This window comes from Streptomyces sp. NPDC002867 (assembly GCF_053591895.1).
Window position 1 is genome coordinate 57,672 of sequence record NZ_JBSFUR010000005.1, and the last position, 114,300, is coordinate 171,971.

The 114,300-nt window shown below is 71.6% G+C and carries 95 protein-coding genes, 6 pseudogenes and 1 riboswitch (1 of these 102 cut by a window edge); of the genes and pseudogenes, 64 read left to right on the forward strand and 37 right to left on the reverse strand.

The genetic code is table 11. The annotated features are described in order from the left end of the window. Positions 1-335 precede the first annotated feature (335 nt). The 3 genes from ACWD0A_RS06385 (at position 336) to ACWD0A_RS06395 (ending at position 4,054) form a co-directional block, all read left to right on the forward strand. Positions 336-1,517 (forward strand): lytic transglycosylase domain-containing protein, encoded by a 1,182-nt coding sequence (locus ACWD0A_RS06385; protein WP_451295537.1) that lies wholly within the window; start codon positions 336-338, stop codon positions 1,515-1,517. Positions 1,518-1,678: 161 nt separating this feature from the next. Continuing rightward, positions 1,679-2,233: a hypothetical protein gene (locus ACWD0A_RS06390; RefSeq protein ID WP_451295149.1), complete on the forward strand. Its 555-nt coding sequence runs from the start codon at positions 1,679-1,681 to the stop codon at positions 2,231-2,233. A gap of 312 nt (positions 2,234-2,545) precedes the next feature. Beyond that, a complete protein-coding gene (locus ACWD0A_RS06395) occupies positions 2,546-4,054 on the forward strand; it encodes an alkaline phosphatase D family protein (protein WP_451295539.1) in 1,509 nt (502 codons plus the stop codon). A 172-nt stretch (positions 4,055-4,226) separates the two neighbouring features. Here ACWD0A_RS06395 and ACWD0A_RS06400 read toward each other — a convergent pair whose 3' ends face one another. Together ACWD0A_RS06400 and pgm are read right to left on the reverse strand one after the other, a co-directional pair. Further along, positions 4,227-4,715 carry a hypothetical protein gene (locus ACWD0A_RS06400; RefSeq protein ID WP_451295151.1) on the reverse strand — a complete coding sequence of 163 codons (489 nt, stop codon included), beginning with the start codon at positions 4,713-4,715 and terminating at the stop codon, positions 4,227-4,229. Between the two features lie 310 nt (positions 4,716-5,025). Further along, positions 5,026-6,666 carry a phosphoglucomutase (alpha-D-glucose-1,6-bisphosphate-dependent) gene (gene pgm, locus ACWD0A_RS06405; RefSeq protein WP_451295153.1) on the reverse strand — a complete coding sequence of 547 codons (1,641 nt, stop codon included), beginning with the start codon at positions 6,664-6,666 and terminating at the stop codon, positions 5,026-5,028. A 191-nt stretch (positions 6,667-6,857) separates the two neighbouring features. Here pgm and ACWD0A_RS06410 point away from each other — a divergent pair, with 191 nt between their 5' ends. Beyond that, complete coding sequence (locus ACWD0A_RS06410) at positions 6,858-7,409, forward strand: tellurite resistance TerB family protein (protein WP_451295155.1); 552 nt, start codon at positions 6,858-6,860, stop codon at positions 7,407-7,409. A 50-nt stretch (positions 7,410-7,459) separates the two neighbouring features. Here the strand turns inward: ACWD0A_RS06410 and ACWD0A_RS06415 are convergent, their stop codons facing one another. Continuing rightward, positions 7,460-7,651, reverse strand: a complete 192-nt coding sequence (locus ACWD0A_RS06415; RefSeq protein ID WP_451295157.1) for a CsbD family protein — start codon at positions 7,649-7,651, stop codon at positions 7,460-7,462. A gap of 183 nt (positions 7,652-7,834) precedes the next feature. Here ACWD0A_RS06415 and ACWD0A_RS06420 point away from each other — a divergent pair, with 183 nt between their 5' ends. After that, positions 7,835-8,131 (forward strand): DUF6296 family protein, encoded by a 297-nt coding sequence (locus ACWD0A_RS06420; protein ID WP_451295159.1) that lies wholly within the window; start codon positions 7,835-7,837, stop codon positions 8,129-8,131. A gap of 142 nt (positions 8,132-8,273) precedes the next feature. On the opposite strand, the gene ACWD0A_RS06425 is transcribed toward ACWD0A_RS06420, so the two are convergent. Next, on the reverse strand, positions 8,274-9,065 hold the full coding sequence (locus tag ACWD0A_RS06425) for a transglutaminase domain-containing protein (protein ID WP_451295161.1): 792 nt from the start codon (positions 9,063-9,065) through the stop codon (positions 8,274-8,276). A 107-nt stretch (positions 9,066-9,172) separates the two neighbouring features. Between ACWD0A_RS06425 and ACWD0A_RS06430 the strand changes: the two genes are divergently transcribed. Beyond that, entirely contained in the window at positions 9,173-9,469 is a 297-nt protein-coding gene (locus ACWD0A_RS06430; RefSeq protein WP_451295163.1) for a DUF1876 domain-containing protein, read from the forward strand. A gap of 30 nt (positions 9,470-9,499) precedes the next feature. Here the strand turns inward: ACWD0A_RS06430 and ACWD0A_RS06435 are convergent, their stop codons facing one another. Further along, on the reverse strand, positions 9,500-10,354 hold the full coding sequence (locus tag ACWD0A_RS06435) for a universal stress protein (protein ID WP_451295165.1): 855 nt from the start codon (positions 10,352-10,354) through the stop codon (positions 9,500-9,502). A 262-nt stretch (positions 10,355-10,616) separates the two neighbouring features. On the opposite strand from ACWD0A_RS06435, the gene ACWD0A_RS06440 reads away from it, so the two are divergent. Both ACWD0A_RS06440 and ACWD0A_RS06445 read left to right on the forward strand, forming a co-directional pair. Further along, positions 10,617-11,459 carry an HAD family hydrolase gene (locus tag ACWD0A_RS06440; protein ID WP_451295167.1) on the forward strand — a complete coding sequence of 281 codons (843 nt, stop codon included), beginning with the start codon at positions 10,617-10,619 and terminating at the stop codon, positions 11,457-11,459. A gap of 2 nt (positions 11,460-11,461) precedes the next feature. After that, entirely contained in the window at positions 11,462-13,876 is a 2,415-nt protein-coding gene (locus ACWD0A_RS06445) for a glycoside hydrolase family 65 protein (RefSeq protein WP_451295169.1), read from the forward strand. Positions 13,877-14,043: 167 nt separating this feature from the next. On the opposite strand, the gene ACWD0A_RS06450 is transcribed toward ACWD0A_RS06445, so the two are convergent. Further along, positions 14,044-14,649, reverse strand: a complete 606-nt coding sequence (locus ACWD0A_RS06450) for a CBS domain-containing protein (protein ID WP_451295171.1) — start codon at positions 14,647-14,649, stop codon at positions 14,044-14,046. A gap of 197 nt (positions 14,650-14,846) precedes the next feature. On the opposite strand from ACWD0A_RS06450, the gene ACWD0A_RS06455 reads away from it, so the two are divergent. Continuing rightward, positions 14,847-15,551 carry a helix-turn-helix domain-containing protein gene (locus ACWD0A_RS06455; RefSeq protein ID WP_451295173.1) on the forward strand — a complete coding sequence of 235 codons (705 nt, stop codon included), beginning with the start codon at positions 14,847-14,849 and terminating at the stop codon, positions 15,549-15,551. A gap of 479 nt (positions 15,552-16,030) precedes the next feature. Continuing rightward, positions 16,031-16,810 carry an Fpg/Nei family DNA glycosylase gene (locus ACWD0A_RS06460; protein ID WP_451295175.1) on the forward strand — a complete coding sequence of 260 codons (780 nt, stop codon included), beginning with the start codon at positions 16,031-16,033 and terminating at the stop codon, positions 16,808-16,810. A 57-nt stretch (positions 16,811-16,867) separates the two neighbouring features. Here the strand turns inward: ACWD0A_RS06460 and ACWD0A_RS06465 are convergent, their stop codons facing one another. Then, complete coding sequence (locus ACWD0A_RS06465; protein WP_451295177.1) at positions 16,868-18,049, reverse strand: zinc-dependent alcohol dehydrogenase; 1,182 nt, start codon at positions 18,047-18,049, stop codon at positions 16,868-16,870. A gap of 461 nt (positions 18,050-18,510) precedes the next feature. Next, positions 18,511-18,667, forward strand: a riboswitch (cyclic di-AMP (ydaO/yuaA leader). Between the two features lie 4 nt (positions 18,668-18,671). Here ACWD0A_RS06465 and ACWD0A_RS06470 point away from each other — a divergent pair. The 3 genes from ACWD0A_RS06470 to ACWD0A_RS06480 all read left to right on the forward strand — a co-directional run bounded on the left by ACWD0A_RS06470 (position 18,672) and on the right by ACWD0A_RS06480 (position 20,967). Next, positions 18,672-19,457 (forward strand): transglycosylase SLT domain-containing protein, encoded by a 786-nt coding sequence (locus tag ACWD0A_RS06470; RefSeq protein ID WP_451295179.1) that lies wholly within the window; start codon positions 18,672-18,674, stop codon positions 19,455-19,457. A gap of 128 nt (positions 19,458-19,585) precedes the next feature. Beyond that, positions 19,586-20,077 carry a metallophosphoesterase family protein gene (locus ACWD0A_RS06475; protein WP_451295181.1) on the forward strand — a complete coding sequence of 164 codons (492 nt, stop codon included), beginning with the start codon at positions 19,586-19,588 and terminating at the stop codon, positions 20,075-20,077. A gap of 47 nt (positions 20,078-20,124) precedes the next feature. Beyond that, complete coding sequence (locus ACWD0A_RS06480) at positions 20,125-20,967, forward strand: hypothetical protein (RefSeq protein ID WP_451295183.1); 843 nt, start codon at positions 20,125-20,127, stop codon at positions 20,965-20,967. Positions 20,968-21,004: 37 nt separating this feature from the next. On the opposite strand, the gene ACWD0A_RS06485 is transcribed toward ACWD0A_RS06480, so the two are convergent. Together ACWD0A_RS06485 and ACWD0A_RS06490 are read right to left on the reverse strand one after the other, a co-directional pair. Then, positions 21,005-21,772: a cupin domain-containing protein gene (locus ACWD0A_RS06485; RefSeq protein WP_451295185.1), complete on the reverse strand. Its 768-nt coding sequence runs from the start codon at positions 21,770-21,772 to the stop codon at positions 21,005-21,007. Positions 21,773-21,891: 119 nt separating this feature from the next. Then, entirely contained in the window at positions 21,892-22,863 is a 972-nt protein-coding gene (locus ACWD0A_RS06490; RefSeq protein WP_451295187.1) for an acetylxylan esterase, read from the reverse strand. A gap of 239 nt (positions 22,864-23,102) precedes the next feature. Here ACWD0A_RS06490 and ACWD0A_RS06495 point away from each other — a divergent pair, with 239 nt between their 5' ends. The 15 genes and pseudogenes from ACWD0A_RS06495 to ACWD0A_RS06565 all read left to right on the forward strand — a co-directional run bounded on the left by ACWD0A_RS06495 (position 23,103) and on the right by ACWD0A_RS06565 (position 40,597). After that, complete coding sequence (locus tag ACWD0A_RS06495; RefSeq protein ID WP_451295189.1) at positions 23,103-24,572, forward strand: cellulase family glycosylhydrolase; 1,470 nt, start codon at positions 23,103-23,105, stop codon at positions 24,570-24,572. Positions 24,573-24,661: 89 nt separating this feature from the next. Next, positions 24,662-25,959, forward strand: a pseudogene (locus ACWD0A_RS06500) (alpha/beta fold hydrolase). 45 nt (positions 25,960-26,004) lie between these two features. Then, positions 26,005-26,751: a PIG-L deacetylase family protein gene (locus ACWD0A_RS06505; RefSeq protein ID WP_451295191.1), complete on the forward strand. Its 747-nt coding sequence runs from the start codon at positions 26,005-26,007 to the stop codon at positions 26,749-26,751. A gap of 225 nt (positions 26,752-26,976) precedes the next feature. Continuing rightward, on the forward strand, positions 26,977-29,613 hold the full coding sequence (locus tag ACWD0A_RS06510; protein ID WP_451295193.1) for a beta-N-acetylglucosaminidase domain-containing protein: 2,637 nt from the start codon (positions 26,977-26,979) through the stop codon (positions 29,611-29,613). A gap of 56 nt (positions 29,614-29,669) precedes the next feature. Continuing rightward, a complete protein-coding gene (locus tag ACWD0A_RS06515; RefSeq protein ID WP_451295195.1) occupies positions 29,670-30,254 on the forward strand; it encodes a helix-turn-helix domain-containing protein in 585 nt (194 codons plus the stop codon). A 99-nt stretch (positions 30,255-30,353) separates the two neighbouring features. Next, on the forward strand, positions 30,354-31,322 hold the full coding sequence (locus tag ACWD0A_RS06520) for an NADPH:quinone oxidoreductase family protein (protein WP_451295197.1): 969 nt from the start codon (positions 30,354-30,356) through the stop codon (positions 31,320-31,322). Next, a complete protein-coding gene (locus tag ACWD0A_RS06525) occupies positions 31,319-32,509 on the forward strand; it encodes an acyl-CoA dehydrogenase family protein (protein WP_451295199.1) in 1,191 nt (396 codons plus the stop codon). The genes ACWD0A_RS06520 and ACWD0A_RS06525 overlap by 4 nt, the downstream gene beginning before the upstream one ends. Further along, a complete protein-coding gene (locus ACWD0A_RS06530) occupies positions 32,506-33,582 on the forward strand; it encodes an acyl-CoA dehydrogenase family protein (RefSeq protein WP_451295201.1) in 1,077 nt (358 codons plus the stop codon). Before ACWD0A_RS06525 ends, ACWD0A_RS06530 begins: the two co-directional genes overlap by 4 nt. Before the next feature lie 87 nt (positions 33,583-33,669). Then, positions 33,670-35,268, forward strand: a complete 1,599-nt coding sequence (locus ACWD0A_RS06535; protein ID WP_451295203.1) for an ABC transporter substrate-binding protein — start codon at positions 33,670-33,672, stop codon at positions 35,266-35,268. Next, positions 35,265-36,257, forward strand: a complete 993-nt coding sequence (locus tag ACWD0A_RS06540) for an ABC transporter permease (protein ID WP_451295205.1) — start codon at positions 35,265-35,267, stop codon at positions 36,255-36,257. Before ACWD0A_RS06535 ends, ACWD0A_RS06540 begins: the two co-directional genes overlap by 4 nt. Beyond that, positions 36,250-37,116: an ABC transporter permease gene (locus tag ACWD0A_RS06545; RefSeq protein ID WP_451295207.1), complete on the forward strand. Its 867-nt coding sequence runs from the start codon at positions 36,250-36,252 to the stop codon at positions 37,114-37,116. The genes ACWD0A_RS06540 and ACWD0A_RS06545 overlap by 8 nt, the downstream gene beginning before the upstream one ends. A 614-nt stretch (positions 37,117-37,730) precedes the next feature. Next, positions 37,731-38,630 (forward strand): ABC transporter ATP-binding protein, encoded by a 900-nt coding sequence (locus ACWD0A_RS06550; RefSeq protein ID WP_451295541.1) that lies wholly within the window; start codon positions 37,731-37,733, stop codon positions 38,628-38,630. Then, positions 38,623-39,279, forward strand: a complete 657-nt coding sequence (locus ACWD0A_RS06555; RefSeq protein WP_451295209.1) for an ABC transporter ATP-binding protein — start codon at positions 38,623-38,625, stop codon at positions 39,277-39,279. The genes ACWD0A_RS06550 and ACWD0A_RS06555 overlap by 8 nt, the downstream gene beginning before the upstream one ends. A 147-nt stretch (positions 39,280-39,426) precedes the next feature. Beyond that, positions 39,427-40,296, forward strand: a complete 870-nt coding sequence (locus ACWD0A_RS06560; RefSeq protein WP_451295211.1) for a phosphatidylinositol-specific phospholipase C/glycerophosphodiester phosphodiesterase family protein — start codon at positions 39,427-39,429, stop codon at positions 40,294-40,296. A gap of 106 nt (positions 40,297-40,402) precedes the next feature. Further along, entirely contained in the window at positions 40,403-40,597 is a 195-nt protein-coding gene (locus tag ACWD0A_RS06565; protein WP_177151218.1) for a hypothetical protein, read from the forward strand. Here ACWD0A_RS06565 and ACWD0A_RS06570 read toward each other — a convergent pair. Both ACWD0A_RS06570 and ACWD0A_RS06575 read right to left on the reverse strand, forming a co-directional pair. After that, positions 40,587-40,943 (reverse strand): DUF779 domain-containing protein, encoded by a 357-nt coding sequence (locus ACWD0A_RS06570; RefSeq protein ID WP_307711962.1) that lies wholly within the window; start codon positions 40,941-40,943, stop codon positions 40,587-40,589. The two genes, ACWD0A_RS06565 and ACWD0A_RS06570, sit on opposite strands and share 11 nt — an antisense overlap. Positions 40,944-41,141: 198 nt before the next feature. Beyond that, a complete protein-coding gene (locus ACWD0A_RS06575; RefSeq protein WP_307711961.1) occupies positions 41,142-41,537 on the reverse strand; it encodes a DUF5997 family protein in 396 nt (131 codons plus the stop codon). 57 nt (positions 41,538-41,594) lie between these two features. On the opposite strand from ACWD0A_RS06575, the gene ACWD0A_RS06580 reads away from it, so the two are divergent. From ACWD0A_RS06580 to ACWD0A_RS06605, 6 genes are all read left to right on the forward strand, one after another. Continuing rightward, positions 41,595-42,398: a LysR family substrate-binding domain-containing protein gene (locus ACWD0A_RS06580; protein ID WP_451295214.1), complete on the forward strand. Its 804-nt coding sequence runs from the start codon at positions 41,595-41,597 to the stop codon at positions 42,396-42,398. A gap of 131 nt (positions 42,399-42,529) precedes the next feature. Then, positions 42,530-42,901: a hypothetical protein gene (locus tag ACWD0A_RS06585; RefSeq protein WP_451295216.1), complete on the forward strand. Its 372-nt coding sequence runs from the start codon at positions 42,530-42,532 to the stop codon at positions 42,899-42,901. A 29-nt stretch (positions 42,902-42,930) separates the two neighbouring features. Continuing rightward, positions 42,931-43,275: a DUF6233 domain-containing protein gene (locus ACWD0A_RS06590; protein WP_451295218.1), complete on the forward strand. Its 345-nt coding sequence runs from the start codon at positions 42,931-42,933 to the stop codon at positions 43,273-43,275. Between the two features lie 109 nt (positions 43,276-43,384). Continuing rightward, entirely contained in the window at positions 43,385-43,963 is a 579-nt protein-coding gene (locus ACWD0A_RS06595) for a Type-2Aa cytolytic delta-endotoxin (protein ID WP_451295220.1), read from the forward strand. Positions 43,964-44,271: 308 nt separating this feature from the next. Then, the gene (locus tag ACWD0A_RS06600; protein WP_451295222.1) at positions 44,272-44,871 is read left to right on the forward strand and encodes a YdeI/OmpD-associated family protein; all 600 of its coding nucleotides are present in this window, start codon (positions 44,272-44,274) and stop codon (positions 44,869-44,871) included. A 131-nt stretch (positions 44,872-45,002) separates the two neighbouring features. Then, a complete protein-coding gene (locus tag ACWD0A_RS06605; RefSeq protein ID WP_451295224.1) occupies positions 45,003-46,448 on the forward strand; it encodes a glyceraldehyde-3-phosphate dehydrogenase in 1,446 nt (481 codons plus the stop codon). A gap of 49 nt (positions 46,449-46,497) precedes the next feature. Here the strand turns inward: ACWD0A_RS06605 and ACWD0A_RS06610 are convergent, their stop codons facing one another. The 7 genes from ACWD0A_RS06610 to ACWD0A_RS06640 form a co-directional block, all read right to left on the reverse strand. Then, positions 46,498-46,956: an RrF2 family transcriptional regulator gene (locus tag ACWD0A_RS06610; protein ID WP_451295226.1), complete on the reverse strand. Its 459-nt coding sequence runs from the start codon at positions 46,954-46,956 to the stop codon at positions 46,498-46,500. A gap of 90 nt (positions 46,957-47,046) precedes the next feature. Then, positions 47,047-47,955 (reverse strand): TauD/TfdA dioxygenase family protein, encoded by a 909-nt coding sequence (locus ACWD0A_RS06615; RefSeq protein WP_451295228.1) that lies wholly within the window; start codon positions 47,953-47,955, stop codon positions 47,047-47,049. A gap of 416 nt (positions 47,956-48,371) precedes the next feature. After that, positions 48,372-49,727: an LLM class flavin-dependent oxidoreductase gene (locus tag ACWD0A_RS06620; RefSeq protein ID WP_451295230.1), complete on the reverse strand. Its 1,356-nt coding sequence runs from the start codon at positions 49,725-49,727 to the stop codon at positions 48,372-48,374. A 45-nt stretch (positions 49,728-49,772) separates the two neighbouring features. Continuing rightward, the gene (locus ACWD0A_RS06625) at positions 49,773-50,708 is read right to left on the reverse strand and encodes an ABC transporter permease (protein ID WP_451295232.1); all 936 of its coding nucleotides are present in this window, start codon (positions 50,706-50,708) and stop codon (positions 49,773-49,775) included. Beyond that, on the reverse strand, positions 50,705-51,556 hold the full coding sequence (locus ACWD0A_RS06630) for an ABC transporter ATP-binding protein (RefSeq protein ID WP_451295234.1): 852 nt from the start codon (positions 51,554-51,556) through the stop codon (positions 50,705-50,707). Before ACWD0A_RS06630 ends, ACWD0A_RS06625 begins: the two co-directional genes overlap by 4 nt. 5 nt (positions 51,557-51,561) lie before the next feature. Next, a complete protein-coding gene (locus tag ACWD0A_RS06635; RefSeq protein ID WP_451295236.1) occupies positions 51,562-52,629 on the reverse strand; it encodes an ABC transporter substrate-binding protein in 1,068 nt (355 codons plus the stop codon). Between the two features lie 533 nt (positions 52,630-53,162). Then, the gene (locus ACWD0A_RS06640; RefSeq protein WP_451295238.1) at positions 53,163-54,368 is read right to left on the reverse strand and encodes an acyl-CoA dehydrogenase family protein; all 1,206 of its coding nucleotides are present in this window, start codon (positions 54,366-54,368) and stop codon (positions 53,163-53,165) included. Between the two features lie 594 nt (positions 54,369-54,962). On the opposite strand from ACWD0A_RS06640, the pseudogene ACWD0A_RS06645 reads away from it, so the two are divergent. The 8 genes and pseudogenes from ACWD0A_RS06645 to ACWD0A_RS06680 all read left to right on the forward strand — a co-directional run. Continuing rightward, positions 54,963-55,142 (forward strand): annotated as a pseudogene (locus tag ACWD0A_RS06645) (LLM class flavin-dependent oxidoreductase); the annotation flags it as partial. 12 nt (positions 55,143-55,154) lie between these two features. Continuing rightward, positions 55,155-55,382 (forward strand): annotated as a pseudogene (locus tag ACWD0A_RS06650) (GNAT family N-acetyltransferase); the annotation flags it as partial. Between the two features lie 29 nt (positions 55,383-55,411). Then, entirely contained in the window at positions 55,412-55,804 is a 393-nt protein-coding gene (locus ACWD0A_RS06655; protein ID WP_451295240.1) for a hypothetical protein, read from the forward strand. A gap of 304 nt (positions 55,805-56,108) precedes the next feature. Further along, complete coding sequence (locus ACWD0A_RS06660; RefSeq protein WP_451295543.1) at positions 56,109-57,572, forward strand: xanthine dehydrogenase small subunit; 1,464 nt, start codon at positions 56,109-56,111, stop codon at positions 57,570-57,572. Then, entirely contained in the window at positions 57,569-59,980 is a 2,412-nt protein-coding gene (gene xdhB / locus ACWD0A_RS06665; protein ID WP_451295242.1) for a xanthine dehydrogenase molybdopterin binding subunit, read from the forward strand. Before ACWD0A_RS06660 ends, xdhB begins: the two co-directional genes overlap by 4 nt. A 1-nt stretch (position 59,981) precedes the next feature. Beyond that, the gene (gene xdhC / locus ACWD0A_RS06670) at positions 59,982-60,791 is read left to right on the forward strand and encodes a xanthine dehydrogenase accessory protein XdhC (protein ID WP_451295545.1); all 810 of its coding nucleotides are present in this window, start codon (positions 59,982-59,984) and stop codon (positions 60,789-60,791) included. A 390-nt stretch (positions 60,792-61,181) separates the two neighbouring features. Continuing rightward, positions 61,182-61,751 (forward strand): adenylate kinase, encoded by a 570-nt coding sequence (locus ACWD0A_RS06675; protein WP_451295244.1) that lies wholly within the window; start codon positions 61,182-61,184, stop codon positions 61,749-61,751. A 326-nt stretch (positions 61,752-62,077) separates the two neighbouring features. Next, positions 62,078-62,404 carry an FGGY-family carbohydrate kinase gene (locus ACWD0A_RS06680; protein WP_451295246.1) on the forward strand — a complete coding sequence of 109 codons (327 nt, stop codon included), beginning with the start codon at positions 62,078-62,080 and terminating at the stop codon, positions 62,402-62,404. 211 nt (positions 62,405-62,615) lie between these two features. Here the strand turns inward: ACWD0A_RS06680 and ACWD0A_RS06685 are convergent, their stop codons facing one another. Continuing rightward, positions 62,616-64,061 carry an NCS2 family permease gene (locus ACWD0A_RS06685; protein WP_451295248.1) on the reverse strand — a complete coding sequence of 482 codons (1,446 nt, stop codon included), beginning with the start codon at positions 64,059-64,061 and terminating at the stop codon, positions 62,616-62,618. A 275-nt stretch (positions 64,062-64,336) separates the two neighbouring features. Here ACWD0A_RS06685 and ACWD0A_RS06690 point away from each other — a divergent pair, with 275 nt between their 5' ends. The 7 genes and pseudogenes from ACWD0A_RS06690 to ACWD0A_RS06720 form a co-directional block, all read left to right on the forward strand. Next, a complete protein-coding gene (locus tag ACWD0A_RS06690; protein ID WP_451295250.1) occupies positions 64,337-65,014 on the forward strand; it encodes a helix-turn-helix domain-containing protein in 678 nt (225 codons plus the stop codon). An 83-nt stretch (positions 65,015-65,097) separates the two neighbouring features. Further along, positions 65,098-65,391, forward strand: coding sequence for an ArsR/SmtB family transcription factor (locus ACWD0A_RS06695; RefSeq protein WP_451295252.1), 294 nt, complete (start codon positions 65,098-65,100; stop codon positions 65,389-65,391). Continuing rightward, positions 65,388-65,774: a VOC family protein gene (locus ACWD0A_RS06700; protein ID WP_451295254.1), complete on the forward strand. Its 387-nt coding sequence runs from the start codon at positions 65,388-65,390 to the stop codon at positions 65,772-65,774. The genes ACWD0A_RS06695 and ACWD0A_RS06700 overlap by 4 nt, the downstream gene beginning before the upstream one ends. A gap of 46 nt (positions 65,775-65,820) precedes the next feature. Continuing rightward, positions 65,821-67,554 carry a SpoIIE family protein phosphatase gene (locus tag ACWD0A_RS06705; protein ID WP_451295256.1) on the forward strand — a complete coding sequence of 578 codons (1,734 nt, stop codon included), beginning with the start codon at positions 65,821-65,823 and terminating at the stop codon, positions 67,552-67,554. A gap of 89 nt (positions 67,555-67,643) precedes the next feature. Next, the gene (locus ACWD0A_RS06710; RefSeq protein WP_451295258.1) at positions 67,644-68,210 is read left to right on the forward strand and encodes a PadR family transcriptional regulator; all 567 of its coding nucleotides are present in this window, start codon (positions 67,644-67,646) and stop codon (positions 68,208-68,210) included. A 63-nt stretch (positions 68,211-68,273) separates the two neighbouring features. Next, positions 68,274-69,995 (forward strand): acyl-CoA dehydrogenase family protein, encoded by a 1,722-nt coding sequence (locus ACWD0A_RS06715; protein ID WP_451295260.1) that lies wholly within the window; start codon positions 68,274-68,276, stop codon positions 69,993-69,995. A gap of 511 nt (positions 69,996-70,506) precedes the next feature. After that, positions 70,507-70,659 (forward strand): annotated as a pseudogene (locus ACWD0A_RS06720) (ATP-binding protein); the annotation flags it as partial. Between the two features lie 96 nt (positions 70,660-70,755). Here the strand turns inward: ACWD0A_RS06720 and ACWD0A_RS06725 are convergent. The 4 genes and pseudogenes from ACWD0A_RS06725 to ACWD0A_RS06740 form a co-directional block, all read right to left on the reverse strand. Next, the gene (locus ACWD0A_RS06725) at positions 70,756-70,887 is read right to left on the reverse strand and encodes a hypothetical protein (protein WP_451295262.1); all 132 of its coding nucleotides are present in this window, start codon (positions 70,885-70,887) and stop codon (positions 70,756-70,758) included. Between the two features lie 191 nt (positions 70,888-71,078). Continuing rightward, positions 71,079-72,122, reverse strand: coding sequence for a phosphotransferase family protein (locus tag ACWD0A_RS06730; protein ID WP_451295264.1), 1,044 nt, complete (start codon positions 72,120-72,122; stop codon positions 71,079-71,081). After that, positions 72,122-72,274, reverse strand: a pseudogene (locus tag ACWD0A_RS06735) (SDR family oxidoreductase); the annotation flags it as partial. The pseudogene ACWD0A_RS06735 and the gene ACWD0A_RS06730, both read right to left, overlap by 1 nt. 88 nt (positions 72,275-72,362) lie before the next feature. Continuing rightward, a complete protein-coding gene (locus ACWD0A_RS06740) occupies positions 72,363-73,664 on the reverse strand; it encodes a flavin monoamine oxidase family protein (RefSeq protein WP_451295266.1) in 1,302 nt (433 codons plus the stop codon). Positions 73,665-73,902: 238 nt separating this feature from the next. Here ACWD0A_RS06740 and ACWD0A_RS06745 point away from each other — a divergent pair, with 238 nt between their 5' ends. Continuing rightward, a complete protein-coding gene (locus ACWD0A_RS06745; protein ID WP_451295268.1) occupies positions 73,903-74,484 on the forward strand; it encodes a TetR/AcrR family transcriptional regulator in 582 nt (193 codons plus the stop codon). Between the two features lie 533 nt (positions 74,485-75,017). Here ACWD0A_RS06745 and ACWD0A_RS06750 read toward each other — a convergent pair. The 5 genes from ACWD0A_RS06750 to ACWD0A_RS06770 are packed head-to-tail and all read right to left on the reverse strand — an operon-like array spanning position 75,018 to position 80,670. Next, complete coding sequence (locus tag ACWD0A_RS06750) at positions 75,018-76,004, reverse strand: ABC transporter ATP-binding protein (RefSeq protein ID WP_451295270.1); 987 nt, start codon at positions 76,002-76,004, stop codon at positions 75,018-75,020. Continuing rightward, positions 76,001-77,005, reverse strand: a complete 1,005-nt coding sequence (locus ACWD0A_RS06755; protein WP_451295272.1) for an ABC transporter ATP-binding protein — start codon at positions 77,003-77,005, stop codon at positions 76,001-76,003. Before ACWD0A_RS06755 ends, ACWD0A_RS06750 begins: the two co-directional genes overlap by 4 nt. Further along, the gene (locus ACWD0A_RS06760) at positions 77,005-77,991 is read right to left on the reverse strand and encodes an ABC transporter permease (protein ID WP_451295274.1); all 987 of its coding nucleotides are present in this window, start codon (positions 77,989-77,991) and stop codon (positions 77,005-77,007) included. The genes ACWD0A_RS06755 and ACWD0A_RS06760 overlap by 1 nt, the downstream gene beginning before the upstream one ends. Next, entirely contained in the window at positions 77,988-78,914 is a 927-nt protein-coding gene (locus ACWD0A_RS06765; protein WP_451295276.1) for an ABC transporter permease, read from the reverse strand. The genes ACWD0A_RS06760 and ACWD0A_RS06765 overlap by 4 nt, the downstream gene beginning before the upstream one ends. A gap of 10 nt (positions 78,915-78,924) precedes the next feature. Beyond that, positions 78,925-80,670 (reverse strand): ABC transporter substrate-binding protein, encoded by a 1,746-nt coding sequence (locus tag ACWD0A_RS06770; protein WP_451295278.1) that lies wholly within the window; start codon positions 80,668-80,670, stop codon positions 78,925-78,927. A 195-nt stretch (positions 80,671-80,865) separates the two neighbouring features. Here ACWD0A_RS06770 and ACWD0A_RS06775 point away from each other — a divergent pair, with 195 nt between their 5' ends. The 9 genes from ACWD0A_RS06775 (at position 80,866) to ACWD0A_RS06815 (ending at position 90,656) form a co-directional block, all read left to right on the forward strand. Then, positions 80,866-82,041 (forward strand): NAD(P)/FAD-dependent oxidoreductase, encoded by a 1,176-nt coding sequence (locus tag ACWD0A_RS06775; protein WP_451295280.1) that lies wholly within the window; start codon positions 80,866-80,868, stop codon positions 82,039-82,041. Between the two features lie 33 nt (positions 82,042-82,074). Next, positions 82,075-82,389, forward strand: a complete 315-nt coding sequence (locus ACWD0A_RS06780) for a (2Fe-2S)-binding protein (RefSeq protein WP_451295282.1) — start codon at positions 82,075-82,077, stop codon at positions 82,387-82,389. Then, the gene (locus tag ACWD0A_RS06785; protein WP_451295284.1) at positions 82,370-83,839 is read left to right on the forward strand and encodes an FAD/NAD(P)-dependent oxidoreductase; all 1,470 of its coding nucleotides are present in this window, start codon (positions 82,370-82,372) and stop codon (positions 83,837-83,839) included. Before ACWD0A_RS06780 ends, ACWD0A_RS06785 begins: the two co-directional genes overlap by 20 nt. Before the next feature lie 68 nt (positions 83,840-83,907). Beyond that, the gene (locus ACWD0A_RS06790; protein ID WP_451295286.1) at positions 83,908-84,816 is read left to right on the forward strand and encodes a dihydrodipicolinate synthase family protein; all 909 of its coding nucleotides are present in this window, start codon (positions 83,908-83,910) and stop codon (positions 84,814-84,816) included. Positions 84,817-84,847: 31 nt separating this feature from the next. Beyond that, positions 84,848-85,852 (forward strand): proline racemase family protein, encoded by a 1,005-nt coding sequence (locus ACWD0A_RS06795; RefSeq protein ID WP_451295288.1) that lies wholly within the window; start codon positions 84,848-84,850, stop codon positions 85,850-85,852. A 65-nt stretch (positions 85,853-85,917) separates the two neighbouring features. Further along, positions 85,918-87,225, forward strand: a complete 1,308-nt coding sequence (locus tag ACWD0A_RS06800; protein WP_451295547.1) for an aldehyde dehydrogenase family protein — start codon at positions 85,918-85,920, stop codon at positions 87,223-87,225. A gap of 54 nt (positions 87,226-87,279) precedes the next feature. Continuing rightward, positions 87,280-87,996, forward strand: coding sequence for a GntR family transcriptional regulator (locus tag ACWD0A_RS06805; protein WP_307711918.1), 717 nt, complete (start codon positions 87,280-87,282; stop codon positions 87,994-87,996). Positions 87,997-88,132: 136 nt separating this feature from the next. Then, positions 88,133-89,398 (forward strand): alpha/beta fold hydrolase, encoded by a 1,266-nt coding sequence (locus ACWD0A_RS06810; protein ID WP_451295549.1) that lies wholly within the window; start codon positions 88,133-88,135, stop codon positions 89,396-89,398. A gap of 61 nt (positions 89,399-89,459) precedes the next feature. Continuing rightward, positions 89,460-90,656, forward strand: coding sequence for a M6 family metalloprotease domain-containing protein (locus tag ACWD0A_RS06815; protein WP_451295291.1), 1,197 nt, complete (start codon positions 89,460-89,462; stop codon positions 90,654-90,656). A 264-nt stretch (positions 90,657-90,920) separates the two neighbouring features. On the opposite strand, the gene ACWD0A_RS06820 is transcribed toward ACWD0A_RS06815, so the two are convergent. The 4 genes from ACWD0A_RS06820 to ACWD0A_RS06835 all read right to left on the reverse strand — a co-directional run bounded on the left by ACWD0A_RS06820 (position 90,921) and on the right by ACWD0A_RS06835 (position 94,534). After that, a complete protein-coding gene (locus tag ACWD0A_RS06820) occupies positions 90,921-91,424 on the reverse strand; it encodes a nucleoside deaminase (RefSeq protein ID WP_451295293.1) in 504 nt (167 codons plus the stop codon). Between the two features lie 166 nt (positions 91,425-91,590). Beyond that, entirely contained in the window at positions 91,591-91,803 is a 213-nt protein-coding gene (locus ACWD0A_RS06825; protein WP_451295295.1) for a hypothetical protein, read from the reverse strand. A gap of 470 nt (positions 91,804-92,273) precedes the next feature. Then, entirely contained in the window at positions 92,274-93,911 is a 1,638-nt protein-coding gene (locus tag ACWD0A_RS06830) for an AMP-binding protein (protein WP_451295297.1), read from the reverse strand. Further along, positions 93,881-94,534 carry a TetR/AcrR family transcriptional regulator gene (locus tag ACWD0A_RS06835; RefSeq protein ID WP_451295299.1) on the reverse strand — a complete coding sequence of 218 codons (654 nt, stop codon included), beginning with the start codon at positions 94,532-94,534 and terminating at the stop codon, positions 93,881-93,883. Before ACWD0A_RS06835 ends, ACWD0A_RS06830 begins: the two co-directional genes overlap by 31 nt. A 78-nt stretch (positions 94,535-94,612) precedes the next feature. On the opposite strand from ACWD0A_RS06835, the gene ACWD0A_RS06840 reads away from it, so the two are divergent. The 4 genes from ACWD0A_RS06840 (at position 94,613) to ACWD0A_RS06855 (ending at position 105,236) form a co-directional block, all read left to right on the forward strand. Continuing rightward, the gene (locus ACWD0A_RS06840) at positions 94,613-97,816 is read left to right on the forward strand and encodes a carboxyl transferase domain-containing protein (protein WP_451295301.1); all 3,204 of its coding nucleotides are present in this window, start codon (positions 94,613-94,615) and stop codon (positions 97,814-97,816) included. Positions 97,817-98,206: 390 nt separating this feature from the next. Next, entirely contained in the window at positions 98,207-100,621 is a 2,415-nt protein-coding gene (locus ACWD0A_RS06845; protein ID WP_451295303.1) for a SpoIIE family protein phosphatase, read from the forward strand. Between the two features lie 387 nt (positions 100,622-101,008). Continuing rightward, positions 101,009-103,744, forward strand: coding sequence for a SpoIIE family protein phosphatase (locus tag ACWD0A_RS06850; protein WP_451295305.1), 2,736 nt, complete (start codon positions 101,009-101,011; stop codon positions 103,742-103,744). 358 nt (positions 103,745-104,102) lie between these two features. Further along, positions 104,103-105,236, forward strand: coding sequence for an ABC transporter substrate-binding protein (locus ACWD0A_RS06855; RefSeq protein ID WP_451295307.1), 1,134 nt, complete (start codon positions 104,103-104,105; stop codon positions 105,234-105,236). A 134-nt stretch (positions 105,237-105,370) separates the two neighbouring features. Here the strand turns inward: ACWD0A_RS06855 and adh are convergent, their stop codons facing one another. The 5 genes and pseudogenes from adh to ACWD0A_RS06880 all read right to left on the reverse strand — a co-directional run bounded on the left by adh (position 105,371) and on the right by ACWD0A_RS06880 (position 113,343). Next, complete coding sequence (adh, locus tag ACWD0A_RS06860; protein WP_451295309.1) at positions 105,371-106,894, reverse strand: aldehyde dehydrogenase; 1,524 nt, start codon at positions 106,892-106,894, stop codon at positions 105,371-105,373. 123 nt (positions 106,895-107,017) lie between these two features. After that, positions 107,018-108,271, reverse strand: a complete 1,254-nt coding sequence (locus ACWD0A_RS06865; RefSeq protein ID WP_451295311.1) for a GAF domain-containing protein — start codon at positions 108,269-108,271, stop codon at positions 107,018-107,020. An 89-nt stretch (positions 108,272-108,360) separates the two neighbouring features. Then, positions 108,361-108,965: pseudogene (locus ACWD0A_RS06870) on the reverse strand (N-acetylmuramoyl-L-alanine amidase). A gap of 164 nt (positions 108,966-109,129) precedes the next feature. Further along, positions 109,130-110,434: an SWIM zinc finger family protein gene (locus ACWD0A_RS06875; protein ID WP_451295313.1), complete on the reverse strand. Its 1,305-nt coding sequence runs from the start codon at positions 110,432-110,434 to the stop codon at positions 109,130-109,132. Continuing rightward, on the reverse strand, positions 110,431-113,343 hold the full coding sequence (locus ACWD0A_RS06880; RefSeq protein ID WP_451295315.1) for a DEAD/DEAH box helicase: 2,913 nt from the start codon (positions 113,341-113,343) through the stop codon (positions 110,431-110,433). Before ACWD0A_RS06880 ends, ACWD0A_RS06875 begins: the two co-directional genes overlap by 4 nt. Before the next feature lie 375 nt (positions 113,344-113,718). On the opposite strand from ACWD0A_RS06880, the gene ACWD0A_RS06885 reads away from it, so the two are divergent. Next, on the forward strand, positions 113,719-114,300 hold the 5' portion of the coding sequence (locus ACWD0A_RS06885) for an acyl-CoA desaturase (RefSeq protein ID WP_451295317.1). Its footprint extends 531 nt past the window's final position; the window shows 582 of its 1,113 coding nt (coding positions 1-582); its start codon is at positions 113,719-113,721; the stop codon falls past the right edge of the window.

Sequence of the window (114,300 nt, forward strand, 5' to 3'; positions counted from 1 at the left end):
GCACACCAGCCTGCTCCTCGCCAAGGAGTACGCACTCACCGGCGCCCGCATCCCGGCCGAGCGCGCCGTCGCGATGGGGCTCGCCCAACCATGTGGTGGCCGATCTGTTGGCCGACGCATGGCATGCGCGAAGAAACGATCGCGCGGCTGCTGCGGCAGGCGGCCTAAAGCACCAAACGACTCTGCGGCCGCAGGCCGTTGACGACAGGTCATGCCGACGACGCCGGTGCTGGTTCGTGAGGAGAACGAACAAGGGAAAGTGGTTTGCCCCGCAGGGCCGACCGCCTGATGTGCCGATAGCCGACCGAGTGCCTTGAGACATTGTGAGGTTGACCATGCAGGAAGCAGGAAAGCAGCAATCCGTTCATGACGACCGCCTCGGACGCCCGGTGATGTCGCTGTCCGATCTCCACGCGACACGGCCGGAGCGCCATGTCCGCATGATGCGTTGGAAGAAGTTGGCCGGAGCGCTGTCGACGATGCTGGTGGTGCAGCATCTCGTACCTTCCTCGGCAGCTGTCGCTACGGCCGCTGCTGAGAGGAGGGTCGTCACGGGCCCGGGTGCCGGCGGCGGAAGCACCCCTCTCTATCCCGCTTACCCCGATCTCCCGTCACTGTCGGATCTGCCGGGTGTGACCGACAGCCCTGCCGTGCGGAACGGGGGAGGCCGGGGGCAGGAGCGGCCTGTTGTCCAGGGGATTCCGGCGACGGTGCTGCAGGCCTATCAGCGGGCGGTGGACAACACCAGGGCATCGGAGCCGGGTTGCCACCTGCAACTGCCGTTGCTGGCGGCGATCGGGAAGGTGGAGTCCGGGCATGCGCGGGGCGGTGATGTCGACGCCCAGGGCACCACGCGGACGCCGATTCTGGGACCGCGGTTGGACGGCAGTCCCGGTGTGGCGGCGATCGCCGACACGGATCACGGGGTCTACGACGACGACACCGTCTGGGACCGCGCTGTGGGATCCATGCAGTTCATCCCGTCCACCTGGCGCAGCTGGGCCGCCGACGGCAATGCCGACAGGAGGGCCGATCCGAACAACGTCTTCGACGCTTCGCTGGCCGCAGGCCGGTACCTGTGCGCGGCCGGCGATGATGTGGCCACACCCGAGGGGCTGCGGCGGGCCGTGCTCGCGTACAACCACTCAGAGTCCTATCTCCACCTGGTACTGGCCTGGATGCGCGTATATTCCGGCGGCCCCGTCGCGGTGCCCGACACACCGGGCTCGGATTCTGACACCGCACCGGATGCGCCTCGCCACCACGCACGGCAACCGGAACACACACCGCCGCCACGCAGGGCGGACAACACTCCGGAACCGGGGCGACCCGCTGGCAACCAGCCCGCTCCGGTGCCATCCCCGGGCACGAGTACGCCGGGTGGTGAGGGGGGCGGCGCCCCCGGTGGTGCCCTGCCTTCGTCGCCCAACGCACCCACCCCGCCCCCGGCTCCCGTCCCGACCTCGCCGGCACCTCCGTCGACTGTGCCAACCATCCATACCGGCACCACCGGTTGAGTCGTTGGGAAGTTGATGAGAAGCCACCTGACGACCGCTTCCCGTTACGCCTCGTGCTCCGCCTGGGCCCCACTACGTCGGCATCTTCGACGCCTTCGGTGCAGACGCGGCGCACCGCGCGCCCGCCGAGCGCAGCCGATTCACCCACACTGACTCCGGCCGTGTCGGCGGTACGGATCAGTGGGGCTGTCACCGATGACGACGTCGTCGGAGTACCCGCGTGGGAGGCTCGGCTGCTGGTGTCCACCGCGCTGAATGTCGCCGACTGGGATTCGGCAAGGCCGGAGCGGCAGACGGCGCCGGTCGTGGTGACCTGGTCGGCGAGGCGCTACCTCGAACACTGGGCGTCATGGGACGCGGGCGACCGCGTCGGCGTCCTGCGGGACCTGCGCCCGTACACGGTGTCGATAGCAGAGGCGCCCGCCACGATCCGCGGCGGCGCCGTCGAGGACGGCTTCGTCACCGATGCCGCGCCCTGGCTGGACGCCACCGAGCTCTGGGGCCGTGCCACCGTCACCATGCTGGACGCGCTCGACGCCTGGCGCGCAGGCCGACAGGGAAAGGGCGGCCCAACTGCTCACCGCATCGCGGAACCTGCAGGAGCAGGCTCGCGCGGCGTCGATCCGCCCCGCAACACGCGGGGCAAGGCGCAGGTGAAGGTGGGCGACGGCGTGCTCGACACCTTCCTCGTCCAGGCCGAGGGCCGTATGGCCTGACCTGTCCGCCGCGCGGAGGCCGCACGGGTGGACCACCCCGGCCGGTCCACACACACCGCGGCCGCCTGAACGACGGCCCGAGCACGGGCGAACACCAGGGCAACGAAACGGAGGCGGCGCGCTGCCCGCCCCAACCGGCTGCTGTGTTCACGTATTTCTCGGGAACCGGTCACATCAGGGGCGGCCGTGGGACATCAACCCGCACGAGGGTTCTGGCGGTTCACACCGAACAGCCAAGGAGGACTCGTGGGCGTACGTCCCCTATCCCGGCGGAAGTTGCTCGGCCTCGGCGGCGCAGGGGCTGCGGCGCTGATGCTGGGCACCGGTGAGTGGAGCTCGGGCGCCGCGTTCGCCGCCCCCGCCCTGACCGGCAACCCCTTCACACTCGGCGTCGCTTCCGGCGACCCGCGGTCCGACGGCGTCGTGCTGTGGACCCGGCTGGCGCCCGACCCGTTCGCCCAGGACGGCATGGGCGGCATGCCCGACGCACCCGTCCGCGTCCACTACGAGGTCGCCGAGGACGAGCGGTTCCGCCGCGTCGTGCGCAGCGGCAGCGTCGTCGCCACGCCCGAGCTCGCCCACTCCGTACACCCCGAGATCGAGGGCCTGCGGCCCGACAGGGTCTACTACTACCGCTTCCGCGCGGGCTCCGAGATCTCACCGGTCGGCCGCACCCGGACCACCCCGTTGCCGTGGGCGAACCCCGCCGATCTGAAGTTCGCGTTCGCCTCCTGCCAGGCCTGGCAGGACGGGTACTTCACCGCCTACCGGCACATGGCCGAAGAGGACCTCGACCTGGTGGTCCACCTCGGCGACTACCTCTACGAGTACGGCGTCAAGACGAACAGGCGCGGCGTCACCACCGACCCGAAGTTCCACACCGAGACGGTCGACCTCGCCCGCTACCGGCTCCAGTACGGCCTCTACAAGTCCGAGGCCCCGCTGCAGCAGGCCCACGCCCGCTTCCCGTGGATCATGACGTTCGACGACCACGAGGTGGAGAACAACTGGGCCGACGGCATCCCGGAGAAGGACCAGGACCCCGCGGCCTTCATGCTGCGCAGGGCCGCCGCCTTCCAGGCCCTGTACGAGCACGCGCCGCTGCGCCGCCCCCAGCTCCCCGAGGGCCCGGACGTGCAGATGTACCGCAGGCTCTCCTACGGGCGCCTCGCCGACTTCACCATGCTCGACACCCGGCAGTACCGCGACGACCAGCCGTGCGGCGACGGCATCTCGGCGGACTGCGCCGACCGGTTCGCCCCCGACCGGACCCTGCTCGGCGCACCGCAGCGCGACTGGGTCCTCAGGGGCTTCAGCCGCTCCCGGGCCCGCTGGCAGGTCCTCGGCAACCAGGCCCCCATGGGCCAGACCGACCATGACCCGGGTCCCGGCACCAAGGTGTGGATGGACCCCTGGGACGGCTACGCCGCCGAGCGCAACCGGCTGCTCGCCGAGGCGGACTCCCGCGGGGTGCGCAACCTCGTCGTCATCACCGGCGACCGGCACCAGAACTACGCCTGGGACCTCAAGCGGGACTACGCGGACCCGGAATCGGCCACGGTCGGAGCTGAGTTCGTCGGCACGTCCGTCACCAGCGGCGGCGACGGCGCCGACATGACGGCCGAGGGCCAGACGTTCCTCGCAGCCAACCCGCACATGAAGTTCTTCAACGGCCAGCGCGGTTACGTGCGCGTCCGCGTCGACCGCCGGCGCTGGACGAGCGACTTCCGAGTCCTGCCGTACGTCACCAGGCCCGGAGCTCCGATCAGCACGCGCGCGAGCGTCGTGGTCGAGGACGGCGTGCCCGGCGTCCAGGTCTGAACCGGGCAGCACCTCACGCGAGGACCGCACCGGCGGACGCCGGTGCGGTCCTCGCCGTGCCCGGCTCACCTCCGTGACACAGGCCGCCGCCCACCCCGCCGCGAACGGAACGCAATCCGGCTGTGCGGGCCGGGCAGCGGTCGGACCTGTCCTGGGCGGGTCGTTGCCCGGGTCAGATCCGGCCGCGGCTGCGGCGACGCAGAAGGACGGCTCCAGCGGCCGCGGCCATGCCCGTCAGGGCGGCGCCCGCGGCGACCTCACTGGTGCCGGGTGTGTAAGAGCCACCGAGGCCGCCTTGCGCCGCCGTGCCGGCGAGGACGGTGAAGGTGGCATGGGCGGTGCGGCCGCCGCAGTGCACGCTCAGGGTGGCCCTGCCCGGGGTGGCGGTGTTGTCCACCCGCGCAGTGGCCGTCGACGTCGCGCCCCGGGGCAGCGTGACGGTGGGAAAGACGGCCGAGGTGACAGTCCCGCCGCCGGTACAGCCCGAGGCGGTGACCGTCAGCGTCGCGCCCTGATGCACCTGCCCCGGGCTCACCCGCACATTCGACGGCCCCGCTCCCGCCCCGGGAGCGCCGCTCGCCCACGCCACCGTCGGCGAGAGCGTCAGCACCCCGACGACAGCGGCTTCGGCCAGCCCGATACATCTCCGTGAAACACGCATGACACTCCTCAACGGAAGGCAGCCCTGGAGGCGGAAGGCGTGGCCGCAGCGCCCCCCGAGGGGGTGTCGTTGGCCGCCTCCCGTACACACTGTGCGCACGATCACCGGCAGCGGCACGCCCACATCACCCCTGCCGTCTCCCGAAGAAGCGCGAAAGCCCAGGTGACAGGCGGTACCGACAACGTGGGCCGGGCGGTGGCGCGTTGGTGCAATCGGCCTATCGACGGCCTCCGCGGTGCGGACCTGTTCCGCCTGGCCCGGCCGACGGGAGGCCCGCACCCCGTCGGCCCAGGACAACAGGTCGGCTCGGTCAGGCGCTCAGCGCCGCCGAGACGACCGCGCGGGCCTCCTCCTGGACGCGGGCCAGGTGGTCGGGGCCGAGGAAGGACTCCGCGTACACCTTGTACACGTCCTCCGTGCCGGAAGGGCGCGCCGCGAACCAGGCACTGGCCGTGGTCACCTTGATGCCGCCGATCGCCGCCCCGTTGCCCGGCGCCTCGGTGAGCACGCCGGTGACGGGCTCCCCGGCGAGCGTGCCGGCCGTCACCTGGCCCGGGGACAGACGGCTCAGCACCGCCTTCTCCTCCCGCGTGGCCGGCGCGTCGACCCGGGCGTAGGCCGGCTCGCCGAACCGGGCGGTGAGCTCCCCGTACTGCTCGCTCGGCGTCCGGCCCGTCACCGCCAGCATCTCGGAGGCGAGCAGGGCCATGATGATGCCGTCCTTGTCGGTGGTCCACACCGATCCGTCGCGACGCAGGAACGAGGCGCCGGCCGACTCCTCACCGCCGAAGCCGAGCGTGCCGTCCGCCAGCCCGTCCACGAACCACTTGAAGCCGACGGGCACTTCCACCAGCTCGCGGCCGAGGTCGGCGGCCACCCGGTCGATCATCCCGGACGACACGAGCGTCTTGCCGACAGCAGCGCGGGCGGGCCACCGCTCGCGATGGCGGTAGAGATAGCCGATCGCGACCGCCAAGTAGTGGTTGGGGTTCATCAGCCCGCCGTCCGGCGTGACGATGCCGTGCCGGTCGGCGTCCGCGTCGTTGCCGGTGGCGACGGCGTAGCGGTCGCGGGCCTCGATCAGCGAGGCCATCGCGTACGGCGACGAGCAGTCCATCCGGATCCTGCCGTCCCAGTCGAGCGTCATGAACCGCCACGTGGGATCGGTGTGCGGGTTCACCACCGTCAGGTCGAGCCGGTGCTCCTCCGCGATACGGCCCCAGTACGCCACCGAGGCGCCGCCGAGCGGGTCCGCGCCGATCCGCACCCCCGCGGCGCGCACCGCGTCCAGGTCGAGTACCGCGGGCAGGTCCCGCACGTACGAGCCGAGGAAGTCGTACCGGCCCGTCGTCTCCGCGGCCAGGGCCCGCGTGTACGGGATCCGCCGTACGTCCTTCAGCCCGCCGCCGATGATCTCGTTCGCCCGCTCCTGGATCCAGCCGGTGGCCTCCGACCCGGCCGGTCCGCCGTTCGGCGGGTTGTACTTGAAACCGCCGTCCGACGGCGGATTGTGCGACGGCGTGACCACCACCCCGTCCGCCCGCCCCGCGGGACGCGAGCGGTTGTGGGCGAGGACGGCGTGCGACACCGCCGGCGTGGGCGTGTAGCCGTCGGCGGAGTCGACCAGCACGGTCACCCCGTTGGCCGCGAAGACCTCGACGGCGGTCACCCGCGCGGGCTCGGACAGCGCATGGGTGTCCGCGCCCAGGAACAGCGGCCCGTCGACGCCCTGCCGCGCCCGGTACTCGCAGATCGCCTGGCTCGTGGCGGCGATGTGGTCCTCGTTGAAGGACGTCGCGAGGGAGGAACCGCGGTGCCCCGACGTGCCGAACGCGACACGCTGCGCCGGGTCCGCCGGATCGGGGTGCAGGGCGTAGTACGCGGTCACCAGCCGCGCCACGTCGATGAGGTCCTCGGGCCGCGCCTGCTGTCCCGCGCGCTCGTTCGGCATCCGTCCACTCCTCCACGTCGGTCGGGTGCGTTCAGTGTGGCGTCCCCCGGCCCTGCGGCGCGAGGCGGCCCCGCCGGCACGGCCGCGCACCCGGCCAGGAACCTCACGGCGCCCCACGGCGTTGCCATGGTGACGCGCGGGTACGCGCCGAGTACGGACCGGAACGACACAGCAGAAGCCGAGGTGCACCAGTGGCGATGTGGGATCGGATCAAGGACCAGGCCAAGGGCCTGCAGCAGCAGTCCCAGGGCGTGCGGGGCGCAGGCGGACACGGCAGGCCGGGACCGGGCTCCTCGGGCGGCTCCCGGGCCCAGCTGGTGAGCACGCTGAAATCGCAGCTCACCTCGTTGAAGACGGAGTTGAAGAGCGGCGCCTACCGGGACGCGAGCATGGCCATGTGCGCCCTCGTCGCCGCCGCCGACGGCCACGTCGACCCGGCCGAGAGGCAGCACGTCGAATCGCTGATCCTGAGCAACGACGTCCTGCAGAACTTCCCGCCGGAGCAGCTGCGCCAGCGGTTCAACAAGCACGTCGATCAGCTGGCCTTCAACTTCCCGCAGGGGAAGGGAGAGGCCCTGCAGGAGGTCGCCAAGGCGGCGAAGAAGCCGGCGGAGGCCCGCGCCGTCGTCCAGACCGGTTTCGTCGTGGCCGGCGCGGACGGATACGTGGCACCCGCCGAGGAGCAGATGCTGCGCGAGGCGTGCTCCGTCCTCGGCCTGTCACCCACCGAGTTCGGTCTGTGAGCGAGGCTCCGCCGCCGTCCCGGAGCAGGGACGGCGGCGGAGCCGCTGGGTCAGGATTCGTCCCGCAGGGACTCGCCTACGCCGCGTGCCCTGTCCTTGGTGTCGCCGACGGCCTTCTTGGCGTGGCCCTTCGCCTGGTCGGTGCGGCCCTCGGCCTCCATCCGCTCGTTGCCGGTGGCCTTGCCCACCGTTTCCTTGGCCTTGCCCTTCAGCCGGTCGCCCCTGCCCTTGTTCTTCGCCATGATGTGCTCCCGTGTGCAGGCGGCCGCAGGTCCGCGGCCGAGTGAAATCACACCTTGCGGGTACCCCGATTCTGAACGACATGCATGCGCAGCGGCAGGTCATCGCAGTGGCCGCGCCGGTACGCCGTCCCGGGAGGCGCCGGCCGAGCGCGCGGGCCACGATGGAAGAAGGCGGTGGCATTCATGAACAACAGTCCTGAAACCTATGAGCTCGTGTTCCAGGCGCCCGCCGTGGAGGACGACGTCGTCGTGGTGCGTCGTACCGAGCGGACGGGCGCGGGCGGCTACCCCGTCTACGAGGACGACACCGGCATCGTGCGCGCGGAGATCAGCGACCGGGGCGAGGTGCGGATGCTGGCCAGCGGCGGACACCAGACGTACCACTTCCCGGTGGCGGCCCGCGTCCCGTCCCCGGAACGGGCGGGTCCCCCACCGGAGGCTCCGGACGGCGGCCGGAGGGGTCAGCCGGCGGCGGCCTGAATTTGTTCGCACTACGGCGGGCCGGGCTGGTCCCGGCCCGCCGCAGTGCGCCCGGAGAGGGGACGGCGGCCTGCGGGGAGCACCCGCCGTGCCCCGGGGCCTCGCCCGGACTGCGGCCGGCTCGGAGCACGCCCGGCCTTGATCAGCCGGCCGACGCCCCCGCCGAGCGGCGGCCCATCACCGGCTCGGCCACCAGGCGTGCCGTGCGGCACAGCGTCTGGCCATGGACGTCGAAGAGGTCGTCGCGCGAGTCGAAACGGCCCAGGTCCGCGACGACATGCCCGGACAAGTCGCAGGCCGCTGCGTCCGCCGGGCAGACCGTGTGCCCGTCCCAGTCGATCGCCGTACGGGACAGTGCCTCGAACAGGGTCTCCGGGCCCGCGTTGGTGAATCCGCCGCCGGGGTGACCGCTCAACTCGTCGAGCCCGCCGAAGAGTTCGGAGACGGCAAGCCACCCGCCGTCCGCATCCTCGGCCGGCCCGATGCGGAATTCGGGCCACGCCAGCAGCACCTGGTCCGGGACGAACCGGCGCATCCGGGGAAAGCGCGGGTACCACAGCGCCCCGTCCACGACCAGGCCGCGGACGCGGGTGGCGACACCACCGGCCCGCGCGACCGACTCGAGGACCGCGAGCCGCTGGCTGCACGACCCGCGGCCGCGCCGCAGCACCTCCGACACGGGGCGTTCGTCCTGCACGGAGTAGACCGGCCGGACGGTCGCGGCGATTCTGCGGTGTGCACGGCGCAGGGCCGCCAGCCGATCGCCGGCGGACAGGTCGCGGCCCGCAGCGGAGCCGAGGCTGCCGAGCAGCTCGCCGACCCGCGGATGGCGCCAGTCCAGGATCCGCGTCGGCTCGGTGCTCCCGTCCGCGGCCCTCCCGTCGGGCGTGGCAGTACGGACCCGCTTCCGCGGCCGCAGTATCGCACTCGTCATGGTGGCCATTGTGCCCCCGCCGGTTCCGGGCCCCGCAGCCGGTCGCCGAAGAGCGGGCCGGGACGGATGCTGGAAGCAGGACCTCCGACAGGGCGGGAGAGTGCGCCATGGCAAGGACGCTGGAGTGGAAGGTCGCGATCGTCCTCGTCGAGGAGGACGGCACGACCAGGGCCCAAGCGGTGCTGGACACCGGCACCGCCACGATCACCGGTCACGGCACGGCCCACCGCAACCCGCAGGACGTGGACGTACCCGAGATCGGCGACGAGCTGGCGGCCGCCCGCGCGATGCACAGCCTCACACGGCAGCTGATGAAGGCCGCCGACCGGGACCTCGAAGCGGTCGGAGCCGGGGACGGCAGCCCGCCGGGGGCCGGATACGGCTGGCCCTACACGACTCCGTGAGCCCCTCGCGCTCACCAGGCGACGCCGGGATCATTCGTGGGCGACGACGGCCACCGGCGCCGTGCAGTGGTGCATCGCGGCGTGCGCGACATGACCGATGTGCGGCGCCAGGGGAGCGTGGCGGACATGGCGCCCGACGACCACCAGCCCCGCGTCGGCGGCCTCGTCCACCAGCACCTCGGCGGCGGAGCCCATCACGGACCGCTCCACCACCTCCACCGAGGAATGCTCCCGGCGCCACGGCAGCAGCGCGGCGCCCAGCGCCGCGGCCGCCTCGCGCGCGCCCTCGGCCCGGGCGTCGGCCGAGTGCCCGACCACGAGCGGCAGCTTCCAGCCGTGAACGGCCCGCAGCGCGCACCCGCGCCGCGCCGCCTCGCCGAAGGCGAAGGAGAGCACCGGATCGGCCGGCCGGTGGAGATCCACTCCGACCACGACGTCCTTGTCCCGGTCGTGCCCGCCGACGTTGCCCTCGGCCCGCACGACGACCACCGGCGTCCGCGTGGCCCCGATGGTCGCCAGACCGACGGAGCCCATCAGGGCCCCCATCACCGTGCCCAGTCCCCGCGAGCCGAGCACCAGCAGCTCGGCGTCGGCGGCCTCGAGGGCGAGTGCGGCGGGAGGCCGCCCCGACACCCGGCGCGTGGAGATCCGGAGCTCGGCGTGGGTGCGCCGCAGTTCCCCGGCGGCGCTCTCCAGCAGCCTGTCCGCCCAGCTGCGGTGGTCGTCGTGGGTGATCGTGGGCATGGCCACGGCCACCGGCAGCGGCCACTCCTCCACATGCACCAGGAGCAGGTCCGCGCCGCGCAGCCGCGCGTCCCGGGCCGCCCAGTGGGCCGCCGCGAGACTCTCGGGCGAGTTGTCCAGGCCGACGGTCACATGCGTCATGGTCCGTTCCTCCTTCGGATCGCTCCTGCGGCCACTTTCCAGCGTCCCGCTCGACGGCGCCCGGCGGCCTGCGCCCGCGCGCGTACGCCCGGGCCCGCTGCCGGGACGCGCGGCCGGCCGCGGGAACGCCGTTCCGCGGGCGCAGGACGGGGTACCCGCCCGCCCCGAACACATGGCTCCGTCCCCCCTTCGCCGCCCGGCGGCGGAGGACGGGGCCGCCGCACGCAGCGGTGCCGCAGGGGGAACGACAGGGAGGGACGCCATGACCGTCGACAAGGGCGCCGGGCGGCCGGACCGCGTCCAGGGCCCGGCCGGGCGGGGCGCCGCGTGGACGGCCCCCGGCACCCGTCGGTTCTGGCGCGACGCCGCGGCCGTCGTCCTCGACACCGACGGCGTCATCACCGATTCCGCACGTCTCCACGCGGCCGCCTGGAAGACCGCCTTCGACGCCTGCCTGAAGGAGCATCCGCCGGACGTCCCCCAGGACCGCCGCCCCTTCGACGTCCACGACGACTATCTGCGCCACGTGGACGGCAGGTCCCGGCTGGACGGGGCCGCCGCGTTCCTCGGCTCCCGCGGCATGCGCCTGCCGCCGGGCAGGCCCGACGACCCGCCGGGCACCGGCACCGTGGGCGCAGTCGCCGCGTACAAGGAACGGCTGTTCACCGAACGGCTGCGGCAGCAGGGCGTCGACGCCTTTCCGGGGACCGTACGGCTCCTGACCGAGCTGCGCTCCCGGGCCGTGCCGCTCGCCGCCGTGTCCGCGTCCCGCCACGCCCGCGAACTGCTCACCCGCGCCGGCGTCCTGCCCTGCTTCGACGTCCTCGTGGACGGGCAGGAGGCCGCCCGGCTGCGGCTGCCCGGCAAACCCGACCCCGCTCTCTTCCTGGAGGCGGCTCGCAGGCTCGGCGTGCCGCCCGGCCGGTGCGCGGTCGTCGAGGACGCGCTCGCCGGTGTGGAGGCGGGCCGGCGCGGCGGCTTCGCCCTGGTCGTCGGTGTCGACCGCACCGCCGGCCCCGGAACGGGGGCCGCGCTGCTGGAACACGGCGCCGATCTCGTCGTCCGTGACCTCGCCGACCTGCTCCCCGCCACCCCCGAGGACTGACCATGCCCGAGTGGATCTGGACGTACGAGGGCTACGCCCCCGGCCGAGAGCGCCTGCGGGAGGCCCTGTGCACGCTCGGCAACGGCTACTTCGCCACCCGCGGCGCCGCCCCCGAATGCGTCGCCGACGTCGTGCACTACCCCGGCACCTACGCGGCGGGCTGCTACAACCGGCTGACCTCCACCGTCGCCGGGCGCCAGGTCGTCAACGAGGACATGGTCAACCTGCCCAACTGGCTGCCGCTGCGCTTCCGCATGCACACCTCGAGCGGCGACGCACCCTGGTTCCACCCCGACAGCCCTGCCCTGCGCGAACACCGCCAGAGACTCGACCTGTACTCCGGGACGCTCGAACGCAGCCTGCGGTACGCGGCGGACGACGGACGCGTACTGGCGGTGCGCCAGCTGCGGTTCGTCCACATGGGCGACCCGCATCTGGCCGTGCTGCGCACCCAGTTCACCGCCGAGGGCTGGTCCGGGGACATCGAGGTCGAGGCCGCGCTCGACGGCTCCGTGACCAACAGCGGCGTCGCCCGCTACCGCGAGCTCAACGGCAGCCACCTCGTCCACGTCAACGCGGGGGACGGCGACCGGGAGGCGGTGTGGCTGCGCTGCCGCACCACCACCTCCGACATCCGCATCGGCATGGCGGCCCGCACCACCGCCGACGAGCCCGGGGACCCGCTGCGAGCGGACGCCGAGCGGCTGCGCACGGCCCACGAACCGCTGCGTGCCGTACAGCTGCTGCGGCTGTCCCTCGAAGACGGCCGCACCCGGACCGTCGACAAGACCGTCGCCCTGCACACCTCCCGGGACGCGGCGATCAGCGACCCCCTGCACGCCGCAGTCGACCGCGTCGACCGCGCCTCCGGATTCGACGCCCTTCTGGAGTCCCACCGCACGGCCTGGCGGCAGTTGTGGGGCAGGGGCGAACTGGACGTGCCGGGGGAGGCCGGGCGCATCCTGCGCCTGCACCTCTTCCACGTCCTGCAGACCCTCTCGCCGCACACCGCCGACCTCGACGTCGGCGTACCGGCCCGCGGGCTGCACGGCGAGGCGTACCGCGGGCACATCTTCTGGGACGAGCTGTTCGTCCTGCCCTATCTGAACCTGCACTTCCCCGAGGTGTCCCGGGCGCTGCTCATGTACCGCCACCGCCGCCTGGAGGCGGCACTGCGGCTGGCCCGCGACATCGGGCACATCGGGGCCATGTACCCGTGGCAGAGCGGGAGCGACGGCCGCGAGGAGACGCAGGAGCTGCATCTCAACCCGCGCTCGGGGCGCTGGCTGCCCGACCACTCCCGGCTCCAGCACCACGTGGGGTCGGCCATCGCGTACAACGTCTGGCAGTACTGCGAGGCGAGCGGAGACGCGGAGTTCCTGCACACCAAGGGCGCGGAGATGCTGACGCAGATCGCCCGCTTCTGGGCCCACTGCGCCACGTACGACGAGGACAGGGAGCGCTACCGCATCCGCGGGGTCGTCGGACCCGACGAGTACCACGACGGGTACCCGGGATCGAAGCTGCCGGGCCTCGACGACAACGCGTACACCAACGTCACCGCCGCCTGGGTGCTCGCCCGCGCACTCGACGTCATCCGGGAACTGCCCGCGCCCCGCCGCCGCGAACTGAGCGAGCGCACCCTGCTCGACGAGTCGGAGCTGGAGCACTGGGACGAAGTCTCGCGGCGGCTTTACGTGCCCTTCCACGACGGTGTCATCAGCCAGTTCCACGGCTACGGCGACCTCACGGAACTCGACTGGGCCGCACTGCGCGCACGCCACGGGGACATACGCCGTCTCGACCGCGTCCTGGAGGCCGAGGGCGACACCGTGAACCGCTACAAGGCGTCCAAGCAGGCCGACGTCCTCATGCTCGGCTATCTGTTCTCGCCCGCCGAACTGCGCGGTCTCTTCCGGCGCCTGGACTACGACCTCGACGCCGACACCTGGCACCGGACCGTGGACTACTACCTGGAGCGCACCAGCCACGGCTCGACGCTGAGCGGCCTGGTCCACGGCTGGGTCCTCGCCCGGGTGCGCCGGCAGGACGCATGGGAGTACTGCCGCGAGGCGCTGGAGGGCGACATCGCCGATCTGCACGGCGGCACCACCGAGGAGGGCGTGCACCTGGGCGCCATGGCCGGCACGCTCGACCTCGTGCAGCGCGGCCTGACCGGGATGGAGACCCGCAGCGGGGCGCTCTGGTTCGACCCCGTCCACTCGCCCGAACTCCCCGACTACGGCTTCTCCATCCGCTACCACGGGCACTGGGGCGTGCGCGTGCGCATGCGGCCGGGGGAACTGGAGATCGGCGTACCGGACTCGGACGAGTCCCCGATCGACGTACGCCTCACCGACCGCACGGTGTCGGTGGAGCCGGGCACGTCCTGCGTGCTGCCGTTCCCGGTCGACTAGATCCTCTCTTGTGGATCAGGCCGGTCTTTGGATCAGGCCGGTCTTGGATCAGGCCGGTCTTTGGATCAGGCCGGTCTTGGATCAGGCCGGTCTTGGATCAGGCCGGTCTTTGGATCAGGCCGGTCTTGGATCAGGCAGGTCAGGCAGGTTTTTTGGATCAGGCCGGCTCACGTCGCGCGTGTGTCGTCGTCCACGAAGGAGAGGCGGTCCACCACGTCCACGACGCCGTCGACGCTCTGGCACAGGCGAACGACCACGCGCACCAGGCTCTTGCGGTCCAGCGTCCCGCTGAGCGTCACCCGGCCCTCGTCGACCTGGACGGTGACGGCCGCCGGGGACACGCCCAGCGTGCCGCCGAGGACGTCCTCCACGATCTCCTCCTGGATGGCCCGGTCCCGCCGCAGGAACAGCTGGAGGAGGTCGCTGCGGCTCACCACCCCGATCAGCCGCCCCGAGCCGTCCACCACCGGCAGCCGCTTGATGTGCCGGTCCTCCATCACCCGGGCCGCCTCCACCGCGCTCCACTCCGGCCGCGCGACCACGGCGGGGCTCGTCATCAGCCCCTCGGCCGTGTCGGAGCCCGTACCGCTGGTGTGCCGGCGCAGCAGATCCGCCTCGGACACGACACCGACGGGCCGGCCGTCGTCGTCGATCACGGGCACGGCGGTGATGCCGAACTCGTCGAGCAGCCGGGCGATCTCCTTGAAGACGGTGCCGCGCTGGACGCTCACCGCCTCGGGTGTCATCAGGTCGGCGACGCAGCGGTGTCTCATCCCGCACCGGTCCTCGGCGTCATGGCTCCACCTCCACCTGCGTACAGCTCCTCGACCCCAGTATTTCCGAGCCGCCCCGGCCGGTCGCGGCGGGGCGGCGCGCCGGGCATCGTCGCCGTGCGGCCCGCCGGGCGCCTGACTACCGTGGGCGCGAGGCGCGAGCCGCACCGGGAACGCCGACCTGGGAAGGTGCCACCATGCCCGAGAAACCGCAGACGGGAGGCCGGGCCGCGGGGCCGTCGAAGGGCGACATCGGCCGCCGGGTGGCCGCCCGCCGGCAGCAGCTCGGGCTGTCCCGCGAGGACGTCGCGCTGCGGGCCGGATCCGCGCCCGGGTACATCGAGTACCTGGAGGAGCAGACCGCGACCCCGGGCATGGGTTTCCTGCTGCGGCTGGCCGACGCCCTGGAGACCACCGTCACCGCCCTGACCGGAGGCGGCGCGGACACGCCGCCCGGCTCGGGGCGCGCCGCGCGCCGGCCCGAACTGGTGGAGCTGGCCGAGGACGAGTGCTGGGCGCTGCTCGGTACGCACGGAGTGGGGCGCATCGCCGTCGCGGGCCGGGACGGGCCCGCCATCCTCCCGGTCAACTACCTGGTCACCGAAGGGGAGGTGGCCTTCCGGACCTCCCGGGAGGCACGGCCCGGTCAGGTGGCGGGCGAGGAGATCGCCTTCGAGGTGGACCACATCGACGAGGCGTTCAGCCGTGGCTGGAGTGTCCTGATCGTCGGCGCGGCACGGTCGGTCACGGACCAGGACGCCGTACAAGAGCTGGAGCGGCAGGCGTACAGCGCGCCGTGGGCGGGCGGCGAGCGGGATCTGTGGATCGTCCTCGCCCCCGACCGGGTCACCGGCCGCCGCATCCTCGTGCGCGATGCGCCGGCGCCGTGGGACTTCCGCTGACGCCGGCCGCGTGCAGTCGGCCACCTCCCGCACGGCACGGGAGGCCGCGCCGCCGGGCCGCCCGCGACGTCCTCGCGGCGGGCGCCGACACGCCCGCCGCCGGGGCGGCGAGGACGGTGGCGTGCCAGGTCCGGAAGTCCTTGCTGGTGAGGGTCGGCCCGCGAGCCGGCGCAGATGCCGGTTGACCTCGTCGCCGCTCTCGTGTGCCGGGCGCGGCCCCCCCCAGTAGGCCGACAGCCTGTCGCCCCCGCCGCCCCGCCTCAGCAGCACCCGGCCGCGCCCGAGGCCGTCCGTGCGCAGGTCCCGGAGACCCGTTTGCGGACACGGGGGAGCGTGGGCGGCGGCCGCTTCACCCCGGATGCGCCCCGGCCGGCGGGCCCTCCGCTGGGATGCCGGCCATGCGGCGGGTACCCGGCAGGGGTCGCGCGGCATGCCGCGGGGCGCGTCGTACAGGCGGGCGGCCGATGAGGGAGAAGGACATGCCCGAGCTGCCGGATGTCGAAGGGTTCCGCGAGGTGCTGCGCTCCTGCGGCACGGGCCGGCGGATCAGGAGGGTCGACGTGCGCGACCCGGGCGTGCTGCGCGGGGTGACCGTGCGGCGGCTGCGGAAGGAACTGGAGGGGCGGCGTCTGGGGGAGCCCTGGAGGCACGGCAAATGGCTCGTCGCACCCACCGACGGACCCCGGGTCGTCTGGCACTTCGGGATGACGGGTCTGCTGCTGGCCGCATCGCCCGACGACCCCGTGGCGGACCACGACCGGATCGTGCTCACGCTCGACGACGACCGCAGGCTGCACTACCGCGACCAGCGCAAGCTCCAGGGCGTCCACCTCGCCGGCAGCGACGAGGCCGTGGGACACGTCCTCGGCGACCTGGGGCCCGACGCTCTCGGCCTGCCCCGGGACACGTTCCTCGAGCGCGTCGCCGGGCGGCGGGGCGCCGTCAAGAACGTGCTGATGGACCAGTCGGTGCTCGCCGGACTCGGCAACCTCCTCAGCGACGAGATCCTCTGGCGCGCCGGGGTGGCGCCCGGCCGCCCCGCGCGTGATCTGGACGAGGACGAACTGCGCCGGATCCACGCCGCGATGGGCCGGGTCCTGCGGTCCGCGGTCCCGGCCGCGCGCGTGCCGCCCCGGCGGACCTGGCTCACCGGACGACGGGACGACCGCGACCCGGTGTGCCCGCGCTGCCGGGGGCCCCTGAGCTCCGGCCGCACCGGAGGCCGCCGCTCCGTGTGGTGCCCCGCCTGCCAGAGCTGAGCCGCCCGGAGCGGGCCGGCCGCACACGGAGCCCGCGTCACCAGGGCTTCGGCGTCGCTAGGGCTTCAGCAGGGCCTTGACCATGCCGTCGGCCTTGGCCTGGAACGTCGCGTACGCCTCGGGGCCCTTCTCCAGCGGCAACGTGTGCGTGGCGAAGCCCTCGACGCCGAGCGGATCGGCGTCCGTCAGCAGCGGAAGGATGTCGTCCATCCAGCGCCGGACATTGGCCTGCCCCATACGGAGCTGGATCTGCTTGTCGAACAGGGTGAGCATCGGCACGGGATCCGCCATGCCGCCGTAGACCCCGACCAGGGAGATCGTGCCACCGCGCCGTACCGCGTCGATGGCCGTGTAGAACGCCTCCAGCCGGTCCACGCCGACATGCTCCATGACGCGCCGGGCCACGCGTCCGGGCAGCAGACCTGTCGCCCACTGCCCCGCCTTGGCGACCGGTGCGCCGTGGGCCTCCATCCCCACGGCGTCGATGACCGCGTCCGAGCCGCGGCCGTCCGTCAGGTCGCGGACCGCGTCGGCGACCTCGTCGTGCTCGCGCAGGTCGAGGACCGTCACCCCGCGCGCCTCGGCCCGGTCGAGACGCTCGGGGACGAGGTCGATGCCGATGACGAGTCCGGCGCCCCGGTGCAGGGCCACGCGGCAGGCCATGTCGCCGATCGGTCCGAGGCCGAGCACGGTCAGCGACCCGCCGGGCGGTACGTCCGCGTACTCCACGGCCTGCCACGCCGTCGGCAGTACGTCCGAGAGGTAGACGAAACGCTCGTCCGGTGGCCCCTCGGGCACCTTGACCGGCAGTGTGTCGCCGAAGGGCACCCGCAGGTACTCGGCCTGCCCGCCGGGCACCTGCCCGTACAGCTTCGTGTAGCCGAACAGCGACGCGCCCATGCCGCGGTCCCGCACCTGGGTCGTCTCGCACTGCGAGTGGAGGCCCTGGGCGCACATGAAGCACTCACCGCACGAGACGTTGAACGGCACGACGACGCGGTCGCCGGCCGAGAGGGCCGTCACCTCGGGACCGGTCTCCTCCACGACGCCCATGGGCTCGTGGCCGAGGATGTCGCCGGGATCGAGGTACGGGCCCAGGACCTCGTAGAGGTGAAGATCCGAACCGCAGATGCCGGTGGACGTCACCCGGACGATCACATCCTTCGGCTCGGTGATGCGGGGATCGGGGACGGTCTCGATCCGGACGTCCCGCCTGCCCTGCCATGTCAGTGCGCGCATCGTTTCCTCCCGCGTTGCTCTCCGGTGGGCGGCCTGCGGCCGTCGTACGGGCGGCGCCGCGCACCCGGCCACCACGGCCGAGTACCCGAAGCGGGCGATGCCATTGCATACAGAAGAAAACGGACTATTGGTACTCAATGGAGCGTCGGACTTTCCGGTATGAGGCGTTTCTCTTTCATTGCCCGTATGTCCGTTTATGTATGAAGTGTGCGGCTGGGTTTCCTTGTTGCCGGTTTCGTGACGTCGGTCACGTGACGGAATGCCCTGGATGGCGGGCAGGCGTCGCAGCCGCCTTGCGTGGAGGGAAAGTTGAGTTCCCGACAGGAAATGAGGAAGGTCATTTCCGTCTCTTTTCTCCGGTCTTGCATTGCGGTTGTGAATTCAGGGCTTGTTCCGTCGGGCCGCTCTCGCTTACGGTCACCGCAATCCGGATGGACCGCCGAATCCTGCCGCCGTCCGGGAATCCGACCACGCACTCACGTTCGGCAGGAGCGGGGGACCCAGGTAAGCCGCCGATCCGGAAACCGGAACGGCTCGGGGTGAAGTCGCACCGACCATGCGACCGGGCATCTCCAGCCCGAACCCGACAGCTCACCTCGCAGGCGACGGAGAGGAATGCGTCATGCCTGCAAAGGGTAAGCACCGCCGTCCCAAGTCCGGCCGACTCGTCCGCGGCTTCGTCGCCGCGGGCACGGGCGGCGCCGCGCTCGCCCTGCCGTTGTTCGGCGCGACCACCGCCGGTGCCGCGCAGCCGGCCCAGGCCGCGACCGCGAAGACCGCCGTCACGGCGCCCGCCGCGGCGAAGAAGGCCCCCGTGACGTACACCGTCGTCGCGGGCGACTCCCTGTCGAAGATCGCCGAGGAGCACTCCGTCAGCGGCGGCTGGAAGAAGCTCTACAACGACAACCGCCGGAACATCGGCGCCGACCCGGCGCTGATCCGCCCCGGCCTGAAGCTGACCATCGGCGCCAAGGCCAAGCCCGCGGACCGCGCCGCCGACGCCGCCCGCGCCGACCGCTCCGAGGCCCGCACCGCCCTGGTGGCGAAGAAGGCCCCGGCCGCGAAGCCCGCCAAGGCCAAGACGTATTCCAACGATCTCGACGGCTGGATCAAGGAATCGCTCGACATCATGGCCAAGCACGGAATTCCCGGCACCTACGAGGGAATCCACCGGAACATCATGCGCGAGTCCTCCGGAAATCCGCTGGCGATCAACAACTGGGACATCAACGCGGTGAACGGAACGCCCTCCAAGGGCCTTCTCCAGGTGATCGACCCCACGTTCCGGGCCTACCACGTTCCCGGCACGCCGTTCGACAGCTACGACCCGGTCGCGAACATCACCGCCGCGTGCAACTACGCCGCCGCCAGGTACGGCTCCATCGACAACGTGAACGGTCCGTACTGACCGTAGCCCCGCAATTCGCGGCTTCGATTGCAGACGGAATCGCGCCGGGCGCCTGTTCTGACATCACGTCAGTGCGGCGCCCGGCGCGGCCATGTGCTCACCCGCGCCGACGGCGGGAAGGTTGGAGGATGCGACTGCTGCTGATCTCCGACACCCATGTGCCCCGGCGCGCCCGCCGCCTGCCCGACGAGGTGATGGCCCGTGTCGAGGAGGCCGACGTGGTGATCCACGCCGGCGACTGGGTCGACACCGCGACCCTCGACCTCCTTGAGGACCGCTCCGCCCGCCTCCTCGCGGTGTACGGCAACAACGACGGCGACGCGTTGCGCGCCCGGCTCCCGGAGGTGGCCCGCGCGGAGCTCGGTGGTCTCCGGTTCGGCGTCGTCCACGAGACGGGCCCCGCCGCCGGACGCGAGCGGCGCTGCGCCGAGAGGTTCCCGGACCTCGACGTCCTGGTCTTCGGCCACAGCCACATCCCGTGGGACACCACGGCCCCCGGCGGCCTGCGGCTCCTCAACCCCGGCTCCCCGACCGACCGCAGGCGACAGCCCCACCACACGTACATGACCGCGCGGGCGGCGGACGGCGCGCTGACCGAGGTCCTGCTGCACCGCCTGTGACCGGACCCCGGGTAGTTTTGCGGTCAACCGATCTCAGGAGCCGCCCCGTGTCCGCCAGGCCCCGCCTGCTGTACGTCACCGACCTCGCCTACCCGGCCAAGGGGCGGCGGTACTGCGACGAGGACATCCACTTGTCCTCACGGCTGCGCGAGGACTTCGACCTCGCCCTCGCCCACCCGGCGGACGCGGCCGGGCTGATGGACGGCTTCGACGGTGTCGTGGTGCGCAACAGCGGGCCCGTCCTGCACTACCAGGACGCGTACGACGCCTTCCGCGAGAAGGCCATAAGGACCGGCGCCCGGGTCTACAACCCGCTGACCGCACGCGGCGACATGGCGGGCAAGCAGTACCTGCTGGACCTCACCAGGGCCGGGTACCCGGTCATCCCCACGGTGGACCGGCTCGACGACCTCGGCCTGTTGCCCGCCTCCGACGTGTACGCGGTCAAGCCCAGGGCCGGCGCCGACTCCATCGGCCTCCACTTCGCGGACGCCGAGCAGCTCCCCGGCCTCATACGCGGCGACGTGCTGATACAGCCGCGCGTCGACTTCGTCTACGAGGTCTCCTTCTACTTCGTCGACGACACCTTCCAGTACGCCCTGCACGCCCCCGACCCCGCCCGCCGCTGGGACCTGGAGCCGTACGAACCCACCGCGGCCGACCTCGACTTCGCCCGGCGCCTCATCGCCTGGAACACCGTCGACCACGGCATCCAGCGCGTCGACGCCTGCCGCACCCGCGACGTCGGACTGCTGCTCGTCGAGCTCGAGGACCTCAATCCGTACCTGTCCCTGGACCTTGTCGACGAGGCGACCCGTGAGGCGTTCGTCGCCGCGCTGAAGACCTCACTGCACCGCTTCCTCGCCGCACCGGCGGCTCCGGCCGCGTAGCGGGCGGCCCGGGGCCGGGCGCGACCGCCGGTGTGCCTCAGGCGGGCCGCGTGTCGGGTACGTCCGCGGCCCCTGCGTCGTACACGTCGAGGCGGCCGCACATGCCGAACCGACCGCGTGCCGCGGGCCGTTCCGCCCGTACGACGGCGTCCGCGAGGTAGCGGGCGTCGCCCCGTTCCAGGCGCGCCAACTGGGTGCCGGTGGCGGCCGATGCGGCCGCGGCGCCCGTCAGCCACCGCTCGCGCCAGCGGTCCGCGAGCGGGCGCACCAGGGCGGCCGCCGCCCGGTGGAACGCGGCCAGCGGCTCCGCATCCCCGGCCGCAGCCGCCGCGCGCAGCGCGGTGAAGCCCTCGATCGCCAGGTCGCGGCGGCGCCGGGCGGCCGTGGCGAGCTCCTCCTCGGAGGCGGTCGCCGGCAGGGCGACGGTCGCCCGGTAGCGGGCCGCGTCGGCCAGGTACGGAGGCGGCAGGGTGAGCACCGCGTCACCGGCCTCCGGCAGACCGCAGTTCTGCATCAGGACGACGATCGTCAGATCGCCCTCGTTGACCAGCCGGTGGATCGTGCCGGGCGTGAACCAGACCAGGGCGCCGGGAGAGAGCGGCGTCTCCTCGAACCCGGAGGCGGTCAGCGTCTGCACCGCGCCGCGCCCTCCGGTCACGGCGTACCCCTCCGAACAGGTCAGGTGTAGGTGGGGCGTTCCGCCGGGAAGCCCGTCCGCCGCCGGCCAGTCGTACACGCGCAGGCGGGACACGCCGATCCCGCCGGGCAGGCCGTCGTACACGGCGGCTGCACCGGGAGGGTTCATCTCGGGCCTCCTCGGGGGAGTACGGGCACGCGGGCGGCATTGGAGCAAGCGCTTTCTGCGGCACGTTAGGGAGGTTGTCCGGTCCGGTCAAGACGGCCACCACCTGCGCCCCTGTCCCGTCATCGCCCCAACATGCCGGGCAACCAGGCGAGTTGGGCGGCCTCCTGGTGCGGACCGCCGCCCTCGTGGTCGTTGAAGTCGTAGACCTCGATCCGCTTCTCCTCGTGGGCATAGGCGTTGAAGGCGGCGAACACCGTCGACGGCGGGCACGTCTGGTCCTCCAGCGCCGCCGAGAAGAGCGCCGGAGCACGCCCTCGCGCCGCGAAGTGGACCCCGTCGAAGTACGCGAGGGTGCGCGCCGCCTGCTCGCTTCGGCCGCGATGGGTCCGCAGGTAGTTGCCGACCTCCCGGTAGGGGTCGCGGTCGGTGAGCGTCGTTGCGCGCGGGAAGTCGCACAGGAACGGCACGTCCGGGGCGACGGCCGCGAGGTCCGGCATCAGGCCGCCCACCGCGAGCGCGATGCCGCCGCCCTGGCTCACGCCGACGGCCGCCGTCCTGGAGGCGTCCGTCAGCGGATGCGAGCGCGCCGCCTCGACCGCGCGTACGGCGTCGGTGAACACCCGCCGGTAGTAGAACTCGTGCGGGTCCTCGATGCCCTTTGTGAGGTAGCCGGGGAAGGCGGGCCCGCTGCCCACCGGGTCCGGTGTGCTGCCGTTCGTCCAGCCGCTGCCCTGTCCGCGGGTGTCCATGACGAAGTGCGCGAGACCTGCCGACGCCCACAGCAGATGGGTGTGCGGCAGTCCGCGTCCGCCGCCGTAGCCGAGGAACTCCACGACCAGCGGCACCGGTTCGGCGGTCCCGGCGGGCAGCACCAGCCAGCCCTTCACCGGGTGGCCCCCGAATCCGGCGAAGGTCACGTCGTGGACCTCCACCGACGTCAGACCGGTCGCGACGGGCTCGAAGCGCGCGTTGAGGGCGTGGGCGCGGGCCTCCTCCAGCGTCTTCGTCCAGAACGCGTCGAAGTCCGCCGGTTCGGCGGAGGCGCTGCGGTACCTGCGCAGCTGGTCGAGCGGGAGATCGAACAGGGCCATGGGGACCACCTTCGCTACGGGAGCAGGGAGCAGATCAACATGCCCTGCCACCGCCTGGCAAGGGCATGGCTCACGAGCGGCGCGCCGCTCCCATGGTGGACGGGCTCCTGCCGTCAGGGCCCTTGCCGACCGGCGGCCACCCCTGCTATCTCTCTCGGTTAGGAAAGTTTCCTTCCAATCGGCATGCATGACGCACCGGTTCTGTCCCGGCCCTTCCGCCCAGCCAACGGAGACCCCCCATGAGACCGGCACGGCTCTGGAAACACCCGCTCACCGCCCTCGGCGTGATCGGCACCGCACTGACGCTCGCCCTGACCGCCGCGCCCACGGCGCCCGCAGCCCCCGTCCCCGAGCCCCTCGCCGCCGCGGCGGCCGTCACCCACGAGGCCGAGAACGCGACCGTCTCGCGCGGGCTCGTGGAGTCCGACCACACCGGCTACACCGGCACCGGCTTCGTCAACTACGACAATGTCAGCGGCAGTTACGTCCAGTGGACGGTCAACGCCGCACAGGCCGGCCGAGCGACGCTGACCCTGCGCTACGCCAACGGCACCACCGCGAACCGGCCGATGGACATCTCCGTCAACGGCACCCTCGCCGCCGACGAGCGCGCCTTCAACGGGACCGGCTCGTGGACCTCCTGGTCGACGGTCACCCTCGCGGCCGACCTCAGGGCCGGCGCCAACACCATCAGGGCGACCGCCACCACCGCCAACGGCGGACCCAACGTCGACCACCTCGCCGTCGACACCGCACCCGCCTCCGCCGGCACACCCGTCGCCGTCAACGGACAGCTGAAGGTGTGCGGCACCAAGCTGTGCAACCAGTACGGAAAGCCCGTCCAGCTGCGCGGCATGAGCACCCACGGCCTGCAGTGGTACAGCCAGTGCGTCACCACCGGATCCCTGGGCGCCCTGGCCACCGACTGGAACGCCGACGTCCTGCGCATCTCCCTGTACATCCAGGAAGGCGGCTACGAGACCGACCCCCGCGGCTTCACCGACAAGGTCCACTCGATCATCGAGCAGGCCACCGCACGCGGCATGTACGCGATCGTCGACTGGCACATGCTCAGCCCGGGCGACCCGAACCACAACCTCGCCCGCGCCAAGACGTTCTTCACCGAGATCGCCCAGCGCCACCGCAGCAAGAACAACCTGCTGTTCGAAATCGCCAACGAGCCCAGCGGCGTGAGCTGGTCCACGATCAAGAACTACGCCGAGCAGCTCGTCCCCGTCATCCGGCAGAACGACCCGGACACACCGATCCTCGTCGGCACCCGCGCCTGGTCCTCGCTCGGCGTCTCGGAGGGCTCGAACGAGAGCGAGGTCGTGAACAACCCGGTCGACGCGGCCAACATCATGTACACGTTCCACTTCTACGCGGCCTCGCACCGGGACGAGTACCTGAACACCCTGTCCCGCGCGGCCGACAAACTGCCCGTGTTCGTCACCGAGTTCGGCACCCAGGACTACGCGGGCGAAGGGGCGAACGACTTCGCCATGTCCCAGCGCTACCTCGATCTGATGGCGAGCAAGAAGATCAGCTGGGTGAACTGGAACTACTCGGACGACCACCGCTCCGGAGCCGTGTTCAAGACCGGGACCTGCGCCGACAACGGTCCCTGGACCGGCACCACGTCGCTGAAGCCCGCCGGAGTCTGGGTCCGCGACCGCATCAGGACACCAGACGACTTCCCCACCGGCTGACCGGCCCGTCGCGCGTCCCCGCCCGCCCCTGTGATCCACTGGGCGGGCGGGGGCGCACAGCGAACACAGGTCACACATCAGGAGCAGCATTGGCCAGCTACCGGCAGCCGGGAGTCGTCCTCACCGACCACCGCTTCACGTCCCGCTCGACCACGGCGAGCCCGACGGCGAGCGGATCGAGCTCTACGGCCGCGAGGTCACCGGCGCCGGCCGCACGGGCGACGACCTGCCCTGGCTGCTGTACCTGGAGGGTGGTCCCGGCAACGCCGCCCGCCGCTTCACCGGGGCGCAGGCCTGGCTCGCCCGCGCCGTGGAGGAGTACCGCGTACTCCTCCTCGACCAGCGCGGCACCGGCCGCTCCACGCCCCTGAACCGCCAGACGCTCCCGCTGCGCGGCGGACCTCGGCAACAGGCCGCGCACCTCGCCCACTTCCGCGCCGACTCCATCGTCCGCGACTGCGAGACCATCCGGCGGCGGCTCACCGGCGGGGCGCCCTGGACCGTGCTCGGCCAGAGCTTCGGCGGCTTCTGCACCACCCACTACCTGTCCACGGCCCCCGAAGGGCTCCACACCGCTCTGATCACCGGCGGTCTGCCCGCCCTGGACGCGCACGCCGACGACGTCTACCGCGCCGCCTATCCGCGCATCCGCCGCAAGGTGGAGGCCCATTACGCCCGTTACCCGCAGGACGTCGAGCGCGCCCGCCGCATCGCCGCCCACCTCGCGGACCGTCCCGCCGTGCTGCCCGGCGGTTACACCCTCACGCCCGAAGCCTTCCAGTCGCTCGGCATCCTCCTCGGCGGCCAGGACGGCAGCCACCAGCTGCACTACCTGCTCGAGAACGGCTTCGTGCGCACGGCGTCGGGCCAGGAACTCTCCGACGCCTTCCAGGAAGCCGTCCGCCCCGTCCTGTCGTTCGCCGCCAACCCCCTGTACGCCGTGCTGCACGAGGCGATCTACGCCCAGGGCGGCCGGCCCACCGGCTGGTCCGCCGAGCGCGTACGCGCCGAGTTCCCGGAGTTCGACGCGCCGACGACGCTCGCCGGCGAGAGTCCGCTGATGTTCACCGGGGAGAGCATCCACCCCTGGCACTTCGAGGCGGACCCCGCGCTGCGCCCGCTGCGCGAGGCCGCCGAACTGCTCGCCGCCCGCGCCGACTGGCCCGCGCTCTACGACCCGGCACGCCTCGCCGTCAACGAGGTGCCGGTCGCCGCGGCCGTCTACCACGACGACATGTACGTCGACACCGCCGACTCCCTGCGCACGGCCCGCGCCGTCCGCGGTCTGCGCACCTGGGTCACCGACGAGTACGAGCACGACGGCGTGCGGGCGAGTGGCACCAGCGTCCTCGACCGCCTGCTCGCCCTCGCCCGTGACGAGGTCTGACGAACGATCCGTTCCGTCGGGGAGGCGGGGCCGTATCCTGCGGCCATGACGGATCAAGTGACCGAACAGCTCCAGGAGATGCCCGGCGACTGGCAGCGCGCCCTGGCCGTCGTCGCCCACCCCGACGACCTCGAATACGGCTGCGCCGCCGCCGTCGCCGGGTGGACCGACGGGGGACGCGAGGTCGTCTACGTCCTCGCCACCCGTGGCGAGGCGGGCATCGACTCCATCGCCCCGGCCGAGTGCGCACCGCTGCGCGAGCAGGAGCAGCGCGCCAGCGCCGCGGTCGTGGGCGTCCCCACCGTGGAGTTCCTCGACCACAAGGACGGCGTCATCGAGTACGGGACGGGGCTGCGGCGCGACATCGCGGCCGCCATCCGCCGCCACCGCCCCGAGCTGGTCATCACGCTCAACCACCGTGACACCTGGGGCGGCACGGTCTGGAACACCCCCGACCACCGCGCCGTGGGACGGGCGACCCTGGACGCCGCCGGCGACGCGGGCAACCGCTGGATCTTCCCCGAGCTCATCTCCGAGCAGGGGCTCGAACCCTGGGACGGCGTGCGGTGGGTGGCCGTGGCGGGCTCGAACAAGCCGAGCCACGCGGTCGACGCGGGGCCCGGTCTGGAGCGGTCCGTGCGCTCGCTTCTGGAGCACCGCATGTACATCGAGGGCCTGACGGACAAGGACCCGGAGGAGTACTGCCGCACCTTCCTCACCGGTATGGCCGAGGCGGCGGCGCCGCGCTTCGGGGGCCGGCCCGCCGTCACGTTCGAGGTGTTCCCGCGCTGACGCGCCGGCACCCCGGCCCCGGACCGCGTCGCGGTCCGGGGCTTCATTTTCTCGTCCCGAGGCGCTGCCCGCACGGCGGCCGCGTCCCTGTACACGCTGTGAACGAGCCTTACGGACACGGGACAGCGCGGGCTGCGGATTGACACGGCTTGCGGCCGGGCACATCACTGGCAGTGATGTGATGCGCGACTTCCTTGTGCGACCCGAGCGGCCCATGGAGGAAATGTGACGCTTCGCCTGCGAATAGCCGCCCTGGTCGCGGCACTCACGCTCGCATGTACCCCCGCCGTCGGCGAGGCCGCCGACGGGCACGGGCCGGACGGCAGGTCCCCGGCCGTCACCCCCACCCCACGCGAGGTCCAGTCCTTGGACGACCGGGTCACCATCACCTCGACCGTCACTCTGGTCGCCGACGAGGACGCCGACCCGCAGGCGCTCGACGTCACCGAGAAGGCGCTGCGCGAGGCGGGCGCCGACCGGGTCGTGCGCGGGGAGCGTGCCGTCGACGACCTGCTGACCGTCCACGTCGGCTCCGCCGGGGCCCTGGACGCCCTGGCCGCGCTCGAGGCCGAAGGCCCGGAGCGACTGCCCGCCGACGGCTACGTCCTCGGTATCGGCGGGGACCGGATCGTCCTCGCCGGCAAGGACGCCACGGGCACCTACTACGCCGCCCAGACCCTGCGCCAGGTCCTGCCGCACCGCGACCGCCCCGGCGCCCAGGTGCCCGGCCTGATCGTCCGCGACTGGCCCGCCACCCCCCTGCGCGGCGTCATCGAGGGCTTCTACGGCACCCCGTGGTCGCACGAGGCCCGGCTGGACCAGCTCGACTTCTACGGCGAGCACAAGATGAACATCTACGTGTACTCGCCCAAGGACGACCCCTATCTGCGCGACAAGTGGCGCGAGCCCTACCCCGCTTCGGCGCTGGCGCGCATCGAGGAGCTGGTCGACCGGGCCGAGCAGCGGCACGTGGACTTCACCTACGCTCTGTCCCCGGGCCTGTCCGTCTGCTACAGCTCCGAGGCCGACACCCGCGCCCTCATCGACAAGTTCCGGACGATCTGGGACATCGGCGTGCGCACCTTCGCCGTCCCGCTGGACGACATCAGCTACACGAAGTGGAACTGCCCCGGGGACCAGGCCAGATGGGGCACCGGCGGCGGTGCGGCGGGTGCGGCGCAGGCCCACCTGCTCAACCGGGTGAACCGCGAGTTCATCGCCGCCCACCCCGGTGCCGAGCCCCTGCAGATGGTGCCGACCGAGTACTACAACGTGACGGCGACCGCCTACAAGAAGGCGCTGGCCGAGCAGCTCGACGCCGACGTCGTCGTCGAGTGGACCGGCATCGGTGTCATCGCGCCGACCATGACGGTCGCCCAGGCGCGCGCCGCCCGCTCGGTCTTCGCCCACCCGATCCTGACCTGGGACAACTACCCCGTCAACGACTACGTCACCAACCGCCTGCTGCTCGGCCCCTTCAGCGGCCGGGAGAAGGGCCTGCCCGCCGAACTGGCCGGCATCACCGCGAATCCGATGATCCAGCCGTACGCGTCGAAGATCGCGCTGTTCACGGTCGCCGACTACACCTGGAACGACAGCGCCTACGACCCGCGCACCTCATGGCTGGCCGCGCTGCGGTGGTACGCGGGCGGCGACGGCCGCACCGAACGGGCCCTGCGGGCCTTCGCGGACGTCAACTACAGCTCGCGGCTCAACGTACAGCAGGCACCCGAACTGGCAGCCGCCTTCGAGGGGTTCTGGCGGGACGGCGACGCGGACCGGCTCCACGCGACCCTGGGCGGGCTGCGTACGGCGCCGTCGGTGCTGCGCGACCGCCTTCCCGAGCCGGGCTTCGTCGACGACGCCGGCCCCTGGCTGGACGCGACGGAGGCGTGGGCGGTGGCGGCAGGCACCGCGCTGCGGCTCGTGGAAGCCGCCCGCGACGGCGACGCCGCCGAGGCGTGGGAGCTGCGCGGGCGCCTTCCCGGACTGCTCGCCACCGCCAGGTCGTTCGTCTACACGGGACTCGGCGGCACGAAGGTGCCCGTCGTCGTCGGCGAAGGCGTGCTGGACAGGTTCGTCGAGGACGCTCGGGCCGAGCACGACCGCATCCTCGGTGTGCCCGGCGGCATCAGGGCCACCAGCAGCATCGGCACCTACCGCGACAACGTGACCGCGCGGATGATCGACGAGGACGACACCACGTTCTACTGGAGCAGCAGGGCGCCCGCTGCGGGCGACCACGTCGGCGTCGACCTGCGCCGGGAGCGGCCGATCGGCACCGTCACGCTGGCCATGGGCAAGCCGACCAGCCCGAACGACTACCTGCGCCGGGGCGTGCTGGAGTATTCGTCCGACGGCACGAACTGGCAGCAGCTGACGGCCTTCTCCGGAACGCCCGACGTCACGGCCACCGCCCCCGAGGGCGCCACCGCCCGCTACGTACGGGCCAGGGCGACGGCGGGCCAGACGAACTGGCTCGTCGTCAGGGAGTTCTCGGTCGCCACGGACAGCGCCTCCGTGAGCGGAGGCCCGCCCCCGGCGGCCGGCTCCGCACTGCGCGCCGCGGCCGACGGAGATCCGGACACCGCCTACCGTGCCGGACGAGCCCCCGAGCCGGACGAGGCGCTGACCGTGGACCTCGGCGTCGCGCGGGCCGTGCGGACGGTGAAGGTGCTCCAGCCCGGCGACACCGTGGCGCGCGCACTCGTCGAGCTGCGGGCACCGGACGGAACGTGGCGGCGGGTCGGCGAGATCCGGCGGCCGTACTCGCAGCTGAACACGGGCAACCGCACGGCCGACGCGGTTCGCCTGGTGTGGCAGAGCGGTACGCCGCAGATCGCCGAGGTCATCGTCCGCTAGGACCCTGGGGCCGCGCGAGATTGACAAATGGCCTTGCTGTTTCTGCAATGGAACGCATGGACGACGACCCACGGCTGGACGCCGTACTGAACGAGGTGGGGCCGAGGCTCCGCAGGATCCGGCGCGAGCGAGGAGCCACGCTCGGAGCCCTGTCGGAGGCGACCGGCATCTCAGTGAGCACCCTGTCCCGGCTGGAGTCGGGCGGACGCAGGCCCAGCCTGGAGCTGCTGCTGCCCATCGCCCGTGCCCACCAGGTGCCGCTCGACGAACTGGTCGGGGCCCCGCCCGTCGGTGACCCGCGGGTGCGGTCGAAGCCGATCGTGCGCGGCCACCGGACGATGTATCCGCTCACCAACCGGCCCGGCGGGCTCCAGGCGTACAAGGTGGTGCACAGGCCGGCCGAGGAGCCCCCCGAGCAGCGCACACACGAGGGGTACGAGTGGCTGTACGTGCTCGCCGGCCGCCTCCGGCTGCTGCTCGGCGACCACGACGTGGTGCTGGGTCCGGGGGAGGCGGCCGAGTTCGACACCCGGGTGCCGCACTGGTTCGGCGCGGCCGACGGTCAGCCGGTGGAGTTCCTGAGCCTCTTCGGCCCGCAGGGGGAGCGGATGCACGTCCGGGCGAGGCCGAAGCGCGGATGAGAATCCGGCGGGCGGCCGGGAAGGGGCTTCCACGACGGGCAAGCGACCGCTTAGTATGCAGCCCATACAGTAGCCCTACGGCTTGTGGGAGGCCCTGACATGCAGGCATGGCAAGTGCACCGGAGCGGCGAGCCGAGCGAGGTGATGCAGCTCGAGGAGGTGGACCGGCCCACGCCCGGCGAAGGGCAGGTCCTCCTCCGGGTCCGTGCCGCGAACATCAACTTCCCCGACGCGCTGCTGTGCCGGGGCCTGTACCAGATCAAGCCGCCGCTGCCCTTCACCCCGGGCGTGGAGATCTGTGGGGAGACCGAGGACGGCCGCCGGGTGATCGCCAACCCGGCCCTGCCGCACGGTGGTCTCGCCGAGTACGTGGTCGCGGACGAGGCCGCTCTGCTGCCCGCGCCCGACGCCCTGGACGACGCCGAGGCCGCGGCCCTGCACATCGGTTACCAGACCGGCTGGTTCGGACTCCACCGCAGGGCCGGCCTCAAGGAGGGCGAGACGCTGCTCGTCCATGCCGCGGCCGGAGGCGTCGGCAGCGCCGCCGTCCAGCTCGGCAAGGCGGCCGGAGCGAAGGTCATCGGTGTCGTCGGCGGTCCGCAGAAGGCTGCCGTCGCACGCGAACTGGGCTGCGACGTGGTCGTCGACCGCCGCACCGAGGACATCGTCGCCGCCGTCAAGGAGGCCACCGGAGGCCGCGGCGCCGACGTGATCTACGACCCCGTCGGCGGCGACGCCTACGCCAAGTCCGCCAAGTGCGTGGCCTTCGAGGGCCGCATCGTGATCGTCGGCTTCGCCAGTGGCGACATCCCGGCGCCCGCGCTCAACCACGCCCTGGTCAAGAACTACTCGATCATGGGCCTGCACTGGGGCCTCTACGCACGCAAGGACCCCGCGTCCATCGCTCACTGCCACCGGACGCTGACCGAGTACGCCGCCGAGGGCCTGATCAAGCCCCTGGTCAGTGAGCGGGTCCCCTTCAAGGGCGCCGCCGACGCCGTCCAGCGCGTCGCCGACGGCACGACCACCGGCCGCCTCGTCGTCGTGCCGGAAGGAGCCAACCGATGAAGAAGGCACCGGACGCAGCCGAACTGCGGGCGCTCACACAGGAGTTGCTCGCCGCACACCCTCCGGCCACCACCGCGCGAGGTGACTTCCTCCGGGCCCGATTCGCGGCCGGCCTGGCCTGGGTGCACTACCCCGAGGGCCTCGGCGGCCTCGGCGCGCCGCGCTCCCTGCAGGCCGTCGTCGACGCCGAGCTCGCCGCTGCCGGCGCGCCCGACAACGACCCGCGCCGCATCGGCATCGGCCTCGGCATGGCCGCGCCGACGATCCTCGCCTACGGCTCCGAGGAGGTGAAGCAGCGCTTCCTCGAGCCCCTGTGGACCGGCGAGGAGGTGTGGTGCCAGCTGTTCAGCGAACCGGGCGCGGGCTCCGACCTCGCTGCGCTCGGCACCCGCGCGGTCCGCGACGGCGACGACTGGGTGGTGACCGGGCAGAAGGTGTGGACGTCCAGCGCCCACGTCGCCCGCTGGGCCATCCTCATCGCCCGCACCGACCCCGACGTGCCCAAGCACCGGGGCATCACCTACTTCGTCTGCGACATGACCGACCCCGGCGTCGAGGTCCGCCCGCTGCGGCAGATCACCGGCGAGGCGGAGTTCAACGAGGTCTTCCTCACCGAGGTGCGCATCCCCGACGCGCACCGGCTCGGCGAGGTCGGCGACGGCTGGAGGGTCGCCCAGACCACGCTGATGAACGAGCGGGTCTCCATCGGAGGCATGCGGCTGCCCCGCGAGGGCGGGATGATCGGCACCGTCGCCCGCACCTGGCGCGAACGCCCGGACCTGCGCACCCACGACCTGCACCAGCGGCTGCTGACGCTGTGGGTCGAGGCCGAGGTCGCCCGGCTCACCGGCGAACGGCTGCGCCAGCAACTCGTCGCGGGCCAGCCCGGCCCGGAGGGCAGCGGCACGAAGCTCGCCTTCGCCCGGCTCAACCAGGAGATCAGCGGCCTGGAGGTCGAACTCCTCGGCGAGGAGGGGCTGTTGTACGAGGACTGGACCATGAGCCGCCCCGAGCTCGTCGACTTCACCGGGCGTGACGCCGGCTACCGCTACCTGCGCTCCAAGGGCAACTCCATCGAGGGCGGCACCAGCGAGGTGCTGCTGAACATCGTCGCCGAACGTGTCCTCGGCCTGCCCGCCGAACCGCGCAGCGACAAGGACATCGCCTGGAAGGACCTCGCGCGATGACGGACCTGCTGTACTCCGAGACCGAGACCGATCTGCGGGCAGCCGTCCGCTCGCTGCTCTCCGACCACGCCGACCCCGCCGCGCTCGTCGCCGGCGCCGCCGAGAGCGGGAGCCCCTACGACGCCGGTCTGTGGAAGGCCCTGGCGTCCGACGTCGGCGCCGCCGGGCTGCTCGTGCCCGAGAAGCTGGGCGGCCAGGGTGCGAGCCACCGCGAGGCGGCGGTCGTCCTGGAGGAGCTCGGCCGCAGCGTCGCCCCGGCGCCGTACCTCACCAGTTCCGTCATCGCGACGGAGGTGCTGCTCGCACTCGGTGACGCCTCCGGGGACGTGACCGCGCTGCTCGGCGACCTCACGGCGGGCCGCCGCACCGCCGTGGCCGCACTGCCGCTGTCGGCCGCCGCCGACGGACCGATGGCGGGCGACGCGGGACGCGTCACCGGCGTCGCGGACGCCGTCCGCGCCGACGTGTTCCTCGTGCTCCGGGCCGACGGCCTGTACCTGCTGGAGCGTTCCGAGGTCTCGGTGGAGCCGCAGACCGCGCTCGACCTGACCCGTCCGCTCGCCGCCGTCACCCCCAGCCCGGCCGGCACCCGCGTCGCGGACCGCGACGCGGGGGAGGCGGCCGTGCGGCGAGGGCTGCTCGCGGGGGCGGGCCTGCTCGCCTCCGAGCAACTGGGCGTCGCGGAATGGTGTCTGGAGGAGACGGTCCGGCACACGCGGGAGCGGCACCAGTTCAACCGGCCCATCGGCTCGTTCCAGGCGCTCAAGCACCGCATGGCCCAGCTGTGGCTGGAGGTCGTCTCGGCCCGGGCCGCCGCGCGCGCCGCGGCCGACGCCCTGGCCACCGGCGGCCCCGACGCGGCGGTGGCGGTGGCCGTCGCCCAGGCGTACTGCTCCCGGGTCGCCGTGCACGCGGCCGAGGAGTGCGTGCAGCTGCACGGCGGGATCGGCATGACCTGGGAACACCCCGCGCATCTCTACCTGAAGCGGGCCAAGGCCGACGAGATCGCGCTCGGCACTCCGGGCCGGCACAAGGAGGAGCTGGCCGCGCTCGTCGATCTCCAGGCCCCGTAACACCCCCTGTTCCGTCACGCCCTTTACATGCTGTTTAGTTGCGAGCACTTTGCAATAACGGCTGATCTTCAATAGAGGTGTGCGAGCATGACGGGCCGATCGATACGGGCTGCGGCCGCCACGGCGCTCGCCGCCGCGCTGACCTTCGGCGCGGCGGCCTGCTCCGAGCCGGGCGCCGACGGCGGGAGGGGCGCGCGGGCCACGGACTCGGCGGTCGTCGGCATCGCCTACGAACCCGAGACCCTCAGCCCGCTCCTCGGCTACGGCAAGGACGGCAACTCCAAGATCTTCGACGGACTGCTCGCCTTCGACGCGGACATGAGGCTCCGCCCGGCGCTCGCCGCCGCCCTGCCCGAGGTGAGCGACGACGGGCTCACGTACACCTACCGGCTCCGCAAGGGCGTCGAGTTCAGCGACGGCGAGCCGTTCGGCGCCGAGGACGTCGTCTTCACCTACCGGACCATCCTCGACAGGAGGACCAACAACCCGTCCAGGACGGAACTGGACGCCGTCGAGGACGTGAAGGCCGTCGGCGACGACACCGTCGTCTTCACGCTCAAGTACCCCTACACGCCGTTCGCCCAGCGCACTGTCCTGCCCATCGCCCCCGAGCACATCGCGGGCAGGCAGGACGTCAACACCGGCGAGTTCACCACGAAGCCCGTCGGCACCGGCCCCTACGTCCTCACCGGCTGGTCCAAGGGCGAGAAGATCAGCTTCAAGGCCAACCCCCGCTACTGGGGCGGCGCGCCCGCGGTGAAGAGGTTCACCATGGCGATCATCAAGGACGACGACGTCCGCGCCACGCGGCTGCGCGCGGGCGACCTCGACGGCGCCGTCCTGCCGCCCGACCTCGCCAAGGGCTTCCGGAACGAACCGGGCCGCAAGACGTACGAGGCCACCACCTACGACTACCGCACCGTCACGCTGCCCACCGGCAACAGGGTCGCGGGCGACACCGCCGTCCGCCGCGCCCTCGACGTCGCCGTCGACCGCGAGGCCATGGTCGACGCCATCCTCGGCGGCGCCGGCAAGCCCGCCTACGGGCCCGTGCCCACCGGCAGCGAGTGGTTCACCCGGGGCACCGAGCGCACGCACGACCTCGACGCCGCCAGGAAGATCCTCGACGACGCCGGCTGGAAGCCCGGCAAGGACGGCATCCGCGTCAAGGACGGCGTCCGGGCCGCCTTCCCGCTCTGGTACCTCACCGGCGACAAGCTGCGCCAGGACCACGCCCTCGCCTACGCCTCCGACGCCAAGAAGGCCGGCATCGACATCACCACCAAGGCCGGCACCTGGGAGGTCATCGAGCCCCGCATGGCGCACGACGCCGTCCTCGCCGGCGGCGGCGCACCCGGCGATCCCGACTTCGACCAGTACGTCCTGCTCCACTCCGCGCTCGCCGGCGACGGCTTCAACAACATGGCCCACTACGACAACCCGGCCGTGGACGAGGCTCTCGAAGCCGGCCGCCGCAGCGGCGACAAGGCCGCGCGCAAGGCCGCGTACGACACCGTCCAGCGCGAACTGGTCAAGAACCCCGCCTGCACCTTCCTCACCCACATCGACCACGTCTACGTCGTGAACGACACGTGGGACGGCCTGAGCACCCAAGTGGAGCCGCACGACCACGGCCTCGCCTCCGGCCCCTGGTGGAACGTCGAGGACTGGACGCCGAAGCAGTGAACCGCCGCCTCCCCTGGGGCGCGCTCGCACGCATGACCGCACGGCGGGCCCTGCTCGCCGTGCCCGTCCTCGTCGCCGTGACCTTCGCGGTGTTCGCCGTGGCGGCCGCCTCGCCCTTCGACCCGGTCAAGGCCTACACCGGCAGCGCGGGACTGACCGCCTCGCAGGAGAACCTCGACCAGATCCGCGCCAACCTCGGTGTCGACCAGCCGCTGGTCACCCGCTGGTGGAACTGGCTGACGGCCGCCCTCCAGGGCGACTTCGGCGACTCCGCCATCATGCGCATGCCTGTCGCCGATGTCATCGGGGAACGCATTGGCTGGTCCGTGCTGCTCGCCGCGACCGCGTCCGCGCTCGCCGTCGTGCTCGGCACCGTCCTCGGTGTGCTCGCGGCCCGCCGCCGCGGCGGCCCGCTCGACCGCTGCGTCAGCTCCGCCGCATACACCCTGGAGGCGGCCCCCGCGTTCTGGCTCGGGCTGCTCGCCATCTGGTTCTTCGCCCTCGAACTGGGCGTCCTGCCCGCCGGCGGGCTCACCGACACCGCCGGCGACACCGTCACCTTCGGCCAGGTCGCCACCCACCTCGTCCTGCCCGCCGCCGTCCTCGGCATCACCCAACTGCCGTGGTTCCTCCTCTACGTTCGCCAGGGCGTCGGGGACGCGCTGGAGGAGGACCCGGTGCGCGGCGCCCGCGCCCGCGGCCTCGCCGAACGCACCGTGCTGCTCGGCCACGCCCTGCGCTCGGGCATGCTGCCGATGCTGACCCTCATCGGCTCGCGCGTCCCCGAACTCATCACCGGCGCCCTGCTGGTGGAGACCGTCTTCAGCTGGCCCGGCATCGCCGCGGCCACCGTCCAGGCCGCCACCTCGGTCGACTTCCCGCTGCTCGCCGCGCTCACCGTGCTCGCGACCGCGGCGGTGCTGCTGGGCAACCTGCTCTCCGACCTGCTGTACGGCCTGGCCGACCCGAGGGTGGCATTCGATGGCTGACCTCGCCTGGACCTCCCGCGGCCGCACCCGCCGCTCGACCCGCACGACGCGCGTCACCGTGTCGGCCGTCGTCGTCGCCGCCGTGGCGCTCGCCGTCCTCGTCGTACCGCCGCTCGTCCAGCTCGACCAGCAGGCCGTCGACCTGTCGATGAAGCTGCGACCGCCCTCCGCGGCGCATCCCTTCGGGACCGACGACGTCGGCCGCGACCTTCTGCTGCGCTGCGTCTACGGGCTGCGCGTCTCCCTGCTCGTCGGTCTCGTCGCGGCCTTCGTCGCCACCCTGATCGGCACGGCGGTCGGCGCGGCCGCCGCGGCGTTCGGAGGCTGGACCGACCGGCTCCTGATGCGGCCTGGGGACACCTTCTCCTCCGTGCCGCACCTGCTCCTCGGCATCTTCGTGGTCGCCGTGTTCCGGCCCGGCGTGGGGCCCGTCATCGTCTCCGTCGCGCTCACGCACTGGCTGTCCACCGCCCGCATCGTGCGCTCCGAGGTGTTGTCGCTGCGCTCGCGCCCGTACATCGACGCGGCGATCAGCGGCGGAGCCACCAGGTGGCGGGTGACCGTACGGCACCTGCTGCCGGGTGTGCTGCCGCAGGCCGGGCTCGCCGCGGTCCTGATGGTGCCGCACGCCATGTGGCACGAGTCGGCCCTGTCGTTCCTCGGCCTCGGCCTGCCCACGCACCAGGCCAGCCTCGGCAACCTCGTCCAGTCCGCCCGCGGTTCGCTGATCGCCGGCGACTGGTGGCCCACCCTCTTCCCCGGATTCTTCCTCATCGTCCCCACGCTGGCGGTCGCGGGCCTGGCCGGCGCCTGGCGCGAAAGGATCAACCCGCGACGCCGATCGGAGCTGATGCTGTGACCACGCCGCCGGAACCGCCCCGGCCCGCGCCGCGCTCCTTCGCCCCTGGGCCGGCGCCCGGGGCACGGCGTGAGGCCGCGCCTGCGAGGGAGGCGGCGGCCGCCGCCGCGCCCACGGCCGGTGTCAGGCCGGCAGGCCGGGAACAGGATCCCGGCACCGACGCGTCGGCGGCCGTGCCGTGCGACCGTGGTGCGCCCGGTGCGCCCGGTGCGCCCGGTGCGCCCGGTGCGCCCGGTGCGAGCGTGGGCGTCGGGGCGGCGCACGCCGAAGACGCCGTGGGGCACCCGGCCCCGGGGCGCGCGCCCGGCGCGCGGGGCGGGGCTGTGCCTGGAGCGAAGGGGGCCGCGCCGCTCGGCGGCGATGGGCCGGCGGGCCGGGCCCAGTCGGCCGCCGGTGCGTCCCCGGTCGCCGCGCCCGCGTCCCGCGATGCCGAGGCGAGCGCGTGCGGCGCGCGGGCCGTTGCCGCGCCTGCGGCGGAGGCGCCAGGGGGCGGCAGGTGCGCCCACGTGGTTGCGCCGCTCGGTCATGGCCGGCCGACGGGGCGGGCCCAGGCGGCCGCCGGAGTGGGGCGCGGGCCCGTGCTGGCCGTGCGGGGGCTCTCCGTGCGGTTCCGCATGCGCGGCGGACGTCATGTCGCCGCCGTCACCGACGCCTCCTTCGACCTCGCCGCGGGGGAGTGCCTCGCCCTCGTCGGCGAGAGCGGCTGCGGCAAGTCCGTGCTCGCCTCCGCGCTGCTCGGCCTGCTGCCCGGCAACGCACAGACCGCCGGATCCGCCCGGATCGACGGCATCGACCTCCTCGACACCGACGAGCGCACCCTCGCACGCACCGTCCGCGGGCGGCGCATCGGTCTGATCCCGCAGAGCCCGGCCGCCCACCTCACGCCCGTACGGACCGTCGGGTCCCAACTGGCCGAGACCGTACGGCAGCTCACCGGGCTGCGCGGCGCGACGGCACGCCGGGCCGCCGCCGGGGCCGCCGAGCGCGCCGCGTTCCCCGCCGGCCACCTCGACAGGTATCCGCACGAACTGTCCGGCGGCCTCGCCCAGCGCGCCGCCACGGCGCTCGCCCTCGTCGGCGACGCGCCCCTGCTGGTCGCCGACGAACCGACCACCGGCCTCGACCGCGACCTCGTCGAGCACACAGCCGACGAACTGCGCCGCCACGCCGACCAGGGGCGCGCCCTGCTCCTGATCACCCACGACCTCGCGGCGGCGCAGCGCACCGCCGACCGTGTCGCCGTCATGTACGCCGGACGGATCGTCGAAATCGCCGACGCCGAGAGCTTCTTCGGCACACCGGGCCCCCGCCACCCGTACGCCCGCGGCCTGCTGAACGCCCTTCCGGAACGGGAGTTCGCGCCGATCCCGGGCCTGCCGCCCGAGCTCGCGGACCTGCCGCCCGGCTGCGCGTTCGCCCCGCGCTGCGCCCGCGCGTCGGACTCCTGCGCGGCCCTGCCTCTGTTCACCGACGGCGTCGCCTGCCACCACGCCGAGGAGCTCGACCATGCTTGACCTGCAGGACGTCACCGCGGGCTACGACCGCCGCCACCCCGTCGTGCGGGGCGCGTCCCTGCGCCTCGCGCCCGGCGAGGCAGTCGGCCTCCTCGGCCCCAGCGGCTGCGGCAAGTCCACCCTCGCCAGGGTCGCCGCGCTGCTGCACCGCCCTGACGCGGGCCGCGTCGTCGTCGACGGGGAGCCGGTACACGGGTGGCGGCACGCCGCTCCCCGGGACCTGCGCACGGCGATCGGCGTCGTGTTCCAGCAGCCCCGGTTGTCCGCCGACCCCCGGATGACGCTGCGGGCAGTCATCGCCGAACCGCTGCGCGCGACCGGACGGCGCGCGGAAGCGGCCGGCCGTGTCGAGGAGCTGGCGCACACCGTGGGCCTGACCGGTGAACTCCTCGGCCGCCGCCCCCACGAGGTCAGCGACGGGCAGCTGCAACGCGCCTGCCTCGCCCGCGCACTGGTGCTCCGTCCGCGCCGGCTGGTCTGCGACGAGATGACCGCGATGCTGGACGCCTCCACCACGGCGGCCCTCGTGGCCGCCGTGGAGAGCTACCGGCAGGACAGCGGCGCCGGACTCCTCGCGGTGGGGCACGACCACGTCCTGCTGAAGCGCTGGTGCGACCGCACCGTCCACTGGTCCGACATCGCCTCCTGACCACACGTCAACCGCCTCGTCGCCGCGGGCGCGGCGATGGGCACACAGATGACGAACGGCCGAACTCCTCGCTGCACCCTGCCCGTTGGCGCCTCGCCGTCGGATACTCACCGAGTCCCGTCCGACTCGCCGAGCCCGGAGGCCACCGTGCCGACCACCCGTCGCAGAGCCGTCACGACGATCGCCGCCGCCCTGGCGGGCGCCGTCGCCGTCCCCGCCCACGCGCAGACCGCCGAGCGCGGCGGCGGACCCGCCCGGCCCAGGCCGCTCCGCCGGGCCCACGCGCACAACGACTACCTGCACGAACGGCCTCTCCACGACGCCCTCTCGCACGGTTTCACCAGCGTCGAGGCCGACATCTTCCTCATCGACGGCGAGCTGCTCGTCGCCCACGAGCCCGCCGAGCTCGACCCCGCCCGCACCCTGCGCGGCCTCTACCTCGAACCGCTGCTCGCCCGCGTGCGCGCCAACCACGGCAGCGTCTACCGCGGTCACCACCGGCCGGTGCAACTGCTCGTCGACATCAAGACGGACGGCGTCGCCGCCTACCTCGAACTCGACCGCCAATTGCGCGACTACCGGCGCATGCTGAGCAGCTGCACCGACGGCCGCGTCCACCTGGGCGCGGTCACTCCGGTCGTCTCGGGCGACCGTGCCGCCCGCGCCCCCATGGAGGCGCAGCGCCACAGGTACGCCTTCTACGACGGGCGCCTCGACGACCTCGCCGCCCCGGCACCGGCCCCCGCCTCCTTCATCCCGCTGATCTCCGGCAACTGGAACCACAGCTTCAGCTGGCTCGGCGCGGGTGAATTCCCCGCGGCGGAACGGGAGAAGCTGCACTCCCTCGTCGCCACCGCCCACCGGCGCGGCCGGCGGGTCCGCTTCTGGGCCACACCCGACACGCCCGGTCCGGCGCGCGACGCCGTCTGGCGCGAACTGCTGGCCGCCGGGGTCGACCACATCAACACCGACGACCTGGCAGGACTCGAGAGGTTCCTGCGCTCGAAGGACCGCTGAGCCGAGTCACCCGTACGGCGGACACGCCAGTCGGCCGTGCGGGCCCGGCGCTGCGCCAGACTGGCCGCCGAATGCCGCAATTCCGGCGCGGCGAAGGAGGTTGGCGATGGCCATTTCGATCTCGTTGGTGCTTCTGCTCCTCGTCCTCGCAGTGATCTTTCTGCGCAACGGTGGTCTGAAGATGTCCCATGCCCTGGTCTGCGCCCTGCTCGGGTTCTTTCTCGCGGGCACGAGCATGGCGCCGACCATTCACGAGGGCATCGCGGCGACGGCCAATGTCGTCGGCAGCCTCAGGCCATGAACGACCTGATCAGGAACCGCACTCCCTCGGGGGCCTCCAGCGAGAAGCCGCTGCCCCGGCCGTCGACCACGTCGACCACGAGCCGGGTGTGGCTCCACCGCTCGTACTGACTGCGGGACATCCAGAACGGCACCGGCTCCCCGACCCCCGCCACGCGCAGTTCGGCCAGCAGCACGTCCGACGCTCCGGTCCGGAACTCCCCGGCCGGGTAGCACATGGGCGCACTGCCGTCGCAGCACCCGCCGGACTGGTGGAACATCAGCGGCCCGTGGGCCGCCCGCAGCCGCCGCAGCAGTCCGGCGGCCGCGGGCGTGAGCTCCACCGGGCGGCTCCCGTGCTCGTTCACAGGACGACCTCTCTCGACGGACTGACGACGCGGACGGTGACCAGTCAACTCCGCCATGGGTTGCGAGAAGGTTGCACGCCTGGTCGACGGCCCGAACCCGGTGGGCCTCGGCGCGTACGCGGCGCCGCCGGGGAGCCGCCGGGTGATCCGGGAACCGGACGGCGTCGTGCGGATCGGGAGGTCAGGGGCGGCCTGGGGTCAGGGGCGCGTCTGGTCGGCCCGCTCGGCGTTCTTCGCCTTGATGCGCGCCGCTTCCTTCCGGACTTCCGCCTGGGTGGCCCGCTCCTTCTGCAGCCACTCGGGGAGGTCCTTCTTCAGCGCGTCGATCTGCTCCGTGGTGAGGGGTTCGGTGACCCCGCCCCTGGCGAGGCCCGCGATCGAGATGCCGAGCTTCGCCGCGACCACCGGCCGGGGGTGCGGGCCGTCGCGCCGCAGGTCCTGCAGCCACTGGGGCGGGTCGGCCTGCAGAGCGTTCAGCTCGGCGCGTGAGACGACACCCTCCTGGAACTCGGCGGGGGTGGCCTCGAGGTACACACCCAGCTTCTTCGCCGCGGTCGCGGGCTTCATCGTCTGGGTGCTCTGGTGCGACGTCATGCGTCAAGGGTATCGAGCGTGTGTGCTGCCTCTGACCACGAAAGGTAGCCTTGCGGCGTGACAGGTTCGGATGCATCCCCTTCGTTCCGGCTCGCCTATGTCCCGGGAGTGACCCCCACGAAGTGGGTGCGGACCTGGAACGAGCGGCTGCCCGACGTCCCGCTGACCCTCGTCGGGGTGGCCGCGGCCGAGGCGTTCGAGGCGCTGCGCGGCGGCGGCGCCGACGCCGGCCTCGTACGGCTGCCGGTCGACCGGACGGACCTCAGCGCCATCCCCCTCTACACCGAGACGACGGTGGTCGTGGTCCCCAAGGACCACCTCATCGCGGCGGTCGACGAGGTGGCCAGCGAGGATCTCGCGGACGACATCGTGCTGCACCCCCTCGACGACACCCTCGACTGGGAGCGCCCTCCGGGGCGGCCCGCGATCGAGCGTCCCGCCACGACCGCAGACGCGGTCGAACTGGTGGCGGCAGGGGTGGGGCTGCTGGTCGTACCGCAGTCACTGGCCCGCCTGCACCACCGCAGGGACCTGACCTACCGGCCGGTCTCGGACGCCCCCCAGTCACGTGTCGCGCTGTCCTGGCCGCAGGACGAGACCACCGACCTGGTGGAGCAGTTCATCGGCATCGTGCGCGGGCGCACGGTCAACAGCACGCGGGGTCGCGCCCCGGCCGAGGTCCACCCCAAGGCCAAGGCCAAGGCCAAGGCGACGGACAAGGCCCAGGCGAAGGCCAGGAGCCAGGACAAGGGCGGCGCACAGCGCAAGCCCGCCGCCGGCACGTCGGCCGGCCGGAGCTCCAGGACCGGTTCCGGCGCCGCCAGGGGCGGCAAGCGCGGCAAGCCACGCCGCCGGTCGTAGCTCCGACGCCGCGGGACGCGGTGACGGGCCGGAAGCGGTGACGGCGCGAGGAGTCGAGGCGCCCGTAGCAAGGTGTCGACACCCCGCGCCGCACTCGCCCATTAAATTCGAACAGGAGTATGGTTTCGGTCATGGCCGACACCGACTTCCCCGACGATCTGCGCAACGCCCAGACCCGCCTCCACCAGGCGACATCGGAGCTGGCCGCGCTGTGCCGCGCCCTGCCGTGGAGCGTGGAACCCCAGGCCGGGTGGGAAGGCCGGACGCATCCGCACACCGGCGAGGTCACCGGCGGCCGTGACGACAGCCCCGGCTGGACGGAAGAGCAGAAGGCGGCCGTGGAAAGGCTCCGTGCGGAGTGCCTCGCACTGTCCGCCACGGTGGCCACGCACCCGTACTGGAAGACCGTCGAACGGGAGAAGGCCGTCGACTCCCGGATGCGGTTGAAGGCCGCCACCCGGCCCGAGGCGGTGCCCGTCGTGGACGTCGAGACCGTCGCGTAGAGCGATCGACCGAGACACCTTTTTGCGCCATGTCCGATCCGATACCCCAGCTGTCCCGTCTCCAGAAGCTGCGCATCGTGGAGCAGTACCAGGCGTACCAGCTGGAGCGCACCCGGGCCACGATCAGCGAGCTGGAGGCGGCGGAGGGACGCCGGCTGAAACAGGAGCGCGCGGCGCGCGAAGGCTCCTCGTGGAAGATCGAGCCGTCCCGGGCGACGGCCGACGACTTCGCGATCCTGCACCGCGGCGGCTGTCACATGTACCGGCGTCCGCACGGCCGGCTGAACCGCGAGGAGGCGATGATCGCCCTCGGGGAGGCCGACATCAGACCGTGCGAGATCTGCCGGCCGGAGACCGGGCTCGCGTCCCCGTAGCGCGCGGGGGCTCGTACGGGCGCCGTCCGCACGGCGGGACGCCGTCGCCCCGGCGCAGCCCGCTCGGCATACTGACCTCTCTTGATCACCGCGACTCACAGGAGGAACCTTGGCCGCCGCTTTCAAGACCGTCATCCGGGTTGACCCGGACCGACTCGACCAGGCCCGCGCCGTCGACCGGCTGTTCCAGGAGGCGATCGCCCCGCCGACCGTCAACTTCGACTTCGACAACATCCGGCAGGCCGCTGCCTCGCTTCCGGACAGCGCCATCGTCACGATGGTCCGCGGCTGGGGGCTCCAGGAGACCGCACCCGTCATGGTCATGGTGCTCTCCCTCAAGGAAGCCGTCCGCCAGGCGCTCCCGGGGACGTTCGCCGACGCCTCCTGCTGGGACACCGTCGAACAGGAACTCGTCCGCGCGTTCGCCGGTCTCGGCGCGCAGAAGGGCGAGCCGGGGCTCTCGTTCTACGAGGAGGGTGCGGACCGCACCAGCTACTACCGGGACCTGTTCTTCGCCCTGCAGGACGAGGGGACCGGTGAACACCTCTATGCCATCGCGTTGTGTATCGATGTGACCGTCGGCCTGGGCAGGAGCGAGGTCGACGCCCTGGAGATCTCGGACGTGGCCCCGTTCGCGATCCGGCTCGACGCCGTCGTGGTACGGCAGGAGCTGGGGCTCGCGGCGTGACCCACGTCTGACCCGGCGCCCGTCCGCGCCGCCGGCCCGCCGTCCCGGGCCGGATTCCGCCGCGCGTCCGCGGCGAGCCACGCGGCGCCCCCGTGTCCGATCCGCTCAAGACGACCCTGACGACCCCCGCATGAGGTCGCCTCGACTTCATGGCCAGTGCGGCGCACAGCGCCCCCGGGGCCGTGCGTCAGGCGTTCACCGGCCGGGCTCACGACCGGCTCGCGGAGATCAAGGCCCGCTGGGCCCGCACGACATGCTCCCGTACCACCACAACATCGTGCCGTACGGCGGGCGATAGCCTGATTCGCGTGGACGAACTCGACGGCGTGGAGATCATCGCCTTCCCGGACGCCCCGGCGTTCGAGGACTGGCTGGCACACCATCACACGCGCCAGGAGGGCGTGTGGGTCAAGGTCGCCAAGCGGAACTCCGGCATCCCGTCGGTCACGAGCGACGAACTGGTGGACGCGGGGCTGTGCTACGGCTGGATCTCCGGACAGCGGCGGTCGCTCGACGACCGGCACTACCTGCAGAAGTACGTTCCGCGGCGGCCCCACAGTCTCTGGTCCCAGGTGAACGTCGACAAGGCCGTGAGGCTGACGGCAGAGGGACGCATGCGTGAGCCCGGCCTGGCAGAGGTCCGCAGGGCGCAGGAGGACGGGCGCTGGGCCCGGGCGTACGAGTCGCAGAAGTCGGCCGCCGTACCGCCCGACCTCATGGCCGCGTTGGAATCGGACTCCGGGGCGAGGGAGGCGTTCGAGGCGCTGGACAGGACCGAGCGGTACCTGCTGATGCTGCCGCTGCTCCAGGCGGGTACGGCGCGGTCCCGGCGCCTGCGGCTGGAGAAGGTCCTGCGCACGCTGAGGGAAGGGGCGCCGGAATCACCCGGTTCTCCAGGCGGTCCCTGACGCAGGACGGCGATTGCGCAGGGGTATATCGGGTCAAGCAGGGGCAAGTCGACGCCCCCGCGGGGCCGATTGAATGATCGAAATGGCGGGGGGTTAGCATATGAGCGCCGCCTAGCTCGAAAGATAAACCTGTGACTGTCAACGACGACTCGTTCACCAACTGGAAGAACCGCGAAGAGATCGCGGAGTCGATGATCCCGATCATCGGGAAGCTGCACAGGGAGCGGGACGTCACCGTCCTGCTTCACAGCCGCTCCCTGGTGAACAAGTCGGTGGTCAGCATCCTCAAGACCCACCGGTTCGCCCGGCAGATCGCCGGTGAGGAGCTCTCGGTCACCGAGACCTTCCCCTTCCTGCAGGCGCTCGCCGCCCTCGACCTCGGCCCGTCCCAGATCGACATCGGCATGCTCGCCGCGACCTACCGCGCCGACGACCGCGGACTGTCGGTGGAGGACTTCACCGCCCAGGCCGTCGCCGGCGCCACCGGCGAGAACAAGATCGAGCGCCGTGAGGGACGCGACGTCGTCCTCTACGGCTTCGGCCGCATCGGCCGTCTCGTCGCCCGCCTGCTCATCGAGAAGGCGGGCTCCGGCAACGGCCTGCGCCTGCGTGCCATCGTCGTCCGCCAGGGCGGCGACCAGGACATCGTCAAGCGCGCCTCTCTGCTGCGCCGCGACTCGATCCACGGCCAGTTCCAGGGCACGATCACCGTCGACGAGGCGACCGACACGATCGTCGCCAACGGCAACACGATCAAGGTGATCTACGCCAATGACCCCTCCGAGGTCGACTACACGGCGTACGGCATCAAGGACGCCATCCTCATCGACAACACCGGCAAGTGGCGTGACCGCGAGGGCCTGTCGAAGCACCTGCGTCCCGGCATCGACAAGGTCGTGCTGACCGCTCCGGGCAAGGGCGACGTCCCCAACATCGTGCACGGCGTCAACCACGACACGATCAAGCCGGACGAGCAGATCCTGTCCTGCGCCTCCTGCACCACCAACGCGATCGTCCCGCCGCTGAAGGCCATGGACGACGAGTACGGCGTGCTGCGCGGTCACGTGGAGACCGTCCACTCGTTCACCAACGACCAGAACCTGCTGGACAATTACCACAAGGCCGACCGCCGCGGCCGTTCCGCGCCGCTGAACATGGTCATCACCGAGACCGGTGCCGCCTCCGCTGTCGCCAAGGCGCTGCCGGACCTCAAGGCGCCGATCACCGGCAGCTCGATCCGCGTCCCCGTGCCGGACGTCTCGATCGCCATCCTCAGCCTGCGCCTGGGCCGCGAGACCACTCGCGAGGAGGTCCTCGACTACCTCCGCGACGTCTCGCTGCACTCGCCGCTGAAGCGCCAGATCGACTTCACCACCGCGCCCGATGCCGTCTCCATGGACTTCGTCGGTTCGCGCCACGCCTCGATCGTCGACGCCGGCGCCACCAAGGTCGACGGCGACAACGCGATCCTGTACCTGTGGTACGACAACGAGTTCGGCTACTCGTGCCAGGTCATCCGCGTCGTCCAGTACGTCTCCGGGGTGGAGTACCCGACCTACCCGGCTCCGGCGGTCTGATTCCGCCGGCCTCACTCCGATCCGGTGCCCCGCCTGCCGGGGCGCCGGATCAGGGGTTGGTCCAGGCGCCGGGGGCCTCGGTCAGTGCGGACACACCGGCGGGCAGGTCGGCCGACGCGACGTCCGCCAGCGTCACGCCCTCCAGGATCTCGCGGACGTTGGACCGCAGTGCGATCCACAGGGGGAGCAGCGACCGGGCCGGGCCGGTGTAGGACAGGTCCGGGGGCCGGACCCCGCGCACCGAGACCAGCGGCCCGTCCACGACGCGGATGACATCCGCGATGCTGATGGAGTCGGCGGGCTGCGCAAGCCGGTAGCCGCCGTTGCCGCCGCGCCGGCTGAGCACGAGACCTCCCCGGCGCATGTCGTTCAGGATGCTCTCGAGGAACTTGTGCGGGATGTCCTGGGCGTCCGCGATGACCTCGGCCTTCAGCGGCCCGTCGTCCTGGGACGCGGCGAGGTGCAGCGCGGCACGTACCGCGTAGTCCGCCCTGGCTGAGATCCGCATGCGCGCATTATCCCGTACGGCGTGGGCCGGCGGCCCTCGCGGGTGGCCATCGGCCGACGGGCGGGTGCGGGTGCCCGTCGGCCGACGCGCTCAGGCCACGGCGGGGGTGTAGTGCGAGGCGTCGTCGCCCTCGACGACATGGCTGAGCGTGCCGTCGACACCGGCGGGCACGTCGCCCGCGACGGTCACCCGGTGCAGCAGGCGCGGCAGGTCGCCGTAGTCGTCCGGGGCGTAGTGCTGGGTGATGCGGTTGTCGAACAGGACGAGGTCGCCCGGCGTCCACGCCACGCGCACGATGTTCTCGGGGCGGGTGACGTACGACTGGAAGAGGCGCAGCAGGTCGCGGGAGTCGGAGGCGCCGAGCCCCACGATGCTCTGGGCGAAGCCGCCGATGAACAGCCCGCGTTCCCCGGTCTCGGGGTGCACCCGGACGACCGGGTGCACGGTGCGGTACTTCCGGGACACGAACTGCCTGCGGTGCTCGGCCGCCTTCTCGCTCTTCGGAGCCGCGTAGGCGGCGTAGTCGAAGGCATTTGTGTGCACCGCCCACAGCTTGTCCGCCAGCTCGCGCAGCGGCTCGGGCAGATCCCGGTAAGCGGCCGCCGAGTTGGCGATGAGGGTGTTGCCGCCGTAGGGCGGGACCACGATGCTGCGCAGCGTGGACGCCTTGGGGGGCGTACGGACGAACGTGACATCGGTGTGCCAGTGGTTGGCGCGGATGCCCTCGTCGCCGTCGACGGGCAGCACCTGGGGCCGGCCGGCGACGGAAGGGACGGTGGGATGCGCAGTGGTGAGCTCGCCGAACAGGGAGGCGAAGCGGAGCTGGCCCGCGTCGTCGAGGTGCTGGTCCCGGAAGACGAGCGCCTTGTGTTCCAGGAGCGCGGAGTTGATCTCGGTGACGACGGCGGGGTCGAGGTCGGCGGAGAGATCGGCGCCGAGGATCTCGGCGCCGATACGGCCGCCGATCCTGCGGATGTCGAAGCCGGTGCCGGTGGTCATGTGAGGGTGTCCTTTCGGTCGGTGGTCATCAGGAAGTGATGGGCAGTGAGATTCCCCCGGCCCCTGCAGGCCGTTCCTGAGCTGCTGTCCGTCCGGCCCCGTCGGGAAGGGGTACCGTCCGGCCGCCGCCGGCTCGTTCATGCCCGCATACGTCTGGTCCAGCACCCGGGTCATCCAGCGCCGGTCGGCCAGATGTCCGCCCAGTGCCTCCCGGCTCGCCATGGCCGCTCCCGCGCGGCGGGCTCCGGGGGGACGTACCAGACACCGGTACCGCTCGACGCGGTGGCACCGCTGGTACCGCAGTAGCCCTTGTCGGCCAGGACGACGTCCGCTCCGTCCTGGCCGCCTTGAGCGCGGCCCACGTGGCCGCGGGTCCGCCACCGACCACCAGGACGTCCGTGGTGAGTTCGAGCCGGTCACACCGGTCGCCCTTCTCCTGTGGCCGCCGCGGCCGGCCGGTTGGAGGGGCGGGCCAGGCCGTAGTGCTGGCGCAGGGTGCGGCCGGTGTACTCGGTGCGGAACAGGCCGCGCCGTTGCAGGACCGGCACGACGTGGTCGACGAAGTCCTCCAGGCCGCCGGGCAGGTGGGGCGGCATGATGTTGAAGCCGTCGGCGGCGCCCTGGGTGAACCATTCCTGGAGCTGGTCGGCTATCTGCTCGGGCGTGCCGGCGAAGACGCGGTGGCCGCGTCCGCCGCCGAGACGGGCGATGAGCTCGCGCAGGGTGAGGCCGTCACGGCGGGCGAGTTCGGCGACGAGCGTGAAGCGGCTCTTGTTGCCGTTGATGTCCCGTTCTTCCGGCAGCTCGGGCAGCGGCCCGTCCAGCGGCAGCCCGGTCAGGTCGGTGCCGAGCATCCCGGACAGCTGGGCCAGCCCGTACTCCGGGAGCTGAAGGTCGGTCAGCTCCTGTTCCAGGGCACGGGCTTCGGCCTCGGTCGACCCGATGACGGGGGCGATGCCGGGCAACACGAGCAGCTGGTCCTCGGTGCGGCCGTGACGGGCCAGCCGGGACTTGAGGTCCTTGTAGAAGGCCTGGCCGTCGGAGAGGGTCTGCTGGGCGGTGAAGACGGCCTCGGCGTACTGGGCGGCGAACTCCTTGCCGTCCTCCGAGGAGCCGGCCTGCACCAGCAGCGGGTGGCCCTGCGGGCTGCGCGGAACGTTCAGGGGACCCTGCACCCCGAAGTGCTCCCCGCGGTGGTTGATCTCCCGCACTTTGTCGGTGTCGGCGTAGACGCCCCGCTCACGGTCGAGCAGGATCGCATCGTCCTCCCAGCTGTCCCACAGCTTGGTGGCGACCTCGACGAACTCCCGCGCCCGCTCGTAGCGCAGACCGTGCTCCAGGTGCTCCTGCTGCCCGAAGTTGCGGGCCTCGTTCACGGTGCCGGAGGTGACGATGTTCCAGCCGGCCCGGCCACCGCTGATGTGGTCCAGGGAGGCGAACTTGCGGGCGGTGTGGAAGGGCTCGTTGAAGGTGGTGGACACGGTGGCGATCAGGCCGACATGCTCCGTGACCGCCGCCAGGGCGGACAGCAGGGTGAGCGGTTCGAAGCCGCCGAGCACGTTGTACCGGACCTTTCCCCACAGGGCGAGGCCGTCGGCGAGGAAGACCGAGTCGAGCAGGCCGCGCTCGGCGGTCTGCGCGAGCTGCTGGAAGTAGCGCAGGTCGGTGACGCGTTCGGGCTGGGTGCGCGGGTGACGCCAAGCGGCGTCGTGGTGACCGGCGTTCATCAGAAAGGCGTTGAGACGCAGGCGCCGGGGGCGTGACGCGGTCATGAGTACCTCGGATCGGAGAGTCGGAAGACGGCGAGTGCGGCCACGTCAGCCGCCGGTGGGAACGCGCCAGGAGCTGAGCCGCCGCTCCACGGCCACCAGGAACTGGTTGAAGACCACGCCGATGGCGGAGATCGTGACGATGCCCGCGTACATCTGCGGGATGGCGAAGTTGTACTGGGAGGCGTTGATCAGATAGCCGAGCCCCGCCTTGGCGCCGATCATCTCGGCGGCCACCAGCACGAGGATCGACACGGCACCGGCCAGCCGGATCCCGGTGAACATCACCGGGACCGCGGACGGCAGGATGACCTTCTGGAACAGACGGGGCGCGGACAGATCCATCGACTTCGCCAGCTTCAGCAGGGTCGGGTCGGCGTTGCGGACCGCGCTGATGGTGTTGAGCAGGATCGGCCACGTGCACGCGTACACGACGATGGAGACCTTCGAGGTCTCGCCGATACCCAGGAGCAGGACGAACACCGGCAGCAGGGCCAGCGCCGCGGTGTTGCGGAAGACCTCCAGCAGAGGTCCGAGGAGGTCGGCGACCGGCCGGTACCAGCCGATGAGCAGGCCCAGCGGCACGGCGAGGGCTACGGCGAGACCGAATCCGCTGAACGAACGCACCAGGCTGGCACGCGCGTTGTCGGCCAGCTGACCGTCGGTGGCCAGCCCCCACCAGGCGCGGGCGACCTCACTGAACGGCGGCAGGAAGGTCCGGTCGACCAGGCCGACCCTCGGCGCGGTCTCCCACAGCAGCAGCAGAGCCACGATCGCCGCGGATGCGGTCACCCCCTTCACCAGCAGGGACGGCAGTCGGCGGGCCGCCCGGGCAGCGGCCGTCCAGGCGGGTGCCCGTCGCACGGCCGGCGGCGACGCCGCGGCCGGCGCCGACGCGGGGGAGGGGGCGCGGGCGGGTGCGGCGACGCCCGCGGCGCCCGGCGCCGTCGTCTTCTCGGTGGTGGTGCCGGCTGCGGGGCTCATACGGAAGCCTCCTCCTTCTCCAACTGCTGGGCCCTGGCCACCTCGTCGTGGAGCAGCGACCAGATCTCGTGCCGGTGGCGTGCGAACTCGGGACTGGAGCGGACGTCGTCCGCCGCCGTACGGGAGCCGAGGGCGACCGGCACGATCCGCTTGATGCGGCCCGGCCTCGACGTCATGACGGCGACGCGCTGTCCCAGGTAGACGGCCTCGTCGATGCCGTGCGTGATGAAGACGACGGTCTTGCCGGTGCGCTGCCAGATGCGCAGCAGTTCGTCCTGCAGGGACTCCCGGGTCTGGGCGTCCAGCGCGGCGAACGGCTCGTCCATGAGCAGGACGTCGGGGTCGTAGGCGAGGCTGCGGGCGATCGCCACCCGCTGCCGCATCCCGCCCGACAGCTCATGCGGATGGCGGTCCTCGAAGCCGGACAGACCGACCAGGTCCAGCAACTCCCTGGCACGAGCAGCCCGTTCCCGCCGCGGGACGCCGGTGGCCTCCAGGCCGAACTCGACGTTGCCCTGCGCGGTGCGCCACGGCAGCAGCGCGTACTGCTGGAAGACGATGCCGCGGTCCAGGCCCGGACCCGTGACGGGTGCGCCGTCCAGCAGGATCCGTCCGCCGGTGGGCCGGGCGAGGCCACCGAGCAGATCGAGCAGCGTCGACTTGCCGCAGCCGCTGGGACCGACCAGCACGACGAACTCGCCTGCCGTTATCTCCAGGTCGATGCCGTCGAGGGCGGTGAACTCCGTGGACTTCCGTGCTCCCGAACGGTCCCTGCGGGCCGCGTCCTTGACGGTGAAGTCCTTGCGCACGCGCTCGAACACGATCTTGGGAGTGAGGTGTTGCGGCATGGTGATCACCTCCCGCTCTTCGCGGCGGAGGGGGCCGGCGAGGCGGACGCCGTGCCGCCCCCGTCGGCGTTGAACTCATTGGTGTAGAGGTCGGACAGCGCGACCCGGCCCTTCTCGATGTCGCCGCGCTCGGCCAGCCAGTCGATCCACAGCTGGAGTTCCTTGCCGGTGATCCGGCCCGCGGTCTCGGCGACGCCGTAGGACCTCCAGTACTTCAGGGGCGCGGTGTCCTCGTTGCGGCCCCGCTTCTTCACGATGTCCGTCATTCGGGCGATGACCTCTTGGCGAGGGGTGGACCGGGACCACTCGATAGCCCGCCCCACCGCGGTGACGAAGGTCCGGGCCGTCTCCGGGTTCTGCTTCAGGAAGCGGTCGGTCATCACATAGGTGCCGGCGCTGAACGAGCCGAGCAGTTCGTGGTCCGTGAACAGCGGGCGGATTCCGCCGGCGGCGAGGGCCTTGTCGCGCAGAATGCCGCCGAGGACGGCCACGTCGATCTGTTTCCGGCGCAGCGACTGCTCGGTGTTGACCGGCGGCACCACCAGAGGCTCGACCCTGCCGATCTGCGCCGGCGACAGACCGCCGCGCTGCAGGTAGATGTCGAGCATGGCCTCGGAATGGGCACCGAGGGTGTTCATGCCGACGTTCTTGCCGATGAGGTCGCGGGCGGAGCGGATCGGGCTGTCCTCGAGGACGTAGTAGCCGTTGTAGGCGTGCTCGTCCGAGCCGTAATAGCTGATGACGGCCTTGATGGGGGCGTTGTTCGCGGCCAGTTTGACGACCGCGCCGTTGAAGGCGCCGCCGAAGTCGGTCTGGCCGGTGGCCGCGGACTGGATGTCCTGCGGCCCGCTGATCGTGTTGCCGACCCACTCAAGCTTCACGTCCTCCAGGTAGCCGAGGTCCTCGGCCAGTTCAGGCAGCGTGACCTGGCCGGCCCAGCCCTGGTACCGGAGCGTCTTCGTCCCACCCTTGCCGGACGTGGCGCCCGTTGCGGTCGTGCCGCAGCTCACCGCGACCGCCGAGAGACCGAGCAGAGTGAGGAAATGTCGTCGGGTCGATGCAGTCGTGGCCATGGAAGGTCCTGTTCAGGTTCGATTGCGAGTGCGGGGGAGCGGCTGGAGCACCATCTGACGCGTTCTTCCGGCCGTCATCTGTCCGGCTCGGGGAAACGTCAGCAGAAATCGGCGCGCAGGCTTTGGCCGGGGAATGGCAGACGCCGATTACATAGGGCGAGTCCCGGGAGAGAAATCCTGCAAGGATTCCGACAAGAGAGCAGGAGAGCGGTGCCTGTCGGCGGCGGGTTCAGCGGCCGACGGCACAGATGGCGCTGGCCTGGCGTCGCAGATCGACGTGCAGCCGCGCGGCGAGGTTCTCGAACGTGCTCACAGCCAAGAGAGTTGCAGCGGAAACCGGCCACGTCAATGTCTCTTTCAGCTGCGTCTCGCATACTGAATTACCTGACATGCGCGTGAAGCATCGCGTTCACAAATGTTCTGACGCCGGTCATGAAGGGGATTACGAGGCGTGTGATGGGAGGTTCTGCCGTGCCGAACGACGGCGTACGGCGATGTACGGCAGGCATGGAGCGCTGCCGGGGCCGCTCCGGTCAGGCAGGGAGGACGAACGGGGGATGCGCGCCGTTGAGGAAATAGTCCCCGACGTCTCGTAGCCGGGGGGCGACGGGCTCGTACAGGGTGTGGGTGCGGGCGTTGCGCCAGAAGCGGTCGAACCCGAGCCGTGCGGACGTGGAGCGGGCGCCCATGACGTCCAGGGCGCGGGAGGTGGACTCCTGCACGGCCCTGGAGGCCGCGGCCTCGGCCACGGCCACAAGAGCGGAGATCTCCGCGTACTCGTCGTAGCCGAGGTCGTCGCCGCGGGCCATCCCGGTGTGCAGGGCTGCCATTGCCTGCTCGGCGAGCGCTGCCGCGGCGCGGGTGACGACCGTGAGCTCCCCGTAGGTGGCCAGTACCTGCGCATCCTGGGGGGAGCCGGCCGGCCAGGCCGACTGCCGGGGCGAGGCGCCCGCCCTGCTGTACTCGCGGGCTTCGGCGAGGACGCCCTCGGCCATGCCGAGACAGAGCTGCACCGAGACGAGACGCCCCACCGGCGACGCCAGAGCGGCCGAGGGCGACAGGATGTCCTCGTCCGCGGACAGCGAACCGAGGACGTCGTCGGCGGTCACCGGCACGGAGTCGAACTCCACGCTGCCGCCGGCCGTCAGCCGCTGGCCGAAGGGGTCGGTGTCGCCTTCGATCAGCACGCCCTGACGGGCCGGGTCGACGGCGACGGCGAGCGGTTCGCCGGTGTCGGACCGCACCGCCCGCACGGCGAGCCGGTCGGCTACCAGCACCCCGGAGACGTAGCTCCGGCGGCCGTTGAGCAGATGGCCGTCGGCGGTCGCCGTCAGTGTCAGCGGTGGTTCCTGAGGGGCGAAGCCGCCACCCCAGCACCACTGTCCGTCCGTCGACTCCCGGTCGAGGCGCTCGGCGCGAGCGGGCCCACCGAAGAACCGGGTGCTCCACGACAGGAAGTAGTGGGAGCCGAGGAGTTGGGCGATCGCGCCGTCTGCCGTGGCGATCTCCCGGACGACGCCGCAGGCCGTGTCCCAGTCCGCGCCACCGCCCCCGTGCCGGGCCGGTGTCAGCAGCGTCAGCAGTCCCGCCTCGCGCAGGCGGGACACCTCGTCGAAGGGGACCTTGCCCGCCTGGTCCCGGGCCACCGCGTCCGTGGCCAGGTCGTCCGCGGTCTCGCGGGCCACGCGCAGCCAGTGCGCGCGGTCGGGGCCGGCGAGTAGCTGCTCTGTGGGGGACATGCGGATCATCCTGCGCGTCACCCTCGGCACCGTCAATGCTTTCCCAGTAATTCGATAGGAAAGGTAGGGAAGGCTGGCCGATCCGGCCACCGTGGTGTCCTGATCCCTGCCGTGAACGGGGCCGTGTCGTCCTCGCAGATGCCGAAGTCCGTCATCCGGGCGGGCAGTTGACGCCAAGACCGATGTACTGCTCAATGGATCGCATGAACGCCGAGCAGCGCCTGGTCACCCGTGACCACATCGACTTCGGTCGGGTGTGGTCCGCGGCGTGTCGCGCCTGACTCGGCGGCGGGCCGCCCGAGCGGCTCCGCTCTCCTTCGGCGCGCCGTCGCGGGCCGGGTTCCCTCTCCGCGGCACCGTCGTGCGCCTGCGCTGAATCCCCCACGTACGGACGGTCCCGCCGGCCGGGACGCGCGCTGCTGCCGGGACACCTCACCCGAGCTCGGTACGTCCGGCCTCGTCACCCGCGTTCCCGTGCTGTCCCCATCACCCTGAAGCGCCGTCGCACGGGTGCACCACGGGGCGATCCGCCCTGACCGTGTGCTGCCCGACCGCCTCTCTGAAAACTGAGGACTGAGGAAAGGCCATCTCCCCATGCCTGTGGAGTTTCCTGGCGTCGCCGCCACCAACGACGGGTCCGAGACGACCCCGCGCTCCGGCGCCGCCTTCGACAAGGAGCACACACTGCGGCTCGCCCGGGCGCACGGGGACCACGGCCGGGAGCGGGTGCTGTCCGCCTACGGCTCCGAATCGCCGTGCCCCGCGCCGGCCGCCGGCCCGCCCACCGAATTGACGGTTGTTCACGTGAAGGTGGCCGACTCGAGGGTGGAGCCGCTGCTGCGCGAACTCGGCGACGAGTACACGGCCCGTTACGGCAGGGACGCCCACGCCGAGCTCGCCCGCTACCCCGACGACGAGTTCACCGAGCCACGCGGCGGAGTGCTGCTCCTGCTGCTGGAGCGTGGCGAGCCGGTCGCGGGCGGGGCCTTTCGCCGGTACGACGCGACCACGGCCATCGGTATCCCGGAGCCGCCGTCGCGCCGGTGCTGAGCGACGACTGGACGGGACGGATCGTCAGCACGTACACCCCGCACATCCCGCGCGACCTGGCCCGGCACTTCGGCGGCGCGGGTGCCGACGGGCCCGCGCTGTTCCCGCACGGCGCGGAGGCGGCACGGCGGTTGGCAGCCCACCCGGCAGTCGGCCCCCACCTCGACCTGGACGGCATCGCCCGCAGGACGGTTCACCTGGACGAGAACGCGGGGCCCTCGTCCACGCACGCGCTCGTCGTCGGGGTCGCGGCGTACACGCACCTGGACGGGGAAGTCCCCCGACGGACCACCCGGGCCGTGAGCGGCGCCCCCACGGACACGGTGGTCGCCTCCTCTGAGGTCAACCTCTTGACCTCTGTGGCCCCGGCCACTACTTTGCGCTAGACGTCGACCCATGACTACCCGAAAGGAGGCGACCAGCGGATGTACACCAGCTCTGACCTCGGTCGCCTCGCCCAGTGCACGGTCTGGGTTCCGGGTCGGATCGCGCACGGCTGCTGAGCACGCCGTTCTGAAGTGCCCCTCTTGTGGCACATTCCGGGTTTCCCGTCATCACCTCCCGGCACGTCGTTGATACGTGCCGTTTTTGCGCGCGCTCTTCTCATGTGGCGCGTCCGAACACAGAAAGCTGCCCGAAATTGGCGAACATGATGAATCGACCCATCGCGCACCGAAACGAAGGCCTGTCGTGGTAGCGGCGCGGATCACGGTCAACGGGAGGGAAGCACCGATTTCACCGGCTGCGCCCCACACCACCGTGCTGGATTTTCTGCGCGATCATGGCCTCACCGGCACCAAGGAGGGCTGCGCCGAAGGTGAATGCGGCGCCTGTTCGGTCCTGGTGGCCCGTCCCGGGGTGAACAAGCCCACCGACTGGGTAGCGGTCAACGCCTGCCTGGTCCCGGTCGCGGCGCTCGACGGTCAGGAGATCGTCACCTCCGAAGGTCTCGCCACCGCCGGCGAGCCCGGCGCGCCGCCCACCCTGCACCCGGTGCAGGAGGAGATGGCGGTCCGCGGCGGCTCCCAATGCGGTTACTGCACGCCGGGATTCGTCTGCAGCATGGCCGCCGAGTACTACCGGCCCGACCGCTGCGCGCACGCGGACTCGGCCGACAGCACCGACGCCGAGCACGGTCCGAACGGTTTCGATCTGCACGCGCTGAGCGGAAACCTGTGCCGCTGCACCGGTTATCGCCCGATCCGCGATGCCGCGTTCGCCGTCGGTACGCCCACCGACGAGGACCCGCTGGCGCAGCGTCGCGAGCAGTCCCCGCCGGCACCGGTCGCCACCGAATACACCGAGGGCGACAGCGCGTTCCTACGGAAGAGCACCCTGGCCGAAACGCTGCAGCTGCTGCGCGAGCGGCCCGACGCGGTGGTGGTCGCCGGCTCCACCGACTGGGGCGTGGAGGTGAACATCCGCTCGCGCCGGGCGGATTGCGTGGTCGCCATCGACCGGCTGTCCGAACTGCGGGAGCTGCGAGTCGAATCCGACTCCATCGAGATCGGAGCGGCGCTGACGCTCACCGAGATCGAACGCCGTCTCGACGGCGACGTCCCGCTGCTGGCAGAGCTGTTCCCGCAGTTCGCATCCCGGCTCATCCGCAACGGTGCGACCCTCGGCGGCAACCTGGGTACCGGCTCCCCCATCGGTGACAGCCCGCCGGTGCTGCTCGCGCTGGAGGCATCGGTGGTGCTCGCCGACGCCGACGGTGAGCGCGAGGTCCCGCTGGCCGACTACTTCACCGGTTACCGGCAGAGCGTGCGCCGTCCCGGCGAGTTGATCCGCTCGGTGCGCATCCCGCTGCCGCTGTCGCCGGTCGTGGCCTTCCACAAGATCGCCAAGCGGCGCTTCGACGACATCTCCAGCGTGGCCGTCGCCTTCGCGCTCGACATCGAGGACGGGATCGTCCGCAAGGCACGCATCGGCCTGGGCGGCGTGGCCGCCACCCCGATCCGCTCCCTCGCCACCGAGGCGGCCCTGGAGGGCAAGCCGTGGGCGGCCGAGACCGTCGGGGCCGCGGCCCGAGCGCTGCGGGGGGAGGGCACACCGATGAACGATCATCGCGCCAGCGCCGTCTACCGTTCCGCGATGCTGGGCCAGAGCCTGCTGAAGCTGTACGCGCAAACCACCGAGGCGGTGTCGTCATGAGTCATTTGTCCGAGCGCCCCGAAAAGCCTGTCGTCGGCGTCTCGATGCCGCACGAGAGTGCCGTCCTGCACGTCACCGGCACCGCGCTCTACACCGACGACCTGGTCCATCGCACCAAGGACGTGCTGCACGCCTACCCGGTCCAGGTCATGAAGGCCCACGGCAGGATCATCGCGCTGCGCACCCAGCCCGCGCTCGCCGTGCCCGGTGTGGTCCGCGTGCTGACCGGTGCCGACGTGCCCGGCGTCAACGACGCCGGGATGAAGCATGACGAACCGCTGTTCCCCGACGAGGTCATGTTCCACGGCCACGCGGTCGCCTGGGTGCTCGCCGAGACCCTGGAGGCGGCCCGGCTCGGTGCGGCGGCCGTCGAGGTGGAACTCGACGAACTGCCCTCCCTGGTCACGCTGCAGGACGCGGTCGCGGCCGACAGTTTTCACGGCGCTCGGCCCGTGATGCTGACCGGCGACCTCGACGCCGGCTTCGCCGACTCCGCGCACGTGTTCACCGGCGAGTTCCAGTTCTCCGATCAGGAACACTTCTACCTCGAGACGCACGCGGCGCTGGCCTGTGTCGACGAGGCCGAGCAGGTGTTCGTCCAGAGCAGCACCCAGCATCCTTCGGAGACCCAGGAAATCGTCGCGCACGTGCTCGGTCTGCACAGCCACGAGGTGACCGTGCAGTGTCTGCGGATGGGCGGCGGCTTCGGCGGCAAGGAGATGCAGCCGCACGGGTTCGCGGCCGTCGCCGCGCTCGGCGCCAAGCTGACCGGTCGGCCCGTTCGGGTGCGGCTCAACCGGACTCAGGACCTGACCATGTCCGGTAAGCGGCACGGGTTCCACGCCCAGTGGAAGATCGGCTTCGACGCCGACGGCCGCATCCAGGCCCTGGACGCCACCTTGACCGCGGACGGCGGCTGGAGCCTGGACCTCTCCGAGCCGGTGGTGGCCCGTGCGCTGTGCCACATCGACAACACGTACTGGATTCCCCACGCGCGCATCGCCGGTCGCATCGCCAAGACCAACAAGGTCTCCAACACCGCCTTCCGGGGCTTCGGCGGACCCCAGGGCATGCTGGTGATCGAGGACATCATGGGCCGGTGCGCGCCGCTGCTCGGCCTGGATCCGATGGAGCTGCGGGAGCGCAACTTCTACCGGCAAGGTCAGTCGACGCCGTACGGACAGCCGGTCACTCAGCCGGAACGGATCTCCGCCGTCTGGCAGAAGGTTCAGGACAACGCCGGCATCGCCGATCGCAAGCGCGAGATCGCCGCCTTCAATGCCGCGCACCCGCACACCAAGCGGGCACTTGCGATCACCGGCATCAAGTTCGGAATCTCGTTCAACCTCACCGCCTTCAACCAGGCCGGCGCGCTGGTGCTGATCTACAAGGACGGCTCGGTCCTGATCAACCACGGCGGCACCGAGATGGGCCAGGGCCTGCACACCAAGATGCTGCAGGTGGCCGCGACCACGCTGGGGATCCCGCTGCACAAGGTCCGGCTGGCCCCGACGCGAACCGACAAGGTGCCCAACACCTCTGCCACCGCAGCCAGTTCCGGGGCGGACCTCAACGGTGCGGCGGTGAAGAACGCCTGCGAGCAGTTGCGCGAGCGGCTGCTGCAGGTGGCCGCCGGCCAGCTGGATTCGAACGCCTCGGATGTGCGCATCGTCGAGGGCGTCGCGCGCACCCTGGGCAGCGACAAGGAGCTGGCCTGGGACGACCTGGTGCGCACCGCGTACTTGCAGCGAGTTCAGTTGTCGGCGGCCGGCTTCTACCGGACCGAGGGTCTGCACTGGGACGCGAAGGCGTTCAGGGGCTCGCCGTTCAAGTACTTCTCCTACGGCGCCGCCGCAGCCGAGGTGGAGGTGGACGGCTTCACCGGCGCGTACCGCATCCGGCGGGTGGACATCGTGCACGATGTCGGCGACAGCCTGTCCCCGATGATCGACATCGGTCAGGTCGAGGGTGGTTTCGTGCAGGGCGCGGGCTGGCTGACACTCGAGGACCTGCGCTGGGACGCCAGTGACGGGCCCAACCGGGGCCGGCTGCTGACCCAGGCCGCGAGCACCTACAAGCTGCCGAGCTTTTCGGAGATGCCCGAGGAGTTCAACGTCACGCTTCTGGAGAACGCCACCGAAGAGGGCGCGGTATACGGGTCCAAGGCGGTGGGTGAGCCTCCGCTGATGCTGGCGTTCTCGGTGCGAGAAGCGTTGCGGCAGGCCGCCGCCGCGTTCGGGCCGAGCGGGGTCGGCGTCGAGTTGGCCTCGCCCGCGACGCCGGAGGCGGTGTACTGGGCGATCCAGGCGGCTCGCCAAGCCGATGCCTCCCGGAACGGTCACTCCCGCGACGGGTCTGCCACCAACGGCAAGATCCGAACCGACGCAGAAGCCTTGAGCGGTGCCTGACATGACGTGGGTGGCCGCGGTCGCACGGTTGCGAGCGCGCCGGGAGTCCGGCGTGCTGGTGACCGTCGCGACCGTGCGCGGCCATGCCCCGCGCGACGCCGGTGCGAAACTCGTTGTGGGGCAGACCGAGACCTGGGGCTCGATCGGTGGCGGCAATGTCGAGGCCGTCGCGATCGATCGGGCCCGGGAGATGATCGCCGCGTCCAAGCCGGAGCCGGAGCTGATTGATTTCGCCCTGAACGACAAGGTGACCAACCAGCATGGCGTGCAGTGCTGCGGCGGCACAGTCTCGGTGCTGCTCGAACCGCTGCCGGTGGCAAGGGCGGTGGCGATCTTCGGTGTCGGGCACGTCGGGCTGGAACTGGCGCGCATCCTGGCACGTCAGGACCTCGACCTCCATCTGATCGACACCCGCTCCGACATCCTCACCGAGGAGCGGCTCGACGTGCTGGCAGACGCGGTGGCGCAGGTGCACGTGCATCACAGGCCGCTGCTGCCCGAGGAGGTGCTGGAGGAGGTGCCGCGCGGCACCCACGTCCTGATCATGACCCATGATCACGCCGAGGACGCCGCTCTGTGCGATGCCGCCTTGCGCACGAACCATCTCGGCTCCATCGGGCTGATCGGGTCGGCGGCCAAGTGGGTACGGTTCCGCAAACGCCTCGCCACCGAGGGCGGTCACGACGAGGCCACCATCGATCGGATCAAGACCCCGATCGGGCTGGCCGACATCACCGGCAAGGAACCCGCGACCATTGCCGTGAGCGTCGCTGCCGACTTGCTGCGCACCTTCGAAACCGAGGGGAACTGACTCTCCGACCGGATCGACAGGGGTGCCCCGCGCTCGTGCGAACGCACCCATGCGGGGCACCCTTTCCTCGCCTTCATCGGCATAGCCGCATCCCTCGCCGGCTACCGGAAACTACCGAGTGAAACAAGTCTCCGTGACGGACCTGATCAACGCTGCGCTCACCGGTGGCTCCCCGCGGGCCGCATGACCGATGCTGCGCGAGGAAAGGGGAATCGGACATCGGGGCTCTGCCATGCGGTCGGGGCGGCCTCACCGCGCTCGGCCGGGGTGCCCACGCGGGCGGCGGCTCCTCACATGCCGCGTGACGAGAAGGCGGCGGGGCGGAACAGCCGGGCCACGGCGCACAGATGACTCAAGCGCAGGTAACGACGGAAAGGTGTGCAACCACTGATGCGAATCGTCCTCATCGGCCCTCCCGGAGCAGGCAAGGGCACCCAGGCAGCCATCCTCCACGAGAAGCTCGGCGTACCCCACATCTCCACCGGCGACCTGTTCCGCGAGCACGTGAGCCGCCGGACCGAGCTCGGGCGCACCGCCCAGCGCTACCTCGACACGGGCGGCCTCGTACCCGACGACCTCACCGGTGAGATGGTCCGCCGACGACTGGCACAACCGGACGCCCGGCACGGCTTCCTCCTCGACGGCTTCCCCCGCACCGTGCCCCAGGCTCGCGAACTCACCGCCGTGCTGGATGCCATGGGCTCCCCGCTGGACGCGGTGCTGGAGTTCACGGCTCCGGAGGAGGAGGTCGTGGCACGGCTGCTGAACCGCGGCCGGCCGGACGACACCGAGGACGTCATCCGGCACCGGCAGCAGGTGTACCGCCGCCAGACGGCACCTCTCCTCGCCCACTACTCGGGCATCCTGCTGACGGTGCGTGCCGTCGGACCGATCGACGAGATCGCGTCGCGAGCACTGGCGGGCCTGACCGACAGGGAACAAACCCTGGCTGCCGGATAGGGCTGGTCGCCAATCGGCGGTGACGCTCTGGGGTGGCTGCCGGAAGCGGCCGCCACAGAGCGACCTGATCCGCCACGTCAGCAGGCCGCAGCGGCCTTCCGCACATGAGCCGATACGCCGACACCGGTGTCTGTTCCGCCGTCCACGGCCGGCCGGACCCGTCATGGATCCGGCCGGCCGGGTCGCGCGGCGCGGGCCGACTCTCCGGCCGGCTCACTGCGCAGCGGGCGCGGGTGGTCAGCCTTCGGCGACTGCCCGGCCGTACGGGACAAGTCCCACCGGGCCGACGAGGCCGTAGTTCTGCCGCTTGGCGACCCCGAACACCGGTGCGTTGGAGAACCGCAGCCGGTCGAGGAGCGTGGGGGCGATCGACGCGGTGGCGCCACCTCGTCGGCGGAGGCTCCCGCAACGACCTGCTCTGTCAGCTCACCGCCGACGCCACCGGCCTTCCCGTCATCGCCGGGCCCACAGAAGCCGCCGCCCTCGGCAACATCCTCATTCAGGCCAGAGCAGCCGGACTGGTGGACGACCTGGCCGCGATGCGCCGGCTCATCGCCTCCACCCAACACCTCAGGCGCTGCACCCCACGACGCGACACCGCCGTATGGGACGCGGCTGCCGCCCGGCTCACCCCGGCCCGGAGGAGTTCCTGACGGTGCGCGCCTTCACAGGCCCACGACCACGTGGTCACGCGTCGGCCGAGGGCGCACGTGTCCGGAGGAAGGCCGAGAGGCGGATCTGCTGCGCGATGAGGCCGGCAGGAACGGGTGCCCTGCCGGCCTTGGGCCTGTGGCAGTGTCGACGACACTCCACCGGCAGGGGTGGCCCCGTTGCGGTGTCACGGGAGCCACCCTGCCCGGGCGGTCACTTGATGCCGAGCAGCTGCTCCAGCGGGTCGATGGCGAAGTAGACGAGGAAGAGCGCTGCGGTGCCCCAGAGCAGCCAGTGGACTTCGCGGGCCTTGCCCAGGCACGCCTTGATGACCACGTAGGCGATGAAGCCGGCGCCGATGCCGTTGGTGATCGAGTAGGTGAACGGCATGACGACGATGGTCAGGAAGGCGGGGACGGCGACCTCGTAGCGGTCCCAGTCGATGTGCTTGACCTGGGTCATCATCAGGAACCCGACCGCGACGAGGGCCGGGGCCGCGGCCTGGAGAGGCACGATCGTCAGGACGGGGGCGAGGAACAGGGCGAGCGCGAACAGCCCGCCGGTGACGAGGTTGGCGAAGCCGGTCCGGGCGCCTTCACCGACACCTGCGGCGGATTCGATGTAGGTGGTGGCGGACGACGAGGAGGCGGCGCCACCCGCAACAGCGGCCGCACCGTCGATGAGCAGCACACGGCCCAGGCCAGGGACCTGACCCCGCTCGTCGAGGAGGCCGGCCTCGGCGGTGACGCCGACGACGGTGCCCATGGTGTCGAAGAAGTCGGACAGGACCAGGGTGAACACGAGCAGGACGACGGTCAGCACGCTGACCTGACCGAACGAGCCGAACAGGTCAAAGTTGCCCAGCAGCCCGAAGTCGGGGGCGGCGAAGGGCTTGTCGGGTACGGAGGGCGACGTCAGACCCCAGGTCTTGACGTCGGCGACCGCGTTGACGACGACGGCGACGACGGTCATGAGGACGATGCTGATGAGGATGGCGCCCCTGACCTTGCGGGCGAGGAGAACGATCGTCAGGAGCACACCGAGGCAGAACACGAGCATGGGCCAGCCGGTGAGGGCACCGGTGCCGAGCTGCACGGGCACGGTGGTGTTCGCGGCGTCCGGGATGCGGGTGACGAACCCGGCGTCCACGAAACCGATGAACGCGATGAACAGGCCGATGCCGACGCTGATGGCCTGCTTGAGGGGTTGCGGGATGGCATGCATGACGGCCTCGCGCAGACCGGTCACCACCAGGACGCAGATCAGCAGGCCTTCGAGCACGACGAGGCCCATCGCGTCGTCCCAGCTCATCAGGGGGGCGACCTGGAAGGCGACGACGGCGTTGATGCCCAGGCCCGCGGCCAGGGCGAGCGGCAGGTTGCCGCCCACACTCATGATGACGGTCATGACCGCGGCCACCAGCGCCGTGGCGGTGACCAGTTGGCCGGCGTCCAGCTGCTCGCCGAATTTGTCCTTGGCGCTGCTCAGGATGATCGGGTTGAGCACCAGGATGTACGCCATGGTGAAGAACGTGGCGAACCCGCCGCGTACCTCCCGGCTGTAGGTCGAGCCGCGTTCGCTGATGCGGAAGAACCGGTCGAGCGGGCCATGGGCTCTGGTGGCCCCGGCGTCGGCCGGGCCGGTCGTGCTGGTCTGCATGACTGCGTCTCCTGGACCTGCAGGTGCGAGGGGAAGGCATGGCGGTGGCGCCGGGAGCGTGTGGCAGTCAGTTGTGCGAACACACATACGGCACCTTGGAAGCGGATCATACGCGTCGGGGACGTGATCTCAATTACCTTGCGGTATCCAGGGGTTGACTTCTCGTGCCACCCCTGTCGGTTCCTACAGAATCGCCGACGACCTATCGCGCCAAAACGGGATGCGGGCGACAGCGGCCATGGAGTTCACCCCTGGTGACTGCCTACTCTCAGCCTGTGCATCCACCGCTCCCCTTCAACGCGCGCGCTGCCCGCACTCTGCGCGAGAAACTCGGGATGGCCCCCGGCCACGTCGCCTACGGCATGCGCGCCTCCTACGGCATGACCCACATCACCCCCGACCACATCGCCGCGTGGGAACGCGGCACCGCCCTGCCCACCGCCAACGAACTCACCGCCCTCGCCGGCGCCCTGTGGTGCGCGCCCCGCGATCTCATGGGCGCCCCTCGCACCCTGCGGGAACACCGCCTCGCCCGCGGGCTGGCCGCCGAGGACGTCGCCCGCTCGACCGGCGTCGCCCTCGATGCCTATCACCACATGGAAGAAACCGGCCGATGGACCGGCGACAAACGGCAGTCCGCCGCTCTCGGCACCGTCCTGAATCTCCCTCCGCGCGACTTCGTCGCCATCACCGGCCTCGAGGGCGAACTCGCCCACCTCCTCACCGAAGCCGTCTCCACGCGGTGGCAGGCCCACATCCGCGCCATCGCCCGCCTCGTCTCCATGGAGCGCCGCGACCTGCAAGAACCCCTGCGCGCGATGCATCAGGAGTACCAGACCCTCATGGCCGCCACCCTCAGCCGGGCCGGCGGCGCCATCGCCTCCGGCGAGAACGGGCGACGGTACATCGACGACATCGTCAGTCACTTCTGGGCCCGACTCCCGGACCACTGACGACCTCGTGCGTCTCTCGGGCCAGGCCGATGGAGGTGTCCCGCACCTTGATAGGCAAGTGCATGCTTGCCTACGATGGGGCTGTGGCGAGTGATGTCTTCAAGGCTCTGGCCGACCCCACCCGCAGGCGAATCCTCGACGAGCTGGTGGAACGGGACGGGCAGTCCCTGTTCGAGATCTGCGCACGGCTGACGGCCAAACACGGACTCGGGCTGTCCCGCCAGGCGATCAGCCAGCACCTCGCGGTGCTGGAAGCCGCGGATCTGATACGGACGCGACGCGAGGGCCGCTACAAGTTCCACGACCTGAACACCGAACCGCTTGAGCGCATCATCGCCCGATGGCTCAGGCCCGACGCACCGGAGCGAACGCCATGAGAATCAACCTGGCCAGCGTCTTCGTCGACGACCAGGACAAGGCCCTCCGCTTCTACACCGACGTACTGGGCTTCGTGAAGAAGAACGATGTCCCGCTGGGTGAGCACCGGTGGCTGACCGTGGTCTCTCCCGAGAACCCCGACGGCACGGAACTGGTGCTGGAGCCGGACAGCCACCCCGCCGTGAAGCCGTACACGTCGGCACTGGTCGAGGACGGCATCCCGGCCACCTCCTTCGCCGTGGACGACGTGCACGCGGAGTTCGCCAGGCTGCGGGGGCTGGGCGTGCGGTTCACCCAGGAGCCCCTGAAGACGGGCCCGGTCACCACCGCGGTGCTGGACGACACCTGCGGCAACCTCATCCAGATCGCCCACGTCGAGTAGGACCGCCTGTGGCGCAGTGCCGGCTCGAGTGCGGAGGTATGGGGACATGAGCGCGCAAAGTGGTGGTCGGGCGAGGGACGCGGAGCAGTTCGCTGCGTCGCGGCACCGACTGGGCAGTTGGCTGGCCGGACTGGAGGCCGGCGCGTACGCGGTGGATGCCGACGGCGCCATCGTCGCGGTGAACGGCGAGGCCGAGGCGTTGTTGGGACGGAGCGCCGAGGATCTGCTCGGTCGCGACGCGCATGATCTGCTCCACCGGGACGGCAACGGGATGACCATTCCCAGGAGCCGCTGCCCGATGATGGAAGCCTTCGTCGCCCGGCGAACCCGGCAGGAGGAACTGGGCTACTTCGAGCGCGGTGACGGGACCTTGCTGTCGATGTCCTGGCTGGCTGCCCCGCTCCGCCTCGGCGCCGACGAAGTGGGCGCCCTGGTGGTGTTCCACGAGCACGAGTCCGCCGGACGGCACCTGCGGGCCGCGGACCTCAGCATGGAGCGGCTGTCGGAGTTGGAACGTCTGGCGTTGCTGGCCGAGACGACCACCCAGCTCACCTCCACCCTGGATGTCGACGAGGCGCTGGACCGACTGGTGCGGCTGGTCGTTCCCCTGTTGGCGGACTGGGCGATCATCGACCTGATCAGTGACAACGACGAGGTGTGGCGCACCGTGGTCGCGCACGAGGAGGACGGCCGGCTCGTGCGCCGCGGGGACTTGGAGGGAGCCATGCCACCGGTGCCCCCAGCCTCTCCCCAGCCGCTGTCCCGGGCGCTGCGGGGCGGGGGGTCGACCCTGGCGACGCCCGAGACGTATCAGGGGCCGCCCGACTCCGGCATCGCCGTCGAACAGCGCAGGCTCTTCGAGGGCACGCGGATGCACTCCGCGGTCATCGCGCCCATCCGCGGACTGCGAGAGGTCCTCGGGGCTCTCACCCTCGGCAGATCCGACCGCCCCGACGTCTTCACAGGCGCCGACATCCCCCTGCTGGAGGACATCACCCGCCGCGCCGGTCTGGCCCTGGACAACGCGCGTCTCTACCAGCGGCAGCGCAAGGTCTCCGAGACCATGCAACGTCACCTGCTGCCCCAGATGCCCCGTGTACCGGGCCTGGAAATGGCCGCTCGCTACCTGCCCGCGCCGCACGCGTCCCAGGTCGGCGGCGACTGGTACGACGCCTTCCGCCTTCCCGACCAGGCCCTCGCGCTGGTCATCGGCGACGTCGTCGGGCACGACCTGGACGCGGCGGCCGACATGGCCCAGCTCCGCAACATTCTGCGGGCCTACGCCTGGTCGCAGCAGGAACCGCCCAGTGTCGTCGTCAGTCATGTCGACGAGGCCCTGTCCCACATCTCGGAAGTCGAGATGGCCACCATGATCTTCGGCCGGCTGGAGACGGACGACGAGGGGCAGTGGAGGCTTCGGTGGACGAACGCCGGCCACCCGCCGCCTCTGCTGGTCACGTACGACGGTCAGAGCCGCTACCTCGACGACGGACACGGCATCCTTCTCGGCTCCCACGTCAGCATGCCCCGTGAGGACGCAACGGTCGTGCTGCCGCCACTGTCCACACTGGTGCTCTACACCGACGGCCTGATCGAATCCCCCGGCCGTTCGCTCGACGACGGCCTGGAGAGGCTGCGCCGGAATGCCGCCTCTCTGGCCCACCGGCCTCTGGAAGCCTTCACCGACCTCCTCATGCAACGAGCCCGCCCCGAGGACAACGACGACGACGTCGCCCTCCTGCTCGTGCGCGTTCCTTCGGGGGACGGGCCCGACCTCTGACGCGTCTCAGGCACGTGCCCCGGGTGAGCCGTGTCTCACCCGGGCGCTGCCGCTTGTCTATGCAACGAGTTGCATAGCAGGATCGCCGTGTGGCGCTCGAACACGCGATACTCGTCTCGCTTCTGGAGAAGCCGGGCTCCGGCTATGAGCTGGCCCGGCGTTTCGAGCGGTCCATCGGTTACTTCTGGACCGCCACCCACCAGCAGATCTACCGCGTGCTCAAGCGCATGGAGAGCGACGGCCTGCTCGACGTCCGCGACGTGGCACAACAGGGCCGGCCGGACAAGAGGGAGTACTCCGTCGCCGGGCGCGGCCGCGCCGCCCTCTCCGAGTGGCTGCACGAACCGATCGAACCCGAGAGCCTCCGGCACGATCTCGCCGTGAAGATCCGAGGCGCGGCGTTCGACGACCCGGCCGCGCTGATCAGCGAGGTCGAGCGGCACCGTCAGGTGCACAGGGACCGACTGGCGCACTACCTCGCCGGGGAAGTACGCGACTTCACCGGGCCCGAGGCCCCCGCGCCGCCCGACGCCGGCCAGGAACTGCAGCATGTCGTGCTGCGCGGCGGCATCGCGTACGAACGGATGACGATCGCCTGGCTCGACGACGTGCTCGCCACCGTCCACCGGCTCGTCGCGTCACCCCCGCGTACCTGAACTGCCCGTCCTTTCCTCCCGACCGGCACCTTTCACTCTCAACTCCTCGGAAGGCGAACCTCCATGGCCGACACCCTGCTGTTCAACCCGCGCACCTACGACCCGGCGCACTTCGATCCCGAGACCCGCAGGCTGCTGCGCGCCACCGTCGACTGGTTCGAGGAGCGGGGCAAGCGCCGGCTGATCGAGGACTACCGCTCCCGGGCCTGGCTCGCGGACTTCCTGGCGTTCGCGGCCAAGGAGGGGCTGTTCGCGACCTTCCTCACGCCGGCCTCCGCCGCCGACGGGCACGAGGACAAGCGGTGGGACACCGCCCGCATCGCCGCACTCAACGAGATCTTCGGCTTCTACGGGCTCGACTACTGGTACGCGTGGCAGGTCACCATCCTCGGCCTCGGCCCCGTCTGGCAGAGCGGCAACGCGGCCGCCCGCGCCCGTGCGGCCGAACTCCTCTCCCAGGGCGAGGTGTTCGCATTCGGCCTCTCCGAGAAGACGCACGGCGCCGACATATACTCGACGGACATGCTGCTGGAGCCCGACGGCAACGGCGGCTTCAAGGCCAGCGGCTCCAAGTACTACATCGGCAACGGCAACGCCGCCGGTCTGGTCTCCGTCTTCGGCCGCCGCACCGACATCGAGGGCCCCGACGGATACGTCTTCTTCGCGGCCGACAGCCGTCACCCGGCCTACCACCTCGTGAAGAACGTCGTCGACTCCTCCAAGTACGTCAGCGAGTTCCGCCTGGAGAACTACCCGGTCGGCCCGGACGACGTCCTGCACACGGGCCGCGCCGCCTTCGACGCCGCCCTCAACACCGTGAACGTGGGCAAGTTCAACCTCTGCACCGCCTCCATCGGCATCTGCGAGCACGCGATGTACGAGGCCGTCACTCACGCGCACCACCGCATCCTCTACGGCCGCCCCGTCACCGCCTTCCCGCACGTGCGCCGCGAGCTGACCGACGCGTACGTCCGTCTTGTCGGCATGAAGCTCTTCAGCGACCGCGCCGTCGACTACTTCCGCACCGCCGGCCCCGACGACCGCCGCTACCTGCTCTTCAACCCGATGACGAAGATGAAGGTGACCACGGAGGGAGAGAAGGTCATCGACCTGATGTGGGACGTCATCGCGGCCAAGGGCTTCGAGAAGGACAACTACTTCGCCCAGGCGGCCGTCGAGATCCGCGGCCTGCCCAAGCTGGAGGGCACGGTCCACGTCAATCTCGCGCTGATCCTCAAGTTCATGCACAACCACCTGCTGGGCCCGGCCGAGTACGCGCCCGTCCCGACCCGCCTCGACGCGGCCGACGACACCTTCCTCTTCCAGCAGGGACCGGCCCGCGGCCTGGGCTCCGTCCGCTTCCACGACTGGCGCGCGGCCTACGACGCCTATGCGGCCCTGCCCAACGTCGCCCTCCTCCGCGAGCAGGCGGACGCGCTGTGCGAGTTCGTCACCACCGCCGCCCCCGACGAGGAGCAGAGCCGCGACCTCGATCTCCTGCTCTCCGTCGGCCAGTTGTTCGCGCTCGTCGTCCACGGGCAGCTGATCCTGGAGCAGGCGCGCCTGACCGGCCTCGACGAGGACGTGCTGGACGAACTGTTCGCCGTGCTCGTACGCGACTTCTCCGCGCACGCCGTCGAGCTGCACGGGAAGGACTCCGCCACCGAGCGGCAGCAGATCTGGGCACTCGGCGCGATCCGGCGCCCTGCCGCCGACCAGGCCCGCTCGGCGCGGGTGTGGGAGCGGGTGGAGGCACTGTCCGGGGCGTACGAGATGGCGCCGTAACAACGCGGCGACGGGCGGCTGTCGGCGGTGGCGGTCGCAGGCCTCCGACGGCGGTCAAGGAAGCGCTCGATGCTCGTGATCATCGGCCTTCTCGCAGCGGGCGGCGGCGCCTTCACGCTGATGATCGCTGAACTGGATCACGCCCGAGGGTTCCGCCTGCCGGCCGGGAATGGACTGTGAGCCGGCGGCTACGGTGCGGCAGGGAGCTGACGGCCCGGCAGTTTCACGTCCAGGGGGGCGGCTGGGTCGGCCGATGGACACCTCTCCGCCCTCCGCGGACGCAAGGCGGGCACCCATCCCCGCCTCCTGGTCCAATGTTGTGATGCAGGTCACAGAAGGTCTGGGGTGAATGCGCCGGGAGACCAGCCGGTCGGCGAGCCGAGTGGCGGCGCGCGACGGGCCGCCTCCGGGTGAGGGAAGTGCTCCCGTTGTCCGTCGCCTGTGACGACATCCGTCCGAGAGGAGCCGCATCTGTACGGAGTCGGCGACCCGGTCCGCTACGTCCCTCTGCGACGGCAGCAGCACCTCGCCCCGGCTGCGGCGCGCCAGGAACGAGGACGAGGGCGGACGTGGACTCTTCCTCGTTGCCCAGCTCACCGAGCGCTGGGGGACCCGCTGCACCCCTGACGGCAAGGTCATCTGGACCGAACAGCCCTTTCCCTGACCGACAGAGCCGGCGGCCCAGCCCTTGATCGGACCGCATGGTCATCGGCCCGCCGGATCGAGCATGGGTGATCTCCAGGAAGAGGCCGGAACGGTGTCAGCCGCGCAGCGCGGAGGCGAAGATCCTCGGCAGCGCGGACCAGCCGGGTGCTGCGGCGAAGTCGGTGAGGAGACGGCCCGTGGTGGCCGCGGTGCGGCTGGTGACGAACCACGGAGGCTTGGGGGACATCACCGTCTCCCCGTGCAGGCCGCTCGGGGCGCCGGCCGGAACGGGCCGCGTACGACCGTGCGTTCCGGTCCGTCCAAGAGGGGAAGTGTTGGGACATGCCACCCGCCTCGGACGGGTGGATGTGACTCCCCATGAGGTCGAGAACGTTCTCCCGGAGCGTCCCGGTGCGGGGGGCGAACGCACGTGCATACTCAGCGGTTCTTCAGTGCGGCGAGTCCGGCGTCCAGCAGTGGGTGGATCGCCTCGCCGATCCGGTCGGATCCGGGTCCGACGGTCTGCCCGCTCAAGTGGCGGCAGTGGATGCCCTCGAGGATCGCGGCGAGCTTGAAGGCCGCGAGACCGAGGTGGAAGCCGAGGTCGCTGAGGTCGCGCCTGCTGCGGGCGTCGTACCGCGCGATGATCTCGGCCTCGGACAGGAAGCCGGGCGCGAGTCCGGCGTCGGGGACGACACCCGCGCCGACCAGGCGGGCCGTACGGGTGCAGAGCAGCATCAGCGCCAGGTCGGTCACCGGGTCGCCCAGGGTGGCCATCTCCCAGTGGATGACGGCCCGGAGACGGTCGCCGCCGTCGATCAGCACGTTGTCGAGGCGGAAGTCGCCATGGACGATCCCGGGGCGGGCGGCGGCGTCCACGCTGGGGGCCCGCTCCGCGAGCGCGGCGTGCAACGTGTCGGCGGCCGGCAGGTCGCGGGAGTACGACGCGTCCAGTTGCTTGCGCCACCGCGCGACTTGACGCGTGAGGAATCCCTCGGGCCGGCCCAAGCCGCGGAGCCCGACCGCGCTCGGATCCACCTCGTGGAGGTCGGCGAGGGCGTCCACGAGCGCGGTGGAGATCGCGCGCACCCGCTCCTCACCAAGTGGCTCCAGCTGCACGGCTGTTCGGTACAGCGTGCCCTCGACCGCCTCCATGACGTAGAACTCGGCACCCAGCACCCCGGCGTCGAGGCAGAGGCCGTGCAGCCTCGGCACCGGCACCGCGGTGTCGGCGAGCGCCGACATCACCGCGTACTCACGTCCCATGTCGCGGGCCGTGGCGAGCACACGGCCCAGCCGCGAGCGGCGCAGGATCCAGCTCGCCGCACCGTCGGTGAGGCGGTAGGTCAGCTTGGATCTGCCGCCGGTGATCAGGGTGGCCGAGAGGTGGCCGACCCGTGCCTGCGGCACGGCCTCCGCGAACCAGGGACGCAGTCGGGTCAGGTCGATGCCCGGAGTCCCGTTGGTGTCTCGCAGGGTCATCACGCACCTCCCGCCGGCGTGACGCCACCGTCGACGACCAGCGTCTGGCCGGTCATCCACGCCGCGTCACCGGAGAGCAGGAACGCCACGACGCTGCCGATGTCCCGGGGAATCCCGAGCCGCCCCAGCGGGTACGCCGCCGCGACTTCGTCGCCCGATGCCGCGACTGGCACCGGTGACGATCGCGGTCCGCCCTGCGAATGTGTCGGCCATGGTTTCTCCTCGACGGGGCCGGGCGTGTCAGTAGCGGCCATCGGCCAGCGCTGCCGCGACGTTCCGGGCAGCTCGCGCGCCGCTTTCGATGGCGCCGTCGATCCCCCCGACGCCCAGCGACGCGATGTCGCCTCCGGCGAAGTGGAGGCGCCCGTGAGGCTGACGCATCTGCGGAGCGGCCTTGGTGAGGTTGCCGGGTCGGTGGTGGACCCATGTTCCTTGGGAGAACTCGTCGCCCACCCAGTCGTGGGCGGCCGTCTCGAGGACCTCGATGCCGGGGACGAACGTCCGCAGCGCGGCCTGCACGGCCTCGCGGTCTCCGGCGTCGAGGGCCGAGGCGTCGGAGGCAAAGCACACGACGAGCGTGTCGCCGCCGTGCAGGTACTCCACCCGGGCTGCGTTGACGGAGTTCTTGCCTACCGGGGCGAACGCGTAGAAGGGCTCGATCTCGCCTCGGACCCTCGCCCAGATCTTGGAGGTCCGCATCGGGTGCTTCTGCTCGATCATGCCGCGCACCGGCTGAGCGAGCTCGGGGGTGATGGTGACGTCGCCCAGCGTGTTGAGCGGGAGCGCGACGACGGCCGAGCGGGCCCGGATCCGCTCGCCGGTGCGGGTGGTCACGACGACGGCGGAGCCGTCGTCCTCGATCGCGCTGACGGGCGTGGAGAGACAGAGGTCGGCCTTCGATTCGTCGAGCATGGCCTCGATGAGCCTCTTGGTTCCGCCTTCGATCGGCCAGAAGCCGGCGGTTTCCAGGAACGCGCCCCAGTCGCCGAAGTTCGTGGCCGCCCAGACCAGCATCTGCTCGATGCCCTGCTCGCTGTAGGAGTGGACCAGGGTGGCCAGCATCCCGTCGAGTACGTCCCTGTCGTACGCGGACAGCTCCAGCGAGTCGAGCCGGTCCCCGACCGACTCCTTCTCGATCTCACCGGCGTCGATCGCGGTCACGTCGAACGGCAGCGGGAACCGGGCCCGTGCGTCGACGAAGAACTGTGCCGCGAGGGGACCGACGGCGGTGTTGTAGTCGAGCTGGCTGCCGGAGTGCACCGTGCCGTCGGCCAGCCAGTACACCTTGTCGATGTCGAGCGGCACCGCCAGCGGGATGTTGTGACGCTGGAGCTCGCGCCACACGTTCGGCTGGGTCCAGTGCACATAGGTGCCGCCGAACTCCATCCGGCGACCGAAGGCTTCGCCCATGTAGGTCCTGCCACCGACTCGGTCGCGCGCTTCGAGGAGGACCACCGAGAGCCCCTCGGCGCCGAGGTCCCGTGCCGCGGTGACCCCGGCGAAGCCGGCACCGATCACCACAACGTCACAACTGCTGGCCATGACCACTCCGTTTCTCCTGTCCACGCCCTCTGTGTGCGCGGCGAAATCGTGTCGCGATCGGTCTGATCGAGAGCGCGATATGCGATCTCGAATCGAGTTCGAGTTTAAGGCGTGTTCGAGGGCTGTCAACCTTCGTGCGCGAGGAAGTTCGACAGCGTGACTGATACGATCTCGAATTGTGTTCGAGAAAAATTCGACAACCCAGGCGCCGGCTCGCCCGGCTGTACAGCGCCGTGGCATGGAACGGAGGCGGGCCATCCTGGACGCCGCCGAGGCGCTGCTCGGTGAGCAGGGCTACGAGGCAGCCACCCTCAAGGCGATCGGCGAGCGGGCGGGCATCCCGATCGCCTCCGTCTACCACTACTTCGCCGACCGGCATCAGGTCGACGCCGAGCTCATGCAGCGCCATGTGCACGAGCTCGACGAGCGTGTCGACGCCGCGCTCGACCACTCCCCGCTGCGCACGCTGCGCGACGGCGCCGACGCGATCATCGACCCGCTGCTCGCCTACTTCCGCGAGCACCCGAGCTGCGTCGAGCTGTGGTTCGCAGGGCGTCACGAGAAACTCGTCGAACAGGTCCAGGCATTCGACGAGTCGAAGGCAGGGCTGCTCTGGCGCTTGCTCATCGAGCGGAACCTCCTCCCCGCCGACACCCCTCAACTCGTCCTGCAACTCGCCTTCGAGGCCGGCGGCCGACTCTTCGACGTCGCGTTCCGGCGCTCCCCGACCGGCGACGACACCACGATTGACGAAGCGCGACGCCTCGTCACCGCCTACCTCGAGACCTACGCCTCGCACAGTCCGGAACGAGGCGACTGACGCGACGATTCGCCGGAAACCGGCGAGCCCCGGTGGACGCGCGAGCGGCAGCTGGAGCTCGGCTGGAGGAGGTCGCGGCGTGAGGCCGCCGGCCACGCGGCCCTGCCCGGCGCGCACCGGGGTCGTTGAGGACCGCGTCGCTCCACCTGAGACCGGGGCCGGAGCCGGCGGTGCCCACGAACGTCAGGAGGATGCCGATGCTGCCGTCCGGCGGCGAGTTGTGCTCGATCCCACCGGACGACCCGATCGCGTGGAGGGTCCGGAGGAGGGAGGTCTCGCGCGGGTCCTCCGCGAAGAGGATGGTGAATCCGGGTCATGGACGCCAAGCCACGTGCCACGCCGGCTGCCGGCTGTCGCCGCTGGACGACGCCCCCTACTGGGCGGGCGAGTCCTTCCACGACGCCGTGGCCGGTGTCCGGACCGACGTCCTGGGCGCCGACGGTACGGCGAGACCGTGCGGATCACCACGTCGTGACCGGTACGCGTACGGCTGTGCCCCGGCTCCCCGACGGGAGCCGGGGCACAGCCGCGGGTCAGCCTGCTTCGGGGAAGTGGCAGGCGACCTGGCGCGTCCCGCCGGTCGAGGCGACGCGCAACAGCGGGGCCTCGGTCCGGCAGATCTCTTCGGCCTTGGGGCAGCGCGGGTGGAAGGTGCAGCCGGGCGGGGGAGCGGCCGGGCTCGGCGGGTCGCCGAGCAGTGTGATCCGCTCCCGGGACCGCTCGGCCGCGGGGTCGGGCAGCGGCACGGCGGAGAGCAGCGCGCAGGTGTAGGGGTGGGCGGGGGCCGCGTACACCCGTTCCTTCGTGCCGATCTCCACGATCCGGCCGAGATACATCACGGCGACCCGGTCGCAGACCCGCTTGACGACCGACAGGTCGTGGGCGATGAAGAGGTAGGCGAGCCCGAGTTCGCTCTGGAGCCGCTCCATCAGATTGACGATCTGGGCCTGGACGGAGACGTCGAGGGCGGAGACGGGTTCGTCGGCGACGACGAGCCGGGGGCTGGTGGCCAGCGCGCGGGCGATGCCGATGCGCTGGGCCTGACCGCCGGAGAACTCGTGCGGATAGCGGTCGATGTGCTCCGGGATGAGCCCGACCAGATCCATCAGCTCCACGGCCCGCTTGCGCGCCTTTGACGCCGAACTCCCCTGCACCATCAGCGGGTCGGAGATGATCCGGGCCACCGTGTGCCGGGGGTTGAGGGAGGAGTGCGGATCCTGGAAGACCATCTGCAGATCGCGGCGGAGCGGCTTGAGCTCGCGCTGGGACAGATGGCTGATGTCGCGTCCCTCGTACGAGACGGAGCCGGCGGTGGGTTCCAGGAGCCGGACGATCACGCGGCCGGTGGTCGACTTGCCGCAGCCGGACTCGCCGACGAGCCCCAGGGTCTCACCCGCCGCCACGTCGAAGCCGACGCCGTCGACGGCCCGGACCGGGGCCGAGCGGGCCCGGCCCCCCGGGAAGGTCATCGTCAGGTCCCGTACACGGAGCAGGGGCTGGGATGTCGTGGTCGTGGTCATGAGGCGACGCCTTCGTACGCGGGGAAGTGGCAGGCGGCCGGATGCCCGTCCGGGCCGCGGAGCAGCGGGCGTTCGCCGGCGCAGCGCGCCCGCTCCTCCTCGGAGCCGGCGGCCGCGCGGGGGCAGCGGGGCGTGAACGCGCAGCCCGGTGCCGGGTCGAGCAGGGACGGCGGGCTGCCCGGGATCGCCCGCAGCGGGGCGTCGTCGTGGTCGTCGAGCCGGGGCAGCGAGTCGAGCAGGCCGCGAGTGTACGGGTGGGCGGGCGCCGCGAACAGGGCGTCCACCGGAGCGTGTTCGGCGGCCCGGCCGCCGTACATCACCAGGACGTCGTGGGCCACCCGGGCGACCACTCCCAGATCGTGCGTGATCATGACGACGGCGAGCCCCCGCTCCTGCTGGAGGCGGGCGATCAGCTCCAGGATCTGGGCCTGGACGGTGACGTCCAGGGCGGTGGTCGGCTCGTCGGCGATGAGGAGATCGGGCTCGCACACCAGCGCCATGGCGATCATCACGCGCTGGCGCATACCGCCCGAGAACTGGTGCGGGTACTCGCCGGCCCGGCGCCGCGGTTCGGGGATTCCGACCTCGGCGAGCGCCTCGACGGCCCGCTCACGGGCGGCCTTTCGGCCCGAGCCGAAGTGGACCCGGTGGTGCTCGGCTATCTGCTCCCCCACGGTGTAGTACGGGTGCAGGCTGGACAGCGGGTCCTGGAAGATCATCGCCATCCTCCGGCCGCGCAGACCGTTCAGCTCGCGGTCGGACAGACCGATCAGCTCCCGTCCGGCCAGGGTGACGGAGCCGGTGACCTCGGCGCCGGTGTGCAGGCCCATCACGGCCAGCGAGGTGACCGACTTTCCGGAGCCGGACTCGCCGACGATGCCGAGGGTCCGGCCGCGCGGCACGTCGAAGGCGAGGGAGTCGACGGCCCGGACCGGGCCGCGCTTCGTCGGGAAGGTGACCGTCAGGTCCCGTACCGACAGCAGGGAGGCGGACTCGGCCATCAGTACCTCACTCGCGGGTCGACGACGGCGTACAGCAGGTCGACGGCCAGGTTGGCGACGACGATGAAGGTGGCGGCGAGCAGGGTGACCCCGAGGATGACCGGCTGGTCCCCGGTGGACAGGGCGCCGTAGAAGAGCCGTCCGATGCCGGGCAGCCCGAAGATGGACTCGGTGATCACCGCGCCCGCGAGCAGACCGCCCAGGTCCATCCCGAAGATGGTGAGGACGGGCGTCATGCCCGCCCGCAGTCCGTGCTTGACGACCACCGTGCGTCGCGGCAGACCCTTGGCGCGGGCAGTGCGGATGTACGGCTCCGCCATGCTCTCGATCATCGAACTGCGGCTCTGCCGGGCGTACATGGCCGCGTACAGGATCGCGAGCGCCAGCCAGGGGAGCAGCAGGTTGGAGGCCCAGGCGCCGGGGTCGGAGCCGAAGGGGACGTACTGCGGATAGGGCAGCAGCCCGGCCACCCGGATCAGCCCGTAGATCAGCATCACCGAGGTGAAGTAGACGGGCAGCGAGGCGGCGGCGACCGCGCCGACCATCAGGGCGCGGTCGGTGAACGTGTCCTTGTGCAGGGCGGCGGTGACCCCCGCGGTGAGACCGAGCAGCAGCCATATCGTGGCGGCGCCCAGGGCGAGCGAGGCGGAGACCGGAAGCCGGTCCACGAGGAGCTCCCAGACGCCCTGGCTGTTCTCGTACGAGTAGCCCAGGCACGGGAACTCGCAGTGCAGGGCGTACTGCCCGCTGCCCATGGTGCGGCCGGTGAAGATGCCGGTGACGAAGTCGGTGAACTGCCGCCACAGAGGGTCGTCCAGGCCCATGTGGGCGCGGATCGCCTCCAGGCGTTCGACGCTGCACGACTTGCCGCACGCCGCGGCTGCCGGGTCGGAGGGAAGGACGTAGAAGATGGTGAAGGTGACGGCGGCGATGGCGACCAGGACGCCGAGTACGCCGAGGAGCCGGCGGCCGAGGTAGAGGATCACGAGCCGCTTCCTCTCGGGTCGAGGACGTCCCGCAGGGCATCCCCGAGCAGGGTGAACGCGAGCACCGTGAGGAAGAGGCAGAGGCTCGGGACGACGAAGTACATGGGATCCGTGTCGTAGTAGGCGACGCTCTCGGCGATCATCTGGCCCCAGGAGGGGGTGGGCGGGCGCACGCCGACGCCGAGATAGCTCAGCGCCGCCTCGGTGGCGATCATCCCCGGGATGATCAGGGTGGTGTACGCGATGACGGGCCCGGCGACACCCGGCAGGATCTCGCGGACCAGGATACGCAAGGGCCCCGATCCGCCGACGCGGGCGGCATCGACGTACTCGCGGTGCTTGAGCGAGAGGGTCTGGCCCCGCACGACGCGGGCGATGCCGGGCCAGCCGAAGAGGCCGATGACGGCAGTCATCAGCAGGATCCGGTTGACGTCCCGGGCCACCGACATCATCGCGATCATGAATATGAGGGAGGGGAAGGACATGGTGAGGTCCATCAGCCGGGAGAGCACGGCGTCGGTGCGGCCGCCGAAGAACCCGGCGGCGATGCCGGCCGCCGTCCCGGCGAGGACGACGATCGCGGTCGCGGCGAAGGCGATGAGCAGGGAGACCTGGGCGCCGTGCACGACCCGGGCGAACAGGTCGCGGCCGGTGACGGGTTCGACGCCGAGCCAGTGCTCGGCGGAGACCCCGCCGAGCGGACCGATGGGCTGACCGCCCAGGTAGGGATCGACGGCGCTCTTGTCGAACTCCTCGGGGCCCCAGCCGCCCAGCGCGCTCAGCAGCGGGGCGGCGACGGCCATCAGCGCGAAGAGCGCGACCACGGCGAGCGAGAGCTTCACGGAGGTGCGGCGGCGCAGTTCCGCGCGGGCGAGCTGCCAGGGTCCGCTGCCCGTGGCGGGGGGTGCGGAGACGGTGGACATGACGGTCAACTCAGCTGCCGCTCTCGGAGGGGTCCTTGAGGCCGATGGTGGCGTAGTCGAGCTGGCCGCCGAAGGAGGTGTGGCCGAAGGCGCCGGCGATGTTGGTGCCGATCAGCAGGGGCATGCGTTCGACGACGGCGGGCGCGGTCGGGGCCTTGGCGAGGATCTGTCCGTCCAGTTCCTGCCAGGCCTTGTCGGCCTGAGCGGCATCGGTCATGGCGGCGATCTCGTCCATCCGCTTCATGGTCGCGTCGTCGCGGAAGAGGGAGTGGTTGCCGGAGTTGCCCTTCTCCTTGATGTAGCGGCCGTCGAAGACGAAGGGCAGGAACGTGGAGCCGGAGGGGTAGTCCGGGCACCAGCCGGTGTAGACGAGGTCCGTGCGGTTCTTGGTGTCGCCGATGGTGTCGTAGAAGGCCGAGGGGTCGACGGTCTCGATGACGACCTTGATCCCGGCCCGGCCCAGGGACTGCTGGATCGCCTCGCCGACACCCTTGTCGCCGTTGGAGACGGTGATACTGGTGGAGAAGCCGCCGGCCCGGCCGGCCTCCTTCAGGAGTTGCTTGGCCTTCTCCACGTCACCGGTGAGCGGGATCTTCAGACTGTCGGGCTGCTTGCCGGCGAAGAGGGACCCCGGCATGAGGGCAGTGGCCGGGTCGTTGAGGGCGGGGCCGCCCGAGGCCGTCGTGACCGCCTCCCGGTCCAGGGCGTACTGCACGGCCTGCCGGACCTTGACGTTGTCGAAGGGGGCGCGGCCGGTGTGCATCTGCACCATCTCGGTGCAGTTGCTGGACTCGGCGAGCAGCCGCGCCTTGACCTCGGGCTTGGTGAGCACCTTGGAGGTGCTCTCCGGGCTCAGCTTGCGCCATTGGACGGCAGAGGCGTCGGCGCCCGAGGAGGCGATGAGCCGGTCGTCGATCTGAGTGGCCTTCAGGCCCATGGTCATGACGACCTTGTCCGGGTAGGCCTTGCGCACGGTGTCCGTCTTCGGGTCCCAGTGGGTGTTGCGGACCAGGGTGAGCTGCTTGTCGCGGGCGTAGGACTCGATCTTGTACGGGCCGGAGGAGAAGGGACGGTTGTCGTACTGGGGGCCGTTGTCCTTCGCCTTCGGCACGGGGGCGAAGGTGGGCAGCACGGTCGCGTAGGGGAACTCGGCGAAGGGCTTGCGCAGTTCGAAGACGATCGTGTGGGCGTCAGGGGTCTTCACGGAGTCGAGCTGCTTGCCCTGGGACGGTCCCTGGTAGCCCTCGGCGCCGGTGAGGTAGCGGGCCGCGTAGTCGGGGCCGCCGGGCAGATCGGGCGAGAAGGACCGCTCGACGTTGTACTTGATGTCCTGGGCGGTGATGGGCGATCCGTCCTCGTACTTCAGGCCCTTCTTGAGCTTGAATGTCCAGGTCCTGGCGCCGTTGGACGGGACGCCGAGGTTGTCGGCGAGGTCGGGGGTCAACTCGCCGCCCTTCGCGCCGGGTTCCGCCTTGTACGTGACAAGGGTGCGGTAGAGCAGGCGCGTGCCGAAGTCCATGTCGCTCATGACCCAGTTGCGGGCCGGGTCGAGGTGGGTGAAGTCCTGGTTGGACAGGACCGTCAGGGTGCCGCCCCTCTGCGGCGTACCGCCGACCACCGCGCCGTTGTTCGCGGTCGCGGGGTTTTCGGCTCCCCGGCCGTCGTCGGCCTTCTTGCCGCCGGAACAGGCGGCCGCTCCCAGGCTGAGGGCGGCCACCAGCGCGGTGGCGAGTGCGGTACGGGTGCGCGTGTCCATCAGTGATCACTCCGAGAGCAGAGTCGGACAGCCGGCTCGGCGGCGAGCGGCGGCTGGAACGTGACCTGTAACATAGTAATGTGAAATTGCACTGCACAACCCATCGGGGGTCCTGTTATCCATCCGTGTCGTAGGGAGTCCGCCGGGTCCGGGTGGGGCCTTGTCTCTCGTTGTGCAATGTGAAATATTACTGACGTGCTCACGAGAAGAAGCTCGGACGTCATCGTCGTCGGCGCAGGCGTCGTCGGCGCGGCTTGCGCCTACTATGCCGCCCGGGCCGGCCTCACCGTCACCGTCGTGGACCGAGGCCCCGTCGCCGGCGGCACCACGGGGGCGGGGGAGGGGAACATCCTGGTCTCCGACAAGGAGCCCGGCCCGGAACTCGAACTCGCCCTGCTCTCCGGGGCCTTGTGGCGGGAGCTGGCCGAACTGCTCCCGCCGGACATTGATTACGAGCCCAAGGGCGGACTCGTCGTCGCCTCGAACGAGGACGGGATGGACGCCCTGCGGGCGTTCGCCGCCGGACAGGGCAACGCCGGTGTCGACGCCCGGGAGGTCCCGGCCGAACTGCTGCACGAGCTCGAACCGCACATCGCCCCAGGCCTCGCCGGCGGCTTCCACTATCCGCAGGACGCCCAGGTCATGCCCGCCCTCGCCGCCGCCCACCTGCTGGGTGCGGGCGGAGAGCACAGTGGCGGCCGCGGTGCGGTCCGGCTCAGGCTCGGCGAGGAGGTCGAGGCGATCGTCACCGGTGCCTCCGGAGAGGTGCGCGGCGTCCGTACGACGGCCGGGGAGATCTCTGCCCCGTACGTGGTGAACGCCGCCGGAACCTGGGGCGGTGACCTCGCGCGTCTCGCCGGGGTGGAGCTTCCCGTCCTGCCCCGCCGGGGCTTCGTCCTGGTCACCGAACCGCTGCCGCGGGTGGTGCGCCACAAGGTGTACGCGGCCGACTATGTGGCGGATGTGGCCAGTGGGTCGGCGGCGCTGCAGACCTCGGCGGTGGTCGAGGGCACCCCGGCGGGCCCGGTGCTCATCGGCGCCAGCCGGGAGCGGGTCGGCTTCGACCGGTCGCTCTCCACCGAGGTGCTGCGGCGGCTCGCGGCCGGGGCCACGGCCCTGTTCCCGATGCTGGCCGGGGTGCGGGCGATGCGCACGTACGCCGGATTCCGGCCGTATCTGCCGGACCACCTGCCGGCGATCGGTCCGGACCCGCGCGTCCCCGGTCTCCTGCACGCATGCGGGCACGAGGGAGCGGGGATCGGTCTCGCGCCGGTGACGGGACAGATCGTCACCCGGTGCCTGATGGGGGGTGAACCCCCGGTCGACATCGGCCCGTTCATGCCCCTGCGATTCGCCTCGGCGTCGTCCTGAGCCCACTCAGACCGTCACGAAAGGAGAGGTCCCGTGGCCCGTACCCCCGCCGACCTGGTCGGGGCGCAGTCCGATCCGTCGTTCGACATCACCTTCGACGGACGTCCCGTCGCCGCCCTGCCCGGACAGTCTGTGGCCGCCGCCTTGTGGGGAGCCGGCATCCTCGCCTGGCGCTCCACCCGGGACGGTGGCCGACCGCGCGGCGTGTTCTGCGGCATCGGCCAGTGCTACGACTGCCTGGCCACGATCAATGGAGAGCCCAACCGACGGGCCTGCCTGGTTCCCGCGCGCCCCGGCGACGAGATCACCACTCAGGAAGGACACGGCCATGACCGCCTCGGCGTGTGAACCGTACGACCTCGCGGTCATCGGGGCGGGCTCCGCCGGAATCGCGGGCGCCGTCGCCGCCTCCGAACTCGGCCTGTCCGTGGCCCTGGTGGACGCCTCGGCGCAGACCGGCGGACAGTTCTACCGGCATCCGGCGCCGAGCCTCGGCGCCGTGCGGCCCGAAGCGCTGCACCACGACTGGTCCGCCTTCCGCGACCTGCGCCGACGTCTCGCCGAGAGCGACGTGACCCATCTGGCCGGACACCACGTATGGAGCGTGACCAGGAGCGACGAGGCCGTCGACGGCCCGTGGACCGTTCACGCCGTCATCGGCCCCGACGGAGCGGACGAACGCAGCGCCCGCGTGCGCGCCCGCGCCGTCCTGCTCGCCACCGGCGCGTACGAGCGTCAACTCCCCTTCCAGGGATGGACATTGCCCGGCGTGGTCAGCGCCGGGGGAGCGCAGGCCATGCTCAAGTCCGGCCTGATCCTGCCCGGCAGACGGATTGTCGTGGCGGGAAGCGGCCCGCTGCTTCTCGCCGTTGCCTCCTCGCTGGCCGCGGCGGGGGCGCGGGTGCCGGCGGTGGTGGAGGCGTCCGGGTACCTGCGGTACGCCCGCAACCCTCGGGCGCTCGTCACCAACCCGCACAAGGCGGCCGAGGCGCTGCTGCACGGAGGGGCGCTACTGCGGCACGGCGTGCGGCTGCGGACCCGCAGCGCCGTCACCGAGGTGCACGGCTCCGACCGGGTGGAGGCCGTCACCGTCACCCGCCTCGACCGCGACTGGCGGCCCGTACAGGGGTCGGGCCGCCGGATCGCCTGCGACGCGCTGGCCGTCGGGCACGGGCTCGTCCCCCAGATCGAACTGGCCGTGGCGCTCGGCTGCGCCACCCGCACACTGCCCGACGGCACCCTCGCGCTCGCCCTCGACGGTCTCCAGCAGTCCTCGGTGCGCGGCCTGTGGGCGGTCGGCGAGGCCGGGGGTGTGGGAGGCGCGGAACTGGCTCGTGTCGAGGGCGAGCTGGCGGGCGTCGCGGTCGCCGTCCGGCTGCGGGGGAGCCGAGTCCCCGCCGGCCGGATCCGCGGACTGAGCCGTCGTCGGGACCGCATGCGCGCCTTCGCCGAGGTGATGGCCGCCGCCCACGCACCCGGGTCCGGCTGGCCGGGGTGGCTGACCGACGACACGGACGTGTGCCGCTGCGAAGAGGTCACCGCCGGGCGCATCCGAGAGGCGGTCGCCGAGCTCGGGGCGCGCGACGCGCGCACCGTCAAGCTGTTCACCCGGGCCGGCATGGGCTGGTGCCAGGGACGGATGTGCGGGACGGCCGTGGCCTGCCTCGCGGCGCGCGACGGCGACGCCGAACCCCCGGCCGAGCGCCGCCCGTTCGCGACACCGGTTCCGCTCTCGGTGCTGGCCGCCCTCGATGAGGCCGACGCCGAAAGCGCCGAGGCCGGCGACCGCCGGTCGTAGGCGATTCCGCCCTCTTGGGAAGCCAGGAGCTTAATGAAATGTCACAGTCTACAGAAAGGTCCGTCGACATGACCGCCAAGAACTGGAACAGCGCCACCCCCTGGCGCGGCATCATGGTCGCCACCACCCTGCCCCTGCGCGAGGATCTGTCCGTCGACCACGACGCATACGCCGAGCACGTCCGCTGGCTGATCGACAACGGCTGCGACGGTGTCGTACCCAACGGCTCGCTCGGCGAATACCAGACCCTCACCGCTGAGGAGCGCGCCCGTGTCGTCCGTACCGCCGTCGAGGCAGCGGGCGACGGGGCCCGGGTCATGCCCGGTGTCGCCGCCTACGGCAGCGGCGAAGCCCGGCGCTGGGCGGAGCAGGCGGCCGAGGAGGGCTGCGGCTCGGTGCTGCTGCTGCCCCCGAACGCCTACCGGGCCGATGAGCCGGCCGTACGCGCCCACTACGCCGAGGTCGCCCGGGCCGGCGTGCCCGTGGTCGCGTACAACAACCCCATCGACACCAAGGTCGACCTGACCCCCGGGCTGCTCGCAGGGCTGTACGCCGACGGCAGCATCGTCGCCGTCAAGGAGTTCAGCGGGGACGTCCGCCGGGCGTACGAGCTCGCCGAACTCGCCCCGGAACTCGATCTGCTGATCGGTGCCGACGACGTCCTGCTCGAACTCGCCCTGGCCGGCGCCGTCGGATGGATCGCCGGATACCCCAACGCGTTCCCGGCCAGCTGCTCCGCGCTGTACCACGCCGCCGTCACCGGCGACCTGGCGACGGCCCTCCCGCTCTACAGGTCCCTGCACTCCTTGTTGCGCTGGGACTCCAAGACGGAGTTCGTCCAGTCCATCAAGCTGTCCGTGGACATCGTCGGCCGGCCCGGAGGGCCGACCCGCCCGCCCCGCTTCCCGCTGACCGGAGAGATCGAGGCGGGAGTCCGGGGCGCCACCGAGAAGGCCGTGGCCGACGGCCACCGCTGACCAGTCCGCCACCGACCGAAAGGAAAGGCCCGTGCGTACGCGTCACGTGTTCCACGCCGTCGACTCGCACACCGAGGGGATGCCCACGCGGGTGATCACCGGTGGCGTCGGTGTGATCCCCGGCGCCACCATGGCCGAGCGGCGGCTCCACTTCATCGAGCACCTGGACCGTCTCCGGACGCTCCTGATGTACGAGCCGCGCGGGCACGCGGCCATGAGCGGTGCGATTCTCCAGCCGTCCACTCGGCCCGACGCCGACTACGGCGTCCTCTACATCGAGGTCTCCGGGCTGCTGCCCATGTGCGGACACGGCACCATCGGCGTCGCCACTGTCCTCGTCGAGACGGGCATGGTCCCGGTGACCGAACCGGTCACCACCGTGCGGCTCGACACCCCGGCCGGCCTGGTCCGTGTCGACGTGCAGGTGGAGGACGGGGCGGCGAAGTCGGTCACGCTCACCAATGTGCCGTCTTTCTGCGTCGGCCTGGGCCGCAAGGTGACCGTGCCCGGCTACGGTACGGTCACGTACGACCTCGCCTTCGGCGGCAACTTCTACGCCTTCGTCGAACTCGACGCGCTGGGCCTGCCGTTCGACCGCGCCCGCAAGGACGAGCTGCTCACGTCAGGGCTTGCGATCATGGAGGCGATCAACGCCTCGCCGGACCGGCCCGTCCACCCGGAGCAGCCGCAGATCGCCGGAGTCAAGCACGTCTACCTCGCGGCCCCCGGTTCCGACGCCCACCACTCCCGCCACGCCATGGCCATCCACCCCGGCTGGTTCGACCGCTCCCCGTGCGGTACCGGCACCTCCGCGCGCATGGCGCAGCTGCACGCCCGCGGTGAACTGCCGCTCGACCGCGACTTCGTCAACGAGTCCTTCATCGGGACGCGCTTCATCGGACGCCTCGTCGCCGAGACCGAGGTCGGCGGGGGACCCGCCGTCGTCCCGACCGTCACAGGACGCGCGTGGATCACCGGCACAGCCCAGTACTTCCTCGATCCGGACGACCCCTTCCCCGGAGGTTTCCTCCTGTGACCACCACCAAGTTCCTCGTCCTCACCTCGCGCAATCCCGCCGACCCGTCCGACGTCCTCCTGGAGATGCCGGCGCCCGGCGCGTTCGCGTCGATCGACGCCGTGGACCGGGCGCGAGCCGCCCAGCAGGGGTGGCTGCTCGGCGGGGCGGCCGCCCGCTCGGCCGCTCTGGGGTCGGCCGCCGACGCCATCGAGGCCGCGGGGGCCGAGCTGACCGCCCTCGCCGTCCGGGAGGTGGGCAAGCCCCTCACCGAAGCCCGGGCCGAGGTCGCGCGCACGGTCGCGATCTGGCGCTACTACGCCCAGGCGCCGTATGAGCCCGTGGGGGCGGTCCACGAGACCGCCGTGGGCGCCGGTCTGCTGCTCACCCGCCGCCGGCCGCACGGTGTGGCCGGACTGATCACGCCCTGGAACTTCCCTTTCGCCATTCCGAGCTGGAAGGCCGCCCCGGCGCTCGCCGCCGGCAACGCGGTCGTCCTCAAGCCCGCCCCCGAGGCCACCGCCTGCGCCATGCACCTGGCCGAGATCGTCCAGCGGGCCCTGCCGGAGGGCGTCTTCACCGTCCTGCCCGGCGGGGCGGCGGAGGGCAACGCGCTCGTCTCCTCCGCCGATGTCGTCTCCTTCACCGGCTCGACCGCCGTCGGCCGGGCCGTCGCACGCCGCGGTGCGGCCCGGGGCATTCCGGTCCAGGCCGAGATGGGCGGTCTGAACGCGGCCGTCGTCGTTCCCGACGCCGACATCGAGACGGCCGCGGCCCACATCGCCACCGCGATCGCCGGTTACGCGGGGCAGAAATGCACCGCCACCAGCCGTGTCATCGCGGTCGGGACGGCCCTGAAGCCCCTGCGCGAGGCGCTCTCGGAAGCGCTCCGGGCTCTTCCGGTCGGCGATCCGGCCGACGCGGCGACCGTGAGCGGGCCGCTCATCGACCAGCACGCCCGCGACCGGGTCTGCGAATCCTGGCACGGCCTGTGCACACTGGCCGGCGGCACCGTACCCGACGGCCCGGGCTGGTTCGCGGCCCCGACCCTCGTCGAGAAGGTCCCCTCCGGGCACCGCCTGCTGCGCGAAGAGGTCTTCGGTCCCGTGGCGGCCCTGCTGCCCGCAGAGAACCTGGCCCACGCGGCACGGATCACCAACTCGGTGCCGTACGGCCTGGTCACCTCGGTCCACACCGCCGATCTGAGCACTGCCCTTGACGGACTCGACCGGCTCGACACCGGAATGATCAGGATCAATGCGCCGTCAACCGGCGTCGACTTCCATCTGCCGTTCGGAGGCGCCAAGGCGTCCAGCCACGGGCCGCGCGAACAGGGCAGGGCCGCGCTGGAGTTCTACACCTCCAGCCGCACGTACACCCTGACACCTCCATAGGCAACATGACATTGTACGGTGGGTTCTTACCGGACCGAAGGGACCAGAACCTCCATGGGCCACCTGAAGCAGACCGATCTCAACGCAACGCGCGAGCGGCTGCGCGACCAGGTGAGCCATGCCCTCCGGGCGGCCCTGATCTCCGGTGAGCTGCGCCCGGGCATGGTGTATTCGGCGCCCACACTCGCCGAGGACTTCGGTGTCTCCGCCACCCCCGTCCGCGAGGCGATGCTCGATCTGGCCCGTGAGGGCCTGGTCGAGCCCGTCCGGAACAAGGGCTTCAGGGTGACGGAGGTCAGCGAGCGCGACCTCGACCAGTACACGGAGATCCGTGCTCTGATCGAGATCCCCACAGTCGGCCGAGTCACCCGCAGTGCAGCGCGCGAGGAGCTGGAGGCGCTGCGTCCGGTGGCGGAGGAGATCGTCCGGGCCGCCCGCGACCACGACCTGGTCGGCTACCTGGAGGCCGACCGGCGGTTCCATCTGTCGCTGCTCGCGCTCTCGGGCAACGACCGACTCGTCGAAACGGTCGGCGACCTGCGCAAGCGCTCCCGGCTGTACGGTCTCACCGCCCTGGACGAGGGCGGCGAGTTGATCCCCTCGGCGGAGGAGCACCTGGAGCTGCTTGACCTGATGCTCGCGGGTGACGCGAAGGGGGCCGAGAAGTGCATGGCCCGGCACCTGGGTCATGTGCGCTCTCTGTGGGCCGGCGGTGGTGGGTCTTCCCCGGCCGGGGGGTCCGGAAGGGCCGGAATCAAGCGCTCGGCCTGAGACGGCACAGTCCCCATAACACCCTGCTATGCCCGAGGGAGAGCTTCTCGGAACGAGCCCGCTGATGCACGCTCGGTATACAATGTCACACATCACTCCTTGAATGCTGACGACCCGCTTGGTGCGAAAGGGACTTATGAACCCGGTGTACGCCATCACCGATCACGTTTTCACCGCCCCGCTGGACCACTCCCTTCCGGCCGGCCCGACCATCCAGTTGGTTGCGCGTGAAGTCGTCGACCCGGCCCGCACCGGCGAACGACTGCCGTGGCTGCTCTATCTGCAGGGCGGTCCCGGCGGCAAGGCGCCGCGGCCTTCGGCGGGCTCGCCCGGGTGGCTGCCCCAGGCGCTGAAGACCCACCGGGTGCTCCTCCTCGATCAGCGCGGCACCGGCCGCTCCACCCCGATCACCGCCCGTACGGCCGCCCGGTTCGACTCGCCGGCCCGACTGGCCGCGTATCTGGCCTGCTTCCGCGCCGACGCCATCGTCGCCGACGCGGAACTGATACGCCGCCGCCTGTGCGGCGACGCCCCGTGGGAGACGCTCGGCCAGAGCTACGGCGGCTTCATCACCCTCACCTACCTCTCCCGGGAGCCGGAAGGTCTGCGGGCCTGCTATGTCACCGGCGGCCTGCCGGGCCTCACCGCGACCGCCGACGACGTGTACGCCCGCACCTACCCCCGGGTGCGAGAGCGGGTCCTCGACTTCTATGCCCGCTATCCGGACGACGCCCTTCGACTGCGCCGGATCGCCGATCTCCTGGCGGCCGACGACATCCGGCTGCCGGGAGGAGACCGCCTGACCACCCGTCGTCTGCGCACCCTCGGCCTCGCGCTCGGCATGGGCGACGGCTTCGAACGGATCCACTGGTTGCTCGACGAATCGCTGGACGCGAACGGCGAGTTGACGGACACCTTCCTCCACCAGACGGAGACCCTGACCGGATTCACCGACAACCCGCTCTTCGCCGTCCTGCAGGAAGCGCTGTACGGGCAAGGGGCCGGTCCCACCGGCTGGGCGGCTTCCCGGGCGCTCGACGGCTTCCCCGAGTTCGCCGAGAAGGCGGACCCGCTCCTGCTCACCGGAGAAATGATCTACCCCTGGATGTTCCGGGAGATCAAGGCCCTGCGCCCCTTCGCGGACGCCGCGGACCTCCTGGCCCGGCGCACCGACTGGCCGCCGCTCTACGACCCTCGCCGCCTGGCCGCCAACCAGGTTCCGCTGGCCGCGGTCGTCTACCACGACGACATGTACGTCGACGCGGACCTCTCCCTGCGCACTGCACGCGAAGTCGGTGCCACCCGGACGTGGGTCACCAACGAGTGGGAGCACGACGGCGTCACCGCCTCCGGCGGCCGTGTGCTCGCCCGGCTGATGGACCTGGCCGCCGGCCGCGCATAGCCCTTCGCTTCTTGCTCCCTCTCATCCCCCTCATCCATCGCCCGCATCCGACGGGAGTCCCATGCCTGCTCTGCCGATCCGCCTGCGTTCCCTCACGGCGGCTCTCGCCCTCGCCTCGTCCCTGACCGTCCCGGCGAACGCCCAGGCGGCCGCCCCAACTCCTGTGCTGCGGGCAGACGTTCCCGCTTCCGCCTGCGCGCTGCCCGGCAGGACCGGGTGGACCGACGAAGGCCACGCCACCGATCAGGTCCAGTTCCAGCCCTCCACAGGAACTCGGCGGGTGCTGACGCTGTTCGTCGACTTCCCCGACGCGCGGGCCACCGAGCCCACGGACGCGTACGCCGCCCAACTGGCCCCGGCATCCGACTGGATGCGCACGGCCAGCCACGGGCGTTCCCGTCTCGCCCTCACCTCACTCCACCGCTGGATCCGCATGCCTGCGGAGTCGCACACGTACGGCTTCGAACGCGGCCTGACCTTCGAGGCCCACGAGAAGTACGTACGCGACGCGATCGAGTCCGCCGACCCGTACGCGGACTTCTCCCGCTACGACATGGTCTATGTCGTTCCCACCAGGACGGCGTCCGCGATCTCCTTCTCCCCGACCTACCTCTACGACCCCAACACGCCCGGCGTGACCGCCGACGGAACCCGTCTGAAGTGGGGCGTGACCTTCGGGCAGGACCTCTGGCGCTGGGGTCACAAGGTCGTCGCCCACGAGACCGGTCATACCTTCGGCCTCCCGGACCTGTACTCCTTCACCGGCCCCACCCATCAGTACGTCGGCGGCTGGGACGTGATGGGCAACATCGCCGGCCACGCTCCCCAGTACCTGGGCTGGCACACCTGGAAGCTGGGCTGGACCCGCGACGCCCAGGTCGCCTGCGTCGACGCCTCCGGACGTCGCGTTGTGCGTCTGACACCGGTGGAGCGGCCCGGCGGCACCAAGATCGCCGTACTGCGGACCGGCGAGACCACGGCGTACGTCGCGGAGTCCCGCCGTCCCGAGGGGATCGACCGGGGAGCCTGCTCGGCCGGCGTCCTCATCTACAAGGTCGACTCCGCGACTCCGACCGGCGAGGGTCCGATCCGGGTCGTGAACGGCAGACCGTCCGAGACTCCACCCGCCGGCTGCACCGCGCTCGACCTGGCGGCCCACACCCCGGGTCAGATCTTCACGGACCAGGACAGCGGCGCCCGCATCGAGGTGCTGGCGGACGGCGAGGCCGGCGATGTGGTGCGGCTCCGCATGCCATGAGATTTCGCCGATGGCGGCCGGACCACGAACGCAGCACGCCGGCCGACCAGGCGCGCCGACTGAACATCGACACGGAGCGCCCGGTCAACCGCCGTCGATACGAATCACGCACGGTCAGGTGAGTCTGCCCATGGTCGGGGCGACAGCCCGGTAGGTGGAGGTGCGGTCTACCTCGTTGCGTCCGGCGACTTCCTGCTGGACGAGTCCTTTGCTGAACACGAGGCTGATCTGCCTTCCGCCCAGCCGACGTTCTTCAGCTCCCCGTCAGTAGTCGACGCGGTCGGCCTTGGCCACCCACGCGTCGAACGGAGCGGTCCGGTTCGGGAGGTCCAGCTGGTCGACGGCCATCGGCCACATCGACGCGGGCTTCTTCTCGAACAGGTCGTAGAACTCGCGGTCGTCGAATCCGGCCACTGCGGCGTCGTGCCGGTCGGCGGAGAACACAACCCGGTCCACGCGCGCCCACAGAGCGGCGGACAGGCACATCGGGCACGGCTCGCACGAGGTGACCAGGGTGTAGCCCTCCAGCGTGAACTCGCCGAGCTGGCGGCAGGCGGCGCGTATGGCGCTGACTTCGGCGTGCGCGACCGGGTCCAGTGTCGAGGTGACACGGTTGTTGCCGGTCGCGATGATCTCGCCGTCCTTGGCGATCAGCGCGCCGAACGGGCCGCCGCCGTCGGCCACGCTGGTGGTGGCCAGATGGATCGCCTCTTCCAGCCAGGCCCGCTCGAACTCGTGGACGCCGGCCTCTTGGGTGTGCGCGGTCATGACTGCTCCTTCTCGGGAAGGGGGTGGTGTTTCGGTGGTGGACGCCACCCTCGGGGTGCTCCGCCCTGTGCGGGCACAGCCGGCCCCTGGGGGCGTGTCGCAGGGCCGGGGGCGTGGTCGGGTCAGTGCCGACAGCGGCCACCCTCGGCAGGGGTCGGCCTGTGGGTCAGGCGACGGCGATGCGCTCGGGCGTGACCGGGGTGTGGGTCGGGTTCAGGCCGGTCGCGTTGCGGATGGCGTTGACGATCGCGGGGGTCGCGGAGATGGTGGCTCGCCGACGCCGCGCACGAGCCGGCATCGGCTCGGTCGGTGTGCCGCACTTGATGCCCAGGTGCTGGAGCGCGGACTCGATACGACGACCGGTCGACGACTTGCTCAAGGCTCTCTCCTCGTTTGACGAAACGTCAGGGGGATCGAGCGCAGGAGTCCGCCGACACAGTGTTCCAAGTCGGTGGCAGCCCTCACGCCGGTACGGCCCGCGATTCGTGTCGCGTCCGCTGTCGGGCCCTCGCATCCAGCGGCCCCTAGGGGCAGGACTGGAGGCGGCGGCACACGGCACCGATCCCCCTGGTTCGCTGCAACTCGCCTTGCCTCGTTGCAACTTGTACGAGGAGTACACAGCCAACCCGGTACAGTCGGCTAGGAGTGGAAGGCATGAAAGGCACCGCGGGCTACGACCGACTCTTCATAGATTCCTACAAGAATCAGTGGGGCTCGCGACGTGAGGAAACTCCTATAAAACCCAGTCACTCGTACGGGCTGCCTCCCAGCGCCGGGCCGGCGACCCGATCACCTCCCTGGCGGTGGAGGGACCGGGCTGAACGTCGGGCCGCCCGTCGCCTGCCGGGTTCACGGCGCAGACCGCGGACGACTGGCCCGCTCGGTCAGTTCCGTCTTCCTGATCTTGCCGGTCGCGGTCATCGGGAAGGCGTCGACCAACTCGATCCCGGGGACCTTGTACGCGGCCATGGCCTCGGTCGCCCAGTCGTGCAGGGCCCCGGCGGTCAGCCCGCTGCCGGGGACGGCGCGGACGTACGCGTACGGGCGCTGGCCGAACGTCTCGTCGTCGAGCGCGACCACGGCGGCGGCGAGCACGCCCGGGTGCTGGGCCAGCAGCGTCTCGACCTCGGTGGGGAAGACGCTCATCCCCTTGACCTTGATCATGTCCTTGTGGCGGCCGAGGTAGTGCAGGCAGCCGTCCTCGTCGAGACTGCCGATGTCGCCGGTGTGCAACCAGCCGTCGCGCAGGACGGCGGCGGTGGCCTCAGGTGCGTTCCAGTAGCGGGTCAGGACGGACGGGCCGCGGACGACGATCTCACCGGGCTCGCCGAGCGGCAGCGGCTCGCCGGTCGCGAAGTCGGTGACCATGAAGTCGGTGCCGGGGACGGGCAGTCCGCAGAAGACCGGGTCGCTGAGCAGGTCCCGGTCGCCGTCCTGGAAGCCGAGGGCGCTGGTGTCGCTGGTGTGCGTTTCCGTCATGCCGTACGAGGCCTCGCGCAGCACGCTGTCCGGGCCGACCGTGGCACGCCAGCGGGCGCGGATGTCCGGGGTGAGCTTGCGGATGAAGGAGACGGTGAGCGGGGCGGTGAGGCTGCTCAGGTCGTGGGCGGCGAAGTTCGGGTGGTCGAGCAGTTCGAGGTAGTTCTCGACGGTGCCGGCCGTCGTGGTGACGCGGTACCGCTCGACGGCGGCGAGAACCTTCGCCGGGTCCCAGCGGACCAGTAGGACGCTCGTGCCGCCGGAGACGAGGGGCGCCAGGATGCCGAGGTTCTCACCCGCGATCCAGAAGACCGGCAGATAGCACAGCGAGACGATGCCGTCGGCGGCGCCGGGTATGCCGCCCTGGATGGCGGTGGCCGTGTAGACCATGTGGCGCTGGGTGTGCTCGCAGCCCTTGGGCATTCCGGTGGTGCCGCCGGTGTAGTTGAGGGCGGCGAGCGCGTCCGGATCGTCGGCGACACGGCCGAGGGGCGGGTGGTCCAGCACCTGCTGCCAGTCCTCCAGCAGCAGGGTCTCGCGGACGGCGGTGGCCTCCCGCACCTCCTCCAGTACGGGAACCAGACGGTCGGCGGTGATGACGACTTCCGCGCCCGAGTCCGCGAGTTCGTGCCGCAGCTCGGCCGCCTTGAACATCGGGTTGACCGGGACGTGCACGGCGCCGAGACGCAGGACGGCCAGGAACGCGACCACGAAGTGGGGGCTGTTGGGCAGGAAGACGGCGACGCGGTTGCCGGGGCGCACACCGCGGGCTTCCAGCCAGCCGGCCAACCGGTCGGCTGTATCGTCCAGTTCGCGGTACGAGAGCTCCTGACCGCCGAAGACGAGCGCGGCCCTGTCGGGGGTCACCTCGGCCCAGTGGCGTACGTACCCCGGCACCGTCCGCTCGCCCGCGCGATGCGTCACCGTCTCCGGCTGTCTCCCCTGACGGGACGTGGCCTGACGGGCGCGCAGGTCGTTCAGGTACTCCTCGGTCCGGCGGGTTCGCATGGTGCGGCTCCTGTTCCGAGCAGGTGCAGATACATGGCAGTGACATCGCGGACGGCGGCGTCGTACTCCGTCGGCCGCTGGGAGACGAGACGGGCGAACTGGATGCTCATACCGCCCACGGCACGGGCGACGGAGAGCGGATCGGCGACGGGGGCGAGCCGGCCATCGGCGCTGAGCCTGCGGATGTAGCGGGCGGCACGGTGGACGGGGCGTTCCTGGATCTCCTCCCACAACTGCCTGACGTCATCGTCGGCCTGCGCCTGCTGCTCGAGCAGCCGCAGCAGTGGCAGGTGCCGGGCGTAGGCGGAGATGAAGGCGGCCGTGGACGCCTCGGCGACCGCGGCGGCGTCGTCCAGGTCGACGCCCGGCACCTCCTGGGCGGCGAGGAACGCGTCCCGTACGCGGACCGCCAGCACGCGGAAGATCTCCTCCTTCGAGGCGAAGTAGACGTAGAAGCTCGCCCGTGAGAGCTCGGCCTCGGCCGTGATGTCGGCGATGGTCGCGAGCCCGTAGCCGCGGCGCGCGAAGACCGACTCCGCGGCGTCGAGGAGCTGGGTCCGGGCCGGTGCGTCGGTGCGGTCGCGTGCGGTTCTGATCGCCCAGGGCTGTTGTCTGCGTGCCACGCGGCGAGCATATTGACGTTGACGCCAATGTCAATGAGCATGGCGTCGCCGCCTCGTGCCGGACTTGCTGGAGGGCTCATGGGTTCTGACGCCGTACTGGTCGCCAATCGCGGGGAGATCGCCGTACGGGTGCTGCGGGCTGCGGAGGAAGCGGGACTGCGGACGGTGGCCGTGTACGCCGAGGACGACGCGCAAGCGGCCCATGTGCGTCTCGCCGACGAGGCGCATCCGCTGCCCGGCACGGGGCCGGCCGCCTATCTGGACTGCGCCGCGGTGCTGGCAGCGGCCCGCAGAGCCGGGTGCGGGCTGCTGCACCCCGGGTACGGCTTCCTCAGCGAGGACGCGGATTTCGCCGCGCGCTGCGCGGCCGAGGGCATCGTGTTCGTCGGCCCCGATCCGGAGGTGATCGCCCTCTTCGGCGACAAGGGCCGCGCCAGGGCGCTGGCAGGGCGACTCGGGGTGCCGGTGCTCGCCGGGACCGACGGGCCGACGAGTCTTGCGGAGGCACGGGAATTCCTGACCGGACTCGGGCCCGGCGGCGCCGTGATGGTCAAGGCCGTCGGCGGAGGCGGCGGCCGCGGAATACGGGCGGTCCGGGGCGCCGACGAGCTGGAGGAGGCCTGGGAACGCTGCCGGTCGGAGGCCGAGCAGGGCTTCGGGCGCGGCGAGTTGTACGTGGAGCGGCTGCTGGCGGGCGCCCGCCACATCGAGGTGCAGGTGCTCGGAGACACGACCGGCGCCGTGACCCATCTCTGGGAGCGCGACTGCAGCGCCCAGCGGCGCCACCAGAAGCTGATCGAGACCGCCCCGGCCCCAGCCCTGTGCACGAGGGTGCGCGACCGGCTGCTCGACAGCGCCCTTCGGATGGCGCGCGAGACCCGCTACACCGGGCTCGGAACCTTCGAATTCCTCGTCAGCGGCGGAGAGTTCCACTTCATCGAAGCCAACCCACGCCTCCAGGTCGAGCATACGGTCACCGAGGAGGTGACGGGTGTCGATCTGGTCGCCGTCCAAATCCACCTGTCGGCCGGTCGGACGCTGGCCTCGTTGGGCCTCGGCGGGACGCCGGTGCCGCCGCGCGGTTTCGCCGTCCAGGCACGTGTGTACGCCGAGGAGCCGGGCACACTGAACCGGTTCGAGGTGCCGACGGGCCCTGGCGTGCGTGTGGACACGGCGACGCGGACCGGGGACACCACCAGCACGCGCTACGACCCGCTGCTCGCGAAGGTGATCGCCCGGGTCCCGGAGGGCTCGGGTTTCGCGGCGGCCTGCGAGCGGGCGCGACGGGCGCTCGGTGAGTTCGGCGTCGAGGGCGTACGGACCGGCATCCCGCTGTTGAACGCGGTGCTTCGGGATCCGCAGTTCGTCGCGGGCGGCACGGACACCGGCTTCGTGGAGCAACTGACCGAACAACTTGCCGGCGGGCAGGTCGAAGGGCGGTCCGAAGGACCGTCCGCGGCGTCGGATGCCGGGACCGGTGCCGACGGCACGGTGGCGGCACCGATGAGCGGCACAGTCGTCTCCATCGGCGCGAGGGCAGGGCAGCCGGTCGGGGCCGGCCGGCAGCTGCTCGTCGTGGAAGCGATGAAGATGGAGCACGTCGTACGTGCCGAGAGGGCCGGAACGGTACGCGCCGTGCTCGTGGCGGTGGGCGACGCCGTCTCCGAAGGAGCGCCGCTGGTTCTGCTGGATCCCGCGGACGGCACCGGGACCGTGGAGTCGGACGCCGCGGCCGTGGATCTCGACGCCGTACGCCCCGAACTCGCGGAGGTACGGGCGCGGCACGCCCTCACACTGGACGAACACCGACCCGAGGCGGTCGCCAAGCGGCACCGGATCGGCCGACGTACCGCCCGCGAGAACATCGCCGATCTGTGCGACGAGGGCAGTTTCACAGAGTTCGGGGCACTGGCCGTGGCGGCACAGCGCCAACGGCGCTCACTGCAGGATCTGATCATCTCGACCCCGGCCGACGGCATGGTGACCGGTACGGGGAGGGTCGCCGGATCCCCGGTCGTCGCCATGTCGTACGACTACACGGTCCTCGCGGGCACCCAGGGTCTGCAGAACCACCGCAAGACCGACCGGATGCTGCAGCTCGCGGGCGAGCGGCGGCTCCCGGTGGTGCTTTTCGCCGAGGGCGGCGGTGGCCGCCCCGGGGACACGGACACCACGTCCGTGGCAGGTCTGGATGTGATGACGTTCCATCAGATGGCGCGGCTGAGCGGCTCGGTGCCGCTGGTCGGCATCGCTTCGGGGCGCTGCTTCGCGGGCAACGCGGCGCTGCTGGGCTGCTGCGACGTGGTGATCGCGACGCCGGAGGCAACCATCGGCATGGGCGGTCCCGCGATGATCGAGGGCGGCGGTCTCGGTGTGTACACGCCCGAGGAAGTCGGCCCGTTGTCGGTCCAGGTGCCCAATGGCGTGGTGGACGTCGCCGTCGCGGACGAGGCGGAGGCGGTGCGTGTGGCCCGTGCCTATCTGTCCTACTTCCAGGGGGCGCAGGAGAGTTGGCAGGCCCCGGATCCGCGGCTGCTTCGTCATGCCGTGCCCGAGAACCGGCGCCGCGCCTACGACATCCGGCACGTCGTGGAGGGCTTCGCGGACATCGGTTCGGTGCTGGAGCTGCGGCAGGGTTTCGGCACCGGGGTCGTTACGGCATTGATCCGGGTCGAAGGGCGCCCGATGGGGCTCCTTGCCAGCAACCCGGGCCATCTCGGCGGGGCGATCGACCGGGACGCCGCCGACAAGGCGGCCCGCTTCCTGAAGCTCTGTGACGCATTCGGGCTGCCGATCGTCTCTCTTTGCGATACGCCCGGTTTCATGGTGGGACCCGATGCCGAGCGGACCGCGACGGTGCGCCACTTCGCCCGGCTCTTCCTGGCCGGCGCCCATCTGCGCGTACCGCTGGTGTCGCTGATTCTGCGGAAGGCGTACGGGCTCGGTGCGATGGCCATGATGGGCGGTTCGACCCGCGTCCCGCTGGCCACTGCCGCCTGGCCGAGCGGCGAGCTGGGCGGCATGGGACTGGAAGGCGCGGTGCGCCTCGGTTACCGCAAGGAGCTCGCCGCGATCGAGGACGCGGAGGCACGGCAGCGGGCTTTCGAGGCGCGCATCGCCGAGCTGTACGAGCATGGCAAGGCAGTGAACGCCGCTGCCGCACTGGAGATCGACGCGGTGATCGACCCGGCCGCTTCCCGTGAGTGGGTGCTGGCCGCTCTGGACGGGCACCGGGCGGCTGCCGGGGAGGCAGGCCGCGCGGGATCGGTGGACACCTGGTGAGGGGCGTCCCTCGCGTGTATCAGCCGAGGGATGTATCAGGCGCCACCACCGGTGAAGGCACGAGCATGCCTACGCCGCTCCCGCCGATCCGCGCTTGGCCGGGGAGCCGGCATGGACTGGGCCGAACTCCTTCAGGATTTCCGTTGCCTGTTCGAACCTCGTGGGGACCGTACGGGTGAGGGCCGCCACGCCGTGACACGGCGCCCGGCGGGCTGCCGGACCTGACCGGAGTTCAATACATCACATGGCATCAGCCTGGTCCCCGCACCGGTCGTTGGAGCAGGGAGCGACCCACCCGGGTCTGAGTCACGCCGGTTGCCGGCCACGTGCGAAGAACCAGGGGGGAACATCGATATCCGATACGAGGTGGTGTCCGGGGTGGAAAAGCGGATGACGGTGCTCAGCGAGAGCGGGGACGATCCGTTCGCTCTGCACCACGCCGCCTCGGCGGTGCTCGACGACCGGGGAACCGTGGTCGGCTGGAGCCTGCGGGCCCAGGAGTTGCTCGGCTACCCGGAGTCCGCAGTGATCGGCCGTCCGGCCTTCGACGTCCTGATCGATCCCGGCGACCTGCCGGCCGCCGAGGACGCGGCGGCCACGTGCAGGAGAGACGGAGGCTGGTTCGGCGTACTGGCGGTGAGGCATCGCAGCGGGCGGCTCGTGGAGATGGGTTTCCGGGCACGTGCGCTGCTGCGCGGTGACCATGTCCGCGAATGGTTCCTCGTCGGGGCACCCGCGGCGGAGGTCCTCGAGTGGCAAAGGGACCGCGCGGTCCTCGACGGGTTGTTCCGCCGGTGCCCGATCGGTCTGGTCGTCCACAGCCCCGAGATGACGATTCTGCGGGTCAACAGGGCGATCGAACGGTTCACCGGAGTCCCGGCCGCCTCCTTTCGGGGAATGCCCACGGGTGCCCTGCTGGTCGCCGAGGACGCGCGGAAGTCCGTGGACCGGGTGCGCGAGGTGATGGAGAGCGGAAGATCACTGGTCTCCACCGAGCAGTTCGCCCGCCTGCAGCGGGATCCGACACGAGTGCGGGCCGCGTCCGTCTCGGCCTTCCGACTGGAAGATCCCGCCGGCCGGGTCCTTGGGGTGGCCGAGACGGTCGAGGACGTCACCGAACGCCATCGGGCCCGACTTCGCCTGGCGCTCCTCGACCAGGCAGGCGCCCGCATCGGATCGACGCTCGACGTGCGACAGACCGCGTGGGAGCTCGCGGATGTGATGGTCCCGCACCTGGCCGACCACGTATCGGTGGACCTGTTGCCACCGGTGATGCGCGGCGAGGAGCCGGCGCAGGCGCCGGCGGGGCTCGTCGCACGGGTCGCGGTCCGCGGCGTCGTGGCCCAGCAGCCCGACCCGGCGCACCCGGAAGGGGAGCCGGTGCAGTTCGCACCCGGCACACCACAGGCCGGCTGCCTGGCCGACGGGCGTCCCCTCCTCGAACCGGTCCTTTCGCCCGACTGGTTCCTGGCGGAACCGCGCCAGGGCGAGCACGCACCGGACGTCTCGGCCCATTCCCTGATCGTGGTGCCGCTGGCCGCGCGCGGCCTGGTACTGGGCGTGATGAGCCTGTGGCGATCGCGGCACCCCGAGCCGTTCGAGACCGACGATCTGACACTGGCCCAGGAACTCGCCTCGCGCGCCGCCGTCAGCATCGACAACGCCCGACGCTTCACCCAACAGCAGCAGACCGCGTCCACCCTGCAACGGACCCTGCTGCCGAGGACGGTTCCGCACCAGCCGGCCGTCGAAGTGGCTCCTCGCTATCTCCCGGCCAGTACGGCCCCCGGTCCCGGCGGTGACTGGTTCGACGTCATTCCGTTGTCCGGGGCCAGGGTCGCCCTCGTCGTCGGCGACGCGGTGGGCCACGGACTGCACGCCGCTGTCACGATGGGTCGGCTCCGTACCGCCGTGCACACCCTCGCCACGCTCGACCTGGAACCGGACGAGGTCCTCTCCCGACTGGACGACCTGGTCAACCTCCTTGCCGCGGAACAAGAGACAGTCGGCGAACGACCCGCGGGCGAGCAGATCGTCGGCGCCACCTGCCTGTACGCCGTCTACGACCCGGTCTCCCGGCAGTGCTCCGCGGCGCGCGCCGGTCACCCCCCACCGGTCGTGACCACACCGGACGGACAGGCAGACCTGCTCGACCTGCCCCCCGGCCCACCGCTCGGCCTGGGCGGTCTGCCGTTCGAAACCCGGGAGATCGAACTGGCCGAGGGCAGCCTGCTCACGCTCTACACCAACGGACTCATCGGCCAACGCCACATGGACGTCGACACGGGCCTGCAACGGCTGCGCACAGCGCTCACGCACCCCGCGGACGCCTTGGAGGAGACGTGCCAGGCGGTTGTCGACTCCCTCGTGCCACCGCAGCCCGCCGACGACATCGCCCTGCTCATCGCACGCACCCGTGTACTGCCACCGGAGAACGTCGTCTCCTGGCAACTGCCACTGCAGCCGACCGCCGCCGCCCAGGCCAGAGCGCTCGCCACGGCCCAACTCACCCAATGGGGACTGGAACACCTGGCGTTCACCACCGAATTGATCGCCAGTGAACTGGTCACCAACGCCTACCGCTACGCCAGCGGCCCCGTGACCCTGCGACTCATCCGTGAACGATGTCTCGTCTGCGAGGTCGCCGACGCCAGCCACACCTCACCACACCTGCGTCGCGCCCGCACCACCGATGAGGGCGGCCGGGGCCTGTTACTGGTGGCCCAGCTGACCGAGCGCTGGGGCACTCGCTACACGCGCGAGGGCAAGACCGTCTGGACCGAACAGTCGCTGCTCGGGCTGTGAGCCGGCGGCCCGGCCACGCCCGCGAGTGTGTTGCTACCGGTCGACGTGCAGCAGGCTCTGCAGGGCCCGGCCCAGCCCGGCCCAGCCCAGCCCGGCTGGGGCGGGCGGGAAGCGGGAAGCGGCCACTTCCCTGCTGGAGGTTGCAGGACCGGATCACGCGCGCGCCCGACTTCCGGCAGGCGACTTTGGGGCCGGATGCCCGTCCGGGCGCGGCGGGCCGAAACGCCCGGCGGTTCCACCGTGACCGGTCCCCCCGATCACCCCGTGATCAGTGGCCGAAAACGATAGAAATGTTCCATGTGTAAATTTTTGGGGCGACTCGGGCGTCGATCGCCCAAGGCGCCCGGGACTGATCAGGCGCCCGGTAGGTGGAGCGCGCGGCGCTCGATGCGGCGCCTGCGTTCCCTGCTGAGCGTGCGCAGCCTCGCCGGCCAGGTGTTCCTCCTGCAGCTGGCGGTTGTGGTGCTGGTCGTCGTTGCCGCGCTGGTGGCCGTCGTACTGCAGGCGCGCCGCGACAGCATGGCGGACGCCCGGAGCCGGACGCTCACCGCGGCCGAGACCTTCGCGAAATCACCAGGGCTCCTCACGGCACTGGAGAGTCCCGACCCCACAGCGGTGCTGCAGCCGAGCGCCGAGGCGGTTCGCAGGGCCGCCGGTGTCGACGCCGTCATCGTCTACCGGCCGGACGGGATCACCCTCACCCACAGCGACCCGAAGCAGATCGGAAAACACGTCATCGGCCCCTACGCGGAAGCGGCGGCAGGAAAGTCGTTCACCAGGACCTTCGAGGGTGCCCTGGGGCTCTCCGTGATCTCGGCCGTCCCCGTCAAGGACACCGGCAACTCGGCCGTCGCCATTGTCTCCTCCGTCGTCACCGTGGGGAACGTGCAGGACCGGGTGAACCAGCAGCTGCCGGTCCTGTTCGGGGTCGCGGCCGGGGCACTCGCCCTCGCCGCGGGCGGGTCGGCACTGGTGAGCCGTCGCCTCCAGAGGCAGACCCACGGCCTGGGCCCGACCGAGATGACGCGGATGTACGAGCACCACGATGCGGTCCTCCACGCCGTACGGGAAGGAGTGCTGATCGTCGGAGGTGACGGCCGGCTGCTGTTGGCCAACGACGAGGCCCGCCGCCTGCTGGACCTCCCGGAGGATGCGGAACGTCGCCACGTGAGCGCCCTGGGGCTGAACGCCGACCTCGCCGGGCTGCTCACGTCCGATCGCCCGGCCACCGACGAGGTGCACCTGGCGGCTGACCGGCTCCTCGCCGTCAACAAGCGGCTCACCGCCCCCCAGGGCCCGGCGAGCAGGGTGGTGACGCTGCGGGACACCACCGAACTGCAGGCTCTCTCCGGCAGAGCAGAGACCGCGCGCCAACGGCTGGAGCTGCTCTATGACGCCGGCGTGCGGATCGGGACCACCCTGGATGTCACGCGCACCGCTGAGGAACTCGCGGAGGTCGCGGTCCCCCGCTTCGCCGACGTCGTCACCGTCGAACTCCTGGACCCGGTCCTGCACGGTGAGGAGCCCTCCGGCGTGAGCACCGAGATGCGCCGCACCGCCGTCGTCGGCCTGGAGGGGGACCATCTGCTGTACCCGGCCGGCCAGCTGATCCGCTTCGTCGCCGCCCACCCCATGGCCGCGGGCGCGACCGACGGCCGAGCGGTCCTGGTGGAGGACCTGGGCGCCTCCGAGGGCTGGCGGGCCCACGACCCCGACCGCGCCCGCCGGGTCCTGGACCACGGCATTCACTCCCTCATCCTTGTCCCGCTGCGCGCCCGGGGAGTGGTGCTCGGAGCGGCCCACTACTGGCGGGCGAGCGCCAGCCCGCCGTTCGAGGAGGAGGACGTGTCCTTCGCCGAGGAGCTGGCCGCCCGGGCGGCGGTGTGCATCGACAACGCCCGCCGCTACACCCGCGAGCACACCATGGCCGTCACGTTGCAGCGCAGCCTGCTGCCCAGCCGGGTGCCCGAGCAGACGGCCTTGGAGGTGGCCTACCGCTATCTGCCCGCCCGGGCCGGGGTGGGCGGGGACTGGTTCGACGTCATCCCGCTGTCGGGCGCCCGGGTCGCGCTGGTCGTCGGCGACGTCGTGGGGCACGGCCTGCACGCGGCGGCCACCATGGGCCGACTGCGCACCGCCGTGCACAACTTCTCCGTCCTGGACATCCCGCCGGAGGAACTGCTCGGCCGTGTTGACGAACTGGTGGCCCAGATCGACAGCGACGAGGCCGCCGCCGACGGGGAAGGCCAGGGGATCACCGGCGCGACCTGCCTGTACGCCGTCTACGATCCCGCCTCCGGGCAACTGGCGGTCGCCACCGCCGGCCATCCCGGACCGGCGGTGGTCCACCCCGACGGGACCGTGTACTTCCCCGAGCTGCCGATCTCCCCGCCGCTCGGCCTCGGGGCCGGACTGCCCGACGAGAGCGCCGAGCTGACCGTGCCCGAGGGCTCCCGGCTGGTGCTCTACACCGACGGGCTGATCGAGGACCGGTACCGCGACCTGGACGTCGGCGTGGCGACCCTGCGCGACGCGCTGGCCGGGCCCGACCGTTCCCCGGAGGACACCTGCGCCGCGGTCGTCGACGCCATGATGCCGGACCGGCCCCGGGACGACATCGCGCTGCTGGTGGCCCGCACACACCGGCTCGATCCCACCCGGATCGCCGAATGGCAGGTGCCCCGCGACCCGGCGGCGGTCGCCCCGGTCCGCGCTGCCTGTGTCCGGCGGCTCCAGGAATGGGGCCTCGAGCAGATCGACTTCGCCGCCGAACTCGTCTTCAGCGAGCTGATCACCAACGCCATCCGTTACGGCACCGAGCCCATCACCGTCCGGCTCCTCCGTGACCGAGCCCTGATCTGCGAGGTCTCCGACGGCAGCAGCACCTCACCACGACTGCGGCGGGCCAAGGTCACCGACGAGGGCGGCCGCGGACTCTTCCTTGTGGCCCGGTTCGCCGAACGCTGGGGCACCCGCTACACACCCACCGGAAAGGTCATCTGGGCCGAGCTGTCCCTCCACGGCGGCACCGGCCCCTCGGTGGAAGGACTCGCCGAGATCCTGCTCGACGAGGAGGAGCCGCTTTCCGGCGAAGGCGGGGAGCAGAACGGCGCGGCACGGTGAGCGGCATCGCGAAGTCGCCGTACGACCGCTCGCCCGCCACGCCCCACAGCCGGGGCCACGGTTTCCGGCCCGCCGCCGCGCCTCCGGCCGGAACGATCGGCGCGGCGGCCGGAGGCTGCGCCGACCCGGATTGTGCCCCCGGAGCAGCGCGCCGCCCTGAACCAGCCGCTCGGGTACGTGCCTCGACCGTGGCGCCCTGCCGCGGATGCCACTCGCCGCATCTCCTCGCAAGACCGCTCAGCGCCACTGCTCGTCACCCCGAGGACGCGTCGTATCCGGCGAAAGCCGGACCTGCCCCGGTGACAGTCGCTCGTGCCCGCCCCCGCGTTTTCCCGACCCTCTGCGTCCTGGAGCCATCGTGACTGCACCCCGTGTCCGAACAGCGGCCGCCGCAGGCTGCCTCACCCTCCTGATCCTGAGCGCCTGCGCCGAGACACCGAAGGCCACGCCCGTGAAGCCGTCGGTGGCCACCTCGGCAGAGGACGCGGGGGGCATGAGCAAGCTGATCGCCGCGGCGCAGGACGAGGGCGCGCTCAACGCGATCGCGCTTCCGCGCGACTGGGCCAACTACGGCGGTCTGATCGACGACTTCGAGAAGAAGTACGGGATCAAGGCCACCGTCGAGGATCCCCAGGGATCCAGCCAGGACGAGATCGACGCCATCAAGAAGAGCGGGAAGAGCGCCGGCGCCCCCGACGTCATCGACGTGGGGGACACGTTCGCCCGGGCAGCGGTCCGGCAGAGCCTGCTCGCGCCGTACAGGGTCGCGGCGTACGACTCGATCCCGGACAACCAGAAGGACAGCGAGGCCCGTTGGTACAACAACTACGGCGGCTACATCTCCATCGGCTGCGACGCCAACCGCGTCAAGCCCTGCCCCCGGACCTTCGCCGATCTGCTGCACCCCCGGTACAAGGGGAAGGTCTCGCTCGACGGCGACCCCACCCGTTCCAGCACCGCCTTCGCCGGCGTCTACGCGGCCGCCCTCGCGAACGGGGGGTCGTTCGACGACATCCGCCCCGGCCTCGACTTCTTCGCCGAGCTGAACGACCGAGGCAACTTCAACCCCGTCGAGTCGACCTCGGCCGCGGTGGAGACCGGCAGGACCCCCATCAGCATCGACTGGGACTACGTCAACCTCGACTACTCGGACCGGTTCCGCGGCAAGGGCGTGGACTGGCGGGTCGCGATCCCCTTCGACGGCAGCTTCGCCCAGTACTACGCCCTGGCCGTCAACAAGAATGCCCCGCATCCGGCGGCGGCCCGCCTGTGGCAGGAGTACCTCTTCAGCGCGACGGGCCAGAACCTCCGGCTCAAGGGCTACGCCCGCCCGGTACTGATGGAGACCATGCGCGAGGACGGCACCCTCGACGAGGACGCGGCGGCAAAACTGCCGACGGTCGAGGGGGAGCCCAAGTTCCCGACGGACGCGCAACTGGAGAAGGCGAGGGTGACGGTCGACCGGGGCTGGGCAAAGGCCGTAGGAGGCTGAACCCATCACGTGAGGGGTCACGAGTCCGGCCCCCGGGCCGGGGAGTCGGGACGAACTTCGGCTCGCTGCGCAGGTGTGTGCCGTGAAGGGCGCCTGACGGGCAGAAGCCCACGTCAGGCGCCCTTCTCCAGTGTCTAGAAGAAGCCCAGCCTCTTCGGCGAGTACGACACCAGCAGATTCTTCGTCTGCTGGTAGTGGTCCAGCATCATCTTGTGCGTCTCGCGGCCGATGCCCGACTGCTTGTAGCCGCCGAACGCGGCATGGGCCGGGTAGGCGTGGTAGCAGTTCGTCCACACCCGGCCCGCCTGGATCGCCCGGCCCGCCCGGTACGCCGTGCTGCCGTCCCTCGTCCAGACGCCGGCGCCCAGGCCGTACAGCGTGTCGTTCGCCGTCGCGATCGCGTCGTCGAAGTCCGTGAAGGACGTGACCGCGACGACCGGGCCGAAGATCTCCTCCTGGAAGATCCGCATCCTGTTGTCGCCCTCGAAGATCGTGGGCTGGACGTAGTAGCCACCCGCCAGTTCGCCGCCGTGCTCGATGCGCTGACCGCCCGTCAGGATCTTGGCGCCCTCCTGCCGGCCGATGTCCAGGTACGAAAGGATCTTCTGCAGCTGGTCGTTGGAGGCCTGCGCGCCGATCATCGTGTCCGTGTCGAGCGGATGGCCGGGCACGATCTTCTCCGTGCGGACCACCGCGGCCTCCAGGAACTCCCCGTAGCGTCCGCGCTGGATCAGCGCACGCGACGGACACGTGCAGACCTCGCCCTGGTTGAGGGCGAACATGGTGAAGCCCTCCAGCGCCTTGTCGCGGAAGTCGTCGTCCGCCGCCCACACGTCGTCGAAGAAGATGTTGGGCGACTTGCCGCCCAGTTCCAGGGTGACCGGCTTGATGTTCTCCGAGGCGTACTGCATGATCAGCCGCCCGGTCGTGGTCTCGCCGGTGAACGCGATCTTGGCGACCCGGGGGCTCGACGCCAGCGGCTTGCCCGCCTCCACGCCGAAGCCGTTGACGATGTTGAGGACACCCGGCGGCAGCAGGTCGGCGACCAGGCTCAGCCACACGTGGATGGACGCCGGGGTCTGCTCGGCCGGCTTCAGCACGACCGCGTTGCCCGCCGCCAGCGCGGGCGCCAGCTTCCATGTGGCCATCAGAATGGGGAAGTTCCACGGGATGATCTGCGCGACCACACCCAGCGGCTCGTGGAAGTGGTACGCCACCGTGTCGTCGTCGATCTCGCTCAGCGAGCCCTCCTGGGCGCGCAGCGTCCCGGCGAAGTAGCGGAAGTGGTCGATCGCCAGCGGGATGTCGGCGGCCAGCGTCTCGCGCACCGGCTTGCCGTTGTCCCACGTCTCGGCGACGGCGAGCTGTTCGAGGTTCGCCTCCATCCGGTCGGCGATCCCCAGCAGGATGCCCGCGCGTTCGGCCGCCGAGGTGCGGCCCCACGCCGGCGCCGCCGCATGGGCCGCGTCCAGGGCGCGCTCGACGTCCTCGGCCGTGCCGCGGGCGATCTCGGTGAACGGGCGGCCGTCGACCGGGCTCGGGTTCTCGAAGTACTGGCCGCGCGCCGGTTCGACGTACTCGCCGCCGATCCAGTGGTCGTAGCGCGACGCGTAGGAGACGACGGAGCCTTCGGCGTTCGGCTTTGCGTATCGGGTCATGTCCAGGCCTCCCGGTGGGGGCGCCGCCCGCCGTCGGGCGGCGCTTGCGCAGAGGCTAGGAAGCGGAACGTTGCAACCGGGTTGCGCGGCGTCGCCTCCGCGGCCGTCCCCGCCGCACGGTCGTCACCCGCGCTGCCAGGCGTCCAGCTCCGCCACGCGCGCCAGCGCCGCCGCCCGCCGGGCGGGCGGGAGCACGGACGCCAGCGCCCGCCACGCGGGCAGGTCGTCCTCGCCCCACGTGCTGTACGCCCAGTCCGCCAGCAGCGCCGGGTCACCGCGCGCGATCAGCGCGGCACGGAGCTGGTTCTCCAGGCGCCCGCGCAGCCGGACCACCGCGGGCGCCTGCGACGCCGGCAGCAGCGGACCCGCGTACACCCCCACCGCATCGGTCACGGCACCGGACGCCAGCCGCCGCGTCACCGTGTCGAAGTCGGCGTCGACCGGGGCCGCCAGCCGGTAGGGGCGCGAGCGCAGCAGGCCGGGGCCGAGCAGGTGCCGCAGCCGGGACAGTTCCGCGCGCAGGGTCACGGGGGTGACCGTCTCGTCCTCGTACAGCTCGACCAGCAGTTCGTCGCCGCCGATGCCGTCGGGGCGGCCGGCCAGGACGACGAGGATCTCGCTGTGCCGGCGGCTGAGTCGCAGCCTGCGGCCTGCGACGGTCAGCAACGCCTCGTCCCGCCCGAGCGCCGTCAGCCGCAGGGCCTCGGCCGCGGGCGGCGGTGCGAGCAGGGCCAGCTGCGACTCGGCGGCCCGTGCCACGGCCCCGACGAACGCGAGGCTGTGCGGGTGGGCGAGCTGGTCACCGCCGGTGATGTCCACCGCGCCGAGCACGCGGCCCGTGGCCGGGTCGTGGATCGGGGCGGCGGCGCACGTCCACGACTGGACGGGCCTGCGGAAGTGCTCGGCGGCGAACACCTGCACCGGCCGCCCCACGGTGATCGCCGTACCGGGCGCGTTCGTTCCCACGACCGCCTCGGCCCAGCGGGCACCCGGCACGAAGTTCATCCGGCTCGCCTTACGGCGCGTCGCCGGAGGTCCCTCCACCCACAGCAGCCGGCCGTGGGCGTCGCAGACGGCCACCAGGTGTCCGCCGTCCGTCGCGTACGCGCCGGTCAGTTCACGGATCACCGGCATCACCCGGGCCAGTGCGTGACTGTCCCGGTAGGCGCCGAGGTCCTCCCCGTCGAGGTCCACGCCCGCCATGCCCTCCGGGCTGACCCGGGCGCGCGCCGAGCGCCGCCAGGAGTCCGCCACCTCGGGCCGTACGGGCATCTCGACACGGCCCCCCGTCACATAGGCGTCGTACGCCCGGCGCAGCGCCGCGCTGCGTTCGGCCGGATCGGCGCCGGATTCCAGGGCCACCCACGGATCGCTCACATCGCCCTCCCGCGCCCATCGTCGCCCGGCCGGCGGGGTCCGACAAGGACCGCGCGCCGGTCGTGCGGCCCGACGTTCGGGGCGGTCCCTCAGGCGAAGTTGACGAGCCGGATGTAGCGGCTCCAGTCCCAGTACGGGCCGGATCGGTGTGCGTGGCGCCCGGCACCTCGCGGTGGCCGATGATGTGCTCCCGGTCCTCGGGGATGCCGTACCGGTCGCAGACCCAGGCCGTCAGCGCGGCCGACCGCTCGTACATCGCGTGGGTGAAGTACGCGGGGCTGTCCACCCAGCCCTCGTGCTCGATGCCGATGCTGCGGGTGTTGTAGTCCCGGTTCCCCGCGTGCCAGGCGATGTCGCGCTCCCGCACGCACTGGGCGACGTGCCCGTCCGACGAGCGCACGACGTAGTGCGCCGACACCTTCCCGGCCGGGTCCTTGAAGATCGCCAGGGTATCCGCATACGTCTCCTGGGTGACATGGACGACGACGTACTGGACGGGGTATGCCGACGGCCTGTTCGACGCCGTCCAGTTGGATGCCGTCGCGGGCACCCACTCGGCGTCGGGGAAGTCGGGCGCGAGGGCGGCCGAGTGGGTGGACGGGGCGGGTACCAGGGCGCCGGCGGCGGCCGTCGCGGCGACGCCCCGGAGCAGACTCCTGCGGTGCGTGGGAGACCTCCTGGGGGTGGGGGACAGGGACGCGGCAGGACGGCGGAGACCTCCCGCGGATGACGGTGCGGACCGCCATGAGGATCCCCTGCCGGCAGCCACTGCCGGCGGATTTTCGCGACACAGGTGTGGTTGTCGCAGACGTCGGCCGGCGGCACCTCGCTGGGGACGGGCCTCGGGCGGCCGGTGCGTCAGTCCTCCGCCGTGCGCTCGCCCAGCGCGAGCGCCAGCGCCGAGGCCGGATCCACGGAAGCGGGACCCGCCGGCGCCCACACCGCACGCTCACGGCGGTAGGGCCACCAGCGGCCGTCCGCGCCCAGGCGCAGCTGCACCTGCGCGCCGACCACCGTCCAGCGTCCCGCGCCGGCCGGCCGGAGCCGCGGGCGGCCCGACTCGTCCCCCTCGGCCCACGCCGCGTCGAGGGCCGCCGCGGCTCGTGCCGCCTGCGCCGGGTCGGGCGTGATGTCGTCCTCCAGGACGGCGAGCGAGGCGGCCCCGCCGTACCGCCACGCCCGTACGGCGAGGTCGAGCTCCGAACGACTGCGTCCCGTGCCCGTCGCGATCCGCCCCTCGACGACCGGCCCCGGGGACGACGCCGCCATGCGCACCGCGTCCTGGCGGGGGGTCAGCACGGGGGGAGGCGGAGCCTCCTCGTGCCCCGGGGCGAGCGCCGCAGCCAGCAGCGCGCGGGCGCGCGCGGCCGCGTCCGCCGCGAGGAACTCCAGGGCGTCCGGGTCGATCCCGGGCGCCGGGTGCGTTTCCGTGTCCAGCGCCGGCGGGGGTCCCGCCTCCTCGGGCAGGGGCGGGGGAGGGGGCAGCGGAGGCAGGATGTCCCGGGCCGCGAACGCCTCGTCGGCCCGTACGCCCGTGACCTCCGGGGGCTCGTCCTGCCGCGGCGACTGCGGCGACGGCGTGCTCGCGCGCGCCACGCTGCGTGCCTGGAGCTCGTCCAGCAGCCTCCGCTCCGCGCGGCCCCGCATCAGCAGCAGCACGAACGGGTCCTGGTCCAGCAGCCGCGCGACCTGGTAGCACAGCGCGGCGGTGTGGGGGCAGTGGTCCCAGGCGTCGCAGGTGCACTCGGGCTCCAGGTCGCCGATGCCGGGGAGGAGTTCCACCCCTGCCGCGGCCGCGTCCTCCACCAGGTGCGGGGGCATCTCCCGGTCGAGCAGGGCCGCGATGTGCCCCGCCCGGTCCACCGCCGTGCCGAGGAACCGGTCCCACTCCGCCTCGTCGAGCTCCCGCAGCAGCACGTCGCTGCGGTACGCGGTGCCGTCCCGGTCGCGGACGACCGCGGTGATCCGGCCGGGCCGCACCGACACCGCGCCGACCGCCCCCTCGCGCGCGTGCCGGCGGCCCTTCTTCAGCTGCTTGCCGTCCAGCGCCGTGTCCTCCAGCGCCTTGAGCCAGGCCCGTCCCCACCAGGTCTGCGCGAAGCCGCTGCCCCGCGCGGGAGGCAGCGCGTCGAACGTCCGCTCCACGTCAGGTGTTCCGCTCATCGTCCGCTCCCCCGCAGTTCCACCAGTTCCGCCAGTTCGGCGTCGGTCATCTCCGTGAGCGCCGCCTCGCCGGAGCCGAGCACCGCGTCCGCCAGCTCCTTCTTCCGGTCCAGCATCTGCGCGATGCGGTCCTCGATGGTGCCCTCGGCGATGAGCCGGTGCACCTGCACGGGCCGGTCCTGGCCGATGCGGTACGCACGGTCGGTGGCCTGCGCCTCGACGGCCGGGTTCCACCAGCGGTCGAAGTGCACGACATGCTCCGCCCTGGTGAGGTTGAGCCCTGTGCCCGCTGCCTTCAACGACAGCAGGAACACGGGCACGTCACCGTCCTGGAAGCGCCGGACCATGGCCTCGCGCTCGGCGACGGGCGTACCGCCGTGGAGGAACTGGGTCGGTACGCCCCGGACCGCCAGGTGCTCCTCCAGCAGCCGTGCCATCCGCACGTACTGGGTGAACACGAGCACGCTCGCCTCCTCGGCCAGGATCGTGTCCAGCAACTCGTCGAGCAGTTCGAGCTTTCCGGAGCGGTCCGCGATCCTCGGCCGCTCCTCCTTGAGGTACTGCGCGGGGTGGTTGCAGATCTGCTTGAGCCCGGTGAGCAGCTTGACCACGAGACCGCGCCGCTCCATGCCGCCGGCCTCCGAGATCGCGGCGAGGGTCTCGCGCACCACCGCCTCGTACAGTCCGGCCTGTTCCGGGGTGAGGGACACCGTCCGGTCGGTCTCGGTCTTGGGCGGCAGTTCGGGGGCGATGCCCGGATCCGACTTGCGCCTGCGCAGCAGGAACGGCCGCACGAGCGCGGAGAGCCGGGCGGCGGCCGCGGGGTCTCCGCCCTCCACCGCCTGGGCGTAGCGGGTCCGGAACGTGCCGAGCCTGCCGAGCAGGCCGGGCGTGGTCCAGTCGAGGATGGCCCAGAGCTCGGAGAGGTTGTTCTCGACGGGTGTGCCGCTGAGCGCGACGCGTGCCTTGGCGCCGATGGTCCGCAGTTGCCGGGCGGTCGCCGAGTACGGGTTCTTCACGTGCTGGGCCTCGTCGGCCACGACCATGCCCCACGGCACCTCGGCGAGCCGTGCCGCGTCCAGCCGCATCGTGCCGTACGTGGTGAGGACGACCTCGCCCTCGACCAGCGCGTCGAGCGAGCGGGTGGAGCCGTGGAATCGGCGCACCGGCGTGCCGGGTGCGAAACGCTCGATCTCCCGCTGCCAGTTGCCCATCAGGGAGGTGGGGCAGACGACGAGGGTGGGGCCGGCGGCCGAGGGGTCCGTCTGCCGGTGCAGATGGAGCGCGACGAGGGTGATGGTCTTGCCGAGCCCCATGTCGTCGGCGAGACATCCGCCGAGGCCCAGAGACGTCATCCGGTGGAGCCAGTTGAGGCCCCTCAGCTGGTAGTCGCGCAGGGTCGCGGCCAGCGCCGCCGGCTGGGCGACCTCCTGCGGCCCGCCCTCGGGGTCGGTGAGCCGTTCGCGCAGCCGTTCCAGGGGACCGGCGGCCGTCACCTCGACACGCCGGCCGTCGACCTCCGCCGAACCGGTGAGCACGGCGCCGAGCGCGTCGATCGGTGCCACCTTGCGGTCCTGGCTCTCCCGGGCCCGCCGCGCCTCTTCGGGGTCGATGAGCACCCATGCGTCGCGCAGGCGCACCAGAGGGCGGCCCGCCTCGGCGAGCCGGTCGAGCTCGGACCGGGTCAGCTGCGTGTCCCCCAGCGCGAAACGCCAGTTGAAGGCGAGGAGGGCGTCGGCCGACAGGAAGGACGGCAGCCCGGAGGACTCCCGGGCCGCCGCGTCCGCGTCTGGGCTCTCCTCCGATTCGCCGTCGACCGGGCCGACGACAGCGCGGGCGGTGAGACGCCGGGCCAGTTGCCGTGGCCAGTGCACCTGGAGCCCGGTCGCCGCGAGCGCGCGCGTCGCGTCGCCGAGCAGTTCGGCGATCTCCTCGTCGGCGAGTTCGATCGCGTCGGGGACGGCGGCGTGCAGCAGCGGGGCGAGGGGAGGCCAGGCGCGCGCGGCACGGCGCAGGGCGAGCAGGGCGTCCAGCCGGGCGCGGGGTCCGAAGGTGGCGGCCGAGGCGCCCGTGCCGGCCCAGACGTCCGCCGCGTCGGCGGCCAGCGCCGGGTCGCTCACACTGTGCATCTGCACCACGGCCCGGAAGGCCGGGCCGGTGCCGCCGTCCGAGTCGGTCGTGTCGAGGCCCAGGACCTCGATGCGCAGGGACAATCGCACACCCGCGTCGTGCCCGGCCGCGATGTCGGTGGCCCACTCCCGGTGGTCGGGAAGCCGCAGCGGCTCCTGTGCCGCGAACGCCGGGCCGCCTGCCGCGAGCGGTGCCGCGGGGCTGCGCGGCAGTCCGTCGGCCACGGCATCGACGAACTGCCGCAACAGCCGCTCCGGTTCGGGCAGCATCAGCGGGTCGGCCGTCGGGTCGACAGGGACCGCGTGTGCTGCGGGAGGCATGGACGCCGCGAGCGTACGCAGCCGGTCCAGGTCCTCGGGGGTGAGCGGCCCCATGCGCCAGGCGTCGTAGTCGGCGGCGCTCAGCCCGGGCAACATCAGGCCACGGGCGGCCAGTTGCAGTGCGAACACCGCGGCCGCCCCCCAGAACGCCGCCGCGTCTGAGGCGCCGGACAGCGCGCGTGCGCGGGTCAGGACGGGCAGCGCGTCGGCTACGGACAGCAGCAGCGCCGGTGCGTCGGCGGTGTACACGGCCTCCGTGACCACCGTGATCGTGCCGCGCTCACCGGTTCGGTCCTCGGTGGCCGGCGCGTCGTCACCGTCCGGGAGCAGGAAGGCGACGCGTCCGGCCCTGGCCGGATCACCCGGCAGGAACAGTGCTGGGCAGCGGGCGAGGGCGGAGACGGCGGATACGGAGAGCGTGGGTTCGGCGGGCGGAGACGGCGTTGCCGTGGGGGCCATGTGCACAGCGAAGACGTATTCCTCAAATTTGACTACTCAGGTCCGGAGCCGCCGAGAGTACCTCACGGCGAGCTGCGGACGGGCCCGGTCCGGGTGTGACACGGGTCACGGACGGGCGGCGCGTGACGACAGGGGGTGCAGCCGGCACCACCCCCGGGGGCGGGCATGCCCCCGAACGAACCGGGTGGTGCCGTCATGGCCCACCGGGTACGGCGCTCCCTACGGTGGGTGCAGGTCGCGGGGTGGTGCGACCGGCACCGACGCCCCCACCCCTGCGCGGCCGGCCCCTCGGTTCTCCCGCTCTCGCGACCCTCCCCCGGGCCCTCAGCAGCTCTCGCCCAGCCATCAACCCGCACACCCACAGACGGAGACCCCATGCCCCAACCCACCGCCACCCTCGAGGCCCCCGCCGCCGCCGTCGCGCCACCCACCCGCGGCGCAGTGGGCGCGGCCCCTGGCCCCGCGGCAGCGGGGAGCGAGTTCGCCCCGCTGCTGCGGACCGTCAAGGAGCAAGGGCTCCTGGAACGCCGGCCGGGCTGGTACGCCCGCGGCATCACCGTGAACCTGCTGGCCCTGGCGGCGGTGATCACCGGCATGGCGCTGACCGGCGGTTCCTGGTGGGTGCTCCTGCTGGCCCCGCTCCTCGCCCTGTTCTCCGCCCGCGCCGCCTTCTTCGGCCATGACGCCGGGCACGCGCAGATCACCGGCGACCGCCGCAGGAACCGGCTCATCCAGCTCGTCCACGCCAATCTGCTCCTCGGCATGAGCCAGGAATGGTGGAACGACAAGCACAACCGGCATCACGCCAACCCCAACCACGTGGACAAGGACCCTGATGTCGCGCCCGACGTCCTGGTCTTCACCACCGCGCACGCCGCGGGCCGCGAGGGCCTGCGAGGATGGCTCACCCGGCACCAGGCGTGGCTGTTCTTCCCGCTGACCACCCTCGAAGGCATC

What these genes read in the sequence shown, in the direction of transcription:
- ACWD0A_RS06640 (WP_451295238.1), bottom strand. Translation starts at nt 54,368, where the DNA reads ATGTCCCCCACAGAGCAGCTACTCGCCGGCCCCGACCGCGCGCACTGG.
- ACWD0A_RS06505 (WP_451295191.1), top strand. Translation starts at nt 26,005, where the DNA reads ATGACGGATCAAGTGACCGAACAGCTCCAGGAGATGCCCGGCGACTGG.
- ACWD0A_RS06880 (WP_451295315.1), bottom strand. Translation starts at nt 113,343, where the DNA reads ATGGCCCCCACGGCAACGCCGTCTCCGCCCGCCGAACCCACGCTCTCC.
- ACWD0A_RS06445 (WP_451295169.1), top strand. Translation starts at nt 11,462, where the DNA reads ATGCCCGAGTGGATCTGGACGTACGAGGGCTACGCCCCCGGCCGAGAG.
- ACWD0A_RS06435 (WP_451295165.1), bottom strand. Translation starts at nt 10,354, where the DNA reads ATGACGCATGTGACCGTCGGCCTGGACAACTCGCCCGAGAGTCTCGCG.
- ACWD0A_RS06490 (WP_451295187.1), bottom strand. Translation starts at nt 22,863, where the DNA reads ATGGCCCTGTTCGATCTCCCGCTCGACCAGCTGCGCAGGTACCGCAGC.
- ACWD0A_RS06790 (WP_451295286.1), top strand. Translation starts at nt 83,908, where the DNA reads ATGACCGCCAAGAACTGGAACAGCGCCACCCCCTGGCGCGGCATCATG.
- ACWD0A_RS06515 (WP_451295195.1), top strand. Translation starts at nt 29,670, where the DNA reads ATGGACGACGACCCACGGCTGGACGCCGTACTGAACGAGGTGGGGCCG.
- ACWD0A_RS06830 (WP_451295297.1), bottom strand. Translation starts at nt 93,911, where the DNA reads ATGCGAACCCGCCGGACCGAGGAGTACCTGAACGACCTGCGCGCCCGT.
- ACWD0A_RS06470 (WP_451295179.1), top strand. Translation starts at nt 18,672, where the DNA reads ATGCCTGCAAAGGGTAAGCACCGCCGTCCCAAGTCCGGCCGACTCGTC.
- xdhC (WP_451295545.1), top strand. Translation starts at nt 59,982, where the DNA reads ATGACGTGGGTGGCCGCGGTCGCACGGTTGCGAGCGCGCCGGGAGTCC.
- ACWD0A_RS06630 (WP_451295234.1), bottom strand. Translation starts at nt 51,556, where the DNA reads ATGCCGCAACACCTCACTCCCAAGATCGTGTTCGAGCGCGTGCGCAAG.
- ACWD0A_RS06850 (WP_451295305.1), top strand. Translation starts at nt 101,009, where the DNA reads ATGCGGCGCCTGCGTTCCCTGCTGAGCGTGCGCAGCCTCGCCGGCCAG.
- ACWD0A_RS06845 (WP_451295303.1), top strand. Translation starts at nt 98,207, where the DNA reads ATGACGGTGCTCAGCGAGAGCGGGGACGATCCGTTCGCTCTGCACCAC.
- ACWD0A_RS06815 (WP_451295291.1), top strand. Translation starts at nt 89,460, where the DNA reads ATGCCTGCTCTGCCGATCCGCCTGCGTTCCCTCACGGCGGCTCTCGCC.
- ACWD0A_RS06420 (WP_451295159.1), top strand. Translation starts at nt 7,835, where the DNA reads ATGAACAACAGTCCTGAAACCTATGAGCTCGTGTTCCAGGCGCCCGCC.
- ACWD0A_RS06460 (WP_451295175.1), top strand. Translation starts at nt 16,031, where the DNA reads ATGCCCGAGCTGCCGGATGTCGAAGGGTTCCGCGAGGTGCTGCGCTCC.
- ACWD0A_RS06740 (WP_451295266.1), bottom strand. Translation starts at nt 73,664, where the DNA reads ATGGCCAGCAGTTGTGACGTTGTGGTGATCGGTGCCGGCTTCGCCGGG.
- ACWD0A_RS06685 (WP_451295248.1), bottom strand. Translation starts at nt 64,061, where the DNA reads ATGCAGACCAGCACGACCGGCCCGGCCGACGCCGGGGCCACCAGAGCC.
- ACWD0A_RS06565 (WP_177151218.1), top strand. Translation starts at nt 40,403, where the DNA reads ATGGCCATTTCGATCTCGTTGGTGCTTCTGCTCCTCGTCCTCGCAGTG.
- ACWD0A_RS06590 (WP_451295218.1), top strand. Translation starts at nt 42,931, where the DNA reads ATGTCCGATCCGATACCCCAGCTGTCCCGTCTCCAGAAGCTGCGCATC.
- ACWD0A_RS06545 (WP_451295207.1), top strand. Translation starts at nt 36,250, where the DNA reads ATGGCTGACCTCGCCTGGACCTCCCGCGGCCGCACCCGCCGCTCGACC.
- ACWD0A_RS06450 (WP_451295171.1), bottom strand. Translation starts at nt 14,649, where the DNA reads ATGAGACACCGCTGCGTCGCCGACCTGATGACACCCGAGGCGGTGAGC.
- ACWD0A_RS06530 (WP_451295201.1), top strand. Translation starts at nt 32,506, where the DNA reads ATGACGGACCTGCTGTACTCCGAGACCGAGACCGATCTGCGGGCAGCC.
- adh (WP_451295309.1), bottom strand. Translation starts at nt 106,894, where the DNA reads ATGACCCGATACGCAAAGCCGAACGCCGAAGGCTCCGTCGTCTCCTAC.
- ACWD0A_RS06785 (WP_451295284.1), top strand. Translation starts at nt 82,370, where the DNA reads ATGACCGCCTCGGCGTGTGAACCGTACGACCTCGCGGTCATCGGGGCG.
- ACWD0A_RS06555 (WP_451295209.1), top strand. Translation starts at nt 38,623, where the DNA reads ATGCTTGACCTGCAGGACGTCACCGCGGGCTACGACCGCCGCCACCCC.
- ACWD0A_RS06525 (WP_451295199.1), top strand. Translation starts at nt 31,319, where the DNA reads ATGAAGAAGGCACCGGACGCAGCCGAACTGCGGGCGCTCACACAGGAG.
- ACWD0A_RS06520 (WP_451295197.1), top strand. Translation starts at nt 30,354, where the DNA reads ATGCAGGCATGGCAAGTGCACCGGAGCGGCGAGCCGAGCGAGGTGATG.
- ACWD0A_RS06575 (WP_307711961.1), bottom strand. Translation starts at nt 41,537, where the DNA reads ATGACGTCGCACCAGAGCACCCAGACGATGAAGCCCGCGACCGCGGCG.
- ACWD0A_RS06585 (WP_451295216.1), top strand. Translation starts at nt 42,530, where the DNA reads ATGGCCGACACCGACTTCCCCGACGATCTGCGCAACGCCCAGACCCGC.
- ACWD0A_RS06615 (WP_451295228.1), bottom strand. Translation starts at nt 47,955, where the DNA reads ATGACCACCGGCACCGGCTTCGACATCCGCAGGATCGGCGGCCGTATC.
- ACWD0A_RS06820 (WP_451295293.1), bottom strand. Translation starts at nt 91,424, where the DNA reads ATGACCGCGCACACCCAAGAGGCCGGCGTCCACGAGTTCGAGCGGGCC.
- pgm (WP_451295153.1), bottom strand. Translation starts at nt 6,666, where the DNA reads ATGCCGAACGAGCGCGCGGGACAGCAGGCGCGGCCCGAGGACCTCATC.
- ACWD0A_RS06715 (WP_451295260.1), top strand. Translation starts at nt 68,274, where the DNA reads ATGGCCGACACCCTGCTGTTCAACCCGCGCACCTACGACCCGGCGCAC.
- ACWD0A_RS06425 (WP_451295161.1), bottom strand. Translation starts at nt 9,065, where the DNA reads ATGACGAGTGCGATACTGCGGCCGCGGAAGCGGGTCCGTACTGCCACG.
- ACWD0A_RS06800 (WP_451295547.1), top strand. Translation starts at nt 85,918, where the DNA reads ATGCCGGCGCCCGGCGCGTTCGCGTCGATCGACGCCGTGGACCGGGCG.
- ACWD0A_RS06770 (WP_451295278.1), bottom strand. Translation starts at nt 80,670, where the DNA reads ATGGACACGCGCACCCGTACCGCACTCGCCACCGCGCTGGTGGCCGCC.
- ACWD0A_RS06805 (WP_307711918.1), top strand. Translation starts at nt 87,280, where the DNA reads ATGGGCCACCTGAAGCAGACCGATCTCAACGCAACGCGCGAGCGGCTG.
- ACWD0A_RS06625 (WP_451295232.1), bottom strand. Translation starts at nt 50,708, where the DNA reads ATGAGCCCCGCAGCCGGCACCACCACCGAGAAGACGACGGCGCCGGGC.
- ACWD0A_RS06635 (WP_451295236.1), bottom strand. Translation starts at nt 52,629, where the DNA reads ATGGCCACGACTGCATCGACCCGACGACATTTCCTCACTCTGCTCGGT.
- ACWD0A_RS06705 (WP_451295256.1), top strand. Translation starts at nt 65,821, where the DNA reads ATGAGCGCGCAAAGTGGTGGTCGGGCGAGGGACGCGGAGCAGTTCGCT.
- ACWD0A_RS06385 (WP_451295537.1), top strand. Translation starts at nt 336, where the DNA reads ATGCAGGAAGCAGGAAAGCAGCAATCCGTTCATGACGACCGCCTCGGA.
- ACWD0A_RS06765 (WP_451295276.1), bottom strand. Translation starts at nt 78,914, where the DNA reads ATGTCCACCGTCTCCGCACCCCCCGCCACGGGCAGCGGACCCTGGCAG.
- ACWD0A_RS06810 (WP_451295549.1), top strand. Translation starts at nt 88,133, where the DNA reads ATGAACCCGGTGTACGCCATCACCGATCACGTTTTCACCGCCCCGCTG.
- xdhB (WP_451295242.1), top strand. Translation starts at nt 57,569, where the DNA reads ATGAGTCATTTGTCCGAGCGCCCCGAAAAGCCTGTCGTCGGCGTCTCG.
- ACWD0A_RS06725 (WP_451295262.1), bottom strand. Translation starts at nt 70,887, where the DNA reads ATGTCCCCCAAGCCTCCGTGGTTCGTCACCAGCCGCACCGCGGCCACC.
- ACWD0A_RS06610 (WP_451295226.1), bottom strand. Translation starts at nt 46,956, where the DNA reads ATGCGGATCTCAGCCAGGGCGGACTACGCGGTACGTGCCGCGCTGCAC.
- ACWD0A_RS06675 (WP_451295244.1), top strand. Translation starts at nt 61,182, where the DNA reads ATGCGAATCGTCCTCATCGGCCCTCCCGGAGCAGGCAAGGGCACCCAG.
- ACWD0A_RS06550 (WP_451295541.1), top strand. Translation starts at nt 37,731, where the DNA reads ATGCGCGGCGGACGTCATGTCGCCGCCGTCACCGACGCCTCCTTCGAC.
- ACWD0A_RS06730 (WP_451295264.1), bottom strand. Translation starts at nt 72,122, where the DNA reads ATGACCCTGCGAGACACCAACGGGACTCCGGGCATCGACCTGACCCGA.
- ACWD0A_RS06455 (WP_451295173.1), top strand. Translation starts at nt 14,847, where the DNA reads ATGCCCGAGAAACCGCAGACGGGAGGCCGGGCCGCGGGGCCGTCGAAG.
- ACWD0A_RS06875 (WP_451295313.1), bottom strand. Translation starts at nt 110,434, where the DNA reads ATGAGCGGAACACCTGACGTGGAGCGGACGTTCGACGCGCTGCCTCCC.
- ACWD0A_RS06745 (WP_451295268.1), top strand. Translation starts at nt 73,903, where the DNA reads ATGGAACGGAGGCGGGCCATCCTGGACGCCGCCGAGGCGCTGCTCGGT.
- ACWD0A_RS06475 (WP_451295181.1), top strand. Translation starts at nt 19,586, where the DNA reads ATGCGACTGCTGCTGATCTCCGACACCCATGTGCCCCGGCGCGCCCGC.
- ACWD0A_RS06535 (WP_451295203.1), top strand. Translation starts at nt 33,670, where the DNA reads ATGACGGGCCGATCGATACGGGCTGCGGCCGCCACGGCGCTCGCCGCC.
- ACWD0A_RS06415 (WP_451295157.1), bottom strand. Translation starts at nt 7,651, where the DNA reads ATGGCGAAGAACAAGGGCAGGGGCGACCGGCTGAAGGGCAAGGCCAAG.
- ACWD0A_RS06400 (WP_451295151.1), bottom strand. Translation starts at nt 4,715, where the DNA reads ATGCGTGTTTCACGGAGATGTATCGGGCTGGCCGAAGCCGCTGTCGTC.
- ACWD0A_RS06485 (WP_451295185.1), bottom strand. Translation starts at nt 21,772, where the DNA reads ATGAACCCTCCCGGTGCAGCCGCCGTGTACGACGGCCTGCCCGGCGGG.
- ACWD0A_RS06440 (WP_451295167.1), top strand. Translation starts at nt 10,617, where the DNA reads ATGACCGTCGACAAGGGCGCCGGGCGGCCGGACCGCGTCCAGGGCCCG.
- ACWD0A_RS06840 (WP_451295301.1), top strand. Translation starts at nt 94,613, where the DNA reads ATGGGTTCTGACGCCGTACTGGTCGCCAATCGCGGGGAGATCGCCGTA.
- ACWD0A_RS06750 (WP_451295270.1), bottom strand. Translation starts at nt 76,004, where the DNA reads ATGACCACGACCACGACATCCCAGCCCCTGCTCCGTGTACGGGACCTG.
- ACWD0A_RS06395 (WP_451295539.1), top strand. Translation starts at nt 2,546, where the DNA reads ATGCTGGGCACCGGTGAGTGGAGCTCGGGCGCCGCGTTCGCCGCCCCC.
- ACWD0A_RS06465 (WP_451295177.1), bottom strand. Translation starts at nt 18,049, where the DNA reads ATGCGCGCACTGACATGGCAGGGCAGGCGGGACGTCCGGATCGAGACC.
- ACWD0A_RS06430 (WP_451295163.1), top strand. Translation starts at nt 9,173, where the DNA reads ATGGCAAGGACGCTGGAGTGGAAGGTCGCGATCGTCCTCGTCGAGGAG.
- ACWD0A_RS06755 (WP_451295272.1), bottom strand. Translation starts at nt 77,005, where the DNA reads ATGGCCGAGTCCGCCTCCCTGCTGTCGGTACGGGACCTGACGGTCACC.
- ACWD0A_RS06620 (WP_451295230.1), bottom strand. Translation starts at nt 49,727, where the DNA reads ATGACCGCGTCACGCCCCCGGCGCCTGCGTCTCAACGCCTTTCTGATG.
- ACWD0A_RS06700 (WP_451295254.1), top strand. Translation starts at nt 65,388, where the DNA reads ATGAGAATCAACCTGGCCAGCGTCTTCGTCGACGACCAGGACAAGGCC.
- ACWD0A_RS06495 (WP_451295189.1), top strand. Translation starts at nt 23,103, where the DNA reads ATGAGACCGGCACGGCTCTGGAAACACCCGCTCACCGCCCTCGGCGTG.